70 protein-coding genes, 1 tRNA gene and 8 pseudogenes (2 of these 79 only partly in view) are annotated in these 115,343 nt (G+C 69.5%); 40 read left to right on the top strand and 39 right to left on the bottom strand.

Annotation, left to right across the window (positions count from 1 at the left end):
* From QRX50_RS37480 to QRX50_RS37455, 6 genes and pseudogenes are all read right to left on the bottom strand, one after another.
* Window positions 1-55 carry the beginning of an SDR family NAD(P)-dependent oxidoreductase gene (locus QRX50_RS37480; protein WP_285967800.1) on the bottom strand. The gene continues 755 nt to the left of window position 1, outside the view, so 55 of the gene's 810 nt are visible here — the first part of the coding sequence; its start codon is at window positions 53-55; the stop codon falls past the left edge of the window.
* Window positions 56-75: 20 nt separating this feature from the next.
* Window positions 76-1,146, bottom strand: a complete 1,071-nt coding sequence (locus tag QRX50_RS37475) for a zinc-dependent alcohol dehydrogenase (RefSeq protein ID WP_285967799.1) — start codon at window positions 1,144-1,146, stop codon at window positions 76-78.
* Window positions 1,147-1,198: 52 nt separating this feature from the next.
* Window positions 1,199-2,368 (bottom strand): M24 family metallopeptidase, encoded by a 1,170-nt coding sequence (locus tag QRX50_RS37470; protein WP_285967798.1) that lies wholly within the window; start codon window positions 2,366-2,368, stop codon window positions 1,199-1,201.
* 30 nt (window positions 2,369-2,398) lie between these two features.
* The gene (locus QRX50_RS37465; protein WP_285967797.1) at window positions 2,399-3,415 is read right to left on the bottom strand and encodes an ABC transporter permease; all 1,017 of its coding nucleotides are present in this window, start codon (window positions 3,413-3,415) and stop codon (window positions 2,399-2,401) included.
* Window positions 3,416-3,451: 36 nt separating this feature from the next.
* Window positions 3,452-4,942 (bottom strand): sugar ABC transporter ATP-binding protein, encoded by a 1,491-nt coding sequence (locus QRX50_RS37460; RefSeq protein ID WP_285967796.1) that lies wholly within the window; start codon window positions 4,940-4,942, stop codon window positions 3,452-3,454.
* Window positions 4,932-5,779, bottom strand: a pseudogene (locus QRX50_RS37455) (sugar ABC transporter substrate-binding protein). Before QRX50_RS37455 ends, QRX50_RS37460 begins: the two are co-directional and overlap by 11 nt.
* A 384-nt stretch (window positions 5,780-6,163) precedes the next feature.
* Here QRX50_RS37455 and QRX50_RS37450 point away from each other — a divergent pair.
* The 3 genes from QRX50_RS37450 to QRX50_RS37440 all read left to right on the top strand — a co-directional run bounded on the left by QRX50_RS37450 (window position 6,164) and on the right by QRX50_RS37440 (window position 8,854).
* The gene (locus tag QRX50_RS37450; RefSeq protein ID WP_285967795.1) at window positions 6,164-6,880 is read left to right on the top strand and encodes a GntR family transcriptional regulator; all 717 of its coding nucleotides are present in this window, start codon (window positions 6,164-6,166) and stop codon (window positions 6,878-6,880) included.
* Window positions 6,881-6,896: 16 nt separating this feature from the next.
* Window positions 6,897-7,760 carry a sugar phosphate isomerase/epimerase family protein gene (locus QRX50_RS37445; RefSeq protein ID WP_285967794.1) on the top strand — a complete coding sequence of 288 codons (864 nt, stop codon included), beginning with the start codon at window positions 6,897-6,899 and terminating at the stop codon, window positions 7,758-7,760.
* A gap of 371 nt (window positions 7,761-8,131) precedes the next feature.
* Complete coding sequence (locus tag QRX50_RS37440) at window positions 8,132-8,854, top strand: SDR family NAD(P)-dependent oxidoreductase (RefSeq protein ID WP_285967793.1); 723 nt, start codon at window positions 8,132-8,134, stop codon at window positions 8,852-8,854.
* A gap of 184 nt (window positions 8,855-9,038) precedes the next feature.
* Here QRX50_RS37440 and QRX50_RS37435 read toward each other — a convergent pair whose 3' ends face one another.
* A complete protein-coding gene (locus QRX50_RS37435; RefSeq protein WP_285967792.1) occupies window positions 9,039-10,493 on the bottom strand; it encodes an acyl-CoA carboxylase subunit beta in 1,455 nt (484 codons plus the stop codon).
* Window positions 10,494-11,400: 907 nt separating this feature from the next.
* Between QRX50_RS37435 and QRX50_RS50530 the strand changes: the two are divergent.
* The 6 genes and pseudogenes from QRX50_RS50530 to QRX50_RS37400 all read left to right on the top strand — a co-directional run bounded on the left by QRX50_RS50530 (window position 11,401) and on the right by QRX50_RS37400 (window position 46,269).
* Window positions 11,401-18,369: pseudogene (locus QRX50_RS50530) on the top strand (type I polyketide synthase).
* Between the two features lie 143 nt (window positions 18,370-18,512).
* Window positions 18,513-29,237, top strand: a pseudogene (locus tag QRX50_RS37420) (SDR family NAD(P)-dependent oxidoreductase); the annotation flags it as partial.
* A gap of 272 nt (window positions 29,238-29,509) precedes the next feature.
* Window positions 29,510-39,562, top strand: a complete 10,053-nt coding sequence (locus tag QRX50_RS37415; RefSeq protein ID WP_285967791.1) for a type I polyketide synthase — start codon at window positions 29,510-29,512, stop codon at window positions 39,560-39,562.
* Between the two features lie 16 nt (window positions 39,563-39,578).
* A complete protein-coding gene (locus QRX50_RS37410) occupies window positions 39,579-44,744 on the top strand; it encodes an SDR family NAD(P)-dependent oxidoreductase (protein ID WP_285967790.1) in 5,166 nt (1,721 codons plus the stop codon).
* Window positions 44,741-45,490: a thioesterase II family protein gene (locus tag QRX50_RS37405; protein WP_285967789.1), complete on the top strand. Its 750-nt coding sequence runs from the start codon at window positions 44,741-44,743 to the stop codon at window positions 45,488-45,490. Before QRX50_RS37410 ends, QRX50_RS37405 begins: the two co-directional genes overlap by 4 nt.
* Entirely contained in the window at window positions 45,490-46,269 is a 780-nt protein-coding gene (locus QRX50_RS37400; protein WP_285967788.1) for an aminotransferase class IV, read from the top strand. The genes QRX50_RS37405 and QRX50_RS37400 overlap by 1 nt, the downstream gene beginning before the upstream one ends.
* Window positions 46,270-46,678: 409 nt before the next feature.
* On the opposite strand, the gene QRX50_RS37395 is transcribed toward QRX50_RS37400, so the two are convergent.
* The gene (locus QRX50_RS37395; RefSeq protein WP_285967787.1) at window positions 46,679-48,853 is read right to left on the bottom strand and encodes an alkaline phosphatase family protein; all 2,175 of its coding nucleotides are present in this window, start codon (window positions 48,851-48,853) and stop codon (window positions 46,679-46,681) included.
* Between the two features lie 204 nt (window positions 48,854-49,057).
* On the opposite strand from QRX50_RS37395, the gene QRX50_RS37390 reads away from it, so the two are divergent.
* Both QRX50_RS37390 and QRX50_RS37385 read left to right on the top strand, forming a co-directional pair.
* Window positions 49,058-50,215, top strand: coding sequence for an EfeM/EfeO family lipoprotein (locus QRX50_RS37390; protein WP_285967786.1), 1,158 nt, complete (start codon window positions 49,058-49,060; stop codon window positions 50,213-50,215).
* On the top strand, window positions 50,208-51,362 hold the full coding sequence (locus tag QRX50_RS37385; protein ID WP_285967785.1) for a Dyp-type peroxidase: 1,155 nt from the start codon (window positions 50,208-50,210) through the stop codon (window positions 51,360-51,362). Before QRX50_RS37390 ends, QRX50_RS37385 begins: the two co-directional genes overlap by 8 nt.
* Before the next feature lie 268 nt (window positions 51,363-51,630).
* On the opposite strand, the gene QRX50_RS50100 is transcribed toward QRX50_RS37385, so the two are convergent.
* Window positions 51,631-51,810 carry a hypothetical protein gene (locus QRX50_RS50100; protein ID WP_353074190.1) on the bottom strand — a complete coding sequence of 60 codons (180 nt, stop codon included), beginning with the start codon at window positions 51,808-51,810 and terminating at the stop codon, window positions 51,631-51,633.
* Between the two features lie 1,551 nt (window positions 51,811-53,361).
* Between QRX50_RS50100 and QRX50_RS37380 the strand changes: the two genes are divergently transcribed.
* Both QRX50_RS37380 and QRX50_RS37375 read left to right on the top strand, forming a co-directional pair.
* The gene (locus QRX50_RS37380) at window positions 53,362-54,180 is read left to right on the top strand and encodes an alpha/beta hydrolase (protein ID WP_285967784.1); all 819 of its coding nucleotides are present in this window, start codon (window positions 53,362-53,364) and stop codon (window positions 54,178-54,180) included.
* 136 nt (window positions 54,181-54,316) lie between these two features.
* Entirely contained in the window at window positions 54,317-55,201 is an 885-nt protein-coding gene (locus tag QRX50_RS37375; RefSeq protein ID WP_285967783.1) for an alpha/beta fold hydrolase, read from the top strand.
* A 56-nt stretch (window positions 55,202-55,257) separates the two neighbouring features.
* On the opposite strand, the gene QRX50_RS37370 is transcribed toward QRX50_RS37375, so the two are convergent.
* Window positions 55,258-56,085 carry an AraC family transcriptional regulator gene (locus QRX50_RS37370; RefSeq protein ID WP_285967782.1) on the bottom strand — a complete coding sequence of 276 codons (828 nt, stop codon included), beginning with the start codon at window positions 56,083-56,085 and terminating at the stop codon, window positions 55,258-55,260.
* Window positions 56,086-56,658: 573 nt separating this feature from the next.
* Here QRX50_RS37370 and QRX50_RS37365 point away from each other — a divergent pair.
* Window positions 56,659-59,445, top strand: coding sequence for an AAA family ATPase (locus tag QRX50_RS37365; RefSeq protein ID WP_285967781.1), 2,787 nt, complete (start codon window positions 56,659-56,661; stop codon window positions 59,443-59,445).
* A gap of 63 nt (window positions 59,446-59,508) precedes the next feature.
* Here QRX50_RS37365 and QRX50_RS37360 read toward each other — a convergent pair whose 3' ends face one another.
* Window positions 59,509-60,321: an SDR family NAD(P)-dependent oxidoreductase gene (locus QRX50_RS37360; protein WP_285967780.1), complete on the bottom strand. Its 813-nt coding sequence runs from the start codon at window positions 60,319-60,321 to the stop codon at window positions 59,509-59,511.
* Between the two features lie 507 nt (window positions 60,322-60,828).
* Here QRX50_RS37360 and QRX50_RS37355 point away from each other — a divergent pair.
* The gene (locus QRX50_RS37355; protein WP_285967779.1) at window positions 60,829-61,668 is read left to right on the top strand and encodes an alpha/beta fold hydrolase; all 840 of its coding nucleotides are present in this window, start codon (window positions 60,829-60,831) and stop codon (window positions 61,666-61,668) included.
* A gap of 105 nt (window positions 61,669-61,773) precedes the next feature.
* A complete protein-coding gene (locus tag QRX50_RS37350) occupies window positions 61,774-62,325 on the top strand; it encodes a DUF302 domain-containing protein (RefSeq protein ID WP_285967778.1) in 552 nt (183 codons plus the stop codon).
* Between the two features lie 682 nt (window positions 62,326-63,007).
* On the opposite strand, the gene QRX50_RS37345 is transcribed toward QRX50_RS37350, so the two are convergent.
* Complete coding sequence (locus tag QRX50_RS37345) at window positions 63,008-64,618, bottom strand: tannase/feruloyl esterase family alpha/beta hydrolase (RefSeq protein WP_434533378.1); 1,611 nt, start codon at window positions 64,616-64,618, stop codon at window positions 63,008-63,010.
* A gap of 51 nt (window positions 64,619-64,669) precedes the next feature.
* Window positions 64,670-66,058, bottom strand: a complete 1,389-nt coding sequence (locus tag QRX50_RS37340; RefSeq protein WP_285967776.1) for an MFS transporter — start codon at window positions 66,056-66,058, stop codon at window positions 64,670-64,672.
* Here QRX50_RS37340 and QRX50_RS37335 point away from each other — a divergent pair.
* Window positions 66,038-67,984, top strand: coding sequence for a helix-turn-helix domain-containing protein (locus tag QRX50_RS37335; protein WP_285967775.1), 1,947 nt, complete (start codon window positions 66,038-66,040; stop codon window positions 67,982-67,984). The two genes, QRX50_RS37340 and QRX50_RS37335, sit on opposite strands and share 21 nt — an antisense overlap.
* Window positions 67,985-67,993: 9 nt before the next feature.
* On the opposite strand, the gene QRX50_RS37330 is transcribed toward QRX50_RS37335, so the two are convergent.
* Window positions 67,994-69,655 carry a long-chain fatty acid--CoA ligase gene (locus tag QRX50_RS37330; protein ID WP_285967774.1) on the bottom strand — a complete coding sequence of 554 codons (1,662 nt, stop codon included), beginning with the start codon at window positions 69,653-69,655 and terminating at the stop codon, window positions 67,994-67,996.
* Window positions 69,656-70,069: 414 nt separating this feature from the next.
* Window positions 70,070-70,849 carry a FadR/GntR family transcriptional regulator gene (locus tag QRX50_RS37325; RefSeq protein ID WP_285967773.1) on the bottom strand — a complete coding sequence of 260 codons (780 nt, stop codon included), beginning with the start codon at window positions 70,847-70,849 and terminating at the stop codon, window positions 70,070-70,072.
* 286 nt (window positions 70,850-71,135) lie between these two features.
* Between QRX50_RS37325 and QRX50_RS37320 the strand changes: the two genes are divergently transcribed.
* The 10 genes from QRX50_RS37320 (at window position 71,136) to QRX50_RS37275 (ending at window position 82,912) form a co-directional block, all read left to right on the top strand.
* The gene (locus QRX50_RS37320; protein ID WP_285967772.1) at window positions 71,136-72,503 is read left to right on the top strand and encodes an ABC transporter substrate-binding protein; all 1,368 of its coding nucleotides are present in this window, start codon (window positions 71,136-71,138) and stop codon (window positions 72,501-72,503) included.
* Window positions 72,500-73,420 carry a carbohydrate ABC transporter permease gene (locus QRX50_RS37315; RefSeq protein ID WP_285967771.1) on the top strand — a complete coding sequence of 307 codons (921 nt, stop codon included), beginning with the start codon at window positions 72,500-72,502 and terminating at the stop codon, window positions 73,418-73,420. Before QRX50_RS37320 ends, QRX50_RS37315 begins: the two co-directional genes overlap by 4 nt.
* Entirely contained in the window at window positions 73,410-74,351 is a 942-nt protein-coding gene (locus QRX50_RS37310) for a carbohydrate ABC transporter permease (protein WP_285967770.1), read from the top strand. Before QRX50_RS37315 ends, QRX50_RS37310 begins: the two co-directional genes overlap by 11 nt.
* Before the next feature lie 94 nt (window positions 74,352-74,445).
* Window positions 74,446-76,377, top strand: coding sequence for a DUF8034 domain-containing protein (locus QRX50_RS37305; RefSeq protein WP_285967769.1), 1,932 nt, complete (start codon window positions 74,446-74,448; stop codon window positions 76,375-76,377).
* A complete protein-coding gene (locus QRX50_RS37300; RefSeq protein WP_285967768.1) occupies window positions 76,374-77,318 on the top strand; it encodes an aldo/keto reductase in 945 nt (314 codons plus the stop codon). The genes QRX50_RS37305 and QRX50_RS37300 overlap by 4 nt, the downstream gene beginning before the upstream one ends.
* A complete protein-coding gene (locus QRX50_RS37295) occupies window positions 77,315-78,169 on the top strand; it encodes an amidohydrolase family protein (protein ID WP_285967767.1) in 855 nt (284 codons plus the stop codon). Before QRX50_RS37300 ends, QRX50_RS37295 begins: the two co-directional genes overlap by 4 nt.
* Window positions 78,166-79,233, top strand: coding sequence for a zinc-dependent alcohol dehydrogenase (locus QRX50_RS37290; protein WP_285967766.1), 1,068 nt, complete (start codon window positions 78,166-78,168; stop codon window positions 79,231-79,233). Before QRX50_RS37295 ends, QRX50_RS37290 begins: the two co-directional genes overlap by 4 nt.
* A complete protein-coding gene (locus QRX50_RS37285) occupies window positions 79,230-80,000 on the top strand; it encodes an SDR family oxidoreductase (protein ID WP_285967765.1) in 771 nt (256 codons plus the stop codon). The genes QRX50_RS37290 and QRX50_RS37285 overlap by 4 nt, the downstream gene beginning before the upstream one ends.
* A gap of 199 nt (window positions 80,001-80,199) precedes the next feature.
* On the top strand, window positions 80,200-82,197 hold the full coding sequence (locus QRX50_RS37280) for a right-handed parallel beta-helix repeat-containing protein (protein WP_285967764.1): 1,998 nt from the start codon (window positions 80,200-80,202) through the stop codon (window positions 82,195-82,197).
* A gap of 571 nt (window positions 82,198-82,768) precedes the next feature.
* The gene (locus QRX50_RS37275; protein ID WP_285967763.1) at window positions 82,769-82,912 is read left to right on the top strand and encodes a hypothetical protein; all 144 of its coding nucleotides are present in this window, start codon (window positions 82,769-82,771) and stop codon (window positions 82,910-82,912) included.
* Window positions 82,913-83,069: 157 nt separating this feature from the next.
* Here the strand turns inward: QRX50_RS37275 and QRX50_RS37270 are convergent.
* A pseudogene (locus QRX50_RS37270) lies at window positions 83,070-83,351 on the bottom strand (IS110 family transposase); the annotation flags it as partial.
* A gap of 212 nt (window positions 83,352-83,563) precedes the next feature.
* On the opposite strand from QRX50_RS37270, the gene QRX50_RS37265 reads away from it, so the two are divergent.
* The 3 genes and pseudogenes from QRX50_RS37265 to QRX50_RS37255 form a co-directional block, all read left to right on the top strand.
* Window positions 83,564-86,587: a DEAD/DEAH box helicase gene (locus tag QRX50_RS37265; RefSeq protein ID WP_285967762.1), complete on the top strand. Its 3,024-nt coding sequence runs from the start codon at window positions 83,564-83,566 to the stop codon at window positions 86,585-86,587.
* Complete coding sequence (locus QRX50_RS37260) at window positions 86,580-87,311, top strand: SWIM zinc finger family protein (RefSeq protein WP_285967761.1); 732 nt, start codon at window positions 86,580-86,582, stop codon at window positions 87,309-87,311. Before QRX50_RS37265 ends, QRX50_RS37260 begins: the two co-directional genes overlap by 8 nt.
* A 223-nt stretch (window positions 87,312-87,534) precedes the next feature.
* Window positions 87,535-87,684: pseudogene (locus tag QRX50_RS37255) on the top strand (integrase core domain-containing protein); the annotation flags it as partial.
* 99 nt (window positions 87,685-87,783) lie between these two features.
* On the opposite strand, the gene glnA reads toward QRX50_RS37255, so the two are convergent.
* Window positions 87,784-89,208, bottom strand: coding sequence for a type I glutamate--ammonia ligase (gene glnA, locus QRX50_RS37250; RefSeq protein WP_285967760.1), 1,425 nt, complete (start codon window positions 89,206-89,208; stop codon window positions 87,784-87,786).
* A 749-nt stretch (window positions 89,209-89,957) separates the two neighbouring features.
* Between glnA and lnt the strand changes: the two genes are divergently transcribed.
* Window positions 89,958-91,406, top strand: coding sequence for an apolipoprotein N-acyltransferase (gene lnt / locus QRX50_RS37245; protein WP_285967759.1), 1,449 nt, complete (start codon window positions 89,958-89,960; stop codon window positions 91,404-91,406).
* Window positions 91,407-91,427: 21 nt separating this feature from the next.
* On the opposite strand, the gene QRX50_RS37240 is transcribed toward lnt, so the two are convergent.
* Both QRX50_RS37240 and QRX50_RS37235 read right to left on the bottom strand, forming a co-directional pair.
* A complete protein-coding gene (locus QRX50_RS37240; protein ID WP_285967758.1) occupies window positions 91,428-91,778 on the bottom strand; it encodes a hypothetical protein in 351 nt (116 codons plus the stop codon).
* A gap of 194 nt (window positions 91,779-91,972) precedes the next feature.
* The gene (locus QRX50_RS37235) at window positions 91,973-92,434 is read right to left on the bottom strand and encodes a PNPOx family protein (protein ID WP_285967757.1); all 462 of its coding nucleotides are present in this window, start codon (window positions 92,432-92,434) and stop codon (window positions 91,973-91,975) included.
* A gap of 354 nt (window positions 92,435-92,788) precedes the next feature.
* Between QRX50_RS37235 and QRX50_RS37230 the strand changes: the two genes are divergently transcribed.
* Together QRX50_RS37230 and QRX50_RS37225 are read left to right on the top strand one after the other, a co-directional pair.
* Window positions 92,789-93,547, top strand: coding sequence for an SDR family NAD(P)-dependent oxidoreductase (locus QRX50_RS37230; protein WP_285967756.1), 759 nt, complete (start codon window positions 92,789-92,791; stop codon window positions 93,545-93,547).
* 184 nt (window positions 93,548-93,731) lie between these two features.
* Window positions 93,732-94,643, top strand: coding sequence for an AraC family transcriptional regulator (locus tag QRX50_RS37225; RefSeq protein WP_285967755.1), 912 nt, complete (start codon window positions 93,732-93,734; stop codon window positions 94,641-94,643).
* Between the two features lie 25 nt (window positions 94,644-94,668).
* On the opposite strand, the gene QRX50_RS37220 is transcribed toward QRX50_RS37225, so the two are convergent.
* From QRX50_RS37220 to QRX50_RS37205, 4 genes are all read right to left on the bottom strand, one after another.
* Window positions 94,669-94,917 (bottom strand): hypothetical protein, encoded by a 249-nt coding sequence (locus QRX50_RS37220; protein WP_285967754.1) that lies wholly within the window; start codon window positions 94,915-94,917, stop codon window positions 94,669-94,671.
* A gap of 1,185 nt (window positions 94,918-96,102) precedes the next feature.
* Complete coding sequence (locus QRX50_RS37215; protein WP_285967753.1) at window positions 96,103-97,023, bottom strand: NADP-dependent oxidoreductase; 921 nt, start codon at window positions 97,021-97,023, stop codon at window positions 96,103-96,105.
* Between the two features lie 126 nt (window positions 97,024-97,149).
* Complete coding sequence (gene pdxR / locus QRX50_RS37210) at window positions 97,150-98,565, bottom strand: MocR-like pyridoxine biosynthesis transcription factor PdxR (protein WP_285967752.1); 1,416 nt, start codon at window positions 98,563-98,565, stop codon at window positions 97,150-97,152.
* 3 nt (window positions 98,566-98,568) lie between these two features.
* Entirely contained in the window at window positions 98,569-98,742 is a 174-nt protein-coding gene (locus QRX50_RS37205; protein ID WP_285967751.1) for a hypothetical protein, read from the bottom strand.
* A 33-nt stretch (window positions 98,743-98,775) separates the two neighbouring features.
* On the opposite strand from QRX50_RS37205, the gene QRX50_RS37200 reads away from it, so the two are divergent.
* Window positions 98,776-99,045, top strand: coding sequence for an ATP-binding protein (locus QRX50_RS37200; protein ID WP_285967750.1), 270 nt, complete (start codon window positions 98,776-98,778; stop codon window positions 99,043-99,045).
* 324 nt (window positions 99,046-99,369) lie between these two features.
* On the opposite strand, the gene QRX50_RS37195 is transcribed toward QRX50_RS37200, so the two are convergent.
* The 3 genes and pseudogenes from QRX50_RS37195 to QRX50_RS37190 all read right to left on the bottom strand — a co-directional run bounded on the left by QRX50_RS37195 (window position 99,370) and on the right by QRX50_RS37190 (window position 100,547).
* Window positions 99,370-99,687, bottom strand: coding sequence for a winged helix-turn-helix domain-containing protein (locus tag QRX50_RS37195; RefSeq protein ID WP_353074188.1), 318 nt, complete (start codon window positions 99,685-99,687; stop codon window positions 99,370-99,372).
* Between the two features lie 63 nt (window positions 99,688-99,750).
* A pseudogene (locus QRX50_RS50090) lies at window positions 99,751-99,980 on the bottom strand (response regulator); the annotation flags it as partial.
* 159 nt (window positions 99,981-100,139) lie between these two features.
* Window positions 100,140-100,547 (bottom strand): hypothetical protein, encoded by a 408-nt coding sequence (locus QRX50_RS37190; RefSeq protein ID WP_285967749.1) that lies wholly within the window; start codon window positions 100,545-100,547, stop codon window positions 100,140-100,142.
* 1,322 nt (window positions 100,548-101,869) lie between these two features.
* Here QRX50_RS37190 and QRX50_RS37185 point away from each other — a divergent pair.
* Window positions 101,870-102,209: pseudogene (locus QRX50_RS37185) on the top strand (MerR family transcriptional regulator).
* A 211-nt stretch (window positions 102,210-102,420) separates the two neighbouring features.
* On the opposite strand, the gene QRX50_RS50085 reads toward QRX50_RS37185, so the two are convergent.
* From QRX50_RS50085 to QRX50_RS37165, 6 genes and pseudogenes are all read right to left on the bottom strand, one after another.
* The gene (locus tag QRX50_RS50085) at window positions 102,421-102,543 is read right to left on the bottom strand and encodes an ANTAR domain-containing protein (protein WP_353074042.1); all 123 of its coding nucleotides are present in this window, start codon (window positions 102,541-102,543) and stop codon (window positions 102,421-102,423) included.
* Between the two features lie 137 nt (window positions 102,544-102,680).
* A pseudogene (locus tag QRX50_RS50080) lies at window positions 102,681-102,986 on the bottom strand (GAF domain-containing protein); the annotation flags it as partial.
* Window positions 102,949-103,770: an STAS domain-containing protein gene (locus QRX50_RS50075; RefSeq protein WP_353074041.1), complete on the bottom strand. Its 822-nt coding sequence runs from the start codon at window positions 103,768-103,770 to the stop codon at window positions 102,949-102,951. The gene QRX50_RS50075 and the pseudogene QRX50_RS50080, both read right to left, overlap by 38 nt.
* A gap of 31 nt (window positions 103,771-103,801) precedes the next feature.
* On the bottom strand, window positions 103,802-104,218 hold the full coding sequence (locus QRX50_RS37175; RefSeq protein ID WP_285967748.1) for a hypothetical protein: 417 nt from the start codon (window positions 104,216-104,218) through the stop codon (window positions 103,802-103,804).
* Window positions 104,219-104,245: 27 nt separating this feature from the next.
* The gene (locus QRX50_RS50070) at window positions 104,246-104,689 is read right to left on the bottom strand and encodes a hypothetical protein (RefSeq protein ID WP_353074040.1); all 444 of its coding nucleotides are present in this window, start codon (window positions 104,687-104,689) and stop codon (window positions 104,246-104,248) included.
* Between the two features lie 225 nt (window positions 104,690-104,914).
* Entirely contained in the window at window positions 104,915-105,196 is a 282-nt protein-coding gene (locus tag QRX50_RS37165) for a hypothetical protein (RefSeq protein ID WP_285967746.1), read from the bottom strand.
* Between the two features lie 110 nt (window positions 105,197-105,306).
* Between QRX50_RS37165 and QRX50_RS37160 the strand changes: the two genes are divergently transcribed.
* The gene (locus tag QRX50_RS37160) at window positions 105,307-105,888 is read left to right on the top strand and encodes a hypothetical protein (protein WP_285967745.1); all 582 of its coding nucleotides are present in this window, start codon (window positions 105,307-105,309) and stop codon (window positions 105,886-105,888) included.
* 334 nt (window positions 105,889-106,222) lie between these two features.
* On the top strand, window positions 106,223-106,867 hold the full coding sequence (locus QRX50_RS50065; protein ID WP_353074039.1) for a mycothiol transferase: 645 nt from the start codon (window positions 106,223-106,225) through the stop codon (window positions 106,865-106,867).
* Window positions 106,868-106,935: 68 nt separating this feature from the next.
* Here QRX50_RS50065 and QRX50_RS37150 read toward each other — a convergent pair whose 3' ends face one another.
* The gene (locus tag QRX50_RS37150) at window positions 106,936-107,064 is read right to left on the bottom strand and encodes a hypothetical protein (protein ID WP_285967744.1); all 129 of its coding nucleotides are present in this window, start codon (window positions 107,062-107,064) and stop codon (window positions 106,936-106,938) included.
* Between the two features lie 150 nt (window positions 107,065-107,214).
* Between QRX50_RS37150 and QRX50_RS37145 the strand changes: the two genes are divergently transcribed.
* The 3 genes from QRX50_RS37145 (at window position 107,215) to QRX50_RS37135 (ending at window position 110,206) form a co-directional block, all read left to right on the top strand.
* Window positions 107,215-108,495, top strand: coding sequence for an ATP-binding protein (locus QRX50_RS37145; RefSeq protein ID WP_285967743.1), 1,281 nt, complete (start codon window positions 107,215-107,217; stop codon window positions 108,493-108,495).
* Between the two features lie 997 nt (window positions 108,496-109,492).
* Window positions 109,493-109,930, top strand: a complete 438-nt coding sequence (locus QRX50_RS37140; protein WP_434533180.1) for a hypothetical protein — start codon at window positions 109,493-109,495, stop codon at window positions 109,928-109,930.
* Between the two features lie 192 nt (window positions 109,931-110,122).
* Window positions 110,123-110,206 (top strand) — tRNA-Leu (locus QRX50_RS37135).
* Here the strand turns inward: QRX50_RS37135 and QRX50_RS37130 are convergent.
* The 6 genes in view from QRX50_RS37130 to QRX50_RS37105 are tightly spaced (each overlapping or abutting the next) and all read right to left on the bottom strand, a layout consistent with a single transcriptional unit that may run on beyond the window.
* Window positions 110,188-111,939 carry a recombinase family protein gene (locus tag QRX50_RS37130; protein ID WP_285967742.1) on the bottom strand — a complete coding sequence of 584 codons (1,752 nt, stop codon included), beginning with the start codon at window positions 111,937-111,939 and terminating at the stop codon, window positions 110,188-110,190. The genes QRX50_RS37135 and QRX50_RS37130 overlap by 19 nt on opposite strands.
* Complete coding sequence (locus QRX50_RS37125; protein ID WP_285967741.1) at window positions 111,929-112,093, bottom strand: hypothetical protein; 165 nt, start codon at window positions 112,091-112,093, stop codon at window positions 111,929-111,931. Before QRX50_RS37125 ends, QRX50_RS37130 begins: the two co-directional genes overlap by 11 nt.
* On the bottom strand, window positions 112,090-114,213 hold the full coding sequence (locus tag QRX50_RS37120) for an FtsK/SpoIIIE domain-containing protein (protein ID WP_285967740.1): 2,124 nt from the start codon (window positions 114,211-114,213) through the stop codon (window positions 112,090-112,092). Before QRX50_RS37120 ends, QRX50_RS37125 begins: the two co-directional genes overlap by 4 nt.
* Window positions 114,206-114,904 (bottom strand): hypothetical protein, encoded by a 699-nt coding sequence (locus QRX50_RS37115; RefSeq protein ID WP_285967739.1) that lies wholly within the window; start codon window positions 114,902-114,904, stop codon window positions 114,206-114,208. Before QRX50_RS37115 ends, QRX50_RS37120 begins: the two co-directional genes overlap by 8 nt.
* Window positions 114,901-115,230, bottom strand: coding sequence for a hypothetical protein (locus QRX50_RS37110; protein ID WP_285967738.1), 330 nt, complete (start codon window positions 115,228-115,230; stop codon window positions 114,901-114,903). The genes QRX50_RS37115 and QRX50_RS37110 overlap by 4 nt, the downstream gene beginning before the upstream one ends.
* Window positions 115,227-115,343, bottom strand: partial view of a WhiB family transcriptional regulator gene (locus QRX50_RS37105; RefSeq protein ID WP_285967737.1) — the end only. It continues 210 nt past the right edge of the window; 117 of the gene's 327 nt are visible here — the last part of the coding sequence; the start codon falls outside the window, past its right edge — the gene reads right to left on this strand; the stop codon is at window positions 115,227-115,229. Before QRX50_RS37105 ends, QRX50_RS37110 begins: the two co-directional genes overlap by 4 nt.

Genomic DNA, 115,343 nt, shown 5'->3' with positions numbered 1-115,343 from the left:
CGGCGCCGATCCCCGAAGCCGCTCCGGTGACCACGACAGTCCGTTGGTGCGCCATGGCCGGCTCCTCATTTCCCGTCACGGCTTGAAGACGATCTTCAGGCCTTCGCCGGCCTGCGCCAGCGAGATTCCTTTGTGGATGTCCGACAGCGGGAGCACGTGGCTCACCACGCGTTCGAGCGGGAGCTTGCCGCTCTGGATGAGGTCGAGCGATTCGCGCATGGTGTAGCGCATCAGGAACGCGCCGAGAATGCGCAGCTCCTTGATCGTCACGGTCATCGCGGACAGGTTCGCGCGGTAACTGTTGTTGATGCCGATGACCACGATCCGTGCCTGGTCCGCCGCGACGTCGACGGCGGTGTCCAGCTGCGAGCCGACGGCCTCGAACACCAGCGTCGCGCCGCGGCCGCCGGTGGCGGCCAGTACTTCCTCGCGTACGTCGACACTGGCCGGGTCGAGCACCAGGTCCGCACCGGCCTGTTTGGCGACTTCGGCGCGTTTGACAGCCGGTTCGACCAGGATGACCTGTTCCACGCCGAAGTGCTTGAGCGCGATGACGGCGAGCAGGCCCATCGGTCCGCCGCCGAGGACGACCGCGCGGTCGCCGACCACGACTCCGGCCTTGTTGATCCCGTTGAGGACACAACCGAGCGGCTCGGCGAGCACCAGGTGCTCGTAGGGCACGTCAGCGGTCACGCGGTAGGCGTAGTACGAAGGCACCTTGACGTAGGTGGCCATTCCGCCGTCCCAGAAGAACCCTGGCGTGTTCGGCCACGGGATGTCGAGGTGCGGATTGTCGAACAACGGCTCGCAGAAGTTGCCGTGTCCGTCACGGCAGGGGCCGCAGCGGCCGCACGGCGGGTTCTGGTCGACCGCCACACGATCGCCCACCGACAGTCCGCGCGCCTGTGGGCCGGCGGCGACGATCTCGCCGCAGAATTCGTGCCCGAAGATCACGCCCGGCAGGCCCGGGTGGGTCGGGGGCGTGTGCAGGGCGTGCAGGTCCGAACCGCAGATGCCGACCGCGCCGACCTTGATGATGATGTCGTCGGGTTCGGTGATCACGGGTACCGCGTGCTGCTCCAGGGCCAGCACGCCCTCGCCCCGGAAGATCACGGCGGGCATCGTGTCGGGCAGGCTGTCGGTCATCGGTTGCTCCTCTGCTGGTCGGGCGGGAGTGGCGGGCTGCTTGGGTAAGGCCTCAGACACGGGTGGCTGCGAGGTCCACGACGTTCCAGCCGCGCGCGTGGTCGCCGAACGCGCGGTGCCCCTCGGTGGTCACGGTCACGGTGTCCTCGAGTTTGATGAACCCGCGCCGGGGGTGCAGCATCGTCGTTTCGATCGAGAGGACCATGCCGGCCGCCAGTGCGCGGGGGCCGTCGTAGTTGGGATAGGGAACCGGTCCGGTCGAGGTGAGCCGAGGTGCCTCGTGGCTGATCAGTCCCATGCCGTGGGCGACGAAGGTGGTCACGGCACGGTGGGGGCTCGTGGCCAGCACCTCGCCTGCCCGGTCGAAGATCGCCTGGCCGACCACGCCATCCGCGATGGGCTCCCGCGCGGCCAGCTGCACAGTTTCGACTTCGGCCAGCAGATCCTCCAGCTCGGCGTCGGGTTCGCCGAGCACCGCCATGCGCGCGAGGTCGCCGATGTAGCCGCCCAGGTTGCCGCCGGAGTCCAGGCACAGCACCTCGCCGGGCGCCCAGCTGGCGTTCGACGGCGCGCGGTTGTGGCTGGCGCCCATGCTCACGAGGCAGTACTCGAAGGTCATGCCGAGGCGGGTCTGTTCCTGGCGCAGGGTTTGCACGATCTCGCGTTTCGTCGAGCCTGCGCCGTGCCCGCCGAAGGTCGCCCGCATCGAGTCGACGATGGCGTCCGACGCTTCTTCGAGCAGCTTCAGCTCGTCCACTCGTTTCACCGCGCGAAGGCGTTCCAGCACGAACTGGCCGTCCCGCAGCGTCATCGACGGTTCGACCGCCAGCCGCTGGTACGCCTCGACGGGCAGGAAGGATCCTTCGATGCCGACCACGGCTTGTCCCGGCAGCACTCGGAGCAGGTGTGCGAGGGCGAGTTCGATCGCGTCCTGCGCGCGCCACGTGCTGGTGTCCACATCGGACACCCACACCGGATCGTTGTCCAGCTGCCACGATTCCATCGCGTTGCCGATGTAGCGGGTCGCGTCGAGCTCGCCGCGGACGTACACCAGCGTCGGCAGGTACCGGCTGACCCCGATGGCGTCCATGTAGTCGAAGAAGAAGAACCGGTGCCCGCCCAGCAAATACTGGACGTTGTGCTTCGAGGTCACGATCAGTGCGTCGAGCCCGGCGCTTTCCATGAGATCGTCGAGGTGCCGGTGATCAAAAGGGGGATTCACGAAGGCCTCCTGTCGTGGATGTGATGGGGATCAGGCATCGGTCACCGAGAGCCTTCGCTGGTTGAACGCGTCCAGCAGCACGGCCACGAGGATCAGCGCGCCTTGGATGAACTGGACCCAGAACGGGCTCACGTTGAGCAGGGTCAGCCCGTTGTTGATGACACCGATGAGCAGGACGCCGATGAGCGTGCCCACCATGCTGCCCTTGCCGCCGAAGAGGCTGGTGCCGCCGATCACGACGGCGGCGATCACCTGCAGCTCCAAGCCGGTGCCCGCGGTGGGGGTGGCGGCGCCGAGCCGGCCCACCAGAACCAGCGCGGCCAGCCCGGCGCACGCGCCGGCGATCAGGTAGGCGTGGAACAGCACCCTCTTGTCGGGGATTCCGCTCAGCCGCGCGGCCTGCCGGTTGCCACCGACCGCGTAGATCTGGTGCCCGAGCGTGGTGCGGGACAGCACGAGGTGCCCGACGAGGAACATCGCGGCGAGGAGGAACACCGGGACGGGGACAGCGCCGATCGTGGCGCCGCCGAGCCAGGTGAGCCCGCTCGGCAGTCCGTACACGCTCTGGCCTTGACTCAGCTGCAAAGTCAGGCCCCGGCCCATCCCGAGCACGGCGAGGGTCACGATGAACGGCGCCAAGCGCAGCCACGCCACGGAAATCCCGTTGAACGCACCGATCGCGGCGGCGATCACCAGGCAGGCCACGACACCGAGGAACCCGGCCAGCCCGCCGTTGACCAGCTGCGAGGCGATCATGCCGGACAGCGCGACGTTGGAACCGACCGACAGGTCGATGCCGCCGGTGATGATCACGAGCGTCGCGCCGACGGCGGCGATACCCACCACTGTGGACTGGGTGAGAATGTTGGTGAAATTGCGACTCGACAGGAAGCTGTCGGACAGGAACGCCATCGCCACACAGGCCAGCACCAGCGCGACGATGATCGGGGTTCGGGGATGCCCGGCAAGGCGCCGCAGCACGGACGGCGGAGGTGGATCGGGCCTGCGGGTTTCTGCCGTCTTCTCCGTGGAGGTCGTGATCACCATGGTGGCCTTCCGTTTCTCACAGGCGAGTCAGGGGAGTCAGCCGGCGGCGGCCAGCTGGAGCACACGTTCCCGGTCGAACTCGGCTCGGCGCAGTTCGCCGACCACCCGCCCGGCGCGCAGCACGTACACGCGGTCAGCCATCGCGAGTACCTCATCGGTGTCGGAACTGGTCAGCAGTACCGCGGCGCCGGACTCGGCCAGCGTCAGCACGTGCTCGTGGATGCCCGCTTTCGCACCCACGTCCACGCCCCGGGTGGGGTCGTCGAGGAGCAGGACCTTGGGCGTGTGCGCGGCGGCTCGCGCGAGGACGATCTTCTGCTGGTTGCCGCCGGAGAGCTTGCCAGCCGGTTGACGGGCATCGCGAGTCTTGACACCGAATCCGGCGATGGCCTCTCGGGCGAGGCGTTCCTGCCGGCCACGGCGCAGCCAGCCGGCCCGGGCGAACGAGCGGTACACCCCGTAGGACAGGTTGTCCACCACCGACGCGTCGAGCACCAGGCCTTCCGCCTTGCGATCCTCGGGCGCATACACCACGCCGTGGCGCACCACGTCGTGCGCTCGCGCGGGAAGGGGATGGCCGTCTACCTCGACGTTCCCGCGCGAGCGCACGGACAGGCCCGCCAGCGCTTTGAGGAGCTCGGTACGCCCGGCGCCCGCGAGGCCGACCAGACCCACGATTTCGCCGGATTTGACCTGCAGCGTCGCCCGTTTGACGCCGGGTGCGTCGAGCTCGCGGACCTGGAGCCGGTCGGCGCCCACCGGCCGATCCCGCCAGGGGTAGGCGTGGGCCATGTCCTTGGCGAGCATGGCCCGCACGAGCTTCGCTTCGTCCCACTCGCCGACCGGGCCGACGCCGACGAGCTCACCGTCCCGCAGCACCGCGATCGTGTCGGCGATCTCGAACAGCTCGTCGAGGTGGTGGCTGACGTACAGGATGGCCATACCCTGCTCGCGCAACGACGTGATCGTGGCCAGCAGACCCTGGGCGTCGCTTTCGGACAGTGCCGAGGTCGGTTCGTCGAACACCAGCACACTCGCGTCACGAGCGAGGCACCGCGCGATCTCGGTGAGCTGCCGCTGGGCCAGCGAAAGCTGCCGCACAGGCCGGTCCAGTGGCAGGTCGGCCAGCCCGACGCGGTCGAGCGCGGCCCGGGCGGCCCGTTTGGCCGCGCCGCGCCGAACCACGCCCAGCCGGGCGGGCTGGCGGCCGAGCACGAGGTTGTCGAGCAGGCTCATGTCCGGGACGTCGGTCAGTTCCTGGTAGATCACGCTGACACCCGCGTCGATCACCGCTCCGGGCGTGGTGGGCACATCGTGGCCGCGGAGCAGGATCCGCCCCGAGTCCGCCGCTTCCGCGCCGGACAGGAGCTTGATGAAGGTGGACTTGCCCGCTCCGTTCTCCCCGGCGAGCGCGGTGACGGTGCCCGGCGCGAGCGTCAAGGACACCTCGTGCAGAGCGCGGATGCCCGGGTAGGACTTCGACACCCCGAGGAACTCCACCACCGGGACGGGCTCATCAGACCTCATCGGACCAGATCCCGTAGCTCTTGACCTCGGTCGAGTCGATGCTTTCCTTGGTGATGGTCGCCGAGGGCCAGTCGATCTGCTTCTGGACGGACTTGTGTGCCTCGAGATCGGCGACGGTGTCCACGGCCTTCTGCATCATCTTGATCGGGTTCTGGCTGATGCTGGCGTCCTGGACGCCGGCGCGCACGTCCGCGATGGCCGGCTTGGAACCGTCGACGCCGATCACGATGATGTGCCCGGGGTCGCCGACCGGCTTGAACCGGCCCTGTGCCTTGATCGCCGCCGACACGCCGACAGCTTCGGCGTCGTTGGCCGCGAACACCGCGTCGATCTGGGGATTCGCCTGGAGGATGTCCACCATCAGCGCGTTCGACTTGGCGGTGTCGTAGCCGCCGTCCTGTGCCGCCGCCACCCGCAGACCGGGGTAGTGGGCCAGCTGCTGGCGGAATCCTTGTTCGCGCCGCGTCGCCGACGGCGTGCCCAGGATGCCCTGGATGTCGATGACCGTCCCGGTCGCAGAACCCTTGCGGGCCTTCAGCTCCGCGGCGATCCGGTCGACCGCGTCGCTGCCGGCCTTGACGTCGTTGATGGTGATCGTCGCGGTGATCGGCGGGACCACGCTGTCGGCGATCGAGATGATCGGTACGTGCGCCGCGTCGGCCGCGGACACGGCCGGTGCGATCGCCTTGCCGTCGGCGGGGACAGGAGAATGTAGTTCACACCCCGGCTGATCAGGTTCTGAATGTCGGTGACCTGCTGCGCGGCGTCGCCGTTCGAGTTGGTGGTGACCAGCTTGTAGCCGTATTTCTTGGTCCCTGCGTCCAGGCCCTTCTGCATCCCCGCGAAGAAGGGGTTGGACAGCGTGTAGGTCGAATAACCGATCGTGACGCCAGACGCGTTGCTGCCGGAAGCACCGCCACACGCGACCAGACCGGCCGACACGGCCAGAGCGCTCATCACAGTCGCTGCCAGCGAACGAAGGTTTCTCATCTGGGCTCCTTTGCCGAGATCGATCAGGACTCCGCGCCACTCCGGTCGCCTGTCGACCGAACACTGAGAGTGTCTGGCGAGCCGTGGCGACGGGCGCCTGTCGCCTGTCGACCGATTACGCTAGAGTGGCTCCCGGAAGGTGTCAACACACCCGGCAGGAGCTGTCGAAGTCCGCCCGTGAGAATCGTGGTGAGAGCCGGGTGCGACCTGGGGTGAACGGGAGGGGTGCACGTGAGCGAGCCGACTGTGCAGTGGGAAACGATGCGGATCGACGAGAACGCGCCGAAGCGGGCGCCGTCACTGGCGGATCAGACTTACGCCACGTTGAAACGCTGGGTCGTGTCCGGCGAACTCGAACCCGGTTCCGTACTCAGTGAAAACGATCTCGCCCGGAGGTTCTCGATCAGCCGTTCCCCTTTGCGGGAGGCGATCCGCCGTTTGCAGGACGAGGGCTTGCTGGACGTCTCCGGGCCACGCGGTTTCACGGTTCCGGCGCTGTCGGTGGAACTGGTCCGGCAGGTCTACACCGTGCGCCGGGCACTCGAGGTGGCCGCGGCCGAGACTGCCACCCGGATCCCGTCCGACGCGCTGGCCGCCATGCGTGAACGCATGGACCTGATCGGGGACTCGATCGATCGGGGCGACCTCGAACCGTTCAACGTCGCCGACTTCGACTTCCACGACCTGTTCGTGCTCAACTGCGGCAACCCTCTGCTCGTCAACCACATTCACCGCTTGCGCGGGCACATCCAGCGCATCATCAACTGGGCCGGGCAGTTCCACGAGCACACGGAGCTGGCGTACAAGGAGCACCGGGCGATGCTCGAGGCCATGGAAGCGGGCGACACCCGGGCGATGGGCGAAGCCGTCGACACCCACATCCGCAATGTCATGGACCGCCTGATCGACAAGCTCGACGCCGCCCGGGAAGCCGCGACCACCGACTGAGAAGAGACTCTCCGCCATGCCGAACCCCGATTCCTTGCTGAGCACGTGCTGGACCTCCGCGGGTGATGTGATGCCGCTGCGCAACGGCGACCTGAGTCCGTTCGACATCCGAGACCGGGTCGCGGCGGCCGCCGAAGCGGGGTTCAGCGGGTTCGGGATCACGCACACCGACCTGGTCGCGGTGCGCGACGGCATCGGGTTTCCCTCGCTCGCGAGGGAGTTCGAGCACCACGGCATCACGACCGTCGAGGTTGAGTACATCGACGACTGGTGGTGCTCGGGGGAGCGGCGCTCACGATCGGACGTGGTGCGCGCCGATCTCCTGCACGCCGCCGAAGCCCTGGGTGCCTCGCACATCAAGGCCGGCGCCGGGCAGACCGGTGACACCGTCGAGCCGGACGTGCTGCGCGCGGAGTTCGCCGCGCTGGCGCGAGAAGCCGAGGCGGTGGGCACGCGGATCGCCCTGGAGCCCGCCGCGTTCTCGATGATGACGACGATCGAGCCCGCGGCGCGGCTGCTCCGGGACGTGGCGCATCCGGCGGGCGGGCTACTCGTCGACATCTGGCACGTCTACCGCAGCTCGATGTCCTATCAGGACCTGGAGCGCATCCTGCCACCGGAGTACGTTTTCGCCGTCGAGATCAACGACGGGTACCGGGAGGTGACCGGAACCCTGTTCGAGGACACCTTCGACAACCGGCTGTACTGCGGCGAGGGGGCCTTCGATGTCGTTTCCTTCGTGAAGTCGTTGCGGCGCCTAGGCTTCACGGGACCGTGGGGTGTGGAGATGATGTCGCGTGACCACCGCACGCTCGACGTGCGCACCGCGACCAAGCAGGCCGCGGCGGCCGCGGCCGACCTCCTGGCGTCCGCTCGATGAAGGTCCACTCGCCGGCACAGTCCCTGCACGTCGTCTCCGTCTCGACCGAAGCCGCGACGGTGACGGGGGAGATCGTCGAGACATTCAGCACTCTGCGGGAGCTGCTGGCCGCTCACGACGATCAAGCCGGGCCGCTCAGGGTCGCCCTGGTCACCACGCACCCCTGGGAACGACGCCGGCCAAGCGGCTCTCGCCGAAGCCGTCCGCGGCGTCGCGCAGTCGCTCGCGCGGGAGCTGGGCGCGCGGATCCGCATCAACACCGTGGTGTGCGATGCGGAGTCCGAAAAGGATCTGCAGCCGACTTTGGACTTCCTCGCCGGCTCCGGTTCCGGCTATGTCACCGGCGCGACGATCGACCTGCGGAGGCCCTGATGACCTACCTCGTGACCGGTGCGACGGGCGCCATCGGCTCGGCGATCGTCGCCGAGCTGCGGGCCCGATCCGAAACCGTCATCGCACACGGACGCAGCATCCGCACCCCGTCCTGCGACGGGATCGTGCAGTGGATCGGTGGCGATCTCCTTGCCGCCGAGGGGCAAGACATCATCCGCGAAGCCTCGGCCGGTGGTTTGGCCGGTGTGATCGCCGCCCACGGCATCCCCGGATCCGCCCCGCTGGCCGACCTCACCCGGGCCTTCACCGAACGCGTCATGCGGATCAACTTCGAATCCTTGCTCGCCTTGCTCGAGGCCACCCTTCCCGCCCTGCGACGCCGCCGTGGCCGGTTCGTCGCCGTCGCCTCGCAAGCGGGCCTGGTCGGGGAACCCGACAACGCCGCCTACAGCGCGTCGAAGTTCGCGGTGGTCGGCTGGATCCGGCACATTGCCGGCCAAGCGAGTGACCAGGACGTCACGTACCACGCCCTCTGCGCCGGCTGCACCGAGAGTCCGCTGCTGACCGCCATACACGATCAGTTCGCCAGAGCCCAAGGCACCGCGACCGCCGAGGAATTCGCTGCGCTGCGACAGCGCAGCATCCCGGTCGGTCGCTTCGCCACACCGCATGAAACCGCGGCGGCCGCCGTCTACCTGGCCACCGCGGACGGCCCCCGCCCGACGATCCTCGCCGAGAGCGGAGGCGAAGTCGTCTGGTAGAGGCGATCCGCCGTTCGCTGCCCTGGGCGCAGGCTGCCGCGAGCTGACGATCAGGTGAACAGCCGTTGGACCTGTTCGTACTGGACATTCGCGAGGTGGGTGAATTATTCATGCAGCTCCAGGGCGCCGAGGTCTTCCGAACTGCGGCGGCGGCGCACGTACTGCGCCCTGGCGACGGAAGGCGCTAGAGCGGCAGGTTGTCGTGCTTGCGGATCGGGGCGTCGGCCTTCTTTGTGTCGAGCAGGCGGAGGGCGCGCAGCAGCCGTTCGCGGGTGGTCGCGGGGTCGATGACCTCGTCGATCAACCCGCGCTCGGCTGCTTCGTAGGGCGGTTTTCCGTCGACGACGGCCGTGGGCCAGGCCAGGCAGAGGTCGGCGCCGAGGTGCCGGGAGCTCATCGCGACGTATCCGATGCCCTCCGCGCGGCGGATGATCACGGTGAGAGTGGGGACAGTCGCTTCAGCGTAGGCGTACAGCAGCGTCGCGAACCGCCGGATCGCTCCCTGTTGTTCTTGGCTCGGCGTGGCGGTGAAGCCCGGGGTGTCGACGAAGGTCAGCACAGGGATGCCGTAGGCGTCGCAGGTGCGGATGAACCGCGCGGCCTTGATACTGGCGTTCTCGTCGAGCTGTCCGTCGGCCTCGGCCGGCTGGTTGGCAACGACGCCTACGTTGCGGCCGCCGAGGCGGCCGAAGCAGGTGACGATGTTGGGGGCGAAGCCCTCGTGGACGGGCAGCAGCTCTCCGCCGTCGAGCACGCGGTCGAGGATCCGGCGGACGTCGTAGGCCTGCTCGGCGCCGGGGATGACGTCGTCGAGGGCGTGATCACGCCGCTGCTCAGGTGGCACTCTGGTCCGAGCATCCTCAGTGGACAGATAGGTGAGCAGGTCCCGGACGTAGGCGATGGCGCCTTCCTCGGTAGCAGCGATGTGGTGGGCGGAACCCGAACGGGTGTGGTGTACCAGCGCGCCGCCCAGTTCCTCGGCCGACACCTGCTCGCCCAGGGCTTCGCGCAGGACCGACGGCCCGGTGAGGAACATCTGCGCCGTGTGCTCGACCATGACCACGAAGTCGGTGATCGCGGGCGAGTAGACCGCGCCGCCCGCGCACGGCCCCAGGATCAGCGATATCTGCGGCACCATGCCGGACATGCGGACGTTGCGGCGGAAAATGCCACCGTAGAGACTCTGCGCGACCACACCCTCCTGGATCCGGCCGCCCGCGCTGTCGTTGATGCCGATCATCGGCACGCCGGCCTGCATCGCCATGTCCATGACCTTGGCGATCTTCTCGCCGACCACCTCGCCGAGACTTCCCCCGAACACAGTGAAGTCCTGGGAAAAGACACACACCTCACGGCCGTGCACCGTGCCTTGCCCGACGACGACCGCGTCGCCGAGCGGGCGGTCGCGGCCCTGCCCGAGACTGGTGGACCGGGTCCGGACGAAGCTGCCCACCTCGAGGAAAGACCCGGGGTCCAGGAGCAGATCGAGGCGTTCCCGCGCGGTGAGCTTGTCGCGGGCGTGCTGGCTGGCCGCGGCGATTTCCGCGCGCGCCCGCGCGGTTTCCCGTAGATCGACCATCGTGGAGATCGCGTCCGACGTCCAGCTCTTGTTCACCACACTGAAACTTTCGGCAACCATGGTGGCCCTTCACCCTCGCCGTGACCCAGGCGGACCATGCGGGCCGACGCCGGAATCGCCTGGTGCAGCACGGAAATCGATCGGATCGACTCCTCGGCTCGACGCCTGACGATCTTCAAGTTACCGACGCCTCAAGACTTAGGCCAGGGACGAGAGTTGAACGGGCAAAGCGCGGGTACGACCGGGAAGCCGCGGAAGTCCTTGTCAGGGTGGGAAAAATGCTCCGGCGGCACCCGTTCGGCGTAGCTTCGTTCACGGTCGGTGAGCCTCGGCGCGGCGCGCGGTGGGGGAAGGCACGGGTGACGGCGTCGTTCGTGCTCTGTCGCCGAAAGGTTCGATGACGCTCAGTCATTTCGGGTGAATCATGATGTGGATCACTACCGGGGTGTTGGCGCTGTGGTCTTTGGTACAGCTTGAAGTCGATCCGGACGGTGCGGGGATCGCAGGTGCGCAGGGGAAAAGTCCGCGAGCACCGGAGGTTCGGACCAGATGGTCCGTCCCGTAGGGGAGGGGGCACATTGATCTCAGGAAACCCGGAACAGGATTTTCCCGGCAACACCAGGGAAGTTGGCACGATCGGTCCGTCTTTTTCTTGACGGAGAACGAAAACCCAGTCCTCCGCAACCACGCGGAGGGCCTCGCACCGCGAGGAACCTCGGTGCAGGCGGTCATTCCTGTTTGAGGGCATCCGCCGGTTTTCGCTCGCCCTGCCGGAGTCGACGTCGTAGACCGGCGCGGCCGGCTGAAATCCCCGGCATTTCCTCGATGTTCCCTGGAATTTCGCCGATGCCTTCCGCTGCTCGGAAGGTGCCGGTCATCGAGGTCGACAACTGAACTCTGATCAGGAGAGCTCGTGGTGAATTCGTCGGGGTCCGACATCGAGGACGACCCGATCGCCATCGTCGGCATGTCGTGCCGGCTGCCGAAGGCGTCGAACCTGCGTGAGTTCTGGCAGTTGCTCCGCTCCGGCGGCAGCGGCATCACGCCGGTGCCGGCCGGTCGCTGGACGGATCTGGCCGAGCCCGATACCGAGCTCCTGCGGTACGGCGGCTTCGTCGACGAGGTGGACCGGTTCGACGCGGAGTTCTTCGGGATCTCGCCACGCGAAGCCGCGGTCATGGACCCGCAGCAGCGGATGGCTCTCGAACTGGGCTGGGAAGCGCTCGAGGACGCCGGGATCGTGCCGGCGCACCTGCGCGAGCGCCGGGTCGGGATCTTCGCCGGTGCGATGGCGTCGGACTACGAGCTGCTCAGCCTGCGCCAGGGCCCGGCGGCGATCGGGCACCACAGCCTGACCGGCCTGCACAACGGGATGATCCCGAACCGGATGTCCTACGCGTTCGGGTTCACCGGGCCGAGCCTGGCCGTGGACACCGGGCAGTCGTCGTCGCTGGTCGCGGTGCACCTCGCGGCCGAGAGCATCCGGTCCGGCGAGTCGGAACTCGCCCTGGCGGGCGGCATCCAGCTGAACCTGGCGGGTGATAACGCTGTCACCGCCGCGCGGTTCGGTGGCCTGTCCCCGGACGGCCGATGTTTCACCTTCGACGCCCGCGCGAACGGCTACGTGCGCGGCGAGGGCGGCGGTTTCGTCGTGCTCAAGCCGCTTTCCCTTGCCCTGGAAGACGGCGACGACGTGTACGCCGTCGTGCTGGGCAGCGCGGTGAACAACGAAGGCCCGGGTGAGTCGTTCACGCGGCCGAGCTCCGAGGCCCAGGAGGCGTTGCTCCGCGCGGCGTACCGGCGGGCCGGCGTGGATCCGCGGCGCGTGCGGTACGTGGAGCTGCACGGGACCGCCACGATGGTCGGCGACCCGGTCGAGGCCCGCGCGCTCGGCGCGGCTCTGGGCGAGGGCCGGACCACCCCGCTGTGGGTGGGTTCGGCGAAGACCAACGTGGGGCACCTGGAAAGCGCTGCCGGCATCGTCGGGCTGCTGAAGACGGCGCTGGCGGTGCGGAATCGGCGCCTGCCCGCGAGCCTGAACTTCGAACAGCCCAACCCGGAAATCCTGTTCGACGACTGGAACCTTCGGGTTGTGCAGTCCACCGACGCGTGGCCGGAGGCCGACGGGGCGCTGCTGGCGGGTGTGTCGTCGTTCGGCGTGGGCGGGACGAACTGCCACGTCGTTCTGTCGTCGCCGAGCGCGGGTTCACCGTCGACCGACCACACCGAGGCTCCGCCTTCCGACGCGGTGCTACCGCTGGTGGTGTCGGGCCGGTCTCAGGCGGCGGTGCGCGAGCAGGCGGCCCGGCTTGCGGACGCGCTGAGCCGGGATCCGCAACCGGCGCTGGCGGATCTCGCCTGGTCCTCGGCGACCACGCGGTCGGCCTTCGACCATCGGGCCGTGGTCGTGGCCGGTGACCGGGCCGAGGCACTGTCGGGGCTGCGGGCGTTGGCGGCCGGTGAGCCGGATCCGGCAGTGGTGACCGGCGTGGCGGCACCGTCCGATGGAGTGGTGTTCGTGTTTCCCGGGCAGGGCTCACAATGGCTGGGCATGGGCCGGGGTCTGCTGGAAACCTCGTCCGTGTTCCGGGAGTCGATGCTCGAGTGCCAGGAGGCATTGGCGCCCTGGGTGTCCTGGTCGTTGACCGAGGTGCTGACCGGCGCCGACGGCGCCGAACTGGACCGGGTCGACGTGGTCCAGCCCGCGTTGTGGGCGATCATGATCTCCCTGGCCCGCCTGTGGCGCTCCTGCGGCGTCCGGCCCGACGCGGTCGTCGGCCACAGCCAAGGAGAGATCGCCGCGGCGTGCGTGGCGGGAGCACTATCCCTTTCGGACGGTGCCAGAGTGGTGGCCCTGCGGGCCCGGGCGCTGCGAGCCCTGGCCGGGCGCGGCGGCATGCTGTCGGTGGGCCTGTCCCGGCACGAGGTTCGGGAGTGGCTCGACCAGTACGGCGGGCAGGTGTCGCTGGCCGCGGTCAACGCCGTCGGCTCCGTGGTGGTCGCGGGCGAACCGGCGGCGCTGGAGCGTTTGCGGACGGAGCTGGCCGGGCGAGACATCCGGGTGCGTCGGATCGAGGTCGACTACGCCTCGCACTCTCCGCAGGTCGACCAGGTCCGCGACGAGGTGCTCGAGGCCCTGGCGCCGATCGAGCCCCGGCTCGCGGAGGTGCCGTTCTTCTCGACCGTGGACGCCGAGTGGATCCGCGGCACGGACCTGGATGCCGGGTACTGGTACCGGAACCTGCGCCAGACCGTCCTCTTCGAGCCGGCCATCGCCACCTTGCTGGCCGAGGGACACCGGGCGTTCGTCGAGGTGAGCCCGCATCCGGTGACCACGGTGCCGATCGCGGAAACGGTCGACGCGGCCGCGGTGCCGGCCGTCGTGACCGGGACCTTGCGCCGTGACCAGGATTCGCCGCACCGGTTCCTGACGTCACTGGCGAGCCTGTGGGTCGGGGGGATCGAGCTCGGCTGGCCGGAGGTGTTCGCCGGAATCGGCGTGCGGGGCCGGCGGGTCGCGCTGCCGACCTACGCGTTCCAGCGCGAGCGCTACTGGCTGGCTGCGTCGACCAGCCCGGTACCCGCGCCCGTCGTCACGGCGGCGGGGGCGAGCAGCCCCGATGAGCCGCCGCGGGAACCGTCGATGGCCGTGCGTGACGTGGTGGCTCGCGAGACCGCCGCCGTGCTGGGGCAGCGGAACTGGCGACAGGTCGACGACCGCCGCACCTTCAAGGATCTCGGGTTCGACTCGATCATGATGGTCGAGCTCAGGGATCGGGTGAACAAAGCTCTCGGATCGCGGCTGAACACCACCGAGATCTTCAGCCATCCGACGGCGGCGCAGCTCAGTGAGCGTATCGAGATCGACCTCGGCTTCCGGAGCTCGGAAGTCGTGCCCGTCCGGCCCGTCGCGGCCGGGGACGACGACCCGATCGTCATCGTCGGGATGGGGTGCCGGTTCCCGGGTGGGGTCACGTCGCCCGAAGGCCTTTGGGACGTGGTCGCCGCCGGCCGGGATGTCATCTCCGGGTTCCCGACCGACCGCGGCTGGGACCTGGCCGCGTTGCGCGAGGGTGGTTCCGCGACTCAGCTGGGCGGGTTCCTCTACGACGCTCCCGAGTTCGATGCGGCCTTCTTCGGGATCTCGCCCCGGGAAGCGCTGGCCATGGACCCCCAGCAGCGGCTGCTGCTCGAAACGAGCTGGGAGGCACTGGAACGGGCGAACATCACGCCCGCGTCGCTGAGGGGGCGCGCGCCGGGGTCTTCGTCGGCGCGTATCCGCAGGGGTATCTCCAGGAGCGGGCCCGGACCGACGACGAGCTCAGCGGATACCTGCTGACCGGCACGTCGTCGAGCGTGATGTCGGGCCGGATCGCGTACTTGCTCGGGCTGGAAGGCCCGGCCGTCACGGTGGACACGGCCTGTTCGTCGTCGCTGGTCGCCCTGCACCTGGCCGCGCAGTCGCTGCGCTCCGGTGAGTCCGACCTGGCACTGGTCGGCGGAGTGACGGTGATGTCGGCGCCGGACATCTTCGAGGAGTTCTCCCGGCAGGGCGGTCTGGCCCCCGACGGCCGGTGCAAGCCGTTCGCCGACACGGCCGACGGCACCGGCTGGAGCGAGGGGGCCGGGGTCCTCGTCGTCGAGCGGCTGTCGACGGCGCGGGCGCAGGGGCATCAGGTGCTGGCGGTCGTCCGCGGGACCGCGATCAACCAGGACGGCGCTTCCAACGGGCTCACCGCACCCAACGGCGCGGCACAGCAACGCGTGATCAGTGACGCCCTGGCTCGAGCCGGCCTGTCTCCCGCCGAGGTGGACGCCGTGGAGGCGCACGGCACGGGAACCCGGCTCGGCGACCCCATCGAGGCCCAGGCGCTGCTGGCGACGCTGGGGCAGGGCCGTGACGAGGGGAACCCGGTGTGGCTGGGCTCGGTGAAGTCCAACATCGGGCACACGCAGGCCGCGGCCGGGGTCGCGGGCGTGATCAAGATGGTCGAGGCGATGCGGCACGGTGGTCTTCCGCGCAGCCTGCACGCCGACCGGCCCACCACCCACGTGGATTGGGACTCCGGTGCGGTGCGGGTACTGACCGAGGCGGTTCCCTGGCCGGAGACCGGTCGGCCGCGCCGGGCGGGGGTGTCGGCGTTCGGCATCAGCGGCACCAACGCTCACGTCATCCTCGAACAGGCGCCCGCCGAGCCCGACGCCGTGGTGCGGCCTGACGCGGTCGGCCCGGTGCCGATCGTGGTGTCCGGTCAGTCCGAGCCGGCGCTGCGCGAGCAGGCGGCCCGGTTGGGCGCGTTCGTCGCGGACGCTCCGGAAATGTCGTGGGCGGATCTGGCCTGGTCCTTGGCCACCGCGCGGTCGGCTTTCGACCATCGGGCGGTTTTCGTGCCCGCCGATCGGGCCGAGCTGGTGTCGTCGTTGGCCGCTCTGGCTGCCGGCGACCAGTCGGGCCTCGTCAGCGGAAGCGCGGGTCGGATCGCGCTCGTCTTTTCCGGGCAGGGCGCTCAGCGGGTGGGGATGGGTCGTGAGCTTTCGGCCCGGTTCCCGGTTTTCGCCGCGGCGCTGAGTGACGTTTGTGCGTTGCTGGATCCGTTGTTGGCGGGCGAACACGCGTTGCGTGAGGTGATGTTCGCCGAGGCGGAGTTGCTGGATCGGACGGGTTACACGCAGCCTGCGTTGTTTGCTTGGCAGACGGCGTGGTTCCGCCTGCTGCAGTCGTGGGGTGTTCGTCCTGATTTTTTGATGGGGCATTCGATCGGTGAGATCGGTGCGGCTCATGCGGCTGGTGTGTTTTCGCTTGAGGACGCGTGCACGCTGGTCGCGGCGCGGGCCAATCTGATGCAGGCGTTGCCGAGTGGCGGAGCCATGCTCGCGGTCAGCGCATCGGAGAGCGACATCGTGCCGCTGCTCGGGAACTACGGCGACACCGTGGGTATCGCGGCCGTCAACGCCGGTCACGCGGTGGTGGTGTCCGGGGATCAGGACGCGATCGCGGACCTCGGCCGGGTGCTGGGGGAGCGGGGACACAAGACCACGTGGTTGCGGGTGAGTCACGCGTTCCATTCGGCTCTGATGGATCCGATGCTGGACGGGTTCCGCGCGGCTATCGGCGGGATGACGTTCCACGAGCCGGCCGTCCCGTTGGTGTCCCACGTGACCGGCGACGTGGCCGGAGCCGAAGTGGCCACTGTGGACTATTGGGTCCGGCACGTCCGGGAACCGGTCCGCTTCGCCGACGGAGTGGCCACAGCGGCCAGTAAGGGCGCCGCCGTCTTCGTGGAGGCCGGGCCGGCGAGCACGCTGTCGTCGATGATCGGCGCCGAGCTGGACCCCGAGCACACGACGGTGATTCCCGCGGTCCGGAAGGACCAGGACGAGGTCACGGGCGCCGTCGCCGCCGTCGCGCAGCTGCACGCGGTGGGGGCCGACGTCGACTGGGCCGCGGTGTTCGCGGGGCTGAATGTCGAGGGGCGTCGGGTCGGGTTGCCGACGTATGCGTTCCAGCGTGAGCGGTTCTGGCCCGGCGTGGTGGTGTCCGCGGCCGGCGTGGGCGCGGCGGGGCTGGATGTGGTGGAGCATCCGTTGCTGGGTGCGGGGACTCCGTTGCCCGAGTCGGACGGCTACGTCTTCAGCGGCCGGCTCTCGCCGGCCACGCAACCCTGGCTGGCCGAGCACGCGACGAACGGTGTGGTGATCCTTCCGGGGACCGCGTTCGTCGAGGTGGTCATCCGGGCGGGGGACGCGGTCGGGTGCGGTCGGATCGACGACCTCACCCTGCACGAGCCGCTTGTGCTGCCCGAGCAGGACGGCGTCGATCTGCAGGTGCTGGTGGGCGGGCCCGAGGGCGACGGCGTCCGGCCGGTCACGGTGTACTCCCGGGTCGCCTCGCCGGACCAGCCGTGGACCCGGCACGCCGTCGGCACGGTCACGCCCACGGCAGGCGCTGACGCCGGCTGGACGGACCCGGCGTGGCCACCGCGAGACGCTGTTCCGGTGTCGTTGGCAGGCTTCTACGGCCACGCCGGCCGGTCGGCTTTCGACTACGGGCCGGTGTTCCGGGGCCTTCAGGCGGTGTGGACACGCGGGAGCGAGGTGTTCGCCGAGGTCGTGGTGCCGCCGACGGCGCGCGAGTTGGTGAACCGGTTCGGTCTGCACCCGGCGCTGCTGGACGCAGCATTGCAGGCCAATGTGTTCGCGCCGCTCGCTCCGGCCGAACACGGTCGCCTGCCGTTCTCTTTCAGCGGTGTCGCTTTGCACGCCACCGGTGCGACCACGCTCCGGGTCCGGCTGACCGCGACCGGCCCGGACGCCGTCCGCATCGAAGCCGTCGATCCCGGTGGCTCTCCGGTGGTCACCGTCGAATCGCTGGTGCTGCGGCCGCTTGTGCCGGAGCTGCTCACGCGGGCCGCGGCATCGGGCGCGCCGGAGGCGTTGCTTCGTCTCGAGTGGACACCCGGGCCGGAGGTGAGCGCCGGTACCGCCGGGGCCTGGTGGGTGCTGGACGGCTACCACGGGGAGATCGGCGATCTCTCGAACGAGCTGGGTGTGGCGAGCAGCTTGGACGAGCTCGTCGGCGCCGGTGCGCGAAACGTGGTGGTACCGGTCGGCGGCTCGGGCGGGGAAGTCGCCGAAGAAGTCCAGGCGATGACCGCCGCGGTACTCGGCTTGCTGCAGGCGTGGCTCGCCCGGCCGGAGCTGAGCGAGGCGCGGCTGGTGTTCCTGACCCGCAACGCGGTGAGCACGACCGAGGCCCAGCCGGTCGCGGATCTCGCCGCCGCCGCGGTGTGGGGCTTGGTCAGGTCCGCGCAGACCGAACATCCCGACCGGTTCACGCTCCTCGACCACGACCACCAGCCCCTGACCCGAGATCAGCTCGTTACCGCCGAGCCCCAGGCCGCCATCCGTGACCACCGGACCCTGGTCCCCAGGCTGACCGTGCCGTCCGGCGACGAGCTGCTGGCAGTCCCCTCGGGTGCCGAGGATGCGTGGCGACTGGAGGTGTCCGAGAAGGGCACGGTGGACAACCTCGTCCTGCGGGCGGCGCCGTCACTGGCCGAACCGCTGGGGCAGGGGCAGGTCCGGGTCGCGGTGCGGGTCGCCGGGCTGAACTTCCGGGACGTGCTCAACGCGCTCGGCATGTATCCGGGCGATCCGGTTCCGCTGGGCCTCGAGGTCGCCGGCGTGGTCACGGAGGTGGGCCCGGACGTCACCGACCTGACCCCCGGTGACCGGGTCATGGGTATCGCGCCCGGTGGGTTCGGCCCGGTGGCGGTGACCGACCGGCGGTCGCTCGTCGTGATCCCTCGGCCGTGGTCGTTCGCCCAGGCGGCGACGGCGCCGGTGGTGTTCCTGACCGCCTGCCACGGCCTGCGCGACCTGGCCGGACTGCGGGCGGGCGAATCGGTGCTGATCCACGCCGGTGCCGGCGGCGTCGGGATGGCCGCGATCCAGCTGGCCCGGCACCTCGGCGCCGAGGTTTTCGCCACCGCCGCTCCGGCCAAGTGGGACGTGCTGCGTTCCCTCGGCCTGCCGGACGATCACATCGCCTCGTCGCGCACCGTGGACTTCGAAGAGCGTTTCTCGGCGACGACGCGAGGTCGTGGTGTGGATGTCGTCCTGAACTCGCTGACAGGGGAGTTCGTGGACGCGTCGCTGCGGCTGCTCGCGCGCGGTGGCCGGTTCGTGGAGATGGGCAAGGCCGACCTCCGTGATGCGCGAGAGGTCGCCGCGGCTCATCCGGGCGTGTCCTATCAGGCGTTCGACCTGATGGAGGTCGACCTGGACCGGATTCAGCGGATGCTGGTCGAGCTGGCCGCGTTGTTCGCGTCGGATGCCTTGACCACGTTGCCGGTCACGACCTGGGACGTCCGGCGTGCGCCCGAGGCGTTCCGGTTCGTCAGCCAGGCCAAGCACGTCGGGAAGGTCGCCCTGACGATCCCGCGGCCGCCGGACCCCCGGGGCACGGTGGTGATCACGGGTGGGACCGGCGGGTTGGGGGCCGTGCTGGCTCGGCACCTCGTCGAACGGCGTGAAGCGCGCAGGCTGGTGCTGATCAGCAGGCGAGGGGAGTCGGCGCCAGGAGCCGCGGAGCTCGGCGCCGAGCTGATCGGCCTGGGCGCCGAGGTCACGGTCGCGGCGTGCGACGTCGCGGACCGCGACCGGCTGGCCGAGGTGCTGGCCGCGGCGCAGCCGGTGACGGCCGTGGTGCACACCGCGGGTGTCCTGGCGGACGCGACCGTCGAGTCCTTGACACCGGAAGCGGTCGGCCGCGTGTTCGAGCCCAAGGTGCGGGGCGCGTGGAACCTGCACGAGCTCACCCGCGACACCGATCTGTCGGCGTTCGTCTTGTTCTCCTCCGTCGGCGGTGTCACGGGCGCCGCCGGTCAAGCCAACTACGCCGCGGCGAACGCTTTCCTCGACGCCCTGGCCTCGGTGCGGCACGGACAGGGCAGGCCGGCGGTGTCGGTGGCGTGGGGTGCGTGGACCCCGGAAGCGGGCATGACCGGCGCCCTGTCCGAAGTGGACCTCGAGCGGCTGACCCGTTCGGGGATGCCGCCGATGACCGTCGACCAGGGGCTCGCGCTGTTCGACCGAGCCGTCGCCGCGGACCGGGCGATGCTCGTCGCGACACGGTTGGACCGCAAGGCGGCGGCGTCCCAGTCCTCCCGGTTGTTCGACGCCCTCACCACCAGGCCACCGGCCCGGATCGGCGCGGCCTCGGAGGGCTCGGAGGACTCGGTGCTCCGGCGGCTGTCGGCCATGACGTCGACCGACCGGACGCGGGCCCTCACGGACCTGGTCCGCACCCAGGTGGCCGCCGTGCTGGGCCACGCGGTGCCGAGCGCCATCGACCCGGCCCAGGCGTTCAAGGAACTGGGGATGGACTCCCTGACTTCGGTCGAGTTGCGCAACCGGGTGAACAAGGTCTTCGGGACCCGGCTGCCGGCGACCGAGATCTTCAACCACCCGACGACGGCCCAGCTGACCGACCGGATCGCGATCGAACTCGGTCTCCGGCAGGAGGAAGCCGCCCCCGCCCCGGCTGTCACGGCCGCTGACGACGACCCGATCGTCATCGTCGGGATGGGCTGCCGGTTCCCCGGCGGGGCCGGCTCGCCGGAAGACCTGTGGGACCTGGTCGTCTCCGGCCGGGACGCGATCTCCGATTTCCCGGCCGACCGTGGGTGGGATCTGGCCGCGTTGCGTGGTGGGGCGTCGGCGACCCGGCAGGGCGGGTTCCTCTACGAGGCACCCGAGTTCGACGCGGACTTCTTCGGGATCTCGCCCCGCGAAGCGCTGGCCATGGACCCGCAGCAACGGCTGCTCCTGGAAGTCTCCTGGGAAGCCTTGGAGCGGTCCGGGATCACTCCGGACTCGGTTGGTGGGACCCGGACCGGTGTGTTCGTCGGCGCCTACCACCAGGACTACCTCCGCGAGAAGACCGCGGCCAGGGACGAGCTCGGCGGCTACCTGCTGACCGGCACCACGTCGAGCGTGATGTCGGGCCGCATCGCCTACTCGCTCGGGTTGGAAGGCCCGGCGGTGACCGTCGACACGGCGTGTTCGTCGTCGCTGGTGGCGCTGCACTGGGCCACGCAGTCCCTGCGGTCCGGGGAGTGCGATCTGGCGCTCGTCGGCGGTGTCACCGTGATGTCCACACCGGACATCTTCGAGGAGTTTTCCCGCCAGGACGGGCTGTCGGTGGACGGCCGGTGCAAACCGTTCGCCGAGTCGGCGGACGGCACCGGGTGGAGTGAGGGCGTCGGTGTCCTCGTCGTGCAACGGTTGTCGTCGGCTCGGGCGGCGGGTCGCCGGGTGCTGGCGGTGGTGCGGGGTTCGGCGGTGAACCAGGATGGCGCGTCGAATGGGTTGACGGCGCCGAATGGCCCGTCGCAGCAGCGGGTGATCAAGGACGCGTTGGCTCGGGCGGGGGTGTCCGCGGGGGAGATCGACGCTGTGGAGGCGCACGGCACGGGTACGCGGCTGGGTGATCCCATCGAAGCGCAGGCGTTGCTGGCCACTCTCGGCCAGGGCCGCGAGGAGGATCGGCCGGTGTGGTTGGGGTCGGTGAAGTCGAACATCGGGCACACGCAGGCCGCGGCCGGTGTCGCCGGGATCATCAAGATGGTCCAGGCGATGCGGCACGGGATTCTGCCGCGGACTCTGCACGTGGACGAGCCCACCACGCACGTGGATTGGGCTGCCGGTGGGGTGCGGGTGTTGACCGAGCAGATCCCGTGGCCGGAGACCGGCCGCCCGCGTCGGGCCGGGGTGTCGGGCTTCGGCATCAGTGGAACCAACGCCCACGTGATCCTCGAGCAGGCACCCGGTGAAGCCGAGCGGGTGACCACAGTGGACACCGGAGCGCCGGTGCCGGTGTTGGTGAGTGGCCGTTCCGGCTCGGCGGTGCGCGACCAGGCCGCGCGGCTGGTGAGCCTGCTGGACCGTGACCGCGGCCTTGCTGTGACGGATCTCGCGTGGTCGCTGGCGACCACGCGGTCCAGCTTCGACCACCGTGCCGTCGTGGTGGCCGCGGACCGGGCGGAGCTGGCCCCGAAGCTCCGGGCGCTGGCCGCCGGCGAGGCGGATCCGGCCGTGGTGACCGGCGTCGCCGCGAGCTCCGGCGGTGTGGTGTTCGTGTTTCCCGGTCAGGGTTCGCAGTGGTCTGGCATGGGCCGCGAGCTGCTGGAGACCTCACCCGTCTTCCGGGAATGGATCCTGAAGTGCCAGGAAGCGTTGGCGCCGTGGGTGACCTGGTCACTGACCGAAGTCCTCACCGGCGACCACGCCGAGCTGGCCGAGCGGGTGGACGTGGTCCAGCCGGTGTTGTGGGCGATGATGGTTTCGCTGGCCGAGCTGTGGCGCTCCTACGGCATCCATCCGGAGGCAGTGGTCGGCCACAGCCAGGGGGAGATCGCGGCCGCCTGCGTCGCCGGCGCGCTCTCGCTCGAGGACGGTGCCCGGGTGGTGGCGCTGCGCGCGCAGGCACTGCGTGAGATCGCCGGACAGGGTGGCATGCTCTCGGTCGCCTTGTCGCAGGACGAGGTACGGCACTGGCTCGCTCGTGGCGATGGCCGCGTGTCGCTTGCCGCGATCAACGCCGCCGCGTCCGTCGTGCTCGCCGGCGAGGCGACGGTGCTGGAACGGCTGCGGTCCGAGATGACCGAGCAGGGAATTCGGGCTCGTCGCGTCGAGGTGGACTACGCGTCGCACTCTCCCCACGTCGAGCAGGTCCGCGATCGGGTGCTGGCGGCCTTGGCGCCGATCACACCACGCACGGCTGACGTGAAGTTCTTGTCCACAGTGGACTCGGTTTGGCTCGACGGCACCGAGCTCGACGCGGACTACTGGTACCGGAACCTCCGGCAGACGGTCCGGTTCGAGCCGGCCGTCCGCACGCTGCTGGCCGACGGATACCAGGCCTTCGTGGAAACGAGCGCGCATCCGGTGATCACGGTCCCGCTTTCCGAGACCGTGGAGGACGCCGGCGCGCACGCGGTGGTGACGGGAACGCTGCGCCGCGACCAAGGGTCGTTGCGGCGCATGCTGACCTCGCTGGCGACTCTGCACACGGCCGGGGTGAAGGTGGACTGGACCCGGGTGTTCGGGGCCGAGGGCCGACGGGTCGAGCTGCCCACGTACGCGTTCCAGCATCAGCGCTTCTGGCCGGCGTCGGCGCCGGTGGAGGCGCTGAGCGGCTGGGGTTACGACGTCGTCTGGACGCCGGCCCCGCAGCCGGCCTCGCCCCGGACGCCCGGTTCGTGGTGGCTGATCGCGCCGGCCGGGTACGAGGAATCGCCGTTGATCACCGGGTTGCGCCAGGAGCTGGCCGGCGCCGGCGCGACGGCGGATCTGGTGGTGGTGCCGGCCGAGCGGACCGACCGGGCGGCGCTCGCCGCGAGGATCGGCGAACTGGCCGTGCCGACCGGGGTGGTGTCTTTCCTGGCCTGGCACGACATCCCGGTCGCCCAGGGCTCCGAGGTCTCGCTGGGGCTGACCCTCACGGCCACGCTCCTGCAGGCCCTGGGTGACGCCTCGATCCAGGCCCCGGTGTGGTCCGTGACCCGTGGCGCGGTCAGTGTGGCCGACCTCGCGGAGGTGTCCCACCCGGCCCAGACGGCGGTCTGGGGGTGGGGCCGGACCGCGGCGGTGGAGTATCCCCGGCGCTGGGGCGGCCTGATCGACGTGCCCGCCGGCGAACCCGACGCGATCCTGACCGCACGCTTGGCGCAGGTCCTGATGTCCGGCGGCAGCACGGAAGACCAGCTCGCGATCCGTCCATCCGGGACCTGGGCCCGACGGCTCGCCCGTCGCGCCCTCACCCCGGCCGACGTGCCGGAGTGGGAGGTTCCGGTCGCGGGCACCGTTCTCGTCACCGGCGGTACCGGTGCGTTGGGCGGTCACGTCGCCCGGTGGCTGGCCACCAGCGGCGTCCCGCACCTCGTGCTCCTCAGCCGGCAAGGCCTCCAGGCCGATGGTGCGCGGGACCTGGAAGCGGAGCTGACGGGGCTCGGGGCCAGGGTGACGGTGGTGGCTTGCGACGCGGCCGACCGGGAAGCGATGGCGGAGGTGATCGCCGGGGTTCCCGCGGAGTATCCGCTGGCGGGGGTCGTGCACACCGCCGTGGTCGTCGACGACGGGATCATCGAAACCGTGACCGGTGAGCAGCTGGCCACGGTGTTCCGGCCCAAGGTCGACGCCGCCGTGGTGCTGCACGAGCTCACCCGGGACCTGGACCTGGCGATGTTCGTGATGTTCTCCTCGATCAGCGCCACCCTCGGCGGTGTCGGGCTCAGCACGTATGCGGCCGCCAACGCCTACCTCGACGGGCTCGCCCAGTACCGCCGGGCCCAGGGACTTCCCGCGACCTCGATCGCGTGGGGGACGTGGGCGGGCGACGGTCTGGCGTCCGCGACCGCGGCACAGCAGAACCTGCGCCGCTTCGGCATGATCACCATGGCGCCCGCTCCGGCGCTGGAAGGCCTGCGCCGGGTGCTCGAGCGCGGCGACGCCACCGCCGTGATCGCCGACGTGGACTGGAAGCAGTACCTCAGCGTGTTCACGGCCGCGCGGCCCAGCGCCTTGCTCGGCGACCTCCCGGAAACCCGTCAGTCCACAACGGACCAGGACGACAGCGGGGCGAAGCTGGCCCTCGACCCGGCCGTGCGGCTGCGGACCCGGCTCGCCGGGCTGGCTCACGCCGACCAGGTTCGCGTGGTGCTCGACCTGGTGCGGGTACAGCTGGCGGCGATTCTCGGGTACGGCGACTCCGATCCGATTCCGGAGAATCGGGCGTTTCGTGATCTGGGTTTCGACTCGCTCACGGCGGTGGAGTTGCGCAACATCCTGAGCATGGCCACGGGGCTGGATCTGCCCCGGACTCTGGTTTTCGACTATCCGACCCCCACCGACCTCGCCCGGCACCTGCTCGACGAGCTCTCGGGCGACGGCGCGGACGAGCCCGCGGCCCTTGCCCCGGCGCGGGTTCCGTCGGACGACGACCCGATCGTCGTGGTCGGCATGGGCTGCCGGTTCCCCGGCGGGGTGAGCTCGCCGGAAGACCTGTGGAGTCTGGTCGCTTCCGGCGGCGACGCCATCTCGGAGTTCCCGGCCGACCGGGGCTGGGACCTGGCGGGCCTGCGTGCCGGGGGTTCGACGACCCGGCTGGGCGGTTTCCTCGACGAGGTGGCCGAGTTCGACGCCGGGTTCTTCGGGATCTCACCGCGTGAAGCACTCGCGATGGACCCGCAGCAACGTCTGCTGCTCGAAACCGCGTGGGAAGCGCTGGAGCGGGCGGGGATCAAGCCCGCCTCGCTGCGCGGCACCCGGACCGGTGTTTTCGTCGGCTCGAGCATCCAGGACTACATCCACGCGTCGATGCAGGTCCGCGAAGACCTCGAGGGCTACTTGCTCACCGGCAGCTCGTCCAGCGTGCTGTCGGGCCGCGTCGCGTACCTGCTCGGCCTCGAAGGCCCCGCGATCACCGTCGACACGGCGTGTTCGTCGTCGCTGGTGGCGCTGCACTGGGCCGCGCAGTCGCTGCTGTCGGGTGAGTGCGAGCTGGCGCTGGCCGGCGGTGTCACCGTGATGTCCACGGCGGAGTTGTTCCTCGACTTCACCCGGCAAGGCGCGCTGTCAGTGGACGGCCGGTGCAAGGCGTTCGCCGAGACGGCCGACGGTGCCGGGTTCTCCGAAGGGGTCGGTGTGCTCGCGGTCGAGCGGTTGTCGTCGGCTCGGGCGGCGGGTCGCCGGGTGCTGGCGGTGGTGCGGGGTTCGGCGGTGAACCAGGATGGCGCGTCGAATGGGTTGACGGCGCCGAATGGCCCGTCGCAGCAGCGGGTGATCAAGGACGCGTTGGCTCGGGCGGGGGTGTCCGCGGGGGAGATCGACGCTGTGGAGGCGCACGGCACGGGTACGCGGCTGGGTGATCCCATCGAAGCGCAGGCGTTGCTGGCCACTCTCGGCCAGGGCCGCGAGGAGGATCGGCCGGTGTGGTTGGGGTCGGTGAAGTCGAACATCGGGCACACGCAGGCCGCGGCCGGTGTCGCCGGGATCATCAAGATGGTCCAGGCGATGCGGCACGGGATTCTGCCGCGGACTCTGCACGTGGACGAGCCCACCACGCACGTGGATTGGGCTGCCGGTGGGGTGCGGGTGTTGACCGAGCAGATCCCGTGGCCGGAGACCGGACGGCCGCGGCGCGCGGGTGTGTCCGGGTTCGGGATCAGCGGCACCAACGCCCACGTCGTGCTCGAACAAGCACCCGAGCAGCCGGAAGTCGAACCCGCCGGCATCACCGCGCCCGTGCCGCTCGTGCTCTCGGGGCAGTCCGTGCCCGCGGTGCGGGGGCAGGCCGCCCGGCTGGCCGAGCTCCTCGACGGCGATGGCGATGCGGCCCTGGCCGATGTGGCCTGGTCGGCGGCGCTGACCCGGTCGGCCTTCGACCACCGTGCCGTGGTGGTGGCCGCCGATCGGCAGGAGGCGTTGTCGAGCTTGCGGGCGCTTGCCGCAGGGGAGCCTGGTCCGACTGCCGTGACCGGGGAGGCGCGGGTGTCCGGGGGCGTGGTGTTCGTGTTCCCCGGTCAGGGTTCGCAGTGGGCCGGGATGGGCCGGGAGCTGCTGGAGACGTCGGCGGTTTTCCGGGAGTCCATTCAGGAGTGTCAGGACGCGTTGGCGCCGTGGATTTCCTGGTCGTTGACCGACGTCCTCGACCGTGCGGACCTGCTGGAACGGGTCGACGTGGTCCAGCCGGCGTTGTGGGCGATGAACGTTTCGCTGGCGAAGCTGTGGCGGTCCCACGGGGTCGAACCGGCCGCCGTGATCGGACACAGCCAAGGCGAAATCGCGGCCGCCTGCGTCGCCGGAGCCCTCTCGCTGGAAGACGGCGCCCGTGTGGTCGCCCTGCGCGCGCAGGCACTGCGAGTGTTGGCCGGGCACGGCGGAATGCTCTCGGTCGCGCTGTCGCAGGACGACGTTCGGGAATGGCTGGTCCGCTACGACGGTCAGCTCTCGCTCGCCGCGGTCAACGCCCCGACCTCCGTGGTCGTCGCAGGCGACACGGCGGCCTTGGCGCACCTGCAGAACGAACTGACTGGCCACGACATCCGGGCGCGGCGGATCGAAGTGGACTACGCCTCGCATTCCCCGGAAGTCGAGCAGGTCCGGGACCAGGTGCTCGAGAAGCTGGCGCCGATCACGCCCCGCACGCCCGGCGTGAAGTTCTTCTCCACAGTGGACGAGAAGTGGCTGGACGGCACGGAACTCGACGCGGGCTACTGGTACCGCAACCTCCGCCGGACCGTGGGCTTCGAACCCGCCGTACGGGCCTTGCTGGCCGACGGGTACCGGGCGTTCATCGAGGTGAGCCCGCACCCGGTGACCACGGTTCCACTCACCGAAACCGCGGAGGCGGCCGGGACACCGGCCGTCGTGACCGGCACGTTGCGCCGTGACCAGGGGTCGCGGCACCGGGCCCTGACCTCACTCGCCAGCCTCTACGCGGAGGGAATCGACCTCGACTGGGCCGCGGTCTTCGCCGGAATCGGCGCCGGCGGGAGGCGGGTCGATCTGCCCACCTACGCGTTCCAGCGCCGGCGCTACTGGCCGGAGATCACGGCACACCCCGTCCAGGGACCGCGGGTGGAAGACCTGGTGCTGAACCTGGACTGGACCACCGAGCCCGACCCGACGGGTGCCGGTGCAGCACCGCGAACCTGGTGGCTGCTCGACGACCACCACAACGGGGTCTCGACCCTGCCCGGCGAGCTGGGCGTGTCACGGGTGGTGGACGACCTCGTCGAGCTGGGCAAGCAGCTCGACACCGGTGACCGGGCCCCGGACGCGCTGCTGGTGCCGGTCCACGGTCCGGACGGCGACGTGACCGCCGCGGTGCAGGCCACCACCGTCGAGGTACTGGGTCTGCTGCAGCAGTGGCTGGCGAAAACCGAGTTTTCCGGGATTCGATTGGTGTTCCTCACGCGTGACGCGGTGAGCGCCGAGTCCACGACCGATCTCGCTGCGGCCGCGATCTGGGGCCTGGTGAAGTCGGCGCAGGCCGAGCACCCGGGCCGGTTCACGCTCGTCGACCACGATCGTCATCCGCTTTCCGCCGGCTTGCTGGCCGAAGCCCTGGCCACCGGGGAACCGCAGCTGGCGATCCGCGCCCACCGGGTCGCGGTCCCGCGACTGGCACCTGCGCGTGAGCAGGAGCCGGCGGCGCCGGTCCGCTGGGACCAGGGCACCGTGGTCATCACCGGCGGGACCGGCGGGCTGGGTGCCGCGCTGGCGCGGCACCTGGTCGCAGGTGGCCGGGCGAACCGGTTGTTGCTGCTCAACCGGCGGGGACACGACGCCCCGGGCGCGGCGGAGCTGCGGGCCGAACTGACCGGTCTGGGTGCCGAGGTCACGATCACGGCCTGCGACATCGCCGACCGCGCTCGGCTGGCCGAAGCGCTCGACGCGGTGCGCCCGGTGTCGGCGGTCGTCCACACGGCTGTGGTGGTCGCGGACGGCACGATCGAGTCGCTGACGCCGGAAGCGGTCGGCCGCGTGTTCGAGCCCAAGGTGCGGGGCGCGTGGAACCTGCACGAGCTGACGCAGGGCGACGAACTGTCGGCGTTCGTACTGTTCTCCGCGATGGCCGGCGTCATGGGCACGCCCGGGCAGGGCAACTACGCCGCCGCCAACACGTTCCTGGACGCCCTGGCCCGGCATCGGCGGGCCGGTGGCCTGCCGGCCGTGTCGATGGACTGGGGCACCTGGACTTCCGACGTGGGCTTGGCCAGCGCACTGTCCGATACGGACCTTCGGCGCCTCGCCCGCACGGGATTCCCGGCCATGAGCATCGACAACGGCCTGGCCCTGTTCGACCGGGCCATGACCGTCGACGAGCCGATCGTGGCACCCGTCCGGCTCGACCGCGTCGCGGCGGCCGCCCAGCCGTCGCGGCTGCTGGAGGATCTCGTGGTGCGCCGGCCCGAGCCGGCCGGCACGCCGACCGAGCCCGAGACCGGGCCGCGACTGGCCGACCGGCTCGCGACCCTGACCCCGACCGACCGGATCCGGACGATGACGGACCTGGTCCGTGGTCAGGTCGCCGCCGTGCTCGGACACACGACGCCGGATGACGTCCGGCCCACCCAGGCGTTCAAGGACATCGGCATGGACTCGCTCACCTCCATCGAGCTGCGCAACCGGCTCAACGAAGCCACCGGGCTACGGTTGCCCACCACCATCGCGTTCGACAATCCGAACCCGGAGGTCCTGGCCGGTCACCTCGTCGCGGAGCTGATCGGGACCACCACGGTGGCCGTCGCGGTCACGGGATCGGTGACCACCCAGCTGGACGCGCTTGAGACCACCTTCCTGACCGTCGCGCTCGACGCGACGGCGCGGCCGATGCTGCGGAAGCGGCTGAGGGCGCTCCTGGGCCGGATCGACGAGGCCCCCACGACCTCGGAGTCGCCGCAGTCCTCAGTGGACACGGCATCCGACGAAGACCTTTTCGCCATGCTCGACGACCAGCTGGGGCACTGAGTCCGCGAGGCCGACAGAAACAGGAGTGCGGGAAATCCATGTCAGACGTAGAAAAGCTTCGCGACTACCTCAAGCGGGCCACCGAAGAGCTGCTCCAGACTCGCCGGCAGCTCACCGAAGTCGAGTCGGCGACGCGGGAACCGCTCGCCATCGTCGGGATGGCGTGCCGTTTCCCGGGTGAGGTGAATTCACCGGACGACCTATGGGACGTGGTGGTTTCCGGCCGTGACGCGATCGCGGGTTTCCCCACGGACCGTGGCTGGGACCTGGCCGCGTTGCGCAACGGTGGTTCGGCGACCCAGCTGGGCGGGTTCGTCTACGACGCCACACAGTTCGATGCCGCGTTCTTCGGGATCTCGCCGCGCGAAGCGCTCGCGATGGACCCGCAGCAGCGAATTCTGCTGGAAACGGCGTGGGAAGCGCTCGAACGAGCCGGGATTCCGGCCGGATCGCTGAAGGAGTCGCGGACCGGCGTCTTCGTCGGCGGCACCACTCGCAGTTACCTGGAGGAGAAGACCGCCAAGGCCCCGGGCCTCGAGGGTTACCGGCTGACCGGCGGCACGTCGAGTGTGCTGTCGGGGCGCATCTCCTACCTGCTGGGGCTGGAAGGACCTTCCGTCACCGTGGACACCGCGAGCTCGTCCTCGCTGGTCGCGTTGCATCTGGCCGCGCAGTCCCTGCGGCTGGGCGAAAGCGATCTGGCGCTGGTGGGCGGCGTGACGGTCATGTCCACACCGGACGTGTTCGTCGAGTTCACGCGCCACGGCGGCCTGGCCGAGGACGGCCGGTGCAAGTCGTTCGCCGAGGCCGCGGACGGCACCGGGTGGGCCGAAGGCGTCGGCGTGATCGTGGTCGAGCGGTTGTCCACCGCGCAGGAGCTCGGCCATCGGGTACTGGCGGTGGTGCGGGGTTCGGCGGTGAACCAGGACGGCGCGTCCAATGGCCTGACCGCTCCCAGCGGCCCGTCGCAGCAACGCCTCATCCGCGACGCGCTCGCCCGGTCCGGAGTGTCGCCGCTGGAGATCGACGCTGTCGAGGCCCACGGCACCGGCACCCGGCTCGGGGATCCCATCGAAGCCCAGGCTTTGCTCGCCACTCTGGGGCAGGGGCGAGAAGAAGGCCGTCCCGTGTGGATCGGCTCGGTGAAGTCCAACATCGGGCACACCGAGGTCGCGTCCGGGGTGGCGGGTGTCATCAAGATGGTCGAGGCGATGCGCTACGGCGTCCTGCCGAAGACCCTGCACGTCGACCGGCCCAGCACGCACGTGGACTGGAGTGCCGGTGACGTGCGGCTGCTCACCGAGCAGATTCCGTGGCCGGAGACGGGCCGGCCGCGGCGGGCGGGGGTGTCGGGGTTCGGGATCAGTGGCACGAACGCCCACGTCGTTCTCGAGCAGGCACCCGAGTCCGCCGAGTTGGCGGCGACGCCGGATGACGGCGCGCCGAGGCCGGTGCTGGTGTCGGGCCGGTCGGAGCGGGCTCTGCGTGACCAAGCCGACCGGCTGGCGACCTGGGTGGACCGCGATCCGGAGCTGACGGTGGCTGATCTGGCGTGGTCGTCGGCGACGACCCGCTCGAGTTTCGACCATCGCGCGGTCGTGGTGGCATCGGATCGCGCCGGGGTGCTGTCGGGCCTGCGGGCGCTGGCCGACGACACGGCCGATTCGGCCGTGGTGTCGAACCTGGCCCGCGACCTGGGCCGGCTGGCCGTGGTGTTCTCCGGGCAGGGTGCGCAGCGGGCGGGGATGGGTCGTGAGCTGTCGGCCCGGTTCCCGGTGTTCGCCGCGGCGCTGGGTGAGGTGTGCGCGCTGCTGGACCCGCAGCTGACGGGCGAGACGGCGTTGCGGGAAGTCATGTTCGCCGAGGCGGGTTCCGCGAAAGCGGCTCTGCTGGATCAGACGGGTTATACGCAGCCTGCGCTGTTTGCCTGGCAGACCGCGTGGTTCCGCCTGCTGCAGTCGTGGGGGGTTCGGCCTGATTTTCTGATGGGGCATTCGATCGGTGAGATCAGCGCGGCTCACGTGGCCGGTGTGTTCTCTCTTGAGGACGCGTGCACGCTGGTCGCGGCGCGGGCCAATCTGATGCAGGCTTTGCCGGGCGGCGGGGCCATGCTCGCGGTCGCGGCCGGCGAAGCCGACATCGAGTCGTTGCTGAACGGCGTCGACGGAGCCTGCATCGCGGCCGTCAACGCTCCGCACAGTGTGGTGCTCTCCGGAGACGAGGACGCGGTCGCGGGCCTGGGTGCGGTGCTGAGGGACCAGGGGCGCAAGACCACGCAGCTGCGCGTCAGCCACGCGTTCCACTCGGCTCGCATGGATCCGATGCTGGACGGGTTCCGTGCGGCGATCGGGGGGATTTCCTTCAGTGAGCCGGTGGTCCCGTTGGTCTCCAACCTGACCGGGGCCGTGGCCGGTCGCGAAGTGACCACTGTGGACTATTGGGTCCGGCACGTCCGCGAACCGGTGCGCTTCGCCGACGGGGTGTCCACCTTGGACAGCCAAGGCGCCGCCGTGTTCGTCGAAGGCGGGCCGAGCAGCGCCCTTTCGGCGATGATCCACACCACCCTCGACTCCGAAGACTCGGCCGTGATCCCCGCGGTCCGCAAGGACCAGGACGAGATCACCGGAGCCGTCACCGCCCTCGCGCACCTGCACACGGCGGGGGCCGACCTCGACTGGCCGGCGGTGTTCACAGGGATGAACGCCGAGGGCCGCCGGGTCGGGTTGCCGACGTATGCGTTCCAGCATGAGCGGTTCTGGCCCGGTGTCGTGGTGCCCGCGGGTGACGTGGGCGCGGCCGGGCTGGATGTGGTGGACCATCCGTTGCTGGGTGCCGGCGTCGCGTTGCCCGGAGTGGACGGTCAGGTGTTCAGCGGCCGGGTGTCGGTGGACACGCATTCCTGGCTGGCCGACCACGCCGCGAACGGGGTGGTGATCCTTCCGGGAACGGCTTTTGTGGAGCTCGTCGGCCACGCCGGGGTGGCGGTGGGGTGCGCGCGGGTCGGCGACCTCACTCTGCACGAGCCGCTGGTTCTGCCCGAGCACGACGGGATCGATCTGCAGGTGCTGGTGGGTGCGCCTGAGCACGATGGCGAACGGCCGGTCTCGGTGTACTCGCGTACCGCGGCGGATCAGCCGTGGACCCGGCACGCGAGCGCGACGGTCACGACCACGACGGCCGACGCCGTGATGGGCTGGGCCGACCAGGCGTGGCCGCCGGCGGACGCCGTCGCGGTGGCGCTGGACGGGTTCTACGAGCAAGCCGGCGTGGCCGGGGAATCGGCCTTCGACTACGGACCGGTGTTCCAAGGCCTCCAATCGGCCTGGACGCGCGGGAACGAGGTGTTCGCCGAGGTCGCTTTGCCCTCGAGTGCGCGGGAACAGGTCGGCCGGTTCGGTCTGCACCCGGCTTTGCTGGACGCGGCCTTGCAGGCCAGCGTGTTCGCTCCGCTGGCGCCGGTCGAGCGCGGCCGGATGCCGTTCTCGTTCGCCGGCATCACCGTGCACGCGGCCGGTGCGACCACGCTCCGGGTCCGGCTGAGGGCGACCGGTCCGGACACGGTCTCCGTCGAGGCCACCGATCCGGTCGGCACCTCCGTGGTCACGCTCGAATCTCTGGTGCTGCGACCGATCACCGCCGATCAGGTGACCGAGGCCGCACCGGGCACGCTGCTCCGTCTGGAGTGGACGGTCGCGGAGACGGCCACCGAGGTGCCCTCGGCGAGCTGGGTGATGCTGGACGGGAATCTCGCGGATCTCCCCGACGACCCGTTTGGCGCGGACGTCGTGGGCAGCCTGGACGAACTGGTCGGCGCCGGCGTCCCGGACGTGGTGCTGGTTCCGGTGCGGGGCCGAGGGGAGGACGTCACCGCCGAGGTGCCGGCGGTCACCACGGCGGTGCTCGATCTGGTGCAGGCGTGGCTGACCCGGCCGGAGTCCAGCGACGCGCGGCTGGTGTTCCTGACCCGCAACGCCGTCAGCACCGACGACAGCGAGCCCGTCACGGATCTCGCCGCCGCCGCGGTGTGGGGCTTGGTCAGGTCCGCGCAGACCGAACACCCGAACCGGTTCACTCTCGTCGACCACGACGACTCGCTGACCCGAGCCCGGCTGGCCACGGCTCTCGCCGCGGCGGAACCGCAGCTCGCGATCCGCGAGAATCGCGTCACCGTGCCCCGGCTGGTTCCGGCGTCGACGCCGGAGCCGGCGGCGGACCTGTGGGCGCGGGGAACCGTGGTCATCACCGGGGGGACCGGCGGCCTGGGTGCCGCTCTCGCGCGGCACCTGGTGACCGCACGCGGCGCCCAGCGGCTGCTCCTGATCAGCAAGCGCGGCCCGGAAGCACCCGGCGCCGCGGCCCTGCAGACGGAACTCACCGAACTGGGCGCCGACGTCACTGTCGCGGCCTGCGACATCGCCGACCGGGCCGAACTGGCCGCCGTGCTGGCCGCCCATCCGGTGACCGCCGTCGTGCAGACCGCGGGGGTGCTCGCGGACGCGACGATCACGTCCCTGACGCCCGAAGCACTCGCGCGGGTCCTGGAACCCAAGGTTCGCGGCACGTGGAACCTGCACGACCTGACCCGAGCCGCCGGTTTGTCGGCGTTCGTCACGTTCTCGTCCATGGCCGGTCTCCTGGGTGCGGCCGGCCAGGGCAACTACGCGGCGGCCAACTCGTTCCTCGACGCCCTGGCTTCCCACCGGCGCGCCCACGGCCTGCCGGCCGTGTCACTGGCCTGGGGTGCTTGGTCGCAGCAAACGGGCATGACCAGCACGCTGTCCGAGGCGGACCTCCAGCGCATGGCTCGTGCCGGGTTCCCGCCGATGAGCATCGAGGCGGGTCTCGCGCTGTTCGACCGGGCGATGTCCGCGCACGAACCGGTGCTGGCCGCCACCCGGCTCGACCGCGCCGCGGTGTCCGCGCAGTCGTCCCGCCTGCTCGACGCCCTCATCACGCGCACACCCGCACGAGTCGCCGCGGCGACGACTCCGGCCGGCGCCTCGCTGGCCCAACGGCTTTCGGCCATGCCGCCGGCCGACCGGCTCCGCCGGCTGACCGAGCTGGTTCGCGCCGAAGTCGCCGCCGTGCTCGGCCACGCGAGGCCGGATCAGGTGCAGCCCACGCAGGCGTTGAAGGACCTGGGCCTGGACTCGCTGGCCTCGATCGAGCTCCGCAACCGCTTGAACGAGCTCACCGGCCTGCGGCTGCCGCCCACCATCGCCTTCGACAACCCCACGACCGCCCTGCTGTCCGAGGCCCTGCTCGCGGACCTGGTGGCCGACCCGGCCGCGACCGACGCGGAGTCTCCGGTCCTGGCGCCCCGCGACGACGACCCGGTCGTGCTGGTGGGGATGGGCTGCCGCTACCCCGGCGGGGTGAGCTCGCCGGAAGACCTGTGGGATCTGGTCGCGTCCGGCCGTGACGTGATCGGCGGTTTCCCCACGGACCGGGGCTGGGATCTGGCCGCGCTGCGCGACGGCGACTCGGACACCCTGGTGGGTGGGTTCCTCTACGAGGCCGCGGAGTTCGACGCCGGGTTCTTCGGGATCTCGCCGCGAGAGGCGCTGGCGATGGACCCGCAGCAACGTCTGCTGCTCGAAACCACCTGGGAAGCCCTCGAACGGGCTGGTATCGATCCTCGTACGCTCAAGGGAAGCCGCACCGGTGTTTTCGTCGGCGCCTCCCACTACGGCTACCTGGACGAGAAGAGCTCGCTCAGGGACGAGCTGGAAGCCCACCTGCTGACCGGCAGCACCTCGAGCGTGATGTCCGGGCGGATCGCCTATGCGCTGGGGCTGGAAGGTCCCGCGGTCACGATCGACACGGCGTGCTCGTCGTCGCTGGTGGCCTTGCACCTGGCCACGCAGTCGTTGCGGGCCGGTGAGTGCGACATGGCGGTCGTCGCCGGCGTCTCCGTGATGTCCCAGCCGCGGGTCTTCGTCGGCCTGAGCCGGCAGAAGGTGCTGTCGGTGGACGGGCGGTGCAAGGCGTTCGCCGAGACGGCGGACGGCACCGGGTTCGCCGAAGGTGTCGGTGTGCTCGCGGTCGAGCGGTTGTCGACGGCGCGGGAACGCGGGCACCGGGTGCTCGCGGTCGTACGGGGCTCGGCGATGAACCAGGACGGCGCGTCGAACGGGTTGACCGCGCCGAACGGGTCTTCCCAGCGGCGGGTGATCAAGGACGCGCTGGCCCGTGCCGGAGTGTTGCCGGGGGAGATCGACGCCGTGGAGGCGCACGGCACGGGCACGCGGCTGGGTGATCCGATCGAGGCACACGCGTTGCTGGCGACGGTGGGGCAGGGGCGCGAGGACGGCCATCCGGTGTGGATCGGGTCGGTGAAGTCCAACATCGGCCACGCCCAGGCCGCGGCCGGAGCCGCCGGGATCATCAAGATGGTCCAGGCCATCAGGCACGGCGTCCTGCCGCGGACTCTGCACGTGGACGAGCCCACCACGCACGTGGATTGGGCCGACGGTGGGGTGCGGGTGTTGACCGAGCAGATCCCGTGGCCGGAGACCGGACGGCCGCGGCGCGCGGGTGTGTCGGGGTTCGGGATCAGCGGCACCAACGCCCACATCATCCTGGAACAGGCGCCTGTGCAGGAGGAACCGGCGGCCACCGCCGTCACGGATGTACCGGTGCCGGTCGTGGTTTCGGGGCAGTCCGCGCCGGCGGTGCGGGAGCAGGCGGCCCGGCTGGTCGAGTTCGTCGAACGTCACGCCGATCTGGTCGTGTCCGACGTGGCGTGGTCGCTGGCCACGACACGCTCGGCGTTCGATCACCGCGCGGCGGTGGTGGCCGCCGATCGGGAGGAGGCGTTGTCCGGGCTGCGGGCGCTCGCCGCGGGCGAGCCGGGACCGGCTGTGGTGACGGGTGAGGTGACGGGGTCCGGGGGACTGGTGTTCGTGTTCCCCGGTCAGGGTTCGCAGTGGGCCGGGATGGGCCGGGAGCTGCTGGAGACGTCGGTGGTTTTCCGGGAGTCCATTCAGGAGTGTCAGGACGCCTTGGCGCCGTGGATTTCCTGGTCGTTGACCGATCTGCTCACCGGTACCGACAGCGCGGAGATGCTGGAGCGTCTCGACGTGGTCCAGCCCGTGCTGTGGGCGATGAACCTCTCGCTGGCGAAGGTGTGGCGGTCCTACGGGGTCGAACCGGACGCCGTGATCGGGCACAGCCAGGGCGAAATCGCCGCCGCCTGTTTCGCCGGCGCGCTGTCCCTCGAGGACGGTGCCCGCGTGATCGCCGTGCGCAGCCAGGTGCTTTCCGCGATGGTCGGCGACGGCGGTGTGGCCCTGGTGTCCCTGCCGGTGGACGAAGTCCGGCAGCGCCTCGTCGACGGCCTCGCCATCGCGGGGATCAACGGGCCCACCTCGGTCGGCGTCGCCGGTGACACCGAGACACTGCGCCGGTTCATGGCGGACTGTCAGGCCGCTGGAATCCGGGCCCGCTGGGTACCGGCGTCGATTCCGACGCACTGCGAACGCGTGGCACCGTACCGGGAGCAGTTGCTGGAGCTGCTCGCGCCGGTCGCGCCGCGCAGCGGGGACCTCAGGTTCTTCTCCACCGTGCACGCGACCTGGCTGGACGGTGCCGAGCTGGACGCCGAATACTGGTACCGGAACGCGCTGCGGCCCGTGCTGTTCGAACCCGCCGTGCGGACCTTGCTCGCCGAGGGGCACCACGCCTTCGTCGAGGTGAGCGCGCACCCGGTCACGACCGTCCCCCTCGGCGAGACCGCCGAGGCCGTCGCGGCGGGAGCCGTCGTGACCGGCACCCTGCGTCGCGGCCAGGGAACCGCGCACCGGCTGCTGACCTCGCTGGCCACTCTGCAGACCGCGGGAGTGGAGGTCGACTGGTCCGCGGTCTTCTCCGGAGGGCGCACGGTCGACCTGCCGACGTACGCGTTCCAGCACCAGCGCTACTGGCCCGAGATCCCGGCGGAGCCGGACACTGTCCACCCGGGATCGGAGGTGGACGCCGAGTTCTGGGCCGCTGTCGACGAGGGGGACGCCACCCGGCTCGCGGCCGAGCTGGCCCTCGAGGAATCGTCGTTGGCACCGCTGTTGCCGGCTTTGTCGTCCTGGCGCCGACGGCAGGAGGACCAAGCCACGTTGGCCGGTGCCGGGTACGAGGTCACGTGGGCACCGGTGTCGCAGCCGGAGCCGACGGGGACAACCGGTTCGTGGTGGCTGTTCGTGCCGGCCGGGCACGCCGGCTCACCGGTGATCGCCGGCCTGAACCGGCAGCTGGCCGGCGCGGGGGGGACGGTGACCACGACGGTGGTCGAGCCGGACGACGCCGACCGGGAAGCGCTGGCCGCGCGGATCAAGACGCTCGGGGAGCACACCGGCGAGGAGCCGACCGGCGTGGTGTCATTCCTGGCTTGGCAGGACGAAACGTCCGATGAGGACAGTCGCGTCCCGGTGGGACTGACGCTGACGGCAGTGCTGATTCAGGCGCTGGGAGACGCCGCTGTGCCGGCGCCGACATGGTGTGTGACCCGGGGCGCGGTCGCCGTCGACGACTCGCGGGAGGTTTCGCGGCCGGCGCAGGCCGCGGTGTGGGGCTGGGGCCGGACCGCGGCGGTGGAACACGCCCAGCGCTGGGGCGGCCTGATCGACGTCCCCGATGCCCCCGATGTCGCCGATCCGGACACCGTAGCCGAGCAGGTCGTGGAGGTCCTGGTGTCCGGCGGCGGGCAGGAGGACCAGCTGGCGGTGCGTCCGTCGGGGCTCTGGGCCCGGCGGCTGGTTCACCGGGCGATCGATCCGGTCCAGGACCCCACGTGGGAGTTTCCCACCGGCGGGAGTGTGCTGGTCACGGGTGCGACGGGCGCGCTGGGTGCCCAGACCGCCCGGTGGCTGGCCACGGGCGGGGTGCCGCACCTCGTGCTCGTCAGCCGCCGGGGATCACTCGCACCGGGTGCGCAGGATCTGGCGGCGGAGCTGGATGCGCTCGGCGCGCGGGTGACCTTCGTGGCGGGCGACGCCGCCGACCGGGAAGCGATGGCGAAGACGATCGCCGCGATTCCCGCGGAGTACCCGTTGGCGGGGGTCGTGCACACGGCCGCCGTGTTGCAGGGCGGGACCATCGACGGCGTGACCCGCGAGGAGCTGGCCACGGTGTTCCGGCCGAAGGTCGATGCCGCCGTGGTGCTGCACGAGCTCACCGCGGAGCTGAACCTGGCGATGTTCGTGATGGTCTCGTCGGTCATCGGGACCGTGGGCGGGGTCGGGCTCGGCACGTATGCGGCGGCCGGCGCGTACCTCGACGGGCTGGCTCACCACCGCCGGGCGCGAGGACTTCCCGCCACGTCCATTGCCTGCGACGGCCGCGGAGAGGGCGCGACGCGGCGCAGCCTTCGCACCTTCGACCTGATCGGGATCTCGCCGGCCATGGCCGTGGAGGGAATGCGCCGGGCGCTCGAACGCGGCGACACCAGCGCCGTGATTGCCGATGTGGACTGGAAGCAGTTCCTGGCCATCTTCACCGCGGCCCGGCCGAGCGCGCTGCTCGGCGATCTGCCCGAGGTGAACCAGTCGGCGGCGCAACCGGAAGCCGGTCTTGCTCTCGACCCGGCGGTCCGGCTGCGGAGCCGGTTGACCGGCCTGTCCCACGCTGACCAGGTGCGGGCGGTCCTCGACCTCGTGCGGATCCAGCTCGCGGCCGTGCTCGGCTACACCGATTCTGTTCCGATCCCGGAGAACCGGGCGTTCCGTGATCTGGGCTTCGACTCGCTCACCGCGGTCGAGCTGCGCAACATCCTGAGCATGGCCACGGGGCTGGATCTGCCCCGGACTCTCGTTTTCGACTACCCGACCCCCACCGACCTCGCCCAGCACCTGCTCGAAGAGCTGCTCGGCGAGGCCGGCCGGCCCGAGAACTCGGTTCTGCTGGGCAAGGTGGCAGCACTGGAATCGGACCTGCGCTCCGTCGAGGTGGACGTGTCCGAGCGAGCGCTGATCACCGACCGGTTGCAGCAGCTGCTGAGCGAATGGCGGTCCGAAGAGCCGGAATCCGGCGCGGCCCTGGACGAGGCCACCGACGACCAGCTGTTCGAACTCATGGGCAAGGAATTCGGGATTTCCTGACTTCGGAGGAGAAAGCATGAGCGACGAGCAGGAAAAGCTCCGGCACTTCCTGAAGCGGGCGATCGCGGAGCTGCGTGAGACGCGGGACCGCCTGCACGAGACCGAATCCGGCCTGCGCGAACCGATCGCGATCGTCGGAATGGGCTGCCGGTTCCCCGGCGAGGTGACCTCACCCGAGGACTTGTGGGACGTCGTCCTCGGCGGCCGGGACGTGACATCAGACTTCCCCACCGACCGCGGCTGGGACGCGGCGGGCTTGCGCGCCGGGGGATCGGCCACCGGGCGGGGCGGTTTCCTCCACGACGCCGCCGAGTTCGACGCGGGGTTCTTCGGCATCCCCCCGCGTGAGGCGACGGCGATGGACCCCCAGCAGCGGCTGCTGCTGGAGACCACCTGGGAAGCCCTGGAACGAGCGGACATCAAACCCGAAGTGCTGCGCGGCACCCGGACCGGAGTGTTCGTCGGATCGAACTCGCAGGACTACGTCCACACCTCCTTGAAGGCCCGCGACGAGCTCGAGGGCTACCTGCTCACCGGCAGCTCGTCGAGCGTGCTGTCGGGGCGCGTCGCCTATCTGCTGGGGCTGGAAGGACCCGCGGTCACGGTGGACACCGCGTGCTCGGCGTCACTGGTCGCCCTGCATTGGGCCACCCAGTCCCTGCGCCTCGGCGAGTGCGATCTGGCGCTGGTCGGGGGTGTCTCGGTCATGTCCACGCCGGAGGTGTTCATCGACTTCTCCCTCCAAGGCGGACTCGCGCCCGACGGCCGGTGCAAGTCGTTCGCCGACGCCGCGGACGGTGCCGGTTTCGCCGAGGGCGCCGGCGTCCTGGTCGTGGAGCGGTTGTCGCGGGCGCAGGAGCTGGGGCACCGGGTGCTGGCGGTGGTGCGGGGCTCGGCGATCAACCAGGACGGCGCGTCCAACGGGCTCACGGCCCCCAATGGCCCGGCCCAGCAACGGGTCATCAGTGACGCGCTGGCCAACGCCGGACTCACCTCGGCGGAGATCGACGCCGCCGAAGCCCACGGCACCGGCACCCGGCTCGGGGATCCCATCGAGGCCCAGGCGCTGCTCGCCACCTTAGGGCAGGGGCGGGAGGAAGGGCATCCGCTGTGGCTCGGGTCGGTGAAGTCCAACATCGGGCACGTGCAAGCCGCGGCGGGGATCGCGGGCATCGTCAAGATGACCCAGGCCATGCGCCACGGCGTCTTGCCGCAGACGCTGCACGTGGACCGGCCCACCACCCATGTGGACTGGAGCGCCGGGTCGGTGCGGTTGCTGACCGAGCGGGTTCCGTGGCCGGAGACGGGCCGGCCGCGGCGGGCGGGGGTGTCGGGGTTCGGGATCAGTGGCACGAACGCCCACGTCGTTCTCGAGCAGGCACCCGAGTCTGCCGAGTTGGCGGCGACGCCGGATGACGGTGCGCCGAGGCCGGTGCTGGTGTCGGGCCGGTCTGAGGAGGCTCTGCGTGACCAGGCAGGCCGGCTGAGGTCGGTGTTGGAGCGGGGTCCTGAGGTCGGAGTGGCGGACCTGGCGTGGTCGTCGGCGACCACGCGCACGAGTTTCGGTCATCGCGCGGTGGTGGTGGCCGCGGACCGGGCCGAGGCGCTGTCGGGGCTGCAGGCGTTGGCCGCCGGTACGACCGATCCGGCTGTGGTATCCGGGGCGACGGGGGCCGTGGGCCGCGTCGCGATGACGTTTTCCGGGCAGGGCGCGCAGCGGGTGGGGATGGGTCGTGAGTTGTCGGCTCGGTTCCCGGTTTTCGCTGAAGCTTTGGCTGAGGTGTGTGCGTTGCTGGATCCGTTGTTGGCGGGCGAACACGCGTTGCGTGAGGTGATGTTCGCGGACGCGGATTCGCTGGATCGGACGGGTTATACGCAGCCTGCGTTGTTCGCCTGGCAGAGCGCGTGGTTCCGCCTGCTGCAGTCGTGGGGGGTTCGGCCTGATTTTCTGATGGGGCATTCGATCGGTGAGATCAGCGCGGCTCACGTGGCCGGTGTGTTCTCTCTTGAGGACGCGTGCACGCTGGTCGCGGCGCGGGCCAATCTGATGCAGGCTTTGCCGGGCGGCGGGGCCATGCTGGCCGTCGCGGCCGGTGAAACCGAACTCGCACCCGTCCTGGTCGGCTACGAGGTCGACATCGCGGCCGTCAACGCCGCGGAGGCTGTGGTGGTGTCCGGGGCTGAGGACACGATCGAGGATCTCCGCCGCGTGCTGGGGGAGCGAGGTTACCGGACTTCGCGGCTGCGGGTCAGCCACGCGTTCCACTCGGCTCGCATGGATCCGATGCTGGACGGGTTCCGCGCGGCGATCGGGGGGATGACGTTCCACGAGCCGGTCATTCCCCTGGTGTCCACTGTGGCCGGTGGTGACGTGACCACTGTGGACTACTGGGTCCGGCACGTGCGCGAGCCGGTGCGCTTCGCCGACGGTGTCACCACGCTCCACAAAAACGGCACCACGGTGTTCCTCGAAGCCGGACCTCGCAGCACCCTGTCCCCGATGATCCACTCCGACCTCGATCCGGAGCAGACGACCGTCGTCGCCGCGGTCCGCAAGGACCGGGACGAGGCCGCCGGAGCTGTCGCCGCCGTCGCGCACCTGCATGTCGCGGGAATCGACGTGGACTGGCCCGCGGTGATCGGGGTCCGAGGCCGTCGCATCGACCTGCCGACGTATGCGTTCCAACGCCGGCGCTATTGGCCGGACGTCCCCGCACCGACCGTCCACACCGGAGCATCCGAGGAAGGTGCACTCCTCCGCTTGGGCTGGGTCGGCGTCGACACCCACCCCGGCCGCGAACTCGACGTGGTCCGGGTGCGTGATGCGATCGAGCTGGCGGACCTCGTCGGCACGGCCCCGGACGCGGTGCTGGTTCCCTTGTACGAGCGCGGCACCGACCCGGACCACGACATCGTCGAGGCCGTGTACACGGGCACGGTCGAGGTACTGGACCTGCTGCGTTCCTGGCTGGCGAACCCCGGACTGTCCGACACCCGGCTGGTGTTCCAGACCCGTTACGCCGTCCGGACGACCGAATCCGAACCGAGCCCGGACCTGGCCGCCGCCGCGGTGTGGGGGCTGGTCAAGTCGGCCCAGGCGGAGCACCCGGACCGCTTCGTCCTCCTCGACCACGACACGCCGCCCTCGCCCGCCGTGCTGGCCGCCGCCCTCGCCACCGCGGAACCTCAGCTCGCCGTCCGCGGTGACCGGATCGTAGTCCCGCGTCTGGAGCGGGCCTCCGAAACGCCATCGGATCCCGAGCGCTGGAAGCGCGGAACGGTGCTGATCACGGGTGGTACCAGCGGACTGGGCGCCGCACTCGCCCGGCACCTCGTGAGTCACCGCGGCGCGGACCGCCTGTTGTTGCTCAGCCGGCAAGGCGCGCGGGCGGCGGGTGCGGCGCAGCTGCTGGCCGAGCTGACCGACCTGGGTGCCGAGGTCACGATGGCGGCCTGCGACGTCGCCGACCGGGCCGAGCTGGCCGGGGTCCTGGCCGACCACGGGCCGGTGACCGCGGTCGTGCACGCCGCTGGTGTGCTGGCAGACGCGACGATCGAGTCGCTGACCCCCGAAGCGCTCGTCCGGGTGCTGGCGCCCAAGGTGCGGGGCGCGTGGAACCTGCACGAGCTCACCCGGGGCACCGAGCTGTCCGCCTTCGTCATGTTCTCCTCCTTGTCGGGCCTGCTGGGCGCGGCCGGGCAGGGCAACTACGCCGCCGCCAACACCGTCCTCGACGCGTTCGCCCAGTACCGGCGGGCGCAGGGCCTTCCGGCCCTTTCGCTGGCCTGGGGGGCGTGGTCGGAGCAAGGCGGCATGACCGGCACCCTGTCCCGTCAGGACTTGCAGCGCCTGGCGAGCGCGGGCCTGGCGCCGATGACCGCGGCGCAAGGGTTCGCGTTGTTCGACCGGGCCGTGACCGTCGACGAAGCACTCGTCGCCGCGACGCGGCTCGACGACACGGCACGGTCCACCCGGCCGTATCGGCTGCTCGAGTCGCTGGTCACCCCGCCACCGGCACGAGCCGGCGCCGAGGCCCCAGAACTCTCCACGATGGACTCCGGCGACCGGATCGGGGCGCTGGCCGACCTGGTCCGCGCCCAGCTGGCGGAGGTGCTCGGGCACGGGTCACCGGACGACATCGAGCTCACCGTGCCGTTCGAGGAGTTCGGCATGGACTCGCTCACCTCGATCGAGCTGCGCAACCGGCTCGGCAAGCTCGTCGGGCTGCGGCTGCCGGCGACCGTGATCTTCGACCACGAGAGTCCCGCGAAACTGGCGGAATACCTGAGCGGCGTTGTCGGCACCACGAAGGCGAGCCCCGTGTCCGCCGGCGCGGGTTCGTTCGACGTCCTCGGCCAAGCGTTCTGGTCCGCGGTGGACACCGGGCGAGTGGACGAGGGGGTCGAGCTCGCGCGCACCGTCGCGAAGCTCCGCCCGACGTTCAGCACGGCGTCCGAACTGGACGATGGGGTACGGATCGTGCCGCTGTCACCGCCGGGTTCCGGTCCGCGGCTGATCCTGGTGCCGCCGTTGGTCGCCTTGACCGGCGCTCACCTGTATACGAGGTTCGCCGCGGCGCTGCCGGGCGCTGTCGTCTCGTCCTTCGAGCTGCCGGGATTCGCCGAAGGCGAGAAGCTGCCGGTCGGCCGGGAATCCGTGATCGAGGTGCTCGCGGAGGCCGCCGCGAAGTATGCCGACGGCAAGCCGTTTTTCCTCGGTGGATACTCGTCGGGCGGGATCCTGGCGCACGAGCTGGCGCTGGTCCTCGCCGACCGCGGCAGCGCGCCCGAGGGCATCGTCTTCGTCGACACCTACGAGATCAACGACGGGAACAAGTACTTCGCCGACTTCCAGCGCGAAGTGTTCGAGCACATGCGGGAGCGGGAAAATCCGGCCGCGCCGCTCAACGGGACCCGGCTTTCGGCCCACACCTGGTACTTCGAGACCTTCGCGGACTGGAAACCGGCGCCGGTGCCGTTCCGGTCGCTCCTCGTCCGGGCCACGAAGCCGATGCGCGGCATGACCGGCGACTGGCAGGCGTCGTTCGAGTCGGTGTCGCGAACGGCCGACGCCCTCGGCGACCACTACGAGATCATGGAGAGAACCGTCGACGTCACGGCACGCGCGGTTCTCGCCTGGCTCGACGAGAAGCAGGCTGATGCAGGGGAGGAGAGCGCGTGACCTCGACCGACGAGGGCCTGTGGTTCCGGCGGTTCGCCGGCGCCGCAGGAGCCGACCACCGGGTGGTGTGCTTTCCGCACGCGGGCGGCTCCGCGCCCTTCTTCAAACCGATGGCACTGGCGCTGGCCCCGGACGTCGACGTAGTGGCCGTGCAGTACCCCGGGCGTCAGGATCGGCGCCACGAACCGCCGATGGACCGGATCAGCGACCTGGCCGACGGCATTTCCGCGGCCATGGACGGAATCCTGGACCGTCCGCTGACGTTCCTGGGGCACAGCATGGGCGCCGTCGTCGCGTTCGAGGTGGCGCGCCGGCTGGCCGACGACCCGCGGTTCCGCTTGGTCCGCCTGTTCGCGTCCGGCCGCCCTTCGCCCGCACTGAGCCGGCCCGGTCGCGTTCACCGACTCGACGACGACGGCCTGGTCGCGGAAATCGAATCCCTCGGCGGCACGGACACCCGGCTGCTGCGCGAACCGGAGATCCGGGCCATGATCCTGCCGGCCGTGCGCGCCGACTACCGCGCGGTCGAGACCTACCGCTTCGACGCGGGCAAGCCGCTGGATTCACCCATCACCGCCTTGATCGGCACGGACGATCCACACACGACCGTCGCCGAGGCCCAGGACTGGGCGACGCATACTACGGCGCCCTGCGAGCTGGTCGAGTTCCCCGGCGGTCACTTCTTCGTCGTGGACCACGCGTCGAGGATCGTCGACCTGGTCGCGTCACGGCATGGGAGGGCTTGATGAGGGACTCATTCTGGCTGCGTTGGCTCGGGGACTCGGAGCGGTTCGTGCCGGAGACCCGGTCGTTCCGTCCCGAGGTCGTCGACTCGTGGCTGGTCGACGACGGGCGGACGCGCGCTTTCGACCGTCACACCGCACGGTTCACCGCCGCGTGTCCGCGACTGCGGCCCGACCGGGTGCGGACGTTCCTCGACGCCGTGCAGGAGCGGATCCCCTCGGCCGGCCGGTGGTTCCCCCGGGTGGAAATGGCGTCGCCTGAGGGAAATCCGCAGCTGACCCTCTGGCTGCGCCCCGCCCCGCCGCGCGGGGAGACCGTGCGGCTGTGGGTTTCCCCATCGCCGGACGGGCGGACCAGGCCCCGGGTGAAAGGCCCGGACCTGACGTCGCTCGCACAGCTGCGTGACGCTGCCACGGAGGCGGGCGCGAACGAGGCCGTGCTGCTGTCACGAGAGGGACACGTGCTGGAGGGCAGCACGACGAGCCTGCTGTGGTGGCGTGGCGAAGTCCTGTGCGGCCCGCCGGAGACCGCCGCGATCCTGCCGAGCGTCACTCGCGCGGAGGTGCTCGCGCTCGCGGCGCAGCGCGGGATCGAGTTCCGGCCCGAACTGTCCACCCCGGCCGAGCTGGCCGGAGCCGACGTGTGGACGCTCAACGCGCTGCACGGTATTCGTCCGGTGTCCGCGTGGGCGGGCTCGCCGTTCACCACGGCTGACCTCGCTCGGGCCGAGGCGTGGCACCACCTGCTCGCGGAGAGAACCGACCACGAAACAGTTCACTGACCGCCTCGCGGCCATCAGTGGTTCCGGGATCGGGCGGGCGCTGGCCGTGGCCGGCCAGGCCGCCGCAGATCTGGGAGCCCTCGTAGTGAGTCCGCGCGCGTATAGCCGCGTGGCGTGCGCCGTCGAACAGTTCACCGAGGGCATCGACGCAGGCCGGTGGCCTCAGCGGGCCGCCGGCCTGCAGTAGTGCCTGCAGGCTCTCCAGAGGCTCCGAAACGAGGCTGTACCAGCTCCAGGTGCCGCGGCGTTCGCGGCTGAGGATGATCCACTCGACCGCGGCACCCCCACCGCACGCCACAACTTCGAAGCCTCGTCAGCGTGGCCAAGGCGTTGCCGGATCGCGGACGTGCCCGCGATCCGGTGGGAACGCGGGCACGTCACGACTAGCTCGAAACGGTGGGCGAAAGGCTCACTTTTCCGCGGCGCGACCGGCGTACCGCTGCATGAAGTCGGCAGACTCCTTTGCGGTGATGATCACGTCGTAGTAGCCGTCCTCGGTCGGCCAGGTGACGACGCTGCGCTTGCCGGCGGGCACCTGGATGGTCGTCTTCCTCCCGGCAAAGTCGTTCGCGGTCAGCGTGTAGGTCACTGACCGGCGGCCGTCGGCGGACAGGGTGAACTCGACAGTCGCGTCGGCCGACTTGCCCCGGCCGTCCGGCCGCGTGTGCCCCTTGACCAGCCGGACGTCGACCCGCGGCTGGGCCGAGGTCCGGTCGTCGGCCGGGACGACGGTGCCGGCGAAGGACCGGATGAAGTGGTCGGGCCCGTGGAAGGTGAACGCGTATTTGCCGTTCGTCGCCTTGGTGTCCCAGGTGTACGACTTCGACCGGTGGTTGCTGGCCGTGAGGGGCAGCGCGTCCTGGCCGATGCCCAGCGGCTCGGCGCCGGCGAGGGCGGGCACGTACTTGTCGGCCAGGCCGACCAGGTTGACCGCCTTGCCGCTGGGGCCGCCTTCGACGGTGAAGGTCGCGGTCGCGGTCCCGGTGTTGTGGTTCTCGACGAGGACGCCGTTGGGCTGGAACGACAGCGGGCTCCGCTTCGCCTTGCCGGTGATCTGCTGGGTCGGCATGACCTGCGCACCGACGGCCGGCTGGGGCACTGCCGGCAGGCTGGCGTCGACGACGACCGACTTGAGCAGGTCGGCCGGCTTCGGCAGGTTCGGGAACGACGTGTCGAAGTTGCCGAAGTCGATCGCCGAGAGCAGGTTGCCGGAGACGCTGCGCCGCCAGTCGTTGATGTTCTTGCAGATGGCCGGCTTGCCGAGGCTCTTGGTCCACTCCTCGATCAGCTGGATCGTCGAGGTGTGGTCGAAGACCTCGGAGTTGACGAAGCCGCCACGGGTCCACGGCGAGATCAGCACGAACGGCACGCGACCGCCGAAGCCGGGCTTGATTCCGGGTGCGCGCTCACCGACGGTGCCGACCTCCGGGATCGGCGGGACGACGTGGTCGAAGAAGCCGCCTTCACCGATGCGGTTCGCGTGGTCGGGCTCGTCGTAGTTCAGGATGATCAGCGTCGACTCCCACAGTTCGGGGTTGTCGTGCACCGCCTGGATCACCCGGTCGGTGTAGACCGCGCCGTTGTTCGGAGCGTACGTCGGGTGTTCGGTCCACGCCGCGGGCGCGACGACCCAGGACACCTCGGGGAGGTCGCCCGACTCGCAGTCGGCGATGAAGTCCCCCAACACGTAGTCGAGGTTGGAGGTGTCGTTCTTGATGCCTGCGGGCTGCGTGGTGTGGGCGTGCACCACGTTGCCGCGGGCGAGCAGGCCCTTGCGGGGCTGGGTGTTCTGCGGGGTCGCGTTCGCCGGGTCGAACGCCGCGAACGAACGGACGGTGTTGTCGGTGTAGTCGCCGAGGAAGTTGTCGTCGGTGTCGTTGTTGACGTAGATCTGCCAGCTGACGCCGGCGTCCTGCAGCGTTTCCGGGTAGGTCTTGAACTTATAGGCGTAGCCGTAGTCGCCGTTGTTGTTGATGACCGGACCGCCCTGCACGCCGGCCGCGTCGTTGGTGCCGGCCCACATCATGATGCGGTTCGGGCTGGTGCTGGTGTCCAGCGAGCAGAAGTAGTGGTCACCGATGGTGTAAGCCTTGGCGATCGCGTGGTGCCACGGCACATCGGCTTCCTTGAAGTACCGGTTGCGCGCGCTGGTGTTCTGCGCGTTGTACTTCAGGCTGTCAGCGTGGTACGGCAGCAGGTAGCCCTCGGCGCGGCTGTTGGGGTCGTAGTAGATCGTCTGGCCGTTCTGCCAGGTCAGCACCTGCTTGTCACCGAAGCCGCGCGCGCCGGCCAGGTCGAGGGTGCCGAAGTAGTGGTCGAACGACCGGTTCTCCTGCATCACGATCACGACGTGCTTCAGGTCCTTGATCGTGCCGGTGCGATGCGGGTCGCGACGCGGGTCCTGCGCCGGCGTCGAGCCGGGCTTGCCGTCCACTGCGGCCTCGGCCGGGACGGCCGACAGCCCGCCGGCGGCGACCGCGGCGCCGGCGGCGCCCGCGGCCTGCATCAACCGGCGCCGGCTGATCCGGTTGCGTTCCGTGGTCGCTCTGTTGCCGTCCGCGGATGCCGAATCGTTGTCAGACATGGGTTTGGTACCTGGCCTCTCGTGCTGGGGAGTCCCGCAAAGTCAACTGCGGCAGGTCTTGACGCCGCGAGAATCAGGTCATGAACGTTCCGGAAAGTCTCAGGACGTCCGCAATCTCGACCTGCCTGGCCGGTCACACGCTGTTCACTGGTGCGTAATCGGCATCATCGAATGCGTTCACGACCGCCACCCAGGCTGGGCTCGGTGAGCAGCAGGACGGCCTGGGCGGCCACCCCATCCCTGCCGTCGAGCCGGCCGCAGCCCATTGTGCTGGTCGTCGGCTCGCCCTACGGCATCGACGACTGGCTCGGCGGACCGGCCGGCCGCTACGACTTCGTGTTCGTCAACAACGAGGGCGCCGGCGCGGAGATCTATCTGGAGGACCCCGCGACCGAGCGGGTCTACGTCGAGGTCGAGCACTTCGGCCGCGGCGTCAGCCGCACGGTCACGGCATCGGTGCCGCCCGGGACCTACCGCTGGGTCTGCATCACCGACTACACGATCAAGTACAGCCTGCCGGTCGTCGTCACAGGTGACCCGTTGCCCCACGACGTGTACGGGATCATCCCCGTGACGGGGCTCGACCTGCGGATCCCGATCAACAACTACGTCGGCTGGCTCACCGGACAGCTGCCCGCGCTCACCCGGCAGGTCAGCCGGCTGCGCAGCGACCTGCAAGCCGGCGACGTGGTGGCCGCCAAAGACGACTGGCTGGTCGCGCACCTCACCTACGAGACGTTGGGCGGGGCCTACCGGGTCTACGACGAGACCGGTGACGACATCAACGCCGACCCGCCGCGCGGCGTCGCCCCCGCCCGCCTCGCGGACGCGGACTTCACCGGCTTCCGCAAGATCGAGGCGATGTTGTGGCGCGACCGGCCGGTGGCGACGATCGTGCCGCACGTCGATGCGCTGCTCGAGGCGATCGGGCGGCTCGCCGACGAGCTGGCGCTGCCGAACGCGATCACGCCGATCGACATGGGCCGGCGGGCTCACGAGATCCTCGAGGATGCCCTGCAATGGGACCTGAACGGGATCGGCGATGCCGGCAGCCAGACCGAGCTGGCGACCGTGGACGCGAACCTCACCGGGGTCTGGCAGGCGCTGGACCCGCTGCGGCCGATACTGCGCAAGCAGAACCCGTATCTGGACCAGACCGACCAGCAGCTGCGGCTCACCCAGCAGCTGGTCCGCAGCCACCACCACGCCGACGGCTGGGCCGGATTGGCGTCACTGACCGTTCGGCAGCGGGCCGCGGTCAACGCGGCAGTCCAGCACAGCGTCGAATTGCTCTCCCACACCGCGGTCGTCGTCGACCCGCGCAACGCCACCCGCGACCGAGGCCCGATCACCCATGACTGACCACGACATCGCCGTTCCCTTCGAAGGTGTTCACCAGGCCGGCATTCTCGAGCCCGCGCAGCGCGCGGCGGTCGTCGTCGCGTTCCTCGTGACCGCGGCCGACCGGCCGGCGCTGCGGCGGATGTTCCAGACGCTGACGGCGACGATCCGCTACCTGGTCGACGGGGGCGACGCACCGACCGGGCGCGGCAGCGACGACGGGCTCGTGTCGACGCCGTACGAGAACGGCGTGCTCGGCCCGGGCACGGTGCCGGACGGTCTCACCGTCACGGTCAGTGTCGGTGCGAGCCTGTTCGACGACCGGTTCGATCTTGCGGGTGTCAAACCGGCCCGGCTACGCGCGATGGACGAGTTCCCGAACGACGCGCTCGACCCCGAGCACTGCGACGGCGATCTGCTGTTGCAGATCTGCGCCGATCACCGTGACACCGTGCTGCACGCGCTGCGCATCCTGATGCGCGCGACTCGGGCCGACCTTCAGGTGCTGTGGCAGATGGAGGGCTTCACCAGCCCGCCGCGGCCGAGCGGGACGCCCCGCAACCTGTTCGGCTTCAAGGACGGCACAGCCAACAAGGAGATCCTCGACCGTGCCGAGCTCATCGATCAGCTGGTGTGGACCAAGAGCGGCGGCGACGAACCAGACTGGGTGACCGGCGGTTCCTACCACGTGGTCCGCCTGATCCGGATGTTCGTGGAGTTCTGGGACCGGATCTCGATCAACGAGCAGCAGCGGATCTTCGGCCGTGACCGCGACACCGGCGCGCCGCTGTCCGGCCGGCGCGAACGAGTCGCCGGCCCGGAGGAGTTCCAGATCCCCAGCTACCACAGGGACGCGCACGGCAACACGGTGCCGTTGACAGCGCACATCCGGCTCGCCAACCCGCACGACGGCACGGCCGACGATCGACGGATGCTGCGCCGAGGCTTCAATTACAGCGCCGGCATCGAGCGCAACGGCCAGCTCGACATGGGGATGATCTTCATCTGCTTCAACGCCGACCTCGACCGCCAGTTCGTCGCCGTCCAGACGCTGCTCATCGACGAACCATTGGTCGACTACGTCTCGCCCTTCGGGGGCGGCTACTTCTTCGCCCTGCCCGGCGTACGGGATGCCGACGACTGGCTGGGTCGCGCCATGCTCGACTGAACGGCCGCCGGTCGCGCGTCCCAAGGCACGTCAGCCATGAAGCTGAACGGGACCCTAGTTTCTGCTCGGCATCGAGTTGCCGCGCCGGACCCCGTTGAGCAAGAAGTAACGGCCGTCTTCGGAAAGCCGGTTCCCAGCTCGACGACAGCGGAAGCCGCCAGCGAAACTACTCGTGCGTCAACACGGAGGAGCCCATCGAGGGACGGGGCGGCAAAGGCCACCGCGAGTCGATGGCAACACGAACCTGCGGCAAGCGGCCAGCAGCACATCAAGCGACCGCGCGCCGCACGAGGATTCGTGGCGTTCGCGTCCGCTGACGCCCAGGCCGCCGGCCAGTTCCAAGGTCCTCTTTGGACCTCGGCTCCACACGGCCCTCCGCACTGGTGCCAACGATGTCGACGCGCAGCCGCAAGCCAGGGTTGTTCAGCGTCGCCCGGCGGACGCCCATCTCATGCTCGCAGTCTTCGTCGCACTGGCTCAAGTACCAGCCGGCCAGGAACTGGAAGTAGCGAGCAGCCGCCCACCAACGGCACGCCGTCACATCTCACCGGGCTTTCGACGTCCACTCCGAATTCACCCAGGACTGCCGTGACGGCGTCGACGAATTCGGCTCCCAGGGATTCGGCAGCCAAGGAGAAACCGTCCCGCAGGAGCGCAGCCGGCCGCTTGCCCGCAGGCGTGGCGCGGAGGCAGTTGGCGAGTGCGTCGAGATTCGACCGGAAGTAGCGTGGCCCCGGGTCCGTTGATCCCTTCGCCCAGACCACAGTGGAAGCCGGCCGAGGTCGGCACTCGCACAGCACTTGGCTGACCGGGGACGGGGCACTGGAGGTTGCCCGAGACTGGCGCGTCTCGGGCAGACGAAGGGCATCGCCTGCGTCTACGACCACGTGACCCCGGTTATGGTGAACCAGATCCTCGATGTGCCGGCGGATCGGGGGCATCCCCCGTACCTGGGGGAGCGGGCGAAGGCCGGTGTCATGGTTCCCGCACCTTCGGTCCCGGCGGGTAGGGGCAGGGCTTCTGACCTGCGGTTTCAGCTGGTGCGCGGTACTGGGTTGAACCAGTGGCCTCTTCCGTGTCAGGGACGTGTGACACGCCATTCGGCCGGGCAAAATGCGCGCTATCGCAGGTCGTGGGCCCGGGTTGCTCCCCGGAGGGGCGGGTTCGGCCCGGTCGTCGCGGGTTGCCGTCGCCGGGAAATCGCCACGCCATCCGTTGCGTTGGGTGGCGAGCGCAGCAGCTGAATGCCGACCAGGCGCAGGCTCCGAGGTGAGCGCCTGACTTCAGCTGCGACAGCTACAGCGGATTGCTCGGTCGGCTCGTGTGCTGCGTTGTGGCAGATGCGCATGAAGCCGTGTAGCAGAACGACCGGCTCGTTCGACATGAATCCTCACTCTCGACGCGGAGGTAACGCGGACATTCCGCCCGACGGTGCCGAATCCGCGACCTTCGGGGTCACCGTCATCCGACTGTCGCCGCCTGCGCCCGCGGCTCCTGTTCAAGGCCCACTGTCCACTCACGACCCCTGCTGAATCCTGCTGGAGGTGCCGCCCGGACCGCCCTCCACCACTCCCGATCGCCGCAGGCGGGTTGCCACGCAGTTCGAACGGACCGCGCAGCTGCGGCGCGGCGGTGGGTCGGCGTTCCGCCTTGCCCGGTTTAAGTCAACTGACTGTGCGGATGACCGCGGCTCCGGTCGACCGCGGCCGGCCGCGAAGACCGGCGGATGCGGAACGGGCACGGCACGGGAGCGGGTCGGGCACGCGCCGCCACGCGCGGCCGAGCTGCGCAAACACCGAACCTGTCGAACGACTGTCCGAAACGACGCGACGGCGCCGAATCCCTGTGGCCATCCGACAGAAGCGGGCAGGCAGAGCCGCACGGGATCCTGGGAGCCCGCCGCGGGACGCGTGCTCGACCCGCACCGAGGCGGCTTTCGGGGAGCGCCGGTCAGGCCTGCTCCGGTGAACAGAGCGTCCTATTCCAAGGGAAGGTCCGCATGAATGATTTCTCCGCCGACGAGGCCGACACGATTGTGCTCGTTCACGGCCTCTGGGTGAATCCGCGTAGCTGGGAGGGGTGGAAACACCATTACGAGGCTCGGGGGTACCGGGTGCTCACCCCGGCCTGGCCGGGGCTCGACCGCGAGGTGGAGGAGCTTCGGCGGGACCCCGCGGGGATCGCGGGAGTCGGCCTTCGCGAGGTGGTCGACCACTACCAGAACATCATCCGCGCGCTGGATCGACCGCCGATCATCATGGGCCACTCGTTCGGCGGCACCGTCGTCCAGATCCTGCTCGACCGCGGGCTGGGCAGCGTCGGCGTCGCCATCGACTCGGCAGCCGTCAAGGGCGTCCTTCCGCTGCCGCTGTCGACCCTCAAGTCGACCTGGCCGGTCCTGGGAAACCCGGCCAACAAGAACAAAGCGGTCTTGCTGACGCCGGAGCAGTTCCACTACGCCGTCACCAACACACTCACCGAGAGCCAGTCCGCTGCCCGCTACGAGCGGTATGCCGTCCCTGGCTCGGCCCGTGTGCTCTTCCAGGGGGCGTTCGCCAACTTCAACCCCCGCGCCGCGACCCGGGTCGATTTCCGCAAGCGCCAGGTCCCGCTCCTGTTCATCGCGGGGGAGGCCGACCACATCGTGCCGCCCAAGGTCAACAAGGCCAACTGGCGGCTCTCCAGCAAGTCCGCGGCCGTCACCGAGTACCAGGAATTCCCGGGGCGCTCGCACTTCATCATCGGCCAGGACGGCTGGCAGGAAGTCGCCGAATACGCGCTGAACTGGGCCGAGGAGCACGCCCCCGCCCGGGTATGACGTCGACGCCTGCGCCCGCCCCGGCACAACGCCCGCTCCGGGCGTGGGCGGCCGCCTCCGAACCCACCACCACGAACCCCCGCAGGCTGAGATGTCTGCGGACTGCAATGACAACCGTTTCAAACAAGGAGAAACCGTGCGTAAACGTCGCGTTTTCCGCTCCGCCGTCCTCGGCGCGACCGGCATCGCCCTCGTCGCCGGCGTGACCACGCTGGCATCGGCCACGCCGGCCCCCCAGGCTGCGCCTGTCGCGCTCGCGCACCCGGCCAAGGCTCCGAAACCGACGATCGTCCTCGTCAACGGAGCCTGGTCGAGCTCGGACAGCTGGCAAGAAGTGATCAAGCCCCTGCAGGCGGCCGGCTACCCGGTAGTCGCCCCGCCGACGGCCCTGCGCAGCCTCTCCGGCGATTCCGCCTTGCTGGCTTCCTACCTCCAGACCATCCAGGGCCCGATCGTCCTGGTCGGGCAGTCCTACGGCGGATCCGTCATCACCAGTGCCGCCACGGGCAACCCCAACGTCAAGGCTCTGGTCTACATCTCGGCCTTCGCGCCGGACACGGGCGAAAACGCCTCGGCCCTGACCGCGCGATTCCCGGGCACTCACATCACCAACGATCCCAACGCGCCCGTTCCCACTGCCCTCACCCCCGTCCCCGTCCCCTACCTCACACCCGACGAAAAGCCCGAGATCGTGCTGTACGCCAAGGCGGCCCAGTACCGGGACCTGTTCTTGAGCAACCGCGTCTCCGTGGCCACCGCCGCGGAACTCGCCGCCACGCAGAACCCCGTCGCCTCGACGGCCCTGGGCGAGAACACCTCCGGCGAGCCGGCCTGGGAGAAGATCCCCTCGTGGTACCTCGTCTCCGACGACGACCACCTGATCCCACCGGCCGCCGAGCGCTTCATGGCCACCCGCGCCCACTCCCACATCGTCGAGGCCAACACTCCCCACGCAGCACAAGTGACCAACCCGGGGATCGTCGTCGACCTCATCGAACGGGCCGTCGCAGGCACCCGGTGACGTGAACCGGACGACACCGCCGGCCGGCCCGGCGGTGTCGTCCGGTACCGGCCGAGTTATTCCGGCGTTCGTTCGGAGGAATCAGAACCGGCCCCGCCGCGCCACGTCCGTGGCGAACTGCCGTAGGCACGGGAAAAGGCCCGGCTGAAGGCGGCTTCGGAGGTGTAGCCCACGCGGGCCGCGATCCGGCCGACCGGGTCGGCCGTGCCGCGCAGCAGGTGCGCCGCTTGGCCCAGCCGGCATCGCAACACGTACGAGCCGGGCGTTTCCCCGACCGACTCGGCGAAGCGCGTCGCGAACGCCGAACGCGACAGCGACGTGAGCCGCGCCAGCTCGTCGACGGGCCAGTCACGACCGGGGTCTCGGTGGATCGCGGTGAGGACCGGTGCGAGCACCGGGTCCAGCGCTGCCGTCAGCCAGCCGGCGTGACGCACATCGCCGGATGAGGCCCACGACCGCAGCGACCAGACGAAGAGCAAATCGAGCGCTCGGGACACCATCACGCGGGCGCCGGGTGCCGGGTGCGTCACCTCGGACATGAGCAGCTCCTTGATCGGCGGGAGCCACGCCGCGGATCCCGGGCCGCCGCGGATCACGATCGCCGGCGGCAGAACACCGAGCAGCGGCGCGGCGACAACCGTCTCGACGAGGAACTCCCCGGTCACCCAGCTCGCGTCCGGCGTCGCTCGGACGAGGTGGGCATCACCCCGCACGAGCAGCACCAGGTCCCCTGTGCCCAGTTCCACGGAGTTTTCGCCCGCGACCTCGACGCTGAGCCCGCCCTCCTCGACGATGTGCAACACCCTGGCCCCGGCTGGGTGCCGCTCACGCGGGCTCGACCGGCGTCGCACATCGCCGCCCTGCAGGTGAATCGCCTGCAGCACGTCCGAGAGCGCATCGTGCTCGCCGTAAGCCGGCGGCCGTGGAGAATCGGCAAAGTCTTCCGGATCTTGAGCCATGTTTTCGTTCGAACCTCCTTCTAGGCTGCGACGCTGAATGCGCGAGTGGTTCCGCACGAGCGGCCCAGCGCTCCCGACCGAGGAGCCAGGATCATATGACATCGGATCATTTCACGAGATCCAATCCAACCGTGGACGATCCGGCTGCGGACAATACGGTCGCGCAGTGTCGCCGAAGGGCGATCGCCGCGAGGTGTTGCCGCCGCCCGACGCCACATCGGCGAGCGGCGACCTGACCTGGCCGGCCCACGCCAACTTTCACGCGATGCTGTGGAGCATTGTCCGAAATTATCGAACACCCGAACGCGGAACCACTGCTTGAGCGCCCCGTCTGCACAACGGCTGACGTCAGCACCCCGCGCGGTAGGAGTGAAGGATCGCCTACGTTGACAGCCAGAATTGCACACCGGCGAATCGCTTGTGGACAGTCCGGCCCGCGAGGCCGGGCGCCGGGCCGGGAATTCTCGACGGGCCGCGCAGGCGGGGGAGCGTGATCCGGTGCGCGACAACGGCCTTTTCGAACACGGTGGTGTCGATTCCCTGGTGGGACGCGGCGTGGCGCTCGAGAGGATCCGCGGCTTCCTCGCCGCGACAGATCGCGGTGGGGCGCTCCTGTTGTCGGGCGCGGCGGGGGTGGGCAAGACCGTTCTGCTCGATGCCGTGGCCGAAACCGCGGTCGCGAGTGGCTCACGGGTCCTGCGTGCCGCCGGCGTCGAGTTCGAGGCCGACGTGAGCTATTCCGGACTGAACCAGGTCCTCTTCCCCCTTTATGAGGCGTTCGGGGAACTCGACCCGCCACACGCCGATGCGCTGCAAGTCGCCCTGGGCTTCGGGAGCGGATCACCGCCGGAACGGCTCGTCGTGTCGAACGCGACTCTCATGCTCCTGCGTCACGTGGCCAAGGCCGGCCCGCTGCTCCTGATCGTCGACGACCTGCCGTGGCTTGATCGGGCCAGCGCCGCTGTACTGGGCTTCGTCGCCCGCAGGCTCAGCGGCACCCGCGTCACCTTCCTCGGCGCCATGCGCTCGGGAAGTGAGACCTTCTTCAACCGCGGTGGCCTGCCCGAGTACGAGGTGCCGCCGTTGGACGGAGAGTCATCAGAGCTCCTGCTCAACACCCGATTCCCGACGCTGGCCGCTCGGGTGCGTCAGCGACTGCTGTCGGTGGCGGAGGGGAACCCGCTGGCTCTGCTCGAGCTGCCCACGGCGCTGAGCGGCGAGCAGCGCGCGGCCCTGGAGAGCCTTCCCCCAGTACTCCCGCTCAGCCAACGGCTCCAGGCGCTGTTCGTCTCTCGGGCGTCTGCCCTCTCCCTCGCCGCACGGCGGCTGTTACTGCTCGCGACGCTGGAGGGAACCGGTAATCTCGCGCTCCTGCAGGCGTCCGCACGGCAGGCCGGCTACGAATCCGACCTCGACGACCTCGCCTCGGCCGAGCAGGATCGGCTGGTGGCTTTCGACGAAGGTACGCGCCGGCTCGTTTTCCGGCACCCCTTGATCCGCTCGGCGGTCGTGGACGCTTGCACGAGTGCCGAGCGCCGAGCGGCTCATCGAGCGTTGGCCGAGGTGCTGGTGAGCCACCCCGAGCGGCGGGCCTGGCACCTCGGCGAAGCTTCCGTCGAGCCGGATGAGCAGGTGGCCGGCCTGCTGGAACAAGCGGCGCGTCGCATCGCGGCCCGCGGAGACGCCGTCGGTGCGGTGGCAGCGCTGGTAAGGGCTGCCGATCTGAGCCCCCGCGGCTCGGATCGCGCTCGCCGGCTCGCCGAGGCCGCCTACATCGGCGCCGACGCGACCGGGCAGCTCCGCAACGCCTCGGAACTGCTCGAAGGCGCCCGTTTGGCCGACCCGGAGCTGATGGGCTCCCTCCACTTCGCGGCCGCCGCTGTCTTCTTGATCATCAACGGCGACGGGGACATCGACACCGCCCACCGACTGCTGGCCGGCGCCGTCGAGTCCGGCATGCACCGCTACGACGCCCAGGACGGCGCCCTCATCGACGCGCTCCACCTGCTGCTGCTCCTCTGCTTCTTCAGTGGCCGCGCGGAGCTGTGGGATCCTTTGTACGCAACGCTTCGACGCCTGCGACCGGAGCCGCCCGCCCTGCTGTCGGTGGCCGCCAAGACCTTCTCCGACCCGGTTCGTTCCGGTGCCGGGGCTCTGGAGCAGCTGGAATCCGTGCTCAGCGACCTGCAGAAGGAAACCGACCCCGGCCGCATCGTTCGCGCGGGCACCGGCGCGCTCTACGTCGATCGCCTGGCAGATGTCCGCGAGCCGTCGTGGCGAGTCGTTCTCCAAGGGCGCGACGGCGGTCCGCCACGCCGGCACGTCGGCGCGTTGATGCACCTGTGCCTGGACGACTATCTCACCGGCAGGTGGGACGAATGCCTGGAACTGGCAGACGAAGGAACCCAGGTGTGCCAGGACTCCGGGTATCACTTCTTCACTTGGTACTTCTGGTATTGCCAAGCCGTCGTCGCCGCGGCCCGAGGCGACGACGAAGCGGCCGACCGCCTGACCGACCAGATCGTTCGCTGGGCCACACCCCGGGGAGTGGGGGCAGCACTGCACTACGCCCGGCACGTCCGCACCGTCGCCGAATCCGGCCGTGGTGACTTCGAAAGCGCCTATCGGAACGCGACGGCCCTGGGCCCAGCGGGTACGTTCGCCTCCCACGTGCCGCATGCGTTGTGGGTGGCGTTGGACGTCGTCGAAGCCGCGGTACGGACCGACCGGCACAGCGCCGCCGCCGCTCACGTGCGGGCCATGCGGGAGGCCGACATCGGTGCGCTGTCCCCGCGGCTCAGCCTGCTTGCCGCCGGTTCGGCGGCGTTGTGCGCCACCGAGGACGACGAGGCGGTGCGCCTGTTCGAGGAGGCGCTGGCGAGGCCGGGCGTCGAAAGGTGGCCGTTCGATCTGGCCCGTGTGCAACTGGCGTATGGGGAACGGCTGCGACGCGCCCGGGCGAACGCCGACTCGCGAGAGCCGCTGCGTCTGGCGTACGACGCCTTCTCGCTGCTCGGCGCCGGGCCCTGGGCGGACCGTGCCGCCAAGGAGCTCCGGGCCACCGGATGGGGCGCATCGAGAACCACGGCGAGCGGAGAAGTGCTCACGCCCCAGGAGCGGGAGATAGCGGATCTCGCGGCTTCCGGCTTGAGCAACAAACAGATCGCCGAGCGCTTGTACCTCTCGCACCGGACCATCGGTGCACACCTGTACCAGATCTTTCCGAAGCTCGGGATCACCTCCAGGGCGGCACTTCGCGACGCGCTCGCGGCGCTGGAGAAATGACACCGCCACAGTGACGAACGACGAGTCGGTGAACCTCTCGTCAACCCGGCCAGGTTGACCGCCCTACCGCACGGCGCCCTGGCCGGACGCGGCGCTGGGTCGGCCGGGAGCGATCCTCAGTGGACGGGTGCCCTTGGGGCTGCCGACGACGGCCGCGATGGCCTGGGCCGCGAGGGTGACCTCCGCGCCCGTGAGCGCGTGCTCGGCCAGCTTCGAGTCCACCCGGTGGACCAGGCCGGGGTATCGGCCTTCATAGGCTTGAACCGTCTCGGCGTCGTCCGGATGGACGGTGCGAACGCGCGGGCCGGTCTCGGGGACCAGGAAGCCGGGGACGACGATCGTGGTCTCGACCCCGAACTCGATGAGCTCCTGGGCGTAGCTCGCTGCGAGATGGTCGATCATCGTGACCGCTTCGGAGTGCAGCGCAAGGTAGGGAGCGCCCTCGGCTTCGTGGTTCGCCGGCACCACCCACACCAGCAGGCCTTCCTGCCGTTGGCGCATCTGCGGCAGCACGGAACGGTTGACACGCTGAGTGGACAACACATGCGCGTCGTAGATCTGCGCCAGCTGGTAAGGGGTGAAGGATTCGAGCGGTCCCCGGGGCACCGGGCCGACGGCGTGGACCACTGCGTCGATTCTTCCGGCTTCCGCCAATATGTCGCCGACCGCGGTCGAGACCGAGCGCTGGTCGGCCACGTCCAGCGAAATGGGGCGCAGGCGCGCGCCGCGGCCGCTCGGCTCGGCGAGGCGGCCGACCGGGTGGACGACTGCCGGGCTGATCCCGGCGTATGCGGTGTGGCCTGAACCGGCCAGCGCGTTGGCGGTGGCAGCTCCGAGGTCACTGGAGGCCCCGGTAACAAGGACGATCTGTGACATGGTGCTCCTCGTTGCTCTTCGGCAGATCATGGAAGCGGAGCGGTGACCGAGAACGGTCGGCACAGGCCGGCTCGCCATCACCGGCTCACTCCCGGCTGTCCCATCAGTGTCGGCATGACGGAATCCGTTCGCATAAGTCGAATGACTGCCAGCGAGACTGCGGCTCATTGATCCGGCCCCGAGCACGTGAAAGCTCAGGCCGTGCCGATCGCACGGTAACGGGCAAGGGGATTTCCGTCGATCGCCGACCCCGGGTGGGACCTCAATCGGTTCAGTGTGCGCGTAGCTCATCACGAAACCTGATTTCGTCAGCTCGTCCTGACTGCGCCGACCTGCGCACACAGCGGTCGCACGGAGGAATGACTGCCTGGCGCGGAGTGCCGCGCTGCCCGGCGGTGGTCTTCCGACGGAAGCGGCTCCCCGCCGATCCAGGCGAGGCTGTCGAACAGCGCCAGGAGGCGAATTCCCCTCAACGAGCGCGGTGCCACCGCGCAAGAAAGGCAAGACATGGCAGCGAGTTTTGTGCAAGCACCGGCCGAGACGGTGGACGTCGGCGGAACACCGTTCGCGTACCGCGAGTTGGGTCCGGCCGCCGGCGGGCCGCTGGTGTTGCTGAACCACATCACCGCGGTGCTGGACGACTGGGACCCCGTCGTGGTCGACGGCTTCGCGGCTGAGCGACGCGTCATCGTGGTGGACCTCCGGGGCGTCGGCGGCTCCGGCGGCACCACCCCCGACAGCATCGAGGCGATGGCCGCCGACACGGTGACCTTCCTGGAGGCTCTCGGGCTGGACACCGCCGATCTGCTGGGCTTTTCCCTGGGTGGCATGGTGGCCCAGGCGGTCGCCCAGCAGCGACCCGATCTGGTCCGGCGAATCGTCCTGGCCGGCACCTCGCCCGCCGGTGACGAAGGGCCTGCCGGCTGGGGCGCCGGGCTGCAAAGCGCTTTCGGGAAGTCGGCCACTGAAGGCAAGCACCCCAAGCACTTTCTCTTCTTCTCGCCGACGCTCCGCAGCCAGGAAGCCGCGGATGCCTTTCTCGCTCGCCTGGACGAGCGAACCGAGGACCGCGACACGCTCGTGACGGACGAGACGATCGGTGCCCAGTTGGCCGCGGCCACGAAATGGGAGCAGGGCACCTCACCTGCCGGTCTGGCCGACGTGGACAAGCCTGTCCTGGTCGTCAACGGCGACAACGACATTCTGGTGCCGACGATCAGCTCGTTCCACCTCGCGCGGCTGCTGCCCAACGCCACGTTGAGCATCTACCCGGACGCGGGCCACGGCGGGATCTTCCAGTACCACGACCTGTTCGTACAGCAGGTACTGGACTTCCTCCGCGACTGACCGGCCGCCACGGTGCCGTCGGCGATCGGCACCGTGGGGCCGCTCTCACCGGTTCCCCCGACCCCCGTCGAGCAACAGCCATGACCATCGAAGGACAGCAACGCCATGCCCGCCAAGGATTCCCCTTCCATCCAGACTTTCGCACACGAGGTGCTCCGCCTGACCATCCCCGTCACGACAACCTTTTCGGAATTCCGAGACGATTACGAACGCGCGGTACCGGTGCTCGACGCTGCTCGAATCGAGCAGTTCAAGAGGGAACGGGCCGGCTGGGACGTCGTCCGCGAGGCTGCTGAGGAAAACGCCCCGCACAGCTTCATTCGGTACTGGGGAACCGATGTCGGCTCTCTGATGGAATTGGCCGCCGAATCGCGTCCGTGCGCGGAATACCTGATGGGCAATCACGTCTACGCTCAGCGCATGTTCCGGCACGACCCCTCAGTGATGCTCTATGCGCCATTGCGCACCGCGATCTACGTGGATCACGACGACCGCACCCGGTTCACAATCGATCAGCCCAGCACGCGATTCGACAGCTTTCACGATCCTCGCATCGGGCAGGTCGGGCGAGAACTCGACGCCAAGCTGGCCGCCCTCCTCGAGCACCTCGGCCTACCGGTTCCGGGCGAATTGATCACTGACGCATTCCACAACTGACGATCAGGAAAGCCGTTGTGGCGGTTGGTGCGTCCCCGGCCGGCGCCGCCGAGTGGCGACGCCGACGGTCGGTGGAGGCCAGGCCGGACCGCCGGAACAACAGCGGTTACCCGACGGCCGACTCCTGCGCACCGCCCACAGCGACACCGGCGTCCACCGCCTCCGTATCTGGCCGCGGCGATGCTCAAGGTGGCGAATCAGATCGTTCAGTACGGCTGGGACACCGGTGAGTTGGCGCCCAAGTCGTCCTCGGGACGCACCTCACCACCCAGGACAAGGCTCGGGCCAGGCTCGATGCCGCGTGGTTCGATATAGCAGCTTGTTGTTCACTCAACCTATAGCAGCCCGCTGCCCCCGGGGGGACGTGACCGCTCGAGTCCAGGAGTTGGCCCGTCGGGCCGGGTTTCCGCCGGTCCGGCTGCACGATCTGCGCCACACCGCCGCGAGCGTGGCGCTACCCGAAGCTGCATTCGCCGCGGCTGAAGCCACCGCCGAGATCATCCCGCGGACGGCAACGCGACAGCTCGGGCGCAGCTCGGGCCCGCCACCGACCACTGTGGACGGTGAGCAAGCGAGGCCTGGGCGAGATCGAGTCGATCGAGCCGACGCCCGACGAGTTTCGGCATCGAGTTCTTGCAGCCCGATGTGCACGAAAGGCGTGCCGTAGAGCCCGCCGGTGCCGTCAGCGCGTGCAGACGAAGCTGGACGCGCTGTCCGGATCACCGGCCTGATACTTGGGCCATTGTGGATAGGCACACAGTGGACGGGTGCGGTTGCCGTGGTTCGCGTCGGCGACGACCGGGTTCGCGGGAGACTGGCCGCTTCGGACCCATTGGTCGAGCGCGGACAGTGAGTCCCACGACGCGGCGAAGGCGGGTGTGCCCGAGTTCGCGTGGTTCGACCCCGGCACGACGTAATAGCGCATGAACGCGTCGGTCGGACGAGGGCCGAGCAGAGTGCGCACGCGGGAGTAGTAGTCGCTGGTGGAGTAGGGGGAAACCAGTTCGTCCGCGGCGCCGTGGAGCAGGATCAGTTTGCCGCCGGCGCGGGCGAACGGGCGGAGGTCGGCATTGTTGCGGTCTTCGATCGTCGACAGGTGGCTGATCCGCCCGAGCCACTTGCCGGGGTTGCCGGGATCCAGGTCGAGCGGGTTGTAGCCGGGGTCCCGGGTCAGGAAGTGCTTGACCCACTGAGCCCAGTACTGCATCCCGTAGCCGCTGGTCACCGGCATGGGATTCGCGGGCGCGGCGGTGCCGAACCCGAGGAACGGCGTCCTCATGTCCGCACCCGACAGGAACGGGAAACCGGGGTACTGGGTCTCGCCGCTGGCGACCGGATACGGCCACCGGAACGGTGAGGACATGGCGGTCACGGCGTCGATCTGGGCGTCGGACAGGCACGCCGGCCCGGTGTCGGCGCCACCGGGGCACCGGAGCGAGTGCGGGTCGAAGTGGCAGCCGCTCGGGTTGGAGATGACGTTGTCCGCGACCCCGTCCAGGTCGTCGCAGGCGTGGACGACGCTGGTGTAGAGCAGCGACTGCTTGGCGGGCTCGGGGAAAGCTCCCGGACGGGACAGGATCTGCGCCAGATACCCGAGGTCCAGGATCTCACTGAGGTTGTTCCACGCCGGGTACGCGGAGATCACGCCGTCGAACGCGGTCGGCCACCGCTGGGCGACGATGAGGGCCTCACGGCCTCCGGTCGAACCGCCGGCGAAGTAGACCTCGGCCGGCGCGGCCCGGTAGGCGTGCCGGATGAGGAACAGGCTGGCGTCGCGAGTCTTCTTGAGCGCGTCGCCGGCCGCGAAGTTGGTCAGGGCTTCGTCGTTGACGCCGAACGTCCCGTCCAGTGACGGAGTGGCGGCCGGGTCCTGCTGGTGGCCGGAGTCGCTCGCGAACGTCGCGTAGTGGCGGGCCAGCGGCACCGGCTGGTCGACCGGGCCGAACGGCACGTTCGCCGTCAGGTCGGGAACGATGCCGTCGAAGCCGCCGCCACCGAACATGAGCGCCTTCCGGTTCCAGCCGCGGGGCAGATCGACGCTCATCTTGATGTCGGGCGCGGCTGGGTTGACGGGGAAGAGGTCGGCGTCGACGTGGCAGTACTCGACGGTCTGTCCACTCAGGACGCTCGTGGTCTCCGAAGCGGACTCGACGCGTCCGCCGGTCGTCGGCAGGCTCATGACCGACGCGGGAATCCGGAGACCGGCCAGCCCGGCGCAGTCCGGTGTCATCGAGGAAGGCTCCGCGGCGGCGGGCCTGGAGCCGAGGCCCGTGGTACCCAGCACCAGAGCCATCGCCAACGCGATCGCGCCCTTCACCCTTGTTGCACTCACGCCGTTCCCTCCTCAGCGGTAGAGGTGCGCGCCCGGAAGGGCGTGCGGATCGTTGCGGACTTCGGCGGGGTTGGTCTCGGGCAGGAACCAGGCGCTGACGAAGGTGATCAGCCCCATCAGCAAGATGTAGACGGCGACCAGGACGGTGCTCCCGGTCCCGGCGATGAGCGCGGGCATGAGGAACGGTGTGCCACCGCTGACGATGACTGCGGAGAGCTGATAGGCCAGCGACGCACCGGAGTACCGGACGGCTGGCGCGAACAGCTCGGCGAGGAAGCTGGCGATCGGGCCGTAGGTGAGACACTGGAAGATGAAACCCACCACGACGGCGACGAAGATCGCGGCCAGCGACGCGGTGCCCACGAGCCAGAAGTACGGGAAGGCCCAGACGGCGACACCGAGGCCGCCGATCAGGATCAGCGGCCGGCGACCCACCCGGTCGGAGAGGTGCCCGGACCATGGGATGACCACGAGCATCGCCACGGAGCCGGCCAGCACGACGGCGAGCAGGGGGTCACGCTTGACGCCCAGTGCGTCGGTCGCGTAGCTGAGCAGCCCGGAGATGCTGACATAGAACAGGCTGTTGGTGGCTGAGAGGAGCCCGCAGCCGAGCAGGATGGTGCCCCACTTGCTCCGCACGACCTGGGCCAGCGGAGCCCGCACCACCGTGTTGCCGGACTGGGCCGCCTTCTCCTGCAGAGCGCGGAACTCCGGGGTGTCCTCCACTTTGGACTGGATGTAGATGACGACCGAGAACATGACGACGCTGACCAGGAACGGGATGCGCCAGCCCCAGCTGAGGAAGGCGTCGTCGGGCATGAAGCCACTGGCAGCCACGAAGATCAGGTTCGAAATGATCACGGCGACGGGAACGCTGGTCTGCCCGAAGGTTCCGGCGAAACCACGCCGCTTGGGGCCTGCGGATTCGGTCAGCAGCAGCACGACGCCGCCCCATTGTCCGCCGGTCGCGAGTCCTTGGACGAAGCGCAGGACGACCAGCAGCGTCGGAGCCAGTGCACCGACGGAGCCGGCGCTCGGCAGGCACCCGATCAGGAAGGTCGCGGCCCCCATCACGGCCAGGCACGTGACCACGACCGGCTTGCGCCCGTATTTGTCGCCGAGGTGCCCGGCGATCACCCCGCCGATCGGACGCGCCAGGAAGCCGGCCCAGAAAGTGCTGAACGCGAGCAGAGTTCCGGTCAGAGCCGAGGCGTTCGGGAAGAACACGTGGGGAAACACGAGCGCCGCGGCCGTGCCGTACAAGAAGAAGTCGTACCACTCGATCGAACTGCCGACGAGCCCCGCGGCCAGCAGTTTGCGAAAGGCCCGGCGTCCGGCCGGGGAAAGGTCGGAGCCGACGTCACCGGACTGTCCGGTGGGATGGGCGATCGGATTGGTCATGGATCCTGCCTTGGTCGAGGACATCGGCACGTGATGGCGGTCATATTAAGGAGCCACTACTCTGCGGATGAGGTGTGCATCACCCACACCTCACGCCGATTCGGTGGGGCTTTCGCCCACCAGTGCAAGGAGGACGGCATCGTGGCCGGTGGTAGGGCTGAGCACGCTGAGTCGATGTCGCTGCTGCGCCGCCAACGTGAACTGGCGTCGTTGTACGCGACGGCCAAGTCGCTGACCGCGCTGGGCGAACTCGACGAGGTCCTGCAGTCGATCGTTCACCACGCCCACGATCTGATGGGCACCGACTTCACCTACCTGTCGCTGGTCGGCGACGACGGCAAGCTCTCGGCCCGGGCCTCGGAGGGGACGATCTCCGCCGCTTTTCTCGCGGCGTGCATCCCGGCCGATGTGGGGCTCGGCGGGAAAGTGCTGGCTTCGCGGAGGCCGTATTGGGTGCGCAACTACGCCTCCGCAACGGTGATCGACCACGACGTGAGCTTCGACCGTCTGGTCGGCACCGAGAAACTCGTCGCGCTGCTGGGAGTGCCGCTGGTCATCCGAGGCGAGGCCGTCGGCGCCCTGTTCGCCGCCGACCGGACCGAGCGGTCCTTCGAAGCCGACGAGATCGCGTTGCTGATCGCGTTCGCCGATCACGCCGCGGTGGCCCTGGACAATGCCCGGCTCTACGAGGCGAGCCGGACGGCCCTGCAGGACTTGCAGGTGGCGTACCGGAAGATCGAGGACCACATGGCGGTCATGGAGCGGGCGCAAGCGACCCACGAAGTGCTGACCGGTGCGGTGCTGGAGGGCGGGACGCCCGGCGATGTCGCGCAGCTCCTGGCTGACCAGCTCGGGGGCAGCGTCACCCTCCTGGACCGGACCGGCGCGGTCGTCGTGCACCGGGATTCAGGCGTGGAGCCGAGCCCACCCCCGGCGGAGGCGGACTTGACCGAGGCCGTCCGGACCGCACATCGTTCGGGGCGCTGCACGATGTCGGTCGACAAGGCGGGCGTCGCCCGCAGTGTGGCGGCGATCCGGGCCGGCGACAGCCATCTCGGCGCCTTGGCGTGGAGCCGGAAAGCCGGCGACGTGGTCGATCTCGACCTGCGGACCCTGGAGCGAGCCACGCACGTCATGGGACTGCTTATCCTGAAGGAGCGCGCGGTCGCCGACGCGAGTGAGCGGTTGAGCGGGGAGCTGCTGACCGAGCTCATGGTGGGCAGCCCCGGGATCGGCGCGGCCCAGCGCGTCCGGGCCCGTGCCCGCGGCATCGATCCCGACCGCCTGGTTCTCGTCCTCGTCGCGGAGTCCGCGACGTCGTCCTCGACCGAACTCTCGCGCCACCTGCACGACATCGCGCGAGACCATTGTGGACTGGCCGGCGAACACCTCGGCCGGGCCACGATGATCCTCCCCAGCGCCGACGACGAGCAGACCGTCGAGGAGGTCCAGCGACGGCTGCGCCGCGCCGCGGGTGGGCCGGTCGTGGTCGTCGCCGAACGCGTGACCAACCACGACTGGTCACGCGCTTTCTCACTCGCCGGCCGCTGCGGTGCGGTCATGCGCGCGCTCGGGCACACCGATGGGGGTGCGACCGCGGGCCGGTACGCCCTCTACGCGATGGTCTTCGACCCCGAACGGGTCCGGGAACTCGACCGGTTCATCGCCGGCTCGATCGGCCCGCTGCTCGACTACGACCAGCGCCGTGGCAGCGATCTCGTCGGCACGCTCACCGCCTACTTCGTCCATCGCGCCAATGTCGCGGCAACCGCCCGGGCGTTGCACGTGCACGTCAACACGCTGCTGAAACGGCTCGACCGCGCCGGCACCGTGCTCGGCCAGGACTGGCGGGACAACGACGACCTGGAACTGCAGCTCGGACTGCGGCTGCACGGGCTGCGCGCGATCGCGATCGCCTCGTCGTGACGGACTGGTTCAGGCCGGGCGCAGCGATTCCCGCAGCGCGGTCTTGGACAGCTTGTCCGTGCCCGTCTTGGGCAGCGTGGTCATGAAGACGAACTCGTCGGGCAACCACCACTTGGCGACCCTCGGCGTGAGGTGCCGGGTGAGGTCCGCGGCGGTGGCGGCGCTGCCCTCGCGCACGACGACGTAGGCGACGGGGCGCTCCATCCAGCGCGGGTCCGGGCGGGCGATCACGGCGACCTCGACGACGTCGGGGTGCGCGGAGAGCGCGGCCTCGAGCTCGACCGAGGAAATCCACTCGCCACCGGACTTGATGAGGTCCTTCATCCGGTCCACGAGCCGCAGGTACCCGTGCGCGTCGATAGTGGCCAGGTCGCCCGTGCGCAGCCAGCCGTCACCGGTGAAGCTCTCGCCGTCGTCCGTCCGGAAGTAGCCGCCGGCCACCCACGGGCCGGCGACCTGCAGCTCGCCGACAGCGCTGCCGTCGCACGGCAGTTCCTGTCCGGTCTCGACATCGGTGATCCGCACGTTCACCAGTGGCAGCGGCTGCCCCTGCGCGGCGCGCACGGCCACCTGGTCCGCTTCGGTCGCGTCCCGGTGCTGGGTGCGGGTGCCGCCGATGGCTCCCACCGGACTGATCTCGGTCATCCCCCAGGAGTGCGTGACGGGCACCCCGAGCGCGGCGCGGCAGGCCTCGGACAACGCCGGGGGCACCGCCGACCCGCCGCCGAGCAGAAACCGCGTGGCACTCAGATCGTGCCGGCGCAACTCGGGAAGCAGGCTCGTCCACACCGTCGGAACGGCGCCGGCCACGGTGACCCGCTCGCTTTCCATCAACCCCAGCAGGTGTGCCGGCTCCGCGGACGCACCGGGCAGCACCAGGGACGCGCCCGCCATCATCGCGCCGTACGGCAGACCCCACGCATTGGCGTGGAACATGGGCACGATCGGCATCACGACGTCGCTCTCGCACAGGCCGATGAGCCCGGCGGCCAGTGTTCCCAAGCAGTGCAGGATCGTCGAGCGGTGGCTGTAGAGCACACCCTTGGGTGGTCCCGTGGTGCCGGAGGTGTAGCACAGTCCGGAGGCCAGGTTCTCGTCCGCGAGCGCGAAGGTCTCCTCGAACGAGCCCGCGAACGGCTCGGCACCGGCGATCAGCTCGTCGTAGTCCAGGATCCGAGGGTCCGCCGGGATCGGGTCGTCGGTGCCGTCGGCCAGCACCACCCAGTACCGCACCCGCGGCAGCTTCCCGGCGCTGGGCCAGATCCTCGCCAGCAGCCCACGATCGACGAACACCACGTCGTCCTCGGCGTGGCCGGCGATGTACTCCAGGTGCTCCGCCGAGAGGCGGATGTTGATGGAGTGCAGCACCCGCTTGGTCGCCGGTACCGCCAGGTAGAGCTCCAGGTGGCGGCGGCTGTTGCTCGCGAACGTGGCGACGCGGGCACCGGCCGGGACGCCGAGTGAGTCCAGCGCGGTGGCCAGCCGCCGGGCGTGGCCTGTCACTTCTGCGTAGGTGAGCCGCTCGCCACCGGCCGTCGTCACATGCTTGTGCGCATACAGCCGCTCGGCGCGCTCCAGGATGTGCGCGATGGTCAGCGGCCGAGGCTGCATCAGCCCTTCCACGGTGCCGGTCGCCTCGGCGGGAGGGGAGACGGGGGACTGCTCAGGCATCGGTTTTCTCTTTCGGCCGGCGGGTTCGCCCCAGGAGACGGGCGGCATCCGCTCACCGCCGCAAGAGACTTTAAGTGCGGCCCAGCGCGGACCCGAGGGAGGAACCATCCACTCGCCCGTCGGTTTCGGCGGAGACTCCCCACACTCCGCTCGGTCCCGGCCCTGGCCGGCCGACGGCTGTGATCGGTGTTGCGCACCGAGGCCGCGCCGTTTTCCGCTGGCTGATCTCAGTGAGATTCGTGCCCAGCCTGGAGTAAACCGACAACGCAGGCCGCGAGGTGCCCCGAAAGCCGGGCCCTGACGCGCCCCGGCCGGCCGAGGTCGACGCTGCCGGGGTCAGGCCGTCGGCGGAACGGACGGCTCCGCCGGTCGGTCGGCCGTCGGGGACGCGCGGTGCGAGCTGAACCTCGCGCGTCAGCCGAACACCCGCCGCTGGATCTCCCGGCGGTAGTCCTCGAGGGTGTTGTCCAGGTGGACCGCGGCGGCCTGCGCGGCGGCCTCCGAATCGCCGTCGCGGATCGCCTGGTAGATGGCGGCGTGTTCGTCGATCGCCTCGGCGGCGTGCCCGCCGACGGTGCCGCGCAGGCCGATCGTGCTGGACTGGTGCTGGAGCCGCCGGACCTCGCGGACGGCGGCCAGGAGGAACTGGTTGTGGGACGCGGCCGCGATGCCGAGGTGGAACTCGTCGTCCCCGCGGTCGAACAGCACCGCCTCTCCGGTCAAATGCCCCTGGCGGCAGGTTTCCGCGGCCGCTTCGATCGACCGGAGCTCCGCGGGGGTGGCCCGGGTCGCCGCCAGCCGGCTCGCGGTCATCTCCTGCACGCGCCGGAACTCGAAGAGCATGTAGACGTGGTCGAGGTCGGTCGGCAGGAAAAAGCTGCCCCAGCGCGCCGAACCCAGCATGCCTTCGTCGTCGGCGACGTAGAGCCCGCGGCCTTTCTGCGCGCGCACCCGGCCGATCGCGGAGAGGATCTTGACCGCCTCGCGGACGACCGTGCGCGAGGTTCCCAGCTGCGCGGCCAGCTCGTTCTCGGTGGGCATGCGATCACCGGCCTGGAGCCGCAGCTGCGCGATGAGCTGGAGGATCTGCTCGGCGACGACCTCGTACCCGGGCCGGTACGCGGCCTGCGGCGGGGTTGCCACCCGGTCGTCACCACTGGGGTCGGGTTCGACCGGTGCGGGCACGCCGTCCACCCACTCGCCTCCTTCGGTTCGGTCAACGCGAGGGTACGACTTGCCCCTCACGACTTCAAGGATCGTACACGTCGGCGCAGCTTCGAGAAATGAGTACTACTCATTTTGGCGGCTCAGGTTCAGCCTGCCTTGAGGAAACGGGGCCTTACCTCTTGACGGAAGCTCTGACACGGGCTCTTATATACCTCCGAAGCGACCGACGGCGTCAGATGTGTCGGACACATAACCGGCACCTCGTTGTCCGTTCGGGTTCAACCTGCGGTCCCCACGATGGAGTGGAGTAGTCATGACAGCCAAAGCCGATGCCGCCGGCGCCAGGAGAGCAACCCACCGCCGCGCCCGGTTCGCGGGCCTCGCGCTGGGCGTCGCCGCCGTGCTGGCCGCGGTCGCCGCGTGCGGCAACGGCGGGACCGGAGCCGGTGCGCAGAACGGGTTCCAGCCGGTGCAGCAGACGGGCGGGAAGCTCACCGTCTGGGTCGACTCGACGCGGCTGCCCGCCGCGCAGCTGTACCAGAAGGCCCACCCGGCGGTGAAGATGGACATCGTCACCTACGACGGCGACGCCAACGGCTCGAACTACCTGCAAACCAAGGTGAGCTTGTTCAACCGCACCCGCAGCGGCTGGCCGGACGTGGTGTTCAGCTCCCAGAACAACGAAGCGTCCTGGGCGGTGCAGGCGGGGTTCACCGCGCCGCTGAACAAAGGCCTGATCTCCGACGCCACCCTGCGCGGGTGGGCCCCGGGTGCGAACGATCCGTGCATGGTCGACGGCACGCTCTACTGCCTGCGCAACGATCTCGCCCAGACCGTGCTCTGGTACAACGCGCCGCTGATGAAGCAGTGGGGTTATCAGGTGCCGAAGACCTGGGAGGAGTACCAGGCCCTGGGCAAGCGCCTGGCCACCGAGCACCCCGGCTACCTGGTGGGGACGGCGGGGGACAACTTCACCCCGGAGATCTACCTGTGGGCGAGCAAGTGCGGCGCCAACCGGATCACCGCGCCCAAGGCGGTCAAGGTCGACACGACGAGCGCCGAGTGCACGCGGATGGCCGCGCTCCTCGACAGCCTCGTCCAGAACCACACCATGGCGACCAGCAGCGTGTTCAGCTCGGACTTCGACAAGAACTCCGCCGACAAGGTCCTCATGATGCCCGGGCCCTCGTGGTTCGGCGGCTCGATCTTCAACGAGGCGTTCAAAACGCCCGCGGGCCAGATCGCGGCCGCTCCGCTGCCGCAGTGGGCGGGGGACAACGCGCCTTCGGTGGGCAACGTCGGCGGCGGCACCTGGCTGCTTTCGGCCCACAGTGCCAACCTCAAGGACGCCGCTGATTTCCTCACGTGGGTGTCCACTTCGGACGAATACCAAGGCAAGGTCTCGCCGGGCTACCCGGCGTACGCGCCGGCGGCGAAGGCCTGGCTCGCGAAGCAGACGTCCAGTGGCTACTACTCCGGTGACATCACCGGGCCGTTGCAGACCGCGGCCGCGCAGGTGTGGCCGGGCTGGGGCTACGGCCAGTTCAGCCAGGAGGCGATCTGGGCCGCGACGGTCACGCCCGGGCTGACTGCGGGCAAGACGATCGTCTCGATGCTGCCCGACTGGCAGAAGGCCGTCACCGACTACGCGCGGTCCGACGGCTACGAGGTCAGTCAGTGAGCACAGTGTCCACCACCGCCCGCCCGGCCGGGAGCCCGTCGCGACGACGGCGGGCGACCTGGCCGGGCCGGGGCGGGCACCTGTTCGTCGCCGCGTACGTGGTGCTGCTGATCGCGTTCGGGGTCGTGCCGACGGTGTACGCGGTGTATTTCGCGTTCACCGACGCCGGCGACAACTTCGCGGGCGTGGCGAACTTCGTCGCGGCCGCAGGCGACTTCCGCTACCTGTCCGCAATCGGCCACGTGGCCCTGTACCTGGTGTGCTGGCTGGTTTCGCTGGTGGTGCTGGTGGTCGGGCTGGCTCTGGTGCTGCACCGCGTGCGCTCGGCCGGGGTGAGCCGCGTCCTGCGGTTCCTGTACTACATCCCGGGGGCGCTCGCCGGTGCGGCGAGCGTGATGGTCTGGCTGTTCGTGCTGGACCCGACGGTGAGCCCGGTGAGCTTCCTGATGCGGGCCTTGGGTTTCAGCACCTTCGGCGAGGTCGTGGCGCCGGGCCACCTGCCAGTGCTGTTCACCTTGATCGCGTTCTGGACCGGCGCGGGCGGCTGGATCGTGGTGATGTACGGCGCGCTGAACAACATCTCTCCCGATCTGCTGGAAGCGGCGCGGATCGACGGCGCGGGCGCGTGGCGCACGGCCTGGCACATCCAGATCCCGTTGCTGCGCAAATGGATCGTCTACATGATGATCCTCGCGTTCGCCGGAGGGACCCAGCTGTTCGTGGAACCGCAGCTGCTTTCGCAGGCCAGTGTCGGCGTCGCCGGGCGGGACTACTCGCTCAACCAGCTGTCCTACGACTTCGCCTTCCAGAACAACAACGTGAACACGGCCGCGGCCATCTCGGTCGAGCTCCTGCTGATCGGTCTCGTGGTCGCTGGCGTGTTCGTGGCCCGATCGGGGTTCTTCGATGCCGACTGACACCCGTACCCCAGCAGCCACCACAACTTCGGCGGGAAGCGCCCGCTCGTCCTCCGGACGGCCGCGGCGCGGCCGGCGCCGGCCGAACCCGCTGTCGGCTTTGGTGCTCGTGCTGTTCCTGGTGTTCTTCGTGCTGCCGGTCGTGTGGCTGCTGCTGGCGGCCACGAAGACCGACGACCAGCTGGTGCACGGCAACCCGCTGTCGTTCGGTTCGTGGCAAGCGCTCGCCGACAACTGGACCGCGCTGACTTCCTTCCAGGACAACGCCATCTTCCTGTGGCTGCGCAACTCCGCGGTGTACTCGTTCATCGCGCTGGTCATCACGTTGTGCGTCGCGATCCCGGCCGGCTACGCCCTCGCGATGAACCAGTTCCGCGGCCGCCGTACCCTGCTGGTCGCGACTCTGGTGGTCATGCTGATGCCGAACGCGACCCTGGTGGTGCCGCTGTTCCTCGAGGTGAACGCGGTCCACCTCATCGGTTCGATGTGGTCGATCATCCTGCCGTACTCGTTCTACCCGTTCGGGGTGTACCTGACCTACATCTACTTCAGCACCTCGCTGCCGCGTGATCTGGTCGCGGCCGCGGAGCTCGACGGGTGTTCGCAGTTCGGCGTGTTCCGGCACATCGCCCTGCCGCTGGCGACGCCGGTCGTGGCGCTCGTCGGCTTCTTCAGCTTCGTGGCCAACTGGACCAACTACTTCCTGCCCTACGTCCTGCTGCCGGAGAGCGACCAGTTCCCCGTCCAGGTGGGCCTGGGCAACCTCCTCAACGCGGTCCCGCAGTTCAACCCCACCGTCGGCACCGCCGCGGTCCAGCGCCCGGAGCTGGCGCTGGCGACCTTGCTCGCGATCACGCCGGTCCTGCTCGTTTTCCTGTTCTCGCAACGCTTCCTGGTCGCGGGAATGCTCGCCGGCGCGACGAAGGAATAGCCCACCCCGGCTCGACGCGGAACCACCGTCCACGCGTGCGGCGGCACCTCGGGTGCCGTCCGCGGGTGGCGCCGCCCCCGAATGGAGATCTTCGATGTTTCCCGTCATCACGGCCTCGGTACCGCTGCTCGAACCCCCGGGCTGGGCGATCGCGCAGCGCGAGCTGTTCGACCTGCTCGACACGGCTTGGCGCAGGTTCGCGCGTGACTACACGGGCCCGGACGGGCGCCTCGTCTACCGGGGCGGCCTCACCACCCGCGACGGGGTGGACGACTTCTACGAAACTTTCTTCAACTGGCCCCAGCTCTATCTGCTCGGCGGCTCCGACGACCTGCTCGGCGAGGCGGAGCGGCACTGGGAGGGCGTCACCCGTCAGCTGACCGAGCTGGGCATGCTGAGCGACGAGTACGAACGCGGCTACGACTGGTTCCACCAAGGCGAAAGCCTGCTGCTGCTGTACTTCCTGTGCATGGCCGCGCCCGAGCGGTGGCGCGAGCGCGCTGTGCGGTTCGCCGAGCTGTACGTCGATCCGGCCCACGGCAACTACGACCCGGAGCACCGCGTCATCCGCCGTCCCCACAACGGCAGCGACCCCGCGCGCGAAGGGCTCTTCGACGGCGACTCGTACCCCTGGCTGCCACAAGAAGCGCGGATGTACGGCTTCCCCCTGGAGTGGCTCGTGCCGGCGGGTGCCGGGCAGCCGCCGGCTGATCCCGATCCCCGGCTGGGTGAGCAGATGCGCCGCCGCATGGGGGTGGGGGACACAGCGGTCAACCTCGCCGTGTCCGGGCTGGTCTTCAACGCCCTGCTGCTGTCCGGCGACCGCCGCTACCGCGACTGGCTCGCCGACTACGTGGGTGCCTGGCGCGAACGGGCCGTCGCCAACGGCGGTGTCCTGCCCGACAACGTCGCTCCCGACGGCACGGTCGGCGGCCTGCTGGAGGGCCGGTGGTACGGCGGGCACTACGGCTGGTCGTGGCCGCACGGGTGGTACAGCGTGGGGCACGCCGCGATCGTCGCCGCGCTGGCCGCGGCCATGGCCACCGGCGACGACGGCTACACCGACCTCGTGCGCCCGGCGCTGGACACGATCATCGGCCAGGGCAAGGTCATGGCCTTCACCGACGCCGACTCCAGCCTGCAGTCGAAGTGGACGGTGCAGCTGGGCCCGGACGTCGACACGCCCACGCTGCACGTGCCCTACCGTTACGGTGATCACGGGTGGTTCGACCACAACCCGATGCTGATGGGTGTGCCGGCTGCGCTGTGGCACCACTCCGGGTCCCGGGACGACCGCGAGCGCCTCGAACGGCTGCGCGCCGCCGCCGGCCACGACTGGCGAACGGTGCGCTCCTTCCGCAGCAAGGAAGAGGCCGGGCACGAGGAGCCGTGGTTCGCCTACCTGTCCGGCGACAATCCCGGCTACCCCGAGCGAATCCTCGCGGCGGCCCAGGCCCAGGTGCGCCACCGGCTGGCGCGGATGGAGCGCTACCGGGGCCTCGACGTCCCCGAGGCCGACATCCACCTCTGGCAGCAGTCGAACCCGGTCGTCACCGAAGCGCTGGTCCAGCTCACCTGGGGCGGTCCGCAGGTCGTCTACAACGGCGGACTGCAGCAGGCCCGCGTGCGCTACTACGACGCGAACGCCCGCCGCCCGGGTCTGCCCCCGTCGGTCGCGGCGCTGGTCTCGCGCATCGAGCCGGAGGAAACGGTGGTCGAACTCGTCAACCTCGACCCGCTGGCGACCCGGTCGGTGATCGTCCAGGCCGGAGCGTTCGCCGAGCACCACGTCCGGGCGGCGCGCTACAGCGTCTGCGACGACCCGTCGTGGATCGGCGACCTGTACGACTACGGCCATCGCGAACCAGTCGTGACGTCCTCGTCGATCGCGCTCGACGGTCCCTGGCTGCAAGTCGACCTGCCCCCGTCCACCCGCATCAGCCTGACGCTGGAGCTGGCGCTGCGGGCCCGCACACCCTCGTACACCACGCCCTTCGAGGCCACGCCGTCGGGCGAACCCGAATGAACCGCGCCCCGCTCGGCCGTACCGGGCTGGAGGTCTCCCGGCTCGGTTTCGGTGCCGCACCGCTGGGCCGGCTGATCGGCCCGGCCCGGCAACGTGGCATCGACGCCGTGCACACGGCGATCGAGCTCGGCATCACGTTCTTCGACGTGTCGCCCTTCTACGGGCAGACGATCGCGGAAACCGTGCTGGGACAAGCGTTGCGCGGTGTCGAGCGGTCCACCTACGTGCTGGCCACCAAGGTCGGCCGCTACGGACCGGCCGACTTCGACTTCAGCGCCGTCCGGGTCACGCGCAGCGTGCACGAAAGCCTGGCGCGGCTCGGTGCCGGCCACCTCGATCTCGTGCAGTGCCACGACATCGAGTTCGGCGACCTCGACCAGGTGATCGGCGAAACCCTGCCCGCCCTGCGGGCCCTGCAGGAGACGGGGCTGGTGCGCGCGGTCGGGATCACCGGCTTTCCCTTGCCGGCACTCGCGTACGTCGCCGAACGAGCCCCGGTCGACACGATCATCTCCTACTGCCAGTACACGCTGCAGAACCGGCGGCTCGCCGCATGGCGGGAGCGCTTCGAGCGCCTCGGCACCGCCGTGCTCAACGCGGCCCCGCTGGCGTTGGGCGCGCTGACGCAACAGGGCGCACCGCCTTGGCACCCCGCGCCGCAGGAGGTGCTGCAGCGGTGCGCCGAGGCCGCGGCGGTGTGCCGGGAACGCGGGGCGGACCTGGCGCGTGTCGCCCTGCAGTACGCGGTGAGCACCGGGGACTTCCCGGTCACGATCGTCGGCGCCGCGGACCCGGACGAGGTGCGCCGGGACGTCCGCTGGCTGACCGAGCCCCTCGACGAGAGCCTGGTGCAGGAAGTCGAGGCCTGCCTCGAACCCGTCCGCGACCGCGGGTGGGTCAACGGGCGCCCGGAGAACCAGCACCCGGGGGAGCGGTCGTGACCGCCGCCGTCCTCGACTCGCACGTGCACTTCTGGGATCCGCGCCGGATGCGCTACCCGTGGCTCGACGACGTCGCCGAGCTCGACCGTCCTCGCACCCCCGAGCAGCTCCCGGGCCGGGCCGAGGTCATCGTCGTCGAGGCCGGCCGGGTGCCCGCCGACGCCGCCGCCGAGATCGCGTGGATCCGGCAGGAGTCGCGCCGGCACTCGTGGATCCGGGGGATCGTCGCCCACGTCGAGCTCGGAGACCCTGTGCGGGCCCGCGAGTTCGTCGACGAGCACGATCCGTTTGTCGTCGGGGTACGGCGCAACGCGCAGGACGAACCGCCTGGCTTCCTCGGCGACCGCGACTTCCGCGCGGGGGTCCGCATGCTGGGTGAGGCCGGCCTGCCGTTCGACGCCTGCGTCCGCGCGCACCAGCTGCCGGAGCTGACCGAACTGGCCACCGCCTGCCCACAGACCACGATCATCTTGGACCACCTGGGAAAACCCACACCGGGCGGACCCGGCTACGACCGGTGGCGCCGCGATCTGCGGCGGCTTGCCAGACGCGACAACGTGCTCTGCAAGCTTTCCGGCCTGGCCACCGAAATCCCGCCGGGTACCGGCCGCGACGCCGTCGTCGACGCGCTGCGCGAAGCACTCGACGTGTTCGGCCCCGGCCGCTGTCTCTACGGCAGCGACTGGCCGGTGCTGACGCTGGCCACGGAGTACGACGCGTGGCTCGGCCTCGTCCGCGAGGCACTCGCCGCTCATCCGGCTGCCGCGGCCGAAGCCGTCTTCCACGACAACGCCGCCCGGACCTACCGGGTGCGCAGCGCCGAGCAGGGACCACGAAAGGACCCCGAATGACCTCCCTGACACGCGGCACCGCCGCTCGCCGGGTCGCCTACGCCGGCGCCCGCGCCCTGGTCGTCGAGCCGAGCGACACCGAGCCACCCGCGCCGGGCCACGTCCGGGTCGACGTGGCCTACACCGGGATCTGCGGAACCGACCTGCACATCTTCCACGGCGACATGGACGGGCGGGTCTCGCCGCACGCCGTGATCGGGCACGAGATGTCCGGCCGGGTCGCCGAGGTCGGCGCCGGGGTCGCGGACTGGCGGCCCGGCGACCCCGTCACGGTGCTGCCGCTGCGGTGGTGCGGTGACTGCCCCGCCTGCCGGGCGGGCCACACCCACGTGTGTCACCGCCTGGTCTTCCTGGGCATCGACGCGTCCGGCGCCCTGCAGAACAGCTGGACGGTGCCCGCGGACACGCTCGTGCCGCTGCCCCGCGACCTGCGGCTGGACCACGCGGCGCTCGTCGAGCCGACCGCGGTCGCCGTGCACGACGTGCGGCGTGCCCAGCTGCGCGAGGGGGAGCACGCACTCGTCGTCGGCGGGGGACCGATCGGTGTGCTCATCGCGCTCGTCGCGCGGCGGGCGGGCGCGTCGGTCGTGCTCGCCGAGCCCGACGCGTACCGGCGGTCCGTCGCCGAGGGGCTGGGCCTCACCGCGCTCGACCCGGCGGCCGGCGACTTCGCCGACGCCCTCGATCAGTGGACCGGCGGCGCTGGTGCCGAGGTGGCGTTCGAGGTGTCCGGCGCGGCGGCGGGCGTGACCACGGCGGTCACCGCGCTGGCCACGCGGGGCCGGCTGGTCCAGGTGGCGATCCACCCGGTGGCCCGCGAGGTGGACCTGCACCGGTTCTTCTGGCGAGAGCTCACCCTGCTCGGCGCGCGGCTGTACGAGCGCGAGGACTTCACCACCGCGGTCGGCTTGCTCACCGAAGGGGCCATCCCGGCCGAAACGCTGATCTCGCGGATCGAACCCCTCGAGCGCGTCACGGAGGCCTTCACCGCGCTGGAAAGCGGGGCCGGCGTGATGAAGGTGCTCGTCGACTGCCGGACCGGCGAGGGGCGGGAGGCACGGTGACCGGCTTGTCCGCTTTCGACCTCACCGGCAAGCTCGCGGTGGTCACCGGCGCCCGCCGCGGGATCGGGCTCGGCATGGCCGAGGCGCTGGCCGCCGCCGGTGCGGACATCGTGGCCGTCAGCGCGCACCAGGAGCCGTCCGGCAGCGAGGTCGAGGCCCGCGTGACCGCGCTCGGCCGCCGCTGCATCGCGCTGAGCGCCGACTTCACCGACCGGGCCGCCGTGGCGGACCTGGCGGACGCGCTCGCCGGCCTCGGCCGGCCCGTGGACATCCTGGTCAACAACGCCGGCACCATCGCGCGCGCCCCGGCGGCCGAACACTCCGACGCCGACTGGGACCGGGTGCTCACCGTCGACCTCACGAGCCAGTTCGCGCTCACCCGCGCCGTGGGCGCCGGGATGCTCGAGCGCGGCCGGGGCAAGATCGTGTTCACCGCCTCGCTGCTGAGTTTCCAGGGTGGCATCAACGTGCCCGGGTACGCCGCGGCCAAGTCGGGCATCGCCGGGCTCACCCGTGCGCTGGCCAACGAGTGGGCGGGCCGCGGCGTGAACGTCAACGCCATCGTCCCCGGCTACGTCGAGACCGACAACACTCAGGCCTTGCGCGCCGATCCCGAACGCTCCGCCGCCATCCTCGACCGCATTCCCGCCGGCCGGTGGGCGCGGCCCCAGGATTTCGCCGGTGTGGCCGTTTTCCTCGCCTCCGCGGCGTCGGACTACGTCCACGGTGCCCTCATCCCGGTCGATGGCGGATGGCTGGGCCGATGAACCCCGCCCGCGCGGCGGCGCGGGCCTGAACCTCCCGCGAGCCACCGCGACGAAAGGCGGACGATGCCGTCCGGCTTCTTCGAACACCGTGTTCCGCCCCCGCGGGGGCCGCCGGTTCGCGCCGGCCGAGCGCTTCTCGGGTTCGCTCGCCGGCCGCCCTCGCGAACTTCCCGGTTCCCCTCCCCAAAGGATGGTGCACATGCGTCACACCGCCAGAACAGTGCTGACGGCGCTCGCCGTCTCGGCCGCGGCCGTCGCGGCCGCGCCCGGTGCGCAGGCGGCCGGACCGCCCGGGTTCACGATCGTCGTCGCGCCGAACGGCAACGACCACAATCCGGGCAGCGCCGCCCGCCCCCTCGCCTCGCTGCAAAAAGCCCAGAAACTGGCCCGCGACCTCGTCGGCCGGGCGAACGTGACCGTCGAGCTCGCCGGCGGCACGTACCGGCTGACGGCACCCCTCACGTTCACCGCCGAGGACTCCGGCCGGAACGGCCACACCATCACGTGGCAGGCCCGCCCCGGCCAGACCCCGGTCCTGTCCGGGGGACAGGCCGTGACCGGCTGGACGCTGCACGACCGGGCGGCGAACATCTACGTCGCCGACACCCCGAAGGGCGTGGACACGCGCCAGCTCGTCGTCGACGGCGCACTCGCGCCGCGGGCCGCAGTCACCATCGCCCGCGGCGACGTCTCGGTCACCACGACCGGACTGTCCATTGTGAACCCGGCGCTGGACTACCTGGCCACCTTGCCCGACCAGAACCGGATCGAGGTGGAGAGCCAGAACTCCTTCACCGATCGGTATGCGCCGGTGCAAAACATCAGCGGCACCACGATCACCATGCAGCAACCCGCGTGGAACAACAACAACTGGGGATACGACACGCTCGCGCGCCCCTTCGCGGGAGGCACGCTGCTGCTGGAGAACTCGTACTCGTTCCTCAAGACCGCCGGGCAGTGGTATCTCGACCCCCAGGCCGGGAAGCTCTACTACAAGGCGGCCCCCGGGCAGACCCTGGCGCACAGCCGGGTGGAACTGCCGCGGCTGAGCTCGTTGGTCCGGCTGAGCGGAACGCGGGCCCAGCCCATCCACGATCTCACCTTCCGCGGCCTGAGCTTCGAGCACACCACCTGGCTGCAGCCCGGCACCGCGGTGGGTTACGCCGACCAGCAGAGCGGCACGTTCATCACCGGCACCTACCCACAGCCGGAGGACGTCCTCACGTCCTGTCAGCTCGGGTGCCCCCAGTTCGAGGCCACGCGCAACGGCTGGAACCAGGTTCCCGCCGCCGTCCAGGTCTCCGCTGCTCGCAACATCTCCTTCGTGGGCAACACGTTCGCCCACCTGGGCCAGGTGGCGCTCGGCATCGGCAACGACGCGAACGCCCACGCCTCCGGCATCGGTCTCGGTGCATCCGGGATCACCGTGCAGCGCAACACCTTCATCGACGACTCGGGCTCCGGCATCGTCGTCGGCGGGGTGCAGCCCGACGCGCACCACCCGAGCAACCCGGCGATGACCAACAAGGACATCACCATCACCGACAACCTCGTGACGAATGTCGCGCGGGACTACAAGGACATGGCCGGCATCCTGAGCACCTACGTCACCCATGCCGTGATCGAGCACAACGAGGTGTCCGACCTCGCCTACGACGGCATCGACGTCGGCTGGGGCTGGGGATCAAACGATCCCGGCGGCAGCCAGGATTACCGCAACCGCGGCCTCTACAACTACCAACCCGTGTACACCACGCCGACCGCGCTGAAAGACACGGTGGTCCGCTACAACCTCGTCCACGGCACCAAGAAGGTCTTCCACGATGGCGGGAGCATCTACAACCTCTCCGCCAACCCAGGTGCCGTCATCGACAACAACTACATCTACGACAACCACAGCACGGTCGGTCTGTACCTGGACGAAGGCTCGCGCTACGTGAGCCTGTCGAACAATGTGATCCAGGATGCTGGAGTCTGGGCCTTTACCAACGCCAGCTCCACCAACAACACCAACGACAACACCTTCACCGGCAACTGGTACAACACCGGCGCCACCCAGGTCGCGACCGGTGCTCCGCACAACAACGTCCTCAACGGCAATCTCCACATCACCGACGGGAACTGGCCCCCGGCAGCCCAAGCCGTGATGAATCAAGCCGGGATCCGGCCCGAACCGCACAGCGGCGCCTCATCCTGACACCAAGAAACAGCTCCTCGGCACTCCAGCCGTGACCGGCTGACCGCGACGCCCGGGAGGGACTTTCCGATTCGGAGATTCCGTCCCGGGCGTCATTGTGTCTGCCGCCGTCGGCGCGGACTGGTGGCCCGGGTCTGCGTTTTACTCCGCGGGGAATTGATCATTCACCACGAGGGCTTCGTTGCGCCGGTTGTGTGACGGCCTTGACGGTCGCCATCAGCACCGACCTGCATCTCGATGGCACACTGCACCGGATCCGGACTGTTCAACGGCTGTGGGCTCGTAGTCGAACCAGTCGAAGTGGACAGTGCGAGCAACGGCGTAGGTGCCGATGACTCGTCCGGTGACGCCGCCTGCGACCTCGGTGGACCGATACCGGCCGTCGAGGGTGCCTGAGTACGGTGAAGGTACCCTCCGGTTCCCCGAAATCGAAGGAGACGGCGTCGGGTCCGCTTCGCGGACCGCTCGGTGTGTGCGTGGTTATGCCGATCCCCAAGACGACGGGCTCCGCGGAGATCTGCCGAGAAGCCACCGCGTTGTCCAGCAGGCCGATGCGGGCACGCACCTGCACTTGTCCGGCGACGGCCTCGATCTCGTAGTGGTGTTGCTCGTCAAAGCGGACAGCGAGGCCGGCGCTGCCGTCGTCAGGGTCGACTTCGCCGGAACCCTGGGCGAGGTGTGGTTCATGGGTGGTGAGGTCAGCCGAAGCCGGTGACCTGCACGACGGTGGTCCAGTTGTTCTTGATGGCGGAGAGGGCGACGGTGCCGGCGCAGACGGCGTTCTTGAGCTTGGTTTCCGTGCCGTCCTTGGTGTGCGCGGTCTGGGTACCGGAGTAGGGCTCGGGCCACAGGCTGCCGCGGATCGCGGCGGCCTATGTGGTTGTCAAGCCGCGGTTGCGGTGGGAGCTGGTTCGGGGTGTTCGGTAGTGGGTGCCGTTGCGCAGCATGGCGTAGAGACGTCGCAGCGGCGGCGGGCCAGGCAGATCAGGGCAGCGTTGTGTTTCGTGCCCTCGGCGCGTTTGCGGTCGTAGTCGGTCCTGCTGGTCGGGTCTGCCAGGGCGGCGAACGCAGCGGAGGAAAAAAGGCGAGTTTGACTTGCGGTTGCCGGTCCACGCGGGATGTTCGCCCTTGATCGGAGACCCAGAACTGCGGGTGGCCTCGCCGGCCAGGTCGTCGTTGAACCCGACCAGCACATCTAGCTCGGCCAAGGCATCGTTGCCGGGCGGGGGAGCGGCGGCCTCCGATTCTGCCGACGTTCACGTTCCACGAGGGCCGGCATACGCTGCGGTGGTCTCGGGCGGCGACCGCTACGTCTGCCGTGCGACGATCTGTGGGGAACCCGGATCGGACGAAGGAGCCCCAGACTTTGCCCTCGGTGCACGCTCTGTGGTCCCCGGGCCGGGGTCTGCTGCTCTGGGCGGAGCACGACCGAGGCCCGGTCGGCACGTCGAGTCGTTCGGCGCAGATCGCGCTCCCGCATCCGTTCGCGGTCTCCAGCGCGAAGCTGACCGCTCTGCACCCCGGCAAGCCCACGTCGGCGACGCTGCTGCTCCCGTCGCGGGCGAACCGGCCGCTCGCCTCCTCCGAGCCGGCGGCGGGCGGTAAGCGGCGTGGCCCGGCGCCGTCGTTGCGGCCGTGGTCGGTGCCGGCGTTGATCGTGGACGCGACCGAGCTGGACGACCTCGACGACTCGGCGTCGTACGGCGCTTCGGTCACCTACCTGCGGGCGGTGGCCCGCCTGGCCGCGGATCTGGTGCGGCGGGGGCGGGTTCTGCCGACGCTGGTCCGCCAGGGCGATGCGGCGGAGGCCCGGTGGCGCCCGGTGCTCCAGGGCGTGGATTTCGTCGCGTTCGACGCACTGGTCGCGGCCATGCCGCCGGTCGGGCGGGCCGAGCAGATCGCGCCGCACACCGGGGCCTCACCGCGTGCGCTCGTCACCGATGCCCTCCACACCCTGGTCGACGCGGCGGTCCGGGACCGGCTGGCGCGGGCGGATCCGCCCGTCGACCTGCGCGGAGGCCGGGGCCCGGCCGGGGTGTGGCTGTCCGCTTTGCAGGGCGGCGTTGCCCGCGTCGAGCTGCCGCTGGGTGAGCTCGGTGTCCTGGCCGACGCCGTCGCGAAGTGGGACGAGGTCGCCGACACCGACGTCGTCGACGGCCGGGCGTGTTTCCGGCTGGCCGAAGTCGGCACCCTGCATCAGCCTGCCGAGGACGATCCCGACGACCAGACCGGCGACGGCACCAAGTGGCAGCTGCAGTTCCTCCTGCGTGCGACGGCCGATCCGAGCTTGCTGCTATCGGCGGGGCAGATCTGGTCGGGTCAGGCGAACGGGCTGGTCAGGGACCCGAAGGGGCTGTTAGTCGCCGAGCTGGGCCGGGCCGCGCTGGTGGAACCCATGCTGGCTCCGGCATTGCGCAGGACCCAGCCGTCCGAGTACGACCTGACCGTCGAGGAAGCCGAACAGTTCCTCACCTCGGGCGCGACCCGGCTGGCCGAGGCCGGGTTCGAGGTGCAGCTTCCGGCCACCTGGGACGGCAGGCGCCGGCTCGGGCTCCGGCTCTCCGTCCGCAGCACGCCGTCGGAGCAGGTCGTCGCCCGCAGCCGGGTGGGCCGCGACGAGCTGGCCGGGTTCCGCTGGTCGATCGCGGTGGGCGACGACGAAATCGGCGAGGACGAGCTGGCCAGGCTCGTCGCGGCGAAGACACCGCTGGTGCGGCTGCGGGGCAGGTGGATCAGCGTCGACGCCGACCGGCTCCGCGCCGGCCTCGAGTTCCTGCGCCGCGACCCGCACCGGCAGACCCAGCGCCCTACCGCGGCCGAGCTGCTGGAGCTCGTCCACCTCGCGAAGGAGGTGCCGCTCCCGGTCACCGACGTCAGCGCTGACGGCTGGGTCGGGGACGTCCTGGCCGAGCGGGTCCACCAGGTACTGCGGCCGGTCGAGTTGCCGCCGTCGTTCCGTGCCACGCTGCGCCCCTACCAGCAGCGGGGTGTCGCCTGGCTGGCTTTCATGTCGGCGCTGGGGCTCGGTGCGTGCCTGGCCGATGACATGGGCCTCGGCAAAACCGTCCAGACGCTGGCGCTGGAGGCCGTCGAGCGGGCAGAGGGCGATCGCCGGCCGACGTTGGTGCTGTGCCCGATGTCGCTGGTCGGCATGTGGCAGCGGGAGTCGGCGAACTTCGCCCCCGACCTCCGGGTCCACGCCCACCACGGCAGCGCCCGCGCGCACGGAGACGCGCTCGCCGAGCAGGTCGCCGCGGCCGACCTCGTTGTCACGACCTACACCACCGCCACCCGTGACGCCGGCGAACTCGAGACGTTCGCCTGGCGACGCCTGGTGCTCGACGAAGCGCACGCCATCAAGAACGCCGACACCGCGACGGCCAAGGCGGTGCGGCGGTTCACGGCCGGGCACCGGCTCGCGCTGACCGGCACCCCGGTGGAAAACCGGCTCGCGGACCTGTGGTCGGTGCTCGACCTGCTCAACCCCGGGCTGCTCGGCAGCAGGTTCGAGTTCCGGCAACGGTTCGCGGCCCCGATCGAGCGCAGCGGCGACACCGCCACGGCCGCCGCTCTGCGCCGGCTCACGCAGCCGTACCTGCTGCGCCGGGTGAAGACGGACCCCGCGATCGTCCCCGAGCTCCCGGAAAAGATCGAAATCACGCAGGAATACCGGCTCACCCGCGAACAGGGCACGCTGTACCGCGCGATCGTCGACGAGATGATGAAGAAGATCGAAAACAGTCAGGGAATCAAGCGCCGCGGCAACATCCTCGCCGCGATCACGAAACTCAAGCAGGTCTGCAACCACCCCGCGCACCTGCTGCACGACGGCTCCCCGATCGGGCACCGCTCCGGCAAGGTCATCCGCCTCGAAGAGATCCTGGCGGAAATCCTGGCGTCGGGCGATCGGGTGCTGTGCTTCACGCAGTACACCGAATTCGGCCATATGCTCGTGCCCCATTTGTCGGACCGGCTCGGCGCCGAAGTCGCGTTTTTGCACGGCGGCCTGGCAACGGGGTCGCGAGACGCGATCGTGGAACGCTTCCAGGCCGACGACGGGCCGCGGATCCTCTTGCTCTCGCTCAAGGCAGGCGGCTCCGGGCTCACGCTGACCGCCGCCAGCCAGGTCCTGCACCTGGACCGGTGGTGGAACCCGGCCGTGGAGAACCAGGCCACCGACCGGGCGTTCCGGATCGGGCAGGGACGCAACGTCCAGGTCCGGAAGTTCGTCTGCCCGGGCACCATCGAGGAGCGCATCGACACCCTGATCACCAAGAAACGCGCGCTCGCGGGAATGGTCGTCGGCGAGGGCGAAAGCTGGCTCACCGAACTGTCCACGGACGCGCTGCGCGGGGTGCTCACCCTGGGGGAGGACGCGATCGATGACTGAGCCACTCCCGTGGTGGTCGACCCGGTTCATCCGAGCGTTGACGGCGATCGGCGTCCTCCTCCCCGCGAAAGGCCGGGGGAGCGTCGTGTCCTTGGAGGTCGGCGCCGGGCGCGTCGACGCCGAGGTGCAGGACGGCCGGCTTTACCAGGTGAGAATCGGAATGACGGCGTTCGGGAAATCAGACTGGGCGGCGATCACCCATGCCCTCGCCGCGAAAGCGTCGTCCACGGTCCTGCTGCTCAGCGGCGAACTGCCCCGTGACGTCGAACAGATCTTCAAAGCGGTCCGGCTGCCCTTGTTCCCGTCGTCGGCGCGGGAGGTGTCACTGGACTGCACGTGCCCGGACGTCGAGGTGCCGTGCGGCCACCTGAACGCCGTGTTCTCCGCGCTCGTGGCGCGGGTCGGCGACGATCCGTTCACCATCCTGGCTTTGCGCGGCCGGAACCGCGAAACGCTGCTCGAGGAGCTGAAGAACCGCCTCATCTCCGCCGAGCCGCTCGATCCTGACGACAGGTCTCCGGCCCTGACCGAAGTCATGGACACCTTCTTCGACTGCGGTCAGGCCCCGGGCCTGGGCGCCGCGGCGCCGTTACCGGTGCCGCGAACGACGTTCGACGCGCTGCTGGACCACGCCCCGCCATTCGCGATCACGGCGGGCGGCGAAGACGTCGCCGAGCTGCTCCGGCCGGTGTATCGGGCACTCGCCGGAGAACACGGCACTTAGCTTCGGCACCCGGCTGTGGGATTCCGGCGGTGGGACAACCCCGGTTCGAAGGCATCGCCATTTCGTCGCCATCTGACAACTGAAGCCCTGCCCTCCGGGGAGAGACAGGGTTTCTGATCTGCGATTTCAGCTGGTGCGGGATACTGGCGTTGAACCAGTGACATATTCCGTGTCAGGGAAGTGCGACACGTGGCTTGACCATGAAAAGCGCGCACTACCGCACGTGCAAACCGAATGGGCCTACCGACAACCCGTCAGCAGCAACACCCAACGCGCCACTGCCCTTGCACCCTGGCGCCAGCACTACAACACTCGACGCCGCCACAGCGCACTCGGCGGACACCCACCCACCAGCCGACTGCCGCCAATCTGATGGCCAAATACACCTGGATGCAGCCGCGTCCTCGCGGGCCAACGGTCCTTCATCGGCCGTGAACCGATCCCGAGCCAGGTTGTTCAGCTTCGTCAGCTCTCACACGTCGTAGTACAACGCGAACTCGTACGGGTGCGGGCGCAGCCGCAGTGGGTCGATCTCGTGCTCTCGCTTGAAGTCGACCCAGGTCTCGATCACGTCCGGGGTGAACACGTCACCTTTGAGGAGGAACTCGTGGTCGGTTTCCAACCGGTCGATCACGGCCTCGAGTGATCCTGGAACTTGGGCGACATCGCGCGCTTCCTCGGGTGGGAGTTCGTAGAGGTCCTTGTCGATCGGTGCCGCGGGCTCGATCTTGTTGCGGATCCCGTCGAGCCCGGCCATCACCATCGCGGCGAACGCGAGGTAGGGGTTGCCGGAGGAGTCGGGGCAGCGGAACTCGATGCGCTTGGCTTTGGGGCTGCTGCCGGTGATCGGGATGCGGACGCAGGCGGAGCGGTTGCGCTGGGAGTACACGAGGTTGATCGGTGCTTCGTAACCGGGGACGAGGCGGTGGTAGGAGTTCATCGTCGGGTTGGTGAAGGCCAGCAGGCTCGGCGCGTGGTGCAGAATGCCGCCGACGTAGTGGCGCCCGATGTCGGACAGGCCGCCGTAACCGGTTTCGTCGTAGAACAGGGGACCGTTCTCGTCCCACAGGGATTGGTGGCAGTGCATGCCGGAGCCGTTGTCGCCGAAGAGCGGTTTGGGCATGAAAGTGACGGTCTTGCCGGCCGCCCAGGCGGTGTTCTTCACGATGAACTTGAACAGCTGCAGGTCGTCCGCGGCGTGCAGGAGAGTGTTGAACTTGTAGTTGACCTCGGCCTGGCCGCCGCTGCCGACCTCGTGGTGGGCCTTCTCGACATCGATCCCGACGCCGGCCAGGTTGCGCACGATTTCGTCACGCAGGTCGGCGAAGTGATCACGTGGTGGGACGGGGAAGTAGCCGCCCTTGTACGGGGTTTTGTAGCCCTGGTTCCCGCCGGCTTCGTCGGCGCCGGTGTTCCACCAGCCCTCGATCGAGTCGACCTCGTGGAAGGCGCCGTTCTCCGCGGAGTCGAACCGGACGGAGTCGAAGATGTAGAACTCGGCCTCCGGCCCGAAGAACGCACGGTCCGCGATGCTGGATTCGGTGATGTACTGCTCGGCCTTGCGGGCGATGTTGCGCGGGTCGCGGCTGTACGCCTCGCGAGTGAACGGGTCGTGCACGAAGAAGTTCATCGCGAGGGTCTTCTGGGCGCGGAACGGGTCGACGCGGGCGGTGACCGGGTCGGGAAGCAGCAACATGTCCGACTCGTGAATGGACTGGAACCCGCGGACCGACGAGCCGTCGAAGGCGAGCCCGTCGGTGAAGGAGTCCGCGTCGAAAGAGGCCGCCGGGACGGTGAAGTGCTGCATGATGCCGGGCAGGTCGCAGAACTGGACGTCGATGAACTGGACGTCCTCGTCGGCGGCGAAGCGGAGGATCTCGTCGGCGTTGGTGAACATTTCTCCTGTCTCCTTCGCGGGTATCGAGGACGGATTGCGGCGATCTCAGGGAGCGCGGTCGAAGCCGGCGCGGCGGGCCGTTCCGAGTTTGCCGCTGAGCAGCAGTGCCAGAGTTGTCACGGGCTCGCACCCCGACCTGTGATCGCTGGGATCGTGGACCAGGTAGGGACTGTTGGCGGCCGAAACCGCGGTTGGGTCCGGCGAGCCCCACCGCCGGGCGCACATGCGCTGGAGAATGAGTTTACGGCATTTCGAGGACGTCTTCGGTGCGCCTGATGAACCGGTACCTGCCGGCCTGGTGAGCGGCGAGTGCCGTTACGCGAGGCAGGCAGGTGGTATTGCGGGTTTCGGTGACGGCGAATTCGGTGGAACAGAAGCCGGAAATTTGCCGCCCCGCAGCCGGTGCAAGCGCCTCCATGGCCGTCTACTTCGCCGGAGGAAGCCACGGCACGGATTTCGGCGCCACCGCAGTCGATCGACTCGGCTGGACGACTACCGGCATCGCCTCGGCGGGGGTTGTCGCGACCGCGGCTCTTATCACGGTGCTCGCTCCGTTGCGCCGCCCCACACCTCCGCCGAGCCCGCAGGATGTGGATGCGGGCGCCAGGATGGCTGAGACAAGCCGGAACGCGTGAGTGAATGTGGGCCCGGGCTTGGAAGAGCCGAACTGGCCCAACCCGCGATCGAGGGGGGAGTAGCGTGCTCGTATGCCTGTTGCCGCACGGGTTCGTCGGTGGGCGGTGCGCGGGGTGGCTCTGCTGATCGGTTGCCTGGTGGCGCTGGCCCACCCGGCCGCCGACGCGTGGTGGCTGGGGTGGATCGGGCTCGTCCCGCTGGTGCTGTTGCTCGCTCGCGCAGGCTCGTACGGTGAGGCCGCCTGGCGGAGTTCACTTGCCGCGGTGGGGTACTTCCTCACCGTATTGCAATGGCTACTGCCCAACGTGGGATTCCTGGCGCTTGTGGTGGGCGTTGTCGCCGGTGCTCTCTGGGTGCCGTTCGGGCTGGCGACGTACCGGCTGCTGCGAGACCCGTCCGTGGCCCGGGTGGCGCTGGCGGTGGTGGTGCTGCCGTCGGTCTGGGTCACCGTCGAGGCGCTGCGGTCGTGGGAAGGGCTGGGCGGGCCCTGGGGTCTTGTCGGCCTGACGCAATGGCAGGTGCGGCCGGTGCTGGCCGTGGCGTCGCTGGGCGGCGTGTGGTTGCTCAGCTTCGTGGTGGTGGCCGTCAACGTCGGGCTTGCTGCCCCGTTCCTTCCCGGCGCCGGCCGGGCAGCGCGGCTGCTCGGGGGAGGGCTCGCCGTAGTTTTCGCCGCTCTCGCGGTCGGTTATGGGCTGCTCAGGCCGGAACCGGTGGTGACCGGCAGTTTCCGCGTAGTGGGGGTGCAGCCCGGCGTCGTGTACGGCGGCCCCGAGCGTTTCGCGGCGCATCTGGGACTGACGCACAGGGCCGCAGGTCTGGGGCAGGATGTGGTGGTCTGGGGGCAGAGCAGCATGCCGTTCGACCCGGCGCGCCGCCCTGATGTGGTGGCCCGGCTGCGACAGGCCGCGGCGACCGCGGGAAGTGATGTGCTGGTCAACGTCGACGCGCGAGCAGCGGACGGCCGGATCAGGAAGACGACTCAGCAGTACGGACCCGGCGGTCTGGTCGGTACATATGAGAAGCGGCGGCTGGTCCCGTTCGGCGAGTATGTGCCAATGCGGCCGCTGCTCGGAAAGGTGCTTCAGGGCACCGCGATCGCCGAGGAGGATCGGGCCCCGGGCCGAGAGCCTGCGCTGCTGCGAGTCGGCGGGACACGGGTGGGGCCACTGATCTCGTACGAGTCGATCTTTCCCGACCTGCGCCGGGAACTCGTTCGGCTGCACGCCGACGTCACGGTGGTGCAGGGCTCGCTCACGTCGTTCCACGGCACCTGGGCGCAACCGCAACAGGCGAGTGCCGAGGCGGTGCGGGCGGTGGAGTCCGGTCGGTCTGCCGTCCTGGTGGAGCTGAACGGAACGTCCGCGGCGTTCGACGCACGGGGCAGGCAGTTGGCGTGGCTGCCGCCGGACTCGCACGGGATCTTCGTGGTCGATGTGCCGGTGTACGAGGAGATTACTCCGTACGTGCGGTGGGGCGATTGGGTCCCGCGCACGGCGGGCACGATCACCGCGGTGGGTGTCGTCCTCCTGGTCGCGCGCGCTGTCCGATCGCGACTGTCATAGCTCGCAACGGGTCGCGCGCCGTCACGACGAGGCTGTCACGTCTTCTGTGGACGTTTCTTCACCCGGACATTCCCATCGCCGCGCCACGAACGAACCGGTGCCGTCAACGCCGCGCTTCATCGCGAACCCTGGGCACATCAACATGGATTGATGTACTTTCGGGTCGTCGCGCAAAGACGCCACTTCTGTGCCGTCGCGGCTCACCCCTGTGCCGCCATCCCCTGGCAGGGTCAGCGTCGCCACCTCGTCGCAGACGGCGAACCGCGGCGGTCGGGGCGCGTAGTCGTAGTGGGCCAGTTCGCCGCGGCGGATGATCGTGTCGACCAATCCGACGGCCGAGTGCGGCACGGTGATGCTGTGCCGGGTGGGCAAGGAGGCGGGCGACCGGTTAGGGGGAGATGCTCAGTTCGCCGATCGGAAGCGGTCGCGCAGGTCGACCTCCCCGCCGGGGAGCTCCTCTACGCGATGCTGCGCAACGGCACCTACTACCGCCCACTCCGAACCGGAGCCTGCTCCTGCGGCAGCTTGACAACCAGATAGGGACATCCCGCGGTCGCGCGGGGCGGTCAGCTCAGCGGCGGGCGCAGCCGTTCGTCGTCGAAAACGATCTCGATCAGCGGGCTGTGCTCGAGCCAGTCCTCCAAGCGCTGACGCTGGGTGACTCGCATCTGCAAACCGGGCTCGTCCTGCAGCGCGACCACAGCAGACAGCACGCGATGGCGCACCGCGGGATCCTCCACCGGAACCGCCGTGGCCGGCAGGTCCACCCGGACGCCGTTCTTGAGGTGGAAGGTGAAGTGCGGTTGCACTGATAGGTTGGCGTGCCAGCTTCGGGGCACCGGCATCCCGCTGAGGTACCAGCGCCCGTCGACATGGTGGAACCAGATCTCGACGCGCCTCGGGCGGCCGGTGCGCCGACCGAGAGTGGTGATGTCGACGGTGCGTGCCTCGCGCGGCGAGCCCGGGCCGATGGCCAGAGCGCGCCTGACCGCGCCCACGTCGTAGCTTCTTCCCGCGATGTCGGTCATGGTCGGCTGCCTCACTCGTGCCTGGTGGAAATGGCTTAGGGGCAAGTCAACCGGCACGCCGGTACGGCTGCTAGGGATATCCTGACGGATACTTGCACGATCCTGCCCGGGCACAGCCACCACGGCGACGAATCCGCCGGCGGTCGGAGGGCGGGCAGCCACGCAAAGGCCAACGCACTCCCGCACCGCGGGCAGCGGCTGGGCACAGCTGACACGGTCCTGCGACGTCCACCCAAGAGGATTAGGCAAGAGGCGTAGAGGATCATTCTTTTCGCGGGCCCGGCACAGCGGTCTCCTGGAAGGGACACACTCCCCACGGATTCCGACGAATCCTCAGGCCCCAGGAGGCACACCATGAAGGTAGCCGTCGTCACCGGTGCGAGCTCCGGCATCGGCCAGAGCGCCGCCCTGCAGATCGCCCGGCGCGGTACCGGCGTCATCCTGACCTACAGCTCCAACGAACAGGGCGCCAAGGACACCGTCGCGCGGATCGAGCAGCAGGGCGGCACGGCCGTGGCGCTGCATCTGGAGCTCGGCGACACGGCGGGATTCACCATCTTCCGGGAGGCCGTTGCCGAGGTGCTGCGCGAGACGTTCCAGCGGCACTCCTTCGACCACCTGGTCAACAACGCCGGATTCGCCGGCATGGCGATGATCGAGGACACCCGCGAGGAGGACTTTGACCGGCTCACGGACGGCCTGTTCAAGGGGCCCTTCTTCCTTACCCAGGCGTTGCTGCCGCTCCTCGCCGACGGCGGCGCCATCGTGAACCTGACCAGCAACTCCATGCTGCCCCAGGTGACCGCGCCGGGATACTCGGTCTACGCGGCCCTCAAAGGCGCCGTGGCGGTGCTCACCCGCTACATGGCCAAGGAGTTCGGCCCCCGCGGCGTCCGCGTGAACTCGGTCGCACCGGGAGCCACCGTCACCCGCTTCGCCGACGACGCGTTCAGCAAGAACCCTGAGATCATCCCGGAACTGGCGAAGACCTTCACGCTCGGCCGCGTCGGCGAGCCCGACGACGTCGGCATGGTCATCGCCATGCTGGTCTGCGAGGAAGGCCGGTGGATCACCGCCCAGGACATCGAAGTCTCCGGAGGTCAGAACCTCTGAACTGCTCCTGAGGTGAGCTGTGAGCCCACGCCAAGGCCCTTCCGTCCACTCGCGTCGGCCACGGCTCACCGCGCGAGGGGCCGAGACAGCCGCCCAGCGGCCGTCCTGCCCGGTGGGGACACCTGCGGATTCAGAAAGCGTGCCCAATCCTGCCGAGTCAGCGGCCCCGTGTGGAGGTTCGTGCATGACTGGATTCATGCCTGCCCTGGACGAAATGCGCGAGCTTGTTGACCGGCATGCACGGCCCGACATGAGCACGGCGATCGAAGGCATCCAGCTATGCAGATTCACCCATCCCAACGCTTCGGCGGCCGGGATGTCCGGGACCGTGCTCGCAGTCATCGCCCAGGGCGGCAAACGCCTCGCCCTGGGCGAGCGCCTCTACGACTACGGGCCCGGCGAGTACCTGATCGCCTCTGCCGACCTCCCCGTCACCGGCCATGTCCTCGACACCGGGCAGCCCACCCTCGGCTTCGGCATGACTCTCACTCCCTCAGCCCTTGCCGAACTTCTCCTGGAAGCCGACCCCCGAGACCTGCCGACCACCCCACGCACCGCATCACCCGGCATTGCCGTCTCCACGGCTTCGCCTTTGCTGCTGGACGCCATCGTGCGCCTGCTGCGGCTGCTGGAGCAGCCTGCGGACCGCAAGATCCTCGCTCCCATGGTCAAGCGGGAAATCCTCTGGTATCTCGTGCGTGGCGAGCAGGGAGCCGCCATCCGCCAGCTCGGCCTCGCCGATAGCGGGCTGGCCCACATCAACCGCGCCGTACGTCAGATCCGGGAGAACTACGCCACCGCCTTTCGTGTGGAAGACCTGGCGGAGATCGCCGGCATGAGCGTTTCCGCATTCCACCGCAGCTTTCACACCGTCACCGGGATGAGCCCCATCCAGTTCCAAAAACGCATCCGCCTGCAAGAAGCCCGGCTCCTGCTCGCCAGCCGCCCCTCAGACATCACCGGCGTGGGCCTCAGCGTCGGCTACGACAGCCCCTCCCAGTTCAGCCGCGGATACCGCCGCATGTTCGGCACACCGCCTAGCAAGGACACCCAACTCCGCACTCCGTCAGCAGAACTTGTCACTGCGCTGCCCTGAGACCAGTCTCCGCGTGCGCTACCGCTCAGCCGTCGCGGGTGAGCTGCCAGGTCATGGTGCTGGCGGTGCCGTGGTCGGTGACGGTGACCTGCAGACCACGCCGACCGAGCCTTTCGAGTTCGGAATGGAGCGATTTCTCCGGCTGCAGGGCTTTTCGGCTGTCGACGTGACGGAGATCTACGCGATGCTCGACCAGCTCGGCGACGTCGAGCGGCACCTGAACTCGCGGAGTCCGGGCCGGATCATGCAGGTCTACCGGGACCTCGGCCTGCAAGTCATGTACCACAACAAAAAGAGGCGGTCGTGGTGACCGCCTCTCCCCGTGTGGGTAACGTGTGTGTCCGAGGACGGACCTGGCCCCATAACCCCACGTTGAAATTCACCACTGACCTGCAGCTCGATTAATGGTCAAGTTGGCCGGCCGCGATCGAGCGCGCTGGGTCCCGGTCGGTCACTCGCAACAGCCGTCGGGATCCATTGGTTTTGCCCACGCCGGAGGAGCATCTGTGGCGGCGGTCGAACTTCCGGATCCGGTTCTGGCGGCCGGCGCGGGGCGGCGTCGATCTCGACGAGTCCGGAGCGGGGGAGCGGAGCCTGCCGATTCTGCCGGCGCTCGCCGTTTCACGAGGGCGGCCTCGCACGGCACATGGCTGACCGGGGACGGGGCACCGGAGGTTGTCCGAGACTCGTGCGTCTCAGACCGAAGACGAAGGGCGTCGCCCGCGTCTACGACCACGTGACCCCGGTTGTGGTGAACCCGAACCTCGATGTGCTGGAGGATCGGGGGCTTCCCTGTATATGGGGGAGCGGGCGGCGCTGGTGTCATGGTTCCCGCACCTTCGGTCCCGGCGCGGGCTTCGGCTCGAGGGGCTATCTCCATTCCGTCGCCATCTGACGACTGAAGTCGCGGCCCTCCGGCCAGGGCAGGGCTTCTGACCTGCGGTTTGGCTGGTGCACGATGCTGGGATTGAACCGGTGACCTCTTCCGTGCCAGGGAAGCGTGACACACCGTTCGACCAGGCAAAATGCTCGCTATCGCAGGTCGCGGGCGCGGGTTGCTCCCCGGAGAGGCGGGTGGGCCCGGTCGTCGCGGGTCGCCGTCGCCGAGAAGTCGCCACGCCATCCGTCTCGTTGGGTGGCGATCGCAGCAACTGGATGCCGACCAGGCGCAGGATCGGAGGTGACCGCCTGGCTTCAGCTACAGCAGATTGCTCGGTCGGCTCGTGTGTGCGTTGTGGCCGACGCGCAGGATCGGGCAGCAACTGATGCCTGTTCCCGGTGACGATCTGGGGCAGCATAGTCGATGTGGCTTGAGTCACTCAGGAATCGAGGATCGGGCAATTCCGAACTACTGGCCGAGGTGTCCGCGATCTGCCGAGCGACCTGCCGCAGCGTCGAGACCGGACGACCGGGTTGCGATGTGCGGTGACCCGGCCGGCCGTTTCCGTAACTGCGACGCCTAAGCCTCGTGGACCACGACGATCGGCTTCCCGCCGCCTTGCCGTCCGGAGGCGAAAGCGTTCGGTGCCTCGGCCAGCGAATGGCGCGACCCGATTGGCACGCGAAGGCTGCCTTCGCGCACGAGTGCGACCAGCTCGGCCAGGCGGGCCCGGTCGGCTTCCACGACGAAGAAGACCGACCGCCCGTAACGCGGCTCGACCTCCGGCGGGGCGGCGATGGTAACGAGCGTGCCACCCGCCCGCACCAGGCCGGCGGATTGCACGCCGATCTCCTCGCCGAACACGTCGAGAACCACATCGACCTCGCCGACGTCTTCCAGCCGCTCGTTCTCCAGGTCGACGAACGCGTCGGCACCCAGGTCGAGGGCGACCTGACGATTGCCGGCTCGGCCCGTGCCGATCACGGTCGCGCCCGCTCGCTTCGCCAGCTGCACCGCGAGCGAGCCGACCCCCCCGGCGGCGCCGTGGATCAGCACGGTCTGCCCCGCCTCGAGCCGGCCGTGGTCGAACAACGCCTGCCACGCGGTCAGCCCGGAGACCGGCAACGCGGCACCGACGGCGTGGTCGACGTCGGCCGGCAGCGGCGCGAGGTTGCGGGCTTCGACGGCTGTGAACTCGGCGAGCGACCCGTCGCGGGTCCAGTCGGCGAGCCCGAAGACGCGCTGCCCGACGGTGAGCCCGGTGGTGCCGTAGCCGAGCTCGGTGACGACACCTGACAGCTCGTGACCGGGCACGCTGGGTGTCCGGTCACGGCCCGCCCGGTCGGTCCAGGTGCCCGGCCACTCCAGCTCGCCGGAGGTGAAGCCGGCCGCGTGCACGCGCACGATGACGTCGTTCTCCGCGGCGTGCGGCGCCGGACGGTCGGTCAGGGTCAACCCTTCGACCCCGGCGGCGGGGTCCTTGACGATGATGGCTTTCATGCTGAGTCCTCGTGGTGAGCGGGCAACGGGGTGGCCGCGGGTGTTCGCCGGCCTGTCCGCGAGGCTAGCTCCGGTTCGGCGCGGCACCTGGGTCCACTTGGGACGCGCGAGCGGGGACCACTCTGGTCACGCGAGCGCGCGGACCAGCGCGTCGAGAACCCCCGACCACCCGCTCGGCGAAGGTGCGGCGAAACCGATCACCACGCCGTCGCGGTCCGAGGCGGCGTCGGGATGCCGGAAGAAACTCAGGGGTTCTACCGTCAGCTGCTCGTCGGCGATCCGCTGCACGAGTTCGCGGCCCGTGCGCCCGGGTTGTTCGAGCAGAACGTGCAATCCCGCGGCCATTCCCGCCACGCGCACTTCCGGCGCGTGCTGGGCGAGCGTCTCGACGAGGTGCCGGCGCCGGCGGCGGTACTGCGCGCGCATCGCCCGGATGTGCCGGTCGTAGGCGCCCGATTCCACGAACTCGGTCATCGCCAGCTGGTTCACGAACCCGACGGTTTCCTCGGTGTCCCCCTTCTGGGCGGTGATCGCGTCGACGAGGCGGTCCGGCACCACGAGCCAGCCGAGGCGCAGGCCCGGCGCGAGCGATTTGCTCGCGGTGCCCAGGTAAAGCACGTGATCGCGGTCGAGTCCCTGCAGCGCGCCGACGGGGGACCGGTCGTAGCGGAACTCACCGTCGTAGTCGTCTTCGATGACCAGCGCGCCGTGTCGGCGGGCCCACTCGACGATCGCAGCGCGCCGGTCGTACCGCAGCGCGACACCCAGGGGGAACTGGTGCGAGGGGGTAAGCAGAACGGCGCCGATCCCCGATGACCCTTCGAGTACCGAGGGGTCGACGCCGTCCGCGTCGACGTCGAGGGGAACGGTTTCGAGCCCGGCGTCGGCCAACGTGCGGCGCTGGGTCGGTAGGCCGAACTCTTCCACGGCCACGCGCGTCACCCCGGTCGCCGCAAGCGCGGCCGCGACCAGCCGCAACCCCTCCGCGGCGCCACTGCACACGACGACGTTGCCGGCGTGCGCGCGCAGGCCGCGGGCCCGCGCGAGGTACCGGGCGAGAGTGTCGCGGAGTTCGCCTCGGCCGCGGGGATCCGCGTAGCCGAACGCCTCGAACGGCGCGGTGCCGACCGTCTTCTTCACTGCGCGAATCCACTCGTCGCGCGGGAACGACGACAGGTCCGGATGGCCGGGCCGCAGATCGTGCCCCGGCCGCGAGCGGGTGTCGGCCGGCCGCGGCCGAGCTCGTTCGCCGAAGAATTCGGCTACCCGCTCCGAAACTACGGTGCCGGAACCCTGAAACCCGGTGAGCCAGCCCTCGCTGATGAGCTCGGAGTAGACCCGGACCACGGTGTTGCGAGCCACCTGGAGGTCGGCGGCCAGGGCGCGGCTCGACGGCAGCCGGGTCCCTGGCGCGAGCCGGCCGGCGCGGATCGCGTCGCGGACCGCGTCCATGAGGCAGGCCCGCACGTTCCCGTCGAGCCGGCCCAGGTGCAGGTCGAGGCCCGTCGTCCTGGGGCCGCGCTCAGCTGCTCGGTCGGTCACGGGTCAACGATACTGACCGGCCGGGATGATCGAGTTGAACACCTGATCCGGTGATCGCGTTCTCGCGAAGTTCGAGCGCACGGCCAGTCGAAACGATCGGTTGCGCCTGTTGGTCGGCAGGATCGGCCAGAAAAGATCCGCAATTTCAGTTGAGCTTCCCGAGGAATTGCTGCTCACGTTTGCAAGGAAACAGTCACCATCAGGTGCGGGATGGACAGGGCGTGTGCGCAGCTCGAGGTGCGCGACCACGGACCCGGTGTCCCCCAGGGGCAGCTCGACCAGATTTTCGAGCCCTTCGTCCAATTCGACGTCGCGGATCAGCGCCGGACCGGTGGCGCCGGGCTCGGCCTCGCCATCGCCCGCGGGATCGTCGAGGCACATGGGGGGCAAATGGGGGCGCAGCCCGCGATAGGAGGTGGCTGTACCTTCACGGTCTCGTTACCCACCGCAGGTCCGCGTATCGACCGGGCATGGTGGTGACCGCGTGCAACTACGCAACGGGCGATCTGCTCGCCGACGTGCAACGGCTCGAACGGCTCGGCGACACAGTCGTGGCGCCCGGCTGCAGATCGGCGCGACATGCACTGGTTCCGCCGACACGGTCACCAAGGTCACCGGCAGGTGCGCGGTGTGCCGACCCACCCACAACTCAGATGCCCTTGATGGCAGGCATTTCTCCAACGCCCCAGGCCCGTGGTGGCTGCCTGCACATCCCCGTGACGCAAAGCAAACCTCGCCGCAAGGAGTGACCGTATTCGTGTTGTCTCCGACGGACTCTCACGCCCCATCTCGGGGTATGAACGGTTAGCCGATACCACGCACCGTGGCGATCATCCCGCCGTAGCCGGCCGCATCGAGCTTGTGCCGGAGGTTTGACATGTGCACGTCGACAGCGTGGTCATCGGCCAGCCCTGCGCCGCCCCAGACCCGTTCCCGCAACTGGTCCCTTGTGTGCACCTGCCACACGTTGTCGATCAACGCGCCCAACAGGTCGAACTCGATCTTCGTCAAGCCCACTGGCTTACCGCCCACCCACACTTCACGGGTGTCCCGATCGATGTCCACCAGCCCCGCCGGCGGCTGGACCTGAGCTGTGGCCAGATCACGAGGGCGACGCAGCATCGCCTGCACCCGTGCGACCAGTTCACGCGGTGAGAACGGCTTGGCCAAGTAGTCATCTGCGCCGGCCGAGAGCCCGATCAGCTTGTCCGCCTCCTCTCCGCGACCGGTCAGCATGAGCACGTAGGCGTTGGAAACCGCCGCAGCCTCCGGCAGACCTCAACCCCGTCGGCTCCGGGGATGCCCAAGCCGAGCAGCACTACGTCGGGCCCCCAATCCCGGGCCGTCGTCAGCGCCCGATCACCGTCGCCCACCCCACGCACCTCCACGCGAGCGTTCTTGAGCGCCGACTCGATGACGAACCTGACCTCCGGGTCGTCCTCGACGACAAGTACCTTCGCCGGGCACGCTCACGGTCCTCATTGTGCGGACTTCGCCCGCACAGCGCCACCGAAGGCGCGGCGCTTGTCGCGGTCGCCGGCGGATTCCGCCGGTGGTTCAGGTTTTCGCTGCTGTCACGTTCCCAAGGCGAGTGCAAATGAGCGAAGAACACCGGCAGCCCGGTAGCCGTCACTTCCTTGTAGAGCCATCAGTGGTGCGGCGGTTTTGCGATTCAGCAGGTGCGCGCGCGCAGATGGCGAACTGCTGAAGGCCGCAGTGAGTTCGCTCTCGGGGTGTGTGCGCCGGCTGCGCAGCGGTGTCGGCTCGTTCCTGTTCATGTTCCTCGTGCAGGCCGGCGTCTTCTTCACCATCCCGCTGTTCCTGTCCGTCGCGCTCGGGCTGTCGGCGGTGGAGACCGGAATCCGGCTGCTGCCCCTGTCGCTGATGCTGCTGCTGTTCGCGGTAGGCATCCCGAAGCTGCGGCCCGACGCCTCGCCGCGGCGGGTCGTCAGACTCGGGTTCGTGGCCGTCTTCGCGGGCATCGTGCTCCTGGTCGTGCTGCTCGACGTCAGTGCCGGGCCCAAGATCATCACCTGGCCGCTGCTGCTCACACGCTGCCGGCACTCGTCGTCACCGGCGGTATCCTCAGGGAACAGCCTGGTGCTCGCCCGAAACCGACCCCTCCGCCCGGGTAGCGCAAACTCTTCAGGCAGAGGGCCGTCACCGGCCCCGGGCACGCTACCGCGCCCCGGCATCAGCGGCGCACACCCACGGCCACGCCGACCCCGTCCACCACCCCAACCGTCGACGTGCCGGCCGCGTCGAGGGGGTGCGTTCACGCGCCGAGTCGGCTGTAGAGGCGTCCGGCGAGGGTGGCGGCGAGTTGGTTGAGGTGCGCGGTCGGGTCGAGCTGGGCGTACTGGCCCAGAACTCCGCTACGGCGTGCGCCTCAGTTTCCGACAACAGCGCGACACACCGCTCGCGGCGTCCCTGCTCGACCATCCGCCTGAGGACGCGGGCGTAGTCCTGGAGGTCGCGCACACCGGTGAGGCCGTACGGGTCCTGCCGCGCGACCGAGTCAGTCATCTCGCGTCATCCTTCCGAGTGTCGTTGTCCGCATGCGCTGCGCGCTGACCTGCGGCTCTTCGGCGTCCGGCGGTCGGCCCGCCAGGGAACCAGGAAATCTATGGCGGCTGGGGTAGACATTCAACTTCAGCTGTGTGTAATCTTCTGCTCATACCGAGAGAGACAACGTCAAACAGGCGCGGGAGATGACGAACTACCCGCGAAGTGAGACAGAACGGTCAGGCAGGACGAAGCCAATCAGGGAACAGGTTTCGGCTGGTGACCGGTGAAGTACCCCGGGATCGGGCAGTGAAGACGCAAGCAGCAAGGCCGATCCCGGCGAAGTAGTGCAGTTGCGGGAAACGCAGTGGCAAGTCAGGTAGTGCAAGAACGGTCAGGTGGCCGGAGCCGATTTCATACGGGGCTCCGGGCAGTGACCAGCGGCGTGGCGCGTGCTGGGGCTGATCAGTGGAAGGGTCCCAGCCCGGTGACGACCGCAGCAGTCGCAGTACACGAAGTGGTGCACGGCAAGAGGAAAACACAGGAGAGAAGGGAAGGGGCACATCATTGGATCGCCCGCAGCGGCTGGGCAGTAGCGCCGCGCGGGTACCGCAGTCCCATCGGATTGGAAGGTGGTTCTCGGTTACGAATAAGCGATCTCCGCACCGTCCGGCTCTCGGACGGACACCGCGGATACAGGAAGCCGGCCGCACGGCCGGTTGGCAATGATGAAACCCAAACCCCTGGGACCCCGGATGCCGTGCACGGCATCCGGGGTCCCTTGTGACGTGGAGGTGGAATGACTCCTGACCAACGCGATACCCCCGCTCCCGGTTCGGGCGGGGCTGACAAGTTCGACGACGACCAGTACCCCGCCTACCACGATGGGCCGGGCCGCGGACATGCTCGGCACCACCCAGAACTTCCTGCGCAGCCTGGATGAAGCCGGTCTGATCGAGCCGCAGCGCTCTGCCGGCGGACATCGTCGCTACTCGCGGCACCAGCTGCGCATCGCCGCACGCGTACGGGAACTAGTCGACGAGGGCACCGCCGTGGACGCCGCCTGCCGCATCGTCTCCCTCGAAGACCAGCTGCACGAATCCCAGCGACAGAACACCGAACTCCGCTCCGCCGAATAACCTGCCGGGTCAGGGGTGCTGCGGGACCCCGTGGCACGCCCCGCCCCGCCGGTTACGCCCGTGTCCCGCGCTCCGCAGCGTCTTCTGAAATCCGCCGGGGTCACAAGCTCCGCCAGACTGACCCACGGCGGCGGTCGGCTCGCTGCTCAACCGACCCCACCTGGATCGCTAGTGCCCGCTGACGAGTGCCGTGGCACCTGTGACGGACCAGTTACAGACCTCGGCGGTGGTCGACGAGCCAGACGGCGACCTGGTGCAGTTTCATGTTGGTGGTCTGGGACGACTCGCCGAGCATCCGGAACGCCTGAATGCCGTCGAGGTCGTGGCGTTCCATGAGGATGCCCTTGGCCATGCCGATGACGTCGCGCGATTCGATGGCGCTGTGCAGCTGGGCTTCGGTTGGGCGCCGACGAGTGCGATCGCGGCGTGGGTCGCGAACACCTGCCCCTCCTGCCCGGTCTGGTCACTGAACGCGTCGACCTGGGTGGAGTAGAGGTTGAGGGCACCGAGGGTGGTGTGGGTGATGAAGAGCCGGTAGGACAGTATCGAGCGGATGCCGGTTTCAGCGGCTTCGGGCGCGAAGGCCGGCCAGCGACCCTCGTCAAGCAGGTTGCCGGTGCGGTAGACCTCGTGGTCGGCGATCGCATCGAGGCATGGCCCCTGGCTGGTACGGTACTGGATCTCGTCAACGGCGGTCACGACCTCGCCGGTCGGGGCGACGGTACGGACCTGGCCGTTCTCAACCAGGGAGATCCCGGCGTACTCGGCGCCGGCCACGTGGTCCACCGCGGCCTTCACGATCGCCGCGAGGGTCGTCTCGACGCCCGGCTCGCCCTGCAGCGCGCGAGCGATCGTGCCAAGCACGCTGGTCAGGCTCTCCGACGCAAGGTCGTCGGAATTGGGCACGGGCGCCACCTCGTACGCCGGTCGAGCTCACCATTCCAAGGGCCCCAACAGTTCGCCGCCTGTACCGCATCGCTGGTCCAGCGTCGAGCCGACGTGCAGGACAGACTGCCGGACGGGTGGCAGTCGTCTCGTGCTGGGGCGGCGATGGCGGAGGCCCGTGAAGCATGGATGACCGGCTGTTCGGCCAGCTGGGTGATTTGCAGCGGGCGCCAGGTCGCGCGGCTCGTGGCGACCAGGCGCAGGTCGGCGCGCGGAGCTGCTTTCCGGCGCGCAGCAGGACTTCGAGCCCGGTGGAGTTCAGGAATCGGACCTCGGACAGATCCACCACGAGGCGACGGGGTCGTCGGGCCAATGCCGTCTCCAGTGCTTCGCTCATCGTGGGCGCGGTGTGCTGGTCCACGTCACCGTCCACGACGTCAATCAGTGTCTTTCGCCGCTGCACCACCGTGACGTTCAAGATCGAGTGGCCTGCGCACTTGAGACGGTCGCTGCCCGGCTGGGCTCTCGCCAGGTGCGTGGGCGGCACCACAGCTGCGGTCGTCGCCGCTGTCGCTGCGTGCCATGGAGATGGCCACCGCGGCGGGCTCGGGCGGCGGGCGGTGGAGACGGCGAAGATCGAGTGCGCTGCAACGCGCCTGCGCGCGACGGAGACCATCAGCGCTGCCAGACGCTCGGAATTGCCTTGCTCACCGGAGTGTGTGATGTGTGACTGTGGGATGGATGTCGCCCATGCCCGCACCGATGAGCCCGGCGTAGGGCACCCCTTCCTGGTCGACCGCGAGAATGCGAACGGTGAACAGCGGCGCGACGGCACCGGTGACGTCGATGACGTTGGCGTGGCTCGCGAGCTCGAAGACGTAGCGAATCGCGGCCATGGTCTCGTCCAGGTCGGGATCGCGTTCAGGCGACAGACCTTCGATCCGAACGTCGAGCTCGCGCAGATCCGAACCGACGTCGACGCACACCGTTGCCCGCTCCGGAAACTGTCCTTGTGCTCGAAGCTCGCCTACTTCGTGTACGAGATGCGGACAATGAGGGGCCGAGTTCGAGCTGGTCTGCTCCGGTGATACACAGTGCCGGCCGAAGGAAATCGATCGTGTCATCGCCTTCTTCGTGGAGTGTTGTCCCGCTCATTCGGATCGACGCCGGAACTTGCGGGCGCGCAGGACGAAGAGAAGCGAACCACCGAGCACGACAAGAAGGAATCCGAGGCCGAGCGCGGGGCCGAGAAGTGGGCTGGCGCCGGTACTGGCGAGGTGCGAGGGCCCGGTGGGGAAATCCGCCGGCCCTGGGCCGCTGCCGTTCGAGCCGCTGTCGGTCCAGCTCGCCCCGAGACCGCCCGAGCTGGTCGTCGTTTCCGTGGCGCCGCTCGATGAGTCCGTGGTCGCCGTAGTGGTCGTCGGGCTGGTCGTGTCGGTGTCGCTGGTGGTGGGTGTGGTGTCGGTGGTGGGTGTGGTGGTGTCGCAGTCGGGTGTGGTGAACGTGTTGTCGTCCAGGGACACCTGGCCGTTGCGCGCCAGTGCGCGACCGGCGACCACCGTGCCGGTCGTGACCGTGATCGAGGTCAGCGCCATGATCGTGCCGACGAAGTTCGAGGTCGTGCCGAGCGTCGCCGAGCTGTCGCTCGAGCTGCCTGACCTGACTTCCGTGCGCTGGGGACGTGGTGTGATGTAACGCCGCTCGTCTGGGTACCGAAGATCGGGTGACCTTGTGCGCCCGTTGGGAGAGAAATGACCGCTCGTCCGGAATCCGATCGCGTCCGGCTCTGGGAGCCCGACCCCGCCGTGCCGGCCGGTGCACTACCGGTGTTCGGCGAGCTCCACGCGAGCGCGCGCCGCCGTGCGGCTGCGAGCCTGTTTTTCCCACTGCCGTTCGTGATCGGCGGGATAGCCCTGTTCTTCGCCGGTAAGGGTGTCGCTGCGCCACTCTTCCTCGTCGTGTTCTTCGGCGTCGCCCTGGTCGCGGCCATCGCCATTCTCACCACACTCCGCCGGGCGGTGCCGTTCCTCGGGGCCCGGTTCGAACGAGTCGACTGCGCGCCCGACGGGGTGGTCCTCGCGGGTCGCGAGGTCGGCGTTCACCTGCCCGACGGACGGTGGCTGCGCACCAGGATGCCTGCACCGCTGCGGGTGCAGCTGGGCGGCGAGCGCCGGCTGTGGCTGCTGCGGGTGGGTGAGCGGGCGATGGTCACTTGCCGGGGTCCGGCGTTCTCGGGGCGGCGCGGATCACTGACGGCCCGCTGCCCGGTGCGCGAGTACTGCCGGTCGGCTCCCGGGAGCCGACCTCGCCGCGGCTCGATCCGGTGCTCACGGCCTATCGGCGCTACGTCGCACGCCTGTGTTGGTACCCGGCGGCGGTATACGGCGTCCTCGCGGGCTGGGCGTCGGCGGACCTGCCGGACGAGCGGGCCCTTCAGACGGCCAGAAGCGGGGCAGTGTTCATCGCGGCGTTCGTCGGTGTTCTGGCGCTGATTTTGGTGGTCCGCGTGTTTCGGCTGCGCGCTCCACTCGCGGCCGACACCTGGACCGAGCTGGCCGTGGTGCTCGACCGGACGGTCTCGATCAACGGCCGTGGTCTCGTCCGCCTCCACGGCCGGGCCATCCTGCCCGACGGCGGCACGGTCCGCTTCCGAATGCGGAACGTGACCGTCGCGTTCGGCCTCGCGACGGCGACGACCGGGCAACTGTGGATCGCCGGGGTGCCGCGTGCCGGCAAGTCCGCGACCGCCGGCATCCCCGGTCACGCGATCATGGGCACGGTCCGACTCACCTGAGCAGGGCCGTAACACCGGTGCTCTACCAGGACCGCACCCTCATCCGCTCCATCGACGAGCCGTTCGCCAGCTCGCCTACAAGCTGATGATGCACATCCGTCGCGATGTCTTCGATGGCCGCGGCGGCCACGCGCTCGCACTCCTCCAGGCACTCAGCCCTGACAAAAGGCGACTCGCCGCCGAACTCGACGAAACCGCAGACCGTAGCTCCCAGACTGTCAGTGTTGGGCGAGAGCCTGCCAGGCATGACTGGGTCGGAACCGAAGGCGGATCTTCGCAGGTATGCGCAGGCCGCCCGCGGCGCCTTGCTGTGGATGCTTCACAGGCTCTCGGAGTGCGACATCTGTCGGCCGCTGACACCGACCGGGGGACCAACTTGTGGGGACTGATCAAACACGTGGCCGGCTGCGAGCTGAGGTACTTCGGAGACACCTTCGGACGGCCGTTTGGCGAGCCGCTGCCTTGGTTCGGCGATGACGAGGAACTGAACGCGGACGTGTGGGCGACCGCCGACGAGTCACGCGACGACATCGCCGAGCTGTACCGCCGGGCGTGGGCGCACTCGCACACGACGATCACCACACTGGCGCTGGACGCGACCGGCCGTGTGCCGCACTGGCCGGATGACCGGAGTGAGGTAACCCTGCAACATGGCGCCAGACGATCAGGTGAGGTGGACGACCTATCGAAACCGGCTGGAGCAGGCGCCGCGGGAAGCCGTCGGAGTCGAGCCTTGCTCCGTCCGGCCGACAGTTTTGTTCGTCATGATGTACAGCCCACCGACGAGAACTCCTGGCTGCTCGCCGAGGCACCAGAGCGCGAGTCAGCCGGGGTTGTCGGAATCAGTGCCGCAGGTGACTCTGCCGTACTCTCTTATCTCTGCGTGGCACCTGAATATCGCGGCCGGCGGCCGGGTGGGCAGCTTGTCGTGCCGCCATGGCCGTCGGGCCGACGGGGACGAATGACCAGCACGTGTTGAAACGTCTGGTGCGGTGCCAGATCTGCGCACGAATGGTGCATGGTGTGGCGATCCGGAAAGGGGCCCTTTTACCGCTTTATCGCGCGGACGATGACTCGTGGATCCGCGGTGTAGCGACCTCGGGAAGGAGCGATCAGCTCCTCGGGGTCGTCGCGCTGGGCGACCGGGATGGGCGAGGCGACGACGACGATCTTCACGCCAGTGTCGTAGGTATCGCCGTGGCGCACTGCCGCACGCAGACCGGCCTCGCGGTCCGGTGAGCGCACCGTGGCTCGTACGGGCGTACGGCGATCAGCTGCGTCCCGAAGTTGTGGGCGCGATGGTGAGTTGCCGGTAAGGTAGTGGTGGTGCCGACGTGGCGATTGCGGGACTTCCACGACGACGATCTGGACCGCGTCATCCAGCTTTGGGATCAGGACCGGCAGGCGGACGATTCGCCTCCGGTGTTTCCGATTTCGGAGGTCATCGCCGCGACCCGGACCGGCGAACTCGTCGTGGTCGCGGCAGTCGGCGATGACGTGGTGGGTATGGCAGTCGCGCAGGCCCAGGGGGAGCGGGCATGGATCGTGGGGGTGGCGCTCGCCCGGTTGTGGCGTAACCGCGGGATCGGCAGCTCCCTGGTCGGCGAGCTCGAGCGGCGACTGCGGGCGCAGGGGATACGCCGGATCAGTGCGCTGCTGCCTCCCGGCGCGACGGGAGCCGCGGCCCTGGAAAACTCCGGCTATCTCGCTCGCACCGGGTTGGTGTTTTACGAGAAGGTCGAGCATCTCGGTGCCAGCGACGCCGGGCTGCTAGCGGAGCTCGGTGGGCGGGTTCTCCCGCGAGGCCTCTGGACCGATCTCGCCGGGATGGAGCAGGAGAAGGAAACCATCGAGCGGAGGATAGTGCTGCCGCTGGCCGAGCCCACCGTGGCAGACCGGCATGGCGTCACACCACCGAAGGCAGTCATTCTCTTCGGTCCGCCGGGCACCGGCAAGACGAGTTTCGCCAAAGCTGTTGCCTCCCGGCTGGAGTGGCCGTTCGTGGAGCTGTTCCCTTCCAGGCTCGCGTCGGTGGGAGCAGGGGGTCTGGCCAATTCACTGCGGGACGTGTTCGCCGATCTGGCGGGGCTCGAGAGCGTTGTGCTGTTCATCGACGAAGTCGAGGAGATCGCCGGCGTCCGGTCCGGGCTGGCCGTTGATCCTGGCCACGGAGTCACCAATGAGCTGCTCAAACTGATCCCCGGCTTCCGCGACCACGACAACCGTTTGCTGATCTGCGCCACCAACTCGGTCCGCTCTCTCGATCCGGCGTTCTTGCGCCCGGGCCGGTTCGACTACGTCATTCCGGTCGGACCCCCAGACCCGGCGGCGAGGGCGGCGATATGGCGGCGCTACCTGGGTCCCACGGCCGAAAGTGTCGAGCTGCGCCGGTTGGTGGTGGCGAGCGAGATGTTCACGCCTGCCGACATCGAGTTCGCCGCCCGCAAGGGCGCTCAGGCCGCGTTCGAACGCGAAGTCGTCCACGGCCACGATGCCCCCGCCAGCACCGAGGACTACCTCGCCGCCATCGCCGACACTCGACCCACACTCACCGACCCGGCCATCACCGAGTTCCGAGAAGACATCGAGCAGTACGTGCGTATGTGATCGTCGCGATCCCCAGACATTGCTCACACGGGGCCCGGTGCGTTCTCCGCGCACTTGATCGGACACAAGATCATCTGCAAGGACTTGCTGGGTGTCCGCGTGCCTTTGCCCAGGTGCCCCTGTGGGGTCTGGTCCGGGCAGGGTCCCGCCGCTCTGGCCGGGTAGCTTCGTGGTTCGTCAAGCCGGCGCGAGTCGGCTCGTCGATTGGGTCATCCCGAAGGCTGGGAGGCCGCGCAGGCCGGCTGCGGGTGGTCTGGGTATAACGGAACGCGCTGGGTGCGCAGCCACGTGACCTGCTCGCATGAACTTGCCATGGCGCCTCTCCCTGCTCGGGAATGACGATCGCAGCGCCGGGATGTCGTCCTGCATTCGAGAACGCGAGCGGTTTCGGGCCAGCCCGGGAGAACCCTTGGAAACAGTTCGGACGTGAGCGTATTAGTTTCCGCGTTAAGCGGTATGCCGGTTTCAGCCGAGCCGATCACGCCCACTGGTATTGCCTGGTCAGGCGCAGAGTCTGCCACGGACTCGACTTCCCAGACCGCAATACGTCGTCGGGCTGGCAGCGCGAAGCGGCCGAGGAAACGATCCGCGGGAAGGGCTCATCGTGGCGGAGTTCTTCGACGCGGGCTGTTCGCGTCGGCCGCAGTGGCAGGATCGGCCCGCTGCGGCGCGGCGCGGCTACTGGCCGCCGCCCAACACCCTGAACCCGAGTTCGACGCGGTCGTCGTCGGCGAGTACGAGCGAGCGTTCTACGGCGCCCAGTTCACCGCTGTACTGGCGACGTTGAGCAAGCACGGGGTACAGCTGTGGTTACCCGAGACCAGCGGGCCGGTGGACGTCGACAGCCCGGTGCATCAAGCGCTCATGATGCTGCTGGGATCACAATTACGACGCGTGTCCTACGGGCCCGGCGCCGGGTACTTGCCGCGATGCACACGCAAACCTGCGTCTCGATCTGCTCGAAGGTGAGCTGAGTGAGAGCCGTGCCGGTGGCGCGATGCCGATCCGGGGCACCTACCTACCGGATCTGTCGCGTGTGCTCGGCGCCGACCGGAGGTTCTGCGCCGGTGGTGTGCTGGCGTTGACGGCGATAGCGAGGCCCGCCGATCCGTTCCGCGGCGGCCGGGACTACGTGCTGCTCGTGCAGGAGCGATCGAGCCGAGTGGTCAACGGCGCCGGCCGCCTCGCGGTGATCCCGAAGGCGTTCCACCGCCCGTTGGCGGATCACCGGGCGGACGCGCGGATCGGCGCCACGCTGCGGCGCGAGCTGGAAGAGGAACTGTTCGGGCAGCGACAGCTACTCACGGTCACTGAAACCCGGCGCCCGCACCCGGGTTCGATTGGCTCCGCGTGGCACAGCGGCCTTACCCGGCGCCGGCGCGCCCCTGCAGTCTCGAACCGACCCTGCCCCGAGCAGGACTCTCGAGCCGAGTAGATCGTCTTCAACACCTACGCCCCACGCCGGCGACACTGCCCGCAGCCCGCCGAAAGGTGCGCTGACCTGGCAATACACTCAGAGTCCTCTGTCATGGGCAAAACACATGATCCTCCCATTCGCCCCTTGAACATCAGGTGACACCCCCCTGAAAACAGCCCTCCAGGGGTCGTATACTCTCTTCATCAGCAAGTCCGAGTGGCGGAATGGCAGACGCGCTAGCTTGAGGTGCTAGTGCCCTTAACGGGCGTGGGGGTTCAAGTCCCCCCTCGGACACACACGTTAACCACACGGGGAGAGGCGGTCACAACGACCGCCTCTTTTTTGTTGTTGTAGACGACTTGTAGGCCCAGGTCTCGGTAGACCTGCATGATCCGGTCGGGGTTCCGTGAGTTGAGGTGCCGTGCGACGTCTCCGAGCTGGTCGAGCATGGCGTACACCTCAGCCACGTTGAGCGTCTGCGCTTCTGGCAGGTGCTGAAGCTCTTCCTTCGCGGCTTGTCGCTCGGCCTGAGCGATGTTCATCGCGTCGACCAGGGCCGCCGGGTCAACCCCTGCTTCGATCGCCGCCTGGTGCCTGCGCAGCCGTCCTTCCGCGTCCTTAAGTCGTTTCTCCACGGCGTCTCGGCCCGTGCCTGGCTGGCCGCCCTGCGCTCCGACCAGCGCGGCCACCGTCTCGTCCCGGTTGGCCGGGTCGAAGACCCGACACAGCCAATCGTTGATCGGCGGAGTCACGACGTCCTCGCGCAGATTCACCGTCTTCGGGTGGTCGGCCAGGGCAGCCGAGCCCGGCGCCAGTGTCCGCGCGATGCACCGGTAGTACACGCCTTTCCGAATCGCCGCGCCCTGCATCTTCCGCGTACAGATCTCGCAGCGCACCAACCCTTTCAGCAGATAGGTGTGCTTGGCGGCGCTCCGGTCCCGGTCAAGCTTCGCAATCCCGCGCATCCCGCCAGCCGCACGGGACCGTCGCACCAGCTGTGCCTGCGTGAACGTCTCCACCGAGACAATCTCCGGGTGGGCGGGCCGGCGCGATCGAACAACGCGTTCCGGCTCCACGCGGCGGAATCGCACGACGTGCCCCGCGCTCACATCATCCGGGTTCAGCAAGGTTTCGTGCTTGGTCCAACGGCCGAAGATCGCGTACCCGGTATAGCGCGGATTCTCCAGAATGGATCGAACGGTGCTTCCTTGCCAGCCATCGGCGAGCCGGTGGCGGTTCTGGTCGCGTCGACGTTCCGAAGGGCAGGGCACCCCGTCCTCATTCAAGCCCTTCGCGATCGCGCGGTCGCCCACACCTTTCAGGTACTCGGCAAAGATCCGCCGGACGACGCCGGCCGCCTCATCGTCGATCGCCAACACGCGTAGCCGGAACCCCTCGGCCGCCTTCCGCGGGTTCGGGTGCGGACCGCCGTCGACCACGACGTATCCGTACGGCGCCCGGCCGCCCTGGTGTCGTCCTTCGTTCACAACCTGCGCATCCATCGCTGCGCGAACACGCGCCTGGACGTGCTGACGCTCCGATTCACTCATCCCGCCAAGCACACTCATGAGCATCTTGTGCGATGGGTTCCGCGCGTCGTACTTCCCGCCCAGTTCCGGCACCCATAGATCTACGCCGTAGGCCGCGAATCGAGGCGCGATGAGCGAGAACTGATTGCCGAACCAACACCGCGTGCCCTCGCCGACCACAACGGCATTCCACGTCCGCCGTGGGTTCTTCAGCTCGGCCAGCAGCCGCGCGGCTTCGGTACGCCGGTCCCAAGGCACTGAACGTGACTGCCCGATGTCGAAGAACTCGGCCACGACCCGGCCACCGAGCGGTTCGACGAACTTCCGAGCGTTCCCGAACTGCCAGCCGCGGGAAGTCTCGGGGTCCTGGTTGTCCTCGGTAGAGCACCGGCCGTAGACGGCCAGCTCTCCGATCCCGTCGTCGACCGGGTCGTCAACTTCGAGACCCAAGATGTCGTCCAGCGTCGACCACGGGTCACTGCTGATTTCAGCCGTCACGGTCCACCTCCTCCGCCGGTCCGTCCAGTACCGGCACCTCGGTAACCTCGATCAGGATGGCCAGCAAGCCGCGCGCGACAGCAGGCGTCAGGTTTGGCAATCCCGCAGGTAGGATAACTCGGATCGGTCGATCCTCGGAGTGATCGGTACTCATGGCTGATCTTCTTCGACGTCCGGCCCGTCGCCGCTGGTCGCGCGGCTGATCGCACTCCTGATTTCAGCCGTCAGGTATCCGCGCACCTGCCTAACCTCGCCGTCGTCGCCGGTCACCCGGTCCCGGGTCGGCCGACATCCGAGGTCGGTCATTTCCTGGGCGAACGTCCGCCGGTCCATCTCCAGCGCGTCGAGCAGTTCGGCCGTCGGTACGAAGTCCCGGCCGTCCTCGCTGAGATCGTCGCCCAGGTAGTCGACGATCGACGCGAGCAGCGCGGGCAGCTCAACCGCGTCGACGGGCTGGCCTGCGCTGATTGCCATCATTGCCGCGGCGTGGTCGAGCAGCGGCATGGTGTCCTGCCCGGCCGCATGCCCGGTCAACGTCCCGGCCGCTTCGCGCAGCGCGCGGCCTTGCTCGCAGATGGTCCGCCAGTCCTCGTTCGGCATGTAGTAGGTCCGGACCGTCATGGCCAGGACGTCGGCGCCGGCCGCGGTGTCGCCGTCCGGCCGCAGGATGCCGACGCCCTTGTGCGAGGGCAGTAGCCGCGACGAGTCGAATCCTCGCGTGTTCATCTGCTCGCCGAGCACGATGTTCGAGTCGCGCCAATCCATCACCCGCAAGGCGAACCGCGAGCCGAGCACCGCGCGCAGCCCGGACGGGATCGTCTTCGAGTCCGGCCGCTGCGTCGCGAGCACGAGCACGATCCCCGCGGCCGGCCCCTTCTTCGCCAGCCATGTCAGCAGCTCACCGACATACTCACCCGCGGGAAGCTTCTTTCCTTGCACATCAACGGGTGTGCGGTCCTCCAACGGAACCTGAACCTCATCGATGAAGATCGCTGTGATCGGCATGTTCAACGCCTTGTCACGCGACATCTCCGGCGTGACCTTCGACTCCGGGCAGGTGAGGTCGTCCAGGTCGCGCATCCGCCGGAACCGCGTCTGAACCTCACCGACGAGCTCGATCAGCCAATCCACCAAGGCCAGCACGTGTTCGGGTTCGTCGCCGGACATGAACCGGTGCGCCACCAAACCGGCCGCGTCCCAGTCCTTCCCGGCTTTGAAGTCCGCCACGTACAGCCGGACCCACGCGTCCAGGATGAGTCCCGCTGCGGCGAGCCGGGCGGAAAACGTCTTGCCCTGCCGCGGAATCGCGCCGACGAGCAGTGACGTCCACACCAGCGGAAGGTCGATCCGCCGATCCCGCGCGTCCCGTCCGAATGGAATCGGCCGCCACGCGTCCCACTGCGTCACGCCGAGCAGCGGCGTCCGCAAGGGCGGCGATGCGTATGGGTCTTCATCGGCCACCCACATCGCTACCCGGCCGGCGTGCCCGCCGTTGCCGCGCACCCGCTCGACGATCAGCTGGACTTCATCGACCGCGAGCGCCGACGCGAGTGCGTCCCGGTTCTTCACGACGTCGGCCGCTTTGCGCGTGGCAGGGAGGTCGACGGTGACCGCCCAGCCGTCACCGACGCGTGTCGCTCGCTCGACGAGCCGCAACGTCTCATCCTTGCCGATCAGCTTCGCGTCCCGGAACGCGTCCACCAGAACCTGCGGGTCCATCGTCCACGTCAGCGTCCGTGGCCCGGCGAGCGCCGGCTTACGCCCGGGACTGCCGTCCTTCCTGCGTCCGAGAACCGCGAGCGCTACCGACGCAGCCGCCCCGGCGATCCACAGTGGATCGTCCCCATACACCAGATCGACAACGGCCACAGCAATGGCGACAACGACCGTGATGGCGCCGCTGACCTTCCACCGGAACAACGTCAGCGCCCGGATTTCGATGAACTTGTCCGCCAGCTTTTCCGACTCCTCAGCGGCCGTCCGGTAATCCCGGACGGTTACCCACCCACGCCACCACCGCGCACCGACGACGACACCGCGTACAACCGCACCGAGGAACCGCAACGGCGACAGCACCAGCCACGCCACCGCATCCTTGAGCGCCTGCACCGCCTGCGGCCTGCTCTTGAGCCACAACGGCACCCGCGGCGAGTGCAACCACCACAACGCGAATCGGTTCCGACGTCGCTCACGCCGACGCGGCTGAGGCAACGTGTCGTCGACCAGCTCGCCGTCGAGCACGGGATCGGCCTTGACCGGCAATGAGTCAGCCATTGGCCACCTCCGCGCGCAGAGCCCGCGCAAGCCGCGGTGACAGCCCGCGCGAACAGCCGGTCGCCCGCCGCACCCACGCTGGCGAGATCTCGACGTCCGGCGTCCAGCTCTCCCGAGCGATCGCGAGGTAGTCGCCGAACAGGACGCGCCTACCGGCGTTCACGGGTTCCTCGTGAACAGGACGCCGTTCAGCAGCCACGAGCACGGCGTCCGTGAGCTTGTCCCGCAGATCAGTGATCGCCTCGACTGCGACGAACACGACCAGCGGCGGCACTGAGTGCAGGACGATCGCTGCGGGCTCGCCGGCCGCGAACGACGTCCAAGTGTTCATGGCATACGTGGCCGCGAGGGTGAACCACTTCGCCCGCCGCACCCACGGACCCGTTCGGACCTGGTACCGCGCGGTCACTTGCTCCGCGCGCAGGATCGCGAGTAGGACCAATGAAACCGTCGGGTCCAGCACCCACGCGGCCAGCCACGACAGCGAGCCCGGCCGTGTTCGGGCGGACGCGAAGCCCTGGACGTTGGTCATCGTGAACGCCAGTCCGAGCACGATCCCGATCCAGCACATCCAATCGACCTGCCGCCGGACCCGCTCGATCCGCAGCGCGACGACGTCCGGATCAGTCTGGTAGGCGCGCACCTCCGCGGCTTCGGCCGCGTCCTGCGCGAGCCGTTGAGCACGATTCATCGCCGACCACCTCGCTTCCGGGTGTCGACGGTGGTCACGGTCATGGCGCGAGTCAGTGCGTACGACGCGAACAGCGCTGGCAGGGCGAGCACGGCGACGAGCAGCCACGGGCTGCCCGGGTGCGCGATCACCACCCACTGGACGGCGACGATCAAGCTGGCGTTGAATAGCACCCGCCCGACCAGCGACACGAGCCGTGCCCCGCTCCGTGCGGCTTCTGCGGCAGCCTTCGCCCGGCGGGAACCGGCCCGCCAGACCCAGAACAGCACGAGCAGCACGCCGGCTCCGGCGAGGATCTGCGTGGGTGTCACGGTCAGTCCGTTCATCGCTCACCCCGATCGATCCGCTCGCCGCGCCGCAGCCAGTGCGGGTGCAGCGCGCGCCGGTCGTCGTCGGTCATCGCGCCCCAGACGCCGACCGTCTCGGCGCCGGCTGTCCG

The organism is Amycolatopsis sp. 2-15 (assembly GCF_030285625.1).
Lineage (GTDB): Bacteria > Actinomycetota > Actinomycetes > Mycobacteriales > Pseudonocardiaceae > Amycolatopsis > Amycolatopsis carbonis.
Note: the sequence above shows the minus strand (reverse complement) of the source record. Positions and strands in the feature narration are given on the sequence as shown.

Coding starts and splice junctions, on each gene's coding strand:
- QRX50_RS37350 (WP_285967778.1), top strand. CDS start 61,774: ATGCCCGCCAAGGATTCCCCTTCCATCCAGACTTTCGCACACGAGGTG.
- QRX50_RS37200 (WP_285967750.1), top strand. CDS start 98,776: ATGGACAGGGCGTGTGCGCAGCTCGAGGTGCGCGACCACGGACCCGGT.
- QRX50_RS37260 (WP_285967761.1), top strand. CDS start 86,580: ATGACTGAGCCACTCCCGTGGTGGTCGACCCGGTTCATCCGAGCGTTG.
- QRX50_RS37115 (WP_285967739.1), bottom strand. CDS start 114,904: ATGAATCGTGCTCAACGGCTCGCGCAGGACGCGGCCGAAGCCGCGGAG.
- QRX50_RS50100 (WP_353074190.1), bottom strand. CDS start 51,810: ATGGGCGTCCGCCGGGCGACGCTGAACAACCCTGGCTTGCGGCTGCGC.
- QRX50_RS50070 (WP_353074040.1), bottom strand. CDS start 104,689: ATGGCGCTGACCTCGATCACGGTCACGACCGGCACGGTGGTCGCCGGT.
- QRX50_RS37340 (WP_285967776.1), bottom strand. CDS start 66,058: ATGACCAATCCGATCGCCCATCCCACCGGACAGTCCGGTGACGTCGGC.
- QRX50_RS37310 (WP_285967770.1), top strand. CDS start 73,410: ATGCCGACTGACACCCGTACCCCAGCAGCCACCACAACTTCGGCGGGA.
- QRX50_RS37195 (WP_353074188.1), bottom strand. CDS start 99,687: ATGCTGCGTCGCCCTCGTGATCTGGCCACAGCTCAGGTCCAGCCGCCG.
- QRX50_RS37400 (WP_285967788.1), top strand. CDS start 45,490: ATGAGGGACTCATTCTGGCTGCGTTGGCTCGGGGACTCGGAGCGGTTC.
- QRX50_RS37305 (WP_285967769.1), top strand. CDS start 74,446: ATGTTTCCCGTCATCACGGCCTCGGTACCGCTGCTCGAACCCCCGGGC.
- QRX50_RS37300 (WP_285967768.1), top strand. CDS start 76,374: ATGAACCGCGCCCCGCTCGGCCGTACCGGGCTGGAGGTCTCCCGGCTC.
- QRX50_RS37445 (WP_285967794.1), top strand. CDS start 6,897: ATGCCGAACCCCGATTCCTTGCTGAGCACGTGCTGGACCTCCGCGGGT.
- QRX50_RS37435 (WP_285967792.1), bottom strand. CDS start 10,493: ATGGTTGCCGAAAGTTTCAGTGTGGTGAACAAGAGCTGGACGTCGGAC.
- QRX50_RS37120 (WP_285967740.1), bottom strand. CDS start 114,213: ATGGCTGACTCATTGCCGGTCAAGGCCGATCCCGTGCTCGACGGCGAG.
- QRX50_RS37440 (WP_285967793.1), top strand. CDS start 8,132: ATGACCTACCTCGTGACCGGTGCGACGGGCGCCATCGGCTCGGCGATC.
- QRX50_RS37290 (WP_285967766.1), top strand. CDS start 78,166: ATGACCTCCCTGACACGCGGCACCGCCGCTCGCCGGGTCGCCTACGCC.
- QRX50_RS37460 (WP_285967796.1), bottom strand. CDS start 4,942: ATGAGGTCTGATGAGCCCGTCCCGGTGGTGGAGTTCCTCGGGGTGTCG.
- QRX50_RS37410 (WP_285967790.1), top strand. CDS start 39,579: ATGAGCGACGAGCAGGAAAAGCTCCGGCACTTCCTGAAGCGGGCGATC.
- QRX50_RS37230 (WP_285967756.1), top strand. CDS start 92,789: ATGAAGGTAGCCGTCGTCACCGGTGCGAGCTCCGGCATCGGCCAGAGC.
- QRX50_RS37335 (WP_285967775.1), top strand. CDS start 66,038: ATGGGCGATCGGATTGGTCATGGATCCTGCCTTGGTCGAGGACATCGG.
- QRX50_RS37360 (WP_285967780.1), bottom strand. CDS start 60,321: ATGTCACAGATCGTCCTTGTTACCGGGGCCTCCAGTGACCTCGGAGCT.
- QRX50_RS37355 (WP_285967779.1), top strand. CDS start 60,829: ATGGCAGCGAGTTTTGTGCAAGCACCGGCCGAGACGGTGGACGTCGGC.
- QRX50_RS37125 (WP_285967741.1), bottom strand. CDS start 112,093: ATGAGTACCGATCACTCCGAGGATCGACCGATCCGAGTTATCCTACCT.
- QRX50_RS37330 (WP_285967774.1), bottom strand. CDS start 69,655: ATGCCTGAGCAGTCCCCCGTCTCCCCTCCCGCCGAGGCGACCGGCACC.
- QRX50_RS37225 (WP_285967755.1), top strand. CDS start 93,732: ATGACTGGATTCATGCCTGCCCTGGACGAAATGCGCGAGCTTGTTGAC.
- QRX50_RS37395 (WP_285967787.1), bottom strand. CDS start 48,853: ATGTCTGACAACGATTCGGCATCCGCGGACGGCAACAGAGCGACCACG.
- QRX50_RS37175 (WP_285967748.1), bottom strand. CDS start 104,218: ATGACACGATCGATTTCCTTCGGCCGGCACTGTGTATCACCGGAGCAG.
- QRX50_RS37215 (WP_285967753.1), bottom strand. CDS start 97,023: ATGAAAGCCATCATCGTCAAGGACCCCGCCGCCGGGGTCGAAGGGTTG.
- QRX50_RS50075 (WP_353074041.1), bottom strand. CDS start 103,770: ATGGTCTCCGTCGCGCGCAGGCGCGTTGCAGCGCACTCGATCTTCGCC.
- QRX50_RS37235 (WP_285967757.1), bottom strand. CDS start 92,434: ATGACCGACATCGCGGGAAGAAGCTACGACGTGGGCGCGGTCAGGCGC.
- QRX50_RS50085 (WP_353074042.1), bottom strand. CDS start 102,543: ATGGAACGCCACGACCTCGACGGCATTCAGGCGTTCCGGATGCTCGGC.
- QRX50_RS37415 (WP_285967791.1), top strand. CDS start 29,510: ATGTCAGACGTAGAAAAGCTTCGCGACTACCTCAAGCGGGCCACCGAA.
- QRX50_RS37475 (WP_285967799.1), bottom strand. CDS start 1,146: ATGACCGACAGCCTGCCCGACACGATGCCCGCCGTGATCTTCCGGGGC.
- glnA (WP_285967760.1), bottom strand. CDS start 89,208: ATGTTCACCAACGCCGACGAGATCCTCCGCTTCGCCGCCGACGAGGAC.
- QRX50_RS37465 (WP_285967797.1), bottom strand. CDS start 3,415: ATGGTGATCACGACCTCCACGGAGAAGACGGCAGAAACCCGCAGGCCC.
- QRX50_RS37320 (WP_285967772.1), top strand. CDS start 71,136: ATGACAGCCAAAGCCGATGCCGCCGGCGCCAGGAGAGCAACCCACCGC.
- QRX50_RS37345 (WP_434533378.1), bottom strand. CDS start 64,618: ATGGCTCTGGTGCTGGGTACCACGGGCCTCGGCTCCAGGCCCGCCGCC.
- QRX50_RS37380 (WP_285967784.1), top strand. CDS start 53,362: ATGAATGATTTCTCCGCCGACGAGGCCGACACGATTGTGCTCGTTCAC.
- QRX50_RS37280 (WP_285967764.1), top strand. CDS start 80,200: ATGCGTCACACCGCCAGAACAGTGCTGACGGCGCTCGCCGTCTCGGCC.
- QRX50_RS37190 (WP_285967749.1), bottom strand. CDS start 100,547: ATGCCCGCGAAGACGGCCACGAACCCGAGTCTGACGACCCGCCGCGGC.
- QRX50_RS37110 (WP_285967738.1), bottom strand. CDS start 115,230: ATGAACGGACTGACCGTGACACCCACGCAGATCCTCGCCGGAGCCGGC.
- QRX50_RS37385 (WP_285967785.1), top strand. CDS start 50,208: ATGACTGACCACGACATCGCCGTTCCCTTCGAAGGTGTTCACCAGGCC.
- QRX50_RS37140 (WP_434533180.1), top strand. CDS start 109,493: ATGCCGATCCGGGGCACCTACCTACCGGATCTGTCGCGTGTGCTCGGC.